The sequence below is a fragment of the Eubacterium sp. Marseille-QA0814 genome (assembly GCF_965119675.1).
GTDB lineage: Bacteria > Bacillota > Clostridia > Lachnospirales > Lachnospiraceae > Eubacterium_G.
In genome coordinates this window covers 2010343-2125685 of the sequence record NZ_CBCPMG010000001.1, presented here as the reverse complement: position 1 = coordinate 2125685, position 115343 = coordinate 2010343, and the positions used below count along the sequence as shown (strand labels likewise).

Sequence of the window (115343 nt, the reverse complement as noted above, 5' to 3'; positions counted from 1 at the left end):
AATTCATATCGCTCTGGACTAAATTTCAACAATAATAGTTCTCCTATATTTCCAATAGATGAGAAAAGAATATCCCCTTTTTCAAACTTTGTTTTTTCTTAATTTTGCAAAAGTTTCTCTCCGTTCAGAATTACCTAATAAAAGAGAACCACCTTTAATATCTTTACAGTTCAATAAATAGAACTTGCCTTTTATGTCATCTTTTACTGTATTATGAACTCCATCAGTAACATCAATTGATATCTCATCAATGGTTGATTTTCTTTCAGCATTTTCCAAATAAATTATTGAAAATAGCAAGAGCCTGCTCCGATGTATTCCTATTATGCAGCATACTCCACTAAATCCCAATTTATTCAGCCCTAAAAAACTGAAAGTTTAAAACCTTTTATCTTCCTTCAATTCTACCACACCCACCTCCCCTTTTTCAATTACTGCTTTTCTTTCTCCAACCTTTCCATCTTCTCATACATATTTGTATTATAAAGTCTGTAAAGTTCACTGTCCTTTGTTATCACATTGTCAAACGGTACCATTCTGCTTCCGCATTTTATCAATCCGCATCCTGACGGTGAATCTATCACATAGTTAAGCTGTTCTTCTGATATTTCCAGCGACTCCACTATCTTTTCTATGTCCTTGCTTGACTGATTTAAAAGCAGTATGAATGCAGAGTTTGATAGCATTGTTGTGCTTGTCTCACTCATAAGAATATCCACTATGTTCTGTGTTATTCCTGTACAAAGTCCTCCCTGCTTTCTAACCTTTTTCCACATCTGACGAAGATATTCCGCACTGAACGGTGAATTTAAAAGAACATGCACCTCATCAATGTAAAACCATGTTGCTATTCCTCTCTCACCATTATCAATTATTTTCTGCTGTATTGTTTCCATCATTACAAGCATTGCAAGTGGGGCAAGGGATTCCCCAAGGTCTCTTATTCCATACACAATGAATCTATTGTTTACATTTATGTTTGTCTGATGGTTAAAGATGTTTAGTGCTCCGGTAACAAATATTTCAAGTCCAAGTGCCACGTCTCTTGCTTCATTGTCTTCCTGTTCAAGAAGTCTGTTGTACAAGTCTTCCATTGTTGGAACGTATTTTTCCCTGCTTCTTGCTATGTCCATGTACAAATCCTTCACACATCTTGAAATGATTGACCTTTGCTGTGGTGTTATTTCCTTCATTATCTGCTCACAGATGCTTAACATGAACTGGCACTTGTCCCTTACCCAGCCCTTGCTGTCCAATACATCAAGATTCCACACATCCATGTCCATGGGATTAATGTAGTTTCTTGTGTTTGTTGAAATGTTTATGTAAGTTCCATTGTATTTTTCAGTGACATCCTCATATTCATTCATTGGATCCACTGCAATTACATTGTCATCTGTTGAAAGCAAAACCGAACCCATTTCCATCTTTGCCTGAAATGACTTTCCTGCACCTGACACACCAAATATAAATCCGTTGCCGTTTAAGAGTTTCTTTCTGTTACCCACAATTATGTTTTTTGATATCTGGTTTACGCCATAGTAAATGCCGTTTCTGTCACAAAGTTCCTGCACGTTAAACGGCATCAGCACTGCAAGGCTCTGTGTAAGCATTGTTCTCATTGTCTCAATCTGTCTTACTCCTATGGGAAGTGTTGTGTTAACTGCTTCCATCTGTTTGTACATGCATGTGTCCACCGCACATCCTGCTCCCTTTGCAATGGAGTCCACTGTCTCACAGATGCTTTCAAGTTCATCCCTGTCATCTGCCATTACAATCATTGTCACTGAAACATAGTAAAGGCTTTCGTCATTTTCCCTTACGTTGTTCATTATCTCCTCAATGTCCTTTTTCTTCTGTCTCGTTGCATATGAAATGTCTGATGAAAAGTCATTGTTTCTGTTTCTTGTTCTCTGCTGTTTTATTATGTCTGACTCAATGCCCAGATACTTTTTCTGCAGCATCTTCATTGTCAAATCCTTTGGCACCGGAACCACATCCACACTTGTAACCGAATGTACCGGCAGAAATGTCAGCTCCGTAAAAAATCTGTCAGACAGGTATGTTGGATATTTCTTTATGAAAAGAACCCTTCCAACCTTTCCCTCATCCTCAAAGTAGTCAGGATAATATTTTATTCTTGTGTTGCAGATTTCATTTCTAAAGTCTGTTCCGGTAATTCTTCCCTGTCTTATGTCGAAGTTAAATTCATCCTCCCTTCCAAGTCTGTAATAGTCGTGAAGAATCTTTAATCTTTCATTTCCTGTAAGTGGTATCAGTTTTGAACCAAGTTCGGCAAAACTTCGAAACATTGATGCCTCAATTGTTGCGAACTGTGCCTTTGCCTCCTCAAAATTCTTTCTCTCAATTGTTATTGTAAGATATCTTTCCTGCTCGATGCCCTGTCTTCCCTCAAGTATCTTTTCCTCAATGATTCTGTTGTAACTTTCCCTCATCTTATCGAATCCGTCATTTCTGTACTTGAGCATTACCTCATTTCTCAGCACATCCATGTCCTTGTTTTTATTGTTGACTGTTATCTTGAATGTGCAGTCAAATGAGTTAAGGCACTTGCAGTATCTCTGAAAGAAGCTTTCCTGTTCATCCTCTGAACGTGTGACATAATTGACATCACTGAATCTGTATGTCTTTGAATATTTTCCATCCGCCACCTCAAATATTCCGCTTTCCGAAATCTTTAGTATTTCTATTGTTTCCTGCACCGACTTTGGTGATTTGTAAAGTGGCTCTGATGCCTTCTTTATTTCAGAAAACCTGTCCTTAAATATGTTCATTCCTGTTCCTCCGTTTATTTTCCTGTGTTAAATTTTCCTGTACGTTTCTCATTTCCTGTTTTTGTCACTTCTTTTGTTTTTCTTTTGTTTTTCTTTTGTTTTTTCCTTTTGTCTTCCTTTTTTCTCTGCCGTTCCTCTTCCATTCTCATTCTTTTTATGGTTTTCTCACTTTCCTCTGAAATGTATGTAAGTGGTCTGTTCTTAAAAGCGAACCACAGTTTTCTTTTAAACATCTGTGTAAAACTCATTCCCTGATATGAATAAAATCCGTTTAATGCAAGTGGTGCCACCACGGGAATTGCAATGTATGCACTTCCCGTAAGCCCCACGTATCTGTATGTAAGAAGAACTATTGCGCCACCGCATGCAACTGATGCGATGGAAAATATCAGCTGTCTTGCGGTAAGTCCCATCACCACTGACTCCTGATATTTTTCTATGTCCTTGTTAATTGATATGTTCATCTGTTCCTCCTGTTTCTATAATCCCAGTGCCTTACTTGTAAGATTCTGTGCTCCCTTCACTGCTCCGACTGTCATTGCCACGCTGAATGTAAGTTCACACATGTACATCAGTGCCTTTGTCCAGTCTGCATAATCGCTTGTAAACGTTGGCAGGCCTGCATTTAAAAATGCATTGCAGACTATTATTGCAAGTGCCATTGTCACTGCCTCCAGCACTATTGACAGAAAATACTTTGCATAGCTTACTGCCGAGTGACTTACCATCCGGTTTCCGCTTACAGTTGAAAACGCAAGTGCACCAAAGGGTACAACCACAAGTATTTTTAAGAATCTGAAATACACGGTGTATATGAGCATGAAACCGCAGAAGATGATTACAAGTGCAATGATTACTGCAAGTATCATCATTAAAAGGCTTTCCCCGAATCCAAGGTCCTTTATGATTGTCTGCTGTTCACCTGGTATCTTTAACTTGGTTGTTGTTCCCTGTGTCATAAGCCCCACCAGATTTCCTGCTGATGTAAAGAATGCCTTCATTATTGTCACGTTGTTTGCAACAAGCCATTCTGCTATTCCTATTCTCATTAACATCCTTAGTATGGTTTCAAATCTTACCTCTTCCTTTACGTCAATGCTCTCCGAACAGAAGCCTATTACAAAGAACAGAACCACCAGTGACGAACCAACCGCCACAAATATTGGTTCAAGGTTTGCCACCACTGCCCAAGGGCCTCCGTTCTTGAAGCTTACCGGGGACTGCCCCAGCAGTTCAAAAACAAGAGACACCTTGTCATTCCAGAAATCAACAACCGTCTGCAAAAGATCAAAGATTACACCGCCTAAGCTAAATATGTCCATAATCTCTTACCTCCCTTCAGTAACGCCCCCTCGCTTCGCTCGTCGGCAAGTCGGTCGGTGCATTTAAAAACATTCACTTTGTTCATGTTGCACCTCCCTTAGAATCCCAATATTCCAAGTACTGATGAAATGCCTGCCATCATTACTCCTGCAACAATTCCCTTAAGTGACGAGTTCATTGTTGATGAATCCTGTGCCTGATATGCCTGTGCAAACTCCATTACATTCTTTGCAAGAATGATTACGCCGATTGCCCCAATGATTGCAAGCACCAGTGTCTTTAAGTTATCAAGTGGTTTTGTAACTGAACTTGCATCTCCCGCAGCAAGTACGTTGTTTACCTGAAATATTGTCATGTACGTTGCCCCAATTAAACAGTTTTTTATGTTTCCAATGTTTTTCTTAAATCTCTTCATATCTGATTTTCTCCTTATCTGCTTTGATATTTTTCCAATTTCTCTTTCATTTCTTCAATGGATGTTTCTGGTTTTAAGTATTCAAGCAAATACTCCAAATCCATTTTTATTGCTAATGCCTTTTTTGCTTCGTCCATTTGCTCTGCTGAAAAATCCATTGTACATAGTCTTGTTGTAAGCTCCTCTCTTAATTCTTCATCTGTTGATTTTGTCTCCATCTGAAACTCACTCTCCTGTAATGCTGCAATCTCTTGTGGAGTCAAATCAATAATGTTAACTTTTTCTCCTGACTTCTCAACTTCTTTAATTTCCCTTTCACTGTAAATTTTTAATCCATCTTTAATTTTGTTACTTTTCCTAATATTGTGTGTATAAGACTTTGCCCCTCCATCTTCTGTTTGTTTAAAATTCTTATGATCAAAAGGCCAATATTTTTCATCAAATATGGGATTAAATCCTTTTATGAAAATAAGGCAATTTTTGTTATCCATATTTCTTACTTCATCAGGATTCATAAGGGATCTTCCAAGTACATCATAGTTTCTTGATGCCGAACCATGTACACCTCTCGTTTCACCTGTTGACCTTTTGTCTATAGTGCCTTTACCAAGTAACTCAGATATATATTCGTGCGTAGACTTTTCATTTCCACCAAGATATACAAGGGTGTCACAGTTACCTGTAATTGTTTCCCAGGTTTCTTTAAACAGTGCCTTTATTTGTGCCAAATTCTGAATAATGATAATTGCGCTGATTCTTCTACTTCTCATAGTTGACAATAACGAACAAAAGTCATCAGGTAACGCCACATTGGCAAACTCGTCCAACATAAGTGTGACATCAAGTGGAAGTTTTCCTCCAAACTTAAAGTCAGCCTGATAATAAAGTTCCTGAAATAGCTGTGTATAAAGCATTCCAACCAAAAAGTTGTATGACTTGTCTGAATCGGGTATTACACAAAACAATGCTGTTCTTTTTTTCCTGTTTCGTTTTGTCCCTATTCCCAGTTCTTCAATATGAAGGTCATCCTTTGACAAGATTCTCAATATCTGCGGATTTTCTAATAATGCTAATCGTGAATTTGCTGAAATAATAATTGACCTTACAGTATCTCCTGCACCTCTTACCACTTTCATATATTGCCTATATGCCGGATGATGTTCACCAAGTGAACTTGTATCTACAAGTTTTTTCATTCGTATAGTTAGTTTTGAATCCTTGTTGTCATCAACCTCTGCCTCTGACAGCAACTTTAAAACCGATTGAAAGTTCTTTTGGTTTGGTGGCATCTCAAGCCATACATAATAAAACAACGCCTGAAGTAACATCCCCTCCGCATGTTCCCAAAATGGGTCTGTAGGGGCTGATTCCTTTGGCGTTGTATTACTAATTAAATTTGTGACCAGCTTTATCACATCATTTTCTGTTCTTATATAATTGAATGGATTGTAGCAATCCGACTTAGCCATATCTATCAAGTTAAGTACTTTTACGTTATATCCGTTTTTCTTCAACATTCCACCGGTTGCTCTAAGCAGCTATAGCAATAGGTAAGGATTTGATATTATCTCCACCTTTTCCCCTGCTCTACACCGTACGTGAGACTTTCGCCTCATACGGCGTGCCATCATACATTTGCAAATTATTTATTGTCTAAACCTTTTGGTAATCATAATTTTGTCTTATATAATTAACTTTTTTCCATTGTTCTTCATTCAACTTAAATTTTCTTAATAAACTTTGGGCTTCAACCATCTTTCTCGTAAATATTGCCTCGTACACATCTGAATTTATAAAGATTATATTTCCGTGATTATTAGTTCCCCTCTTTTTTAAAGGTTTCTTTCTAATGCACTTCATATGACTAACATCTAACTTCTTACCCGTTATGTAACAATTTCCTTGCTGAATGACATATGCTGATAAACTATTGTCATTAAATTCTATTGTTTCTGTTGGGTCTCTCATTTTAGCTATGGCTTCAAATTCTCTTTGTGTAATAAGCATTAAATTCTTGTGTATTTTCTCTCGACCTTTTGAAGTATAATTACTTATTTCCTGAGAGAAATTCATAGGACTCCTATGGTGAACTCCCGTTAATGGGAGTAAACACATATCTCCTATGGTTACAATTTTTGTTTCTTTCTGAATACCCATTGTTTGTTTTTGGAAATTAATGTCTGTTTCCTTAAATGGAATTGTTTTGCTAATGTCTCTAAGACGTATTCTTATGGTTGGTAAGAGAGCGTAATTCACATCCGTTAAATTGTTGTAAATATTTGTTGCTATGCAATAATAATTTTGTATTCCTCTAATGGCTGAATTATAGTTTTTAATTGCCACTGTTGGGTTGTCTTTTCGAATGTTAATTATTTTGGCTTTTAGGTTGCTTTTTGCATTCTTAATTGCCTTGTCACTCATATCAGTCTTTGCTATATAACCATATCTGGTCTTCCCCTTTGGAACGACTTTTATTTTAAAACCTAAATATGTTGATGAGTTTTTCTTAAGATTTATGACTTTTGATTTTTCTTCACTTATGTCCAATTTCAATCTTGTTTTTAAGAAATCCACTGTTGCGTGATACCATCTCTGTGCTTCGTTATAACTTCCACACATTATTTTGAAATCATCTGCATATCTTATTAGAAATCCATCTTTCAGATTGGTGTATTTCTTCGCATATGTTCGAAATGCTGCAACATTAGACATTCTGTTTGGTTTGAATGTTTCCCATTGATTACTTATCCACCAATCTAATTCATTTAAGACTATTAGGGATAGTAGTGGACTTATTATTCCACCTTGTGGTGTACCTTTTGTCGGTATTCCTTCTCCCTTTATTTCTGACTTAAGTATCTTACTTATGATACTTATTAAACGCTTGTCTCTTATTCCAAGTGTCCATATCTGTTTCAAAAGTTTTCCGTGGTCGACATTGTCGAAAAACCCTTTTATGTCAACATCAACACAGTAGTAATGCTTGTACATATTTATCATACTAACTGTTCTACTAATTGCGTGATGTGTGTCTCTGTTTGGTCTAAAACCATATGAATGGTTGTGAAACTTAGGTTCACAGATTGGTTCAAGGACCTGCAATATGCACTGCTGAACCAATCTGTCCCATATACACGGAATACCCAATGGTCTTTTCTTGTCACTTCCTGGTTTTGGAATGTACACTCTTCTGACAGACTTAGGTTTGTAGTCATCTAACATCTCTCTCACTGTATTAATCACAGTTTCATCCGTTAGTTCTTTAATATCATCTATTGTCTTTCCATCAGTTCCCTTGGTGTTACTACCTTTATTACTCTTTAGGTTTCTATATGCTAACCTGATATTTTCTTCTGAACCAATAATCTCCAGTAACTTATAAAAGTTGTTACCGTTTTTACTTGCTGAATACAATGAATCATATACTCTTTGCATATCATAATATTCATTGTATCTCAATTTGGTTTTCTTTAGCATGGTCTGTAACCTCCTATCTGGGAGTGATTACATCTCTTAGTCTTACTCGAACCCATACCATTCGACTTTAATTTGCTTAACTGTATGACTAGAGGTCTTCCCTCCACCGCTTATTATCACGGTTTCTTCGGTACTATACCTCCGCTTTCACTGACATAATCTCACTTATATCACTATTGTGATTTTCCCGTTTGATACGTTTCGTAGAAAGTAGATTCTCCACGCTGTCAGCTTCCAACGTTCCAAACACACTATCTTTACATCTATCCTTAGGTTCCTTCTATGAGCCTGTTACCTTGACACTGCCTGTAACAATGTATGGACTTTCATAAAGGCGGAGTCTTACTCGCCCACAGTAACGACACTATTTGTGTCACTATGCATTTCTACATAGTCCCGATATAGACCCGTACATTCGAAGTTTCGTCAGAAGAGCTTAACTCTCTTCATTCTCACCATAGATAGTTTATAGACCCCCGGCATATAGGATACACATCTCACCTCTGAAATGCTTTCGACATCTAATCTGTTTCGGTATCTCTCTGCCGGCTTCACCGAGCTTCTTACACTTTAGTTTCTACTAACTTAGGTGCAAGTCGGAGGATTAGGGTTGCCTTTCAGGACGTTACTCCATCATTCGACATATCGTGTGTTTAGTTCTCCGATTTACTACTATTTTTTTTATTCAATTATTAGTTGCAATCGTGCCATAGCTTTTCACTATGGAACGTTTCGCACCACCCTTTGGATCTGTTGCGATAAACGAACCCTTTGGTAACATTTGCATTATATTTGGTTTTACAATATAAAATGTTTTACCTGCACCTGAACCACCGATTACAAGCATATTGTTGTTTAGCTTTGTAACTTTAGTATCTGTACTCATCCTTACGTGCTTGCTAAGTATTCTGTTCTTCTCATCAGATTTATCACTTATAGATTTATTTACCTGATCTATGTTTGCGAAACTTGCAGTACCATACTCTTTTCCATGCATAAAATTTCTTCTGCTTGTAATATACAAAAGTACTGCCATTGCATAAATAAGTGTTCCGACTATCATAGCCTTTAAACTATGTTCAGTCCAATAATTTTTAAATGGATGATCTAATGCATCATTTACCTTGTTAAGTAAAGTTATTACATCCATTCCTTCTTTCCATACACCACTTATAATGTATGAAATAAATAAGACAAAAAGTTCTCCTGCAATAAGAAAAGGAACTAACATCTTGTTATTTCTTTTTTGCAATAGGCTTACTTTCCCTTTCCTGATGTTTCTTCACTTTTTCCTTTTTCTGCCTTTCTTTGTCCCTTTGCTTATTCGCTCTCTTTCTTATCTCTTCTCCAACTTTGTCATAATAGTTGTCCCTTAATTCCTCACCACGCATTTTTCCTGCCGGTTTCTTATTTTTATCAAGAAGTTCATATTCCTGATTTTTGTTTAAAAATGTAAGAAATGTCTTTCCTCCATTTATTGTTATTATGTCTTCCTTTTTTATAATAAGATATTTAACATTTTCTCCAAACGTTCCCGGTACTCTTGTTATGAATAAATCTCTTTTTTCACTTTCAACAAGATTCTTTGAAATTGTAATATCTATTTTTTCAAGGTCATTAATATTCTCGTTATACTTAATATTCTTTTCTGCATTTACAATTTCTTTTTTTCTTTCTGCAGTAACAGATACTGGTGCTTCCAGTAATAATTTTTTCTTCTTAAGATAGTCCATTGTATTCTTGCAGTTTCCATCTCCATTTCTTACATATTCTGCAATATCTTCAAGCTTGCCATTACCTAGTTTTTCTATCAATGCATTTATCCTTGGAGTTGCCTCCACCGGAAAGATAAATTCTTTCATGCCATCACCTTTGTTTATATCCGGCATTTTTGAATACAAAATTCCATATTTCCCTGCCAGTTTTTCAAATTCCTTTACGTCTTTTTCTTTTATTTGAAGTACCTGAAGATTACCACTATTTTTAAGCATCTTTTTAAGACTTGTTTTTCCTTGTGTTTTCTCATGATTTAAAAGTCCAACAATGAATATTGTTAGATTTTTTGCCTCTCTTATTGAGGAACCTGTTACATCTAATCCTAACTTTATACCATCATATCCAAACCTTAACATTTGTATTGCTTCCATGATTTCATCTGCCATTAACATTTCACCTCTTTCTGATTCATCTTATTAACATTTATAGCAATGTCTATTATCACAGACATTCTACTAGCATCTTTTTTACTATTTATAATAGAATTAAGCTGCTTGTCTGAAAGACCACTTTTGATTGCTCTATTAATTTGCTTTAACTGTGCAACAGTAAGTTCTCCTGCTGACAATTTTCTTACAAGACTGTCGTTGTATTTTTTTGATAAAAATACCTTTTTTAACAATCCAAATTTTTTCTTGGGTATCTCCGTTTTTTCAATCCTTAATCTTTCAGATTTCTTTCTCTCGTTCTGTGCATTCTTATATGCACATTCAAACTCCTGTCCCATCTTTTCCTCCATTCATACTTTACGACATTATGTCGGGAAGTTATTTTCTTCTACTTTGCGACATCGTGTCGTGAAGTTACTTTTTCCTGCTTTGCGACATCATGTCGTAAAGTTTCTTTCTGTTCTCTGTATCTAATGTCTTTTAAGATTCCGTAAGATATTCTCATATCTTTTTTTAATTTCTTAATTGTTCTGTTGCATTCATCAATTAACGATTGATAGTATGTCTCTAACTTTTCCGCTTCCTTGTAAGTAAGTTCTTCGCATTTTAAAATTTTTCTTGCCTCTTCTACAAGATTATTTTGTTTTTCAAACGTTTTATCTCCCAGCTTATAAAATGCCGCTGCCTGTTTTTCTTTCTTAATTGTTCTTACTGCTTTGAAGATTTCTTCATGCTTACTATTTTCCTCTATCAAAATCTTTTTTGCCTTGTTGGTTGTCTGAATCTTAGCCTTTATTAACTCCTGTGATTTTTCTAAATCCTCCATAGTCTCTATGTCATAATTTGAAAGAAATATATATTGTTTCTGCAATATATTCAACTTCCTAATGTCATCCTTATATTTATAGTTATTAGAATATGAATGCTTCTTAATCTTTTTTAATTTATAAAGTATAGCAAAATACTGTTTCTGCAATCCTGTAAGTCTTTTCTTTCCAATATGTCCTCTGTAACTTTTAATTCTTAGTGCTTTTGGCATATCAATAGATTTGTATCCAGCTATACTTTTCTGTGATATTCTTTTTCTGATTATTTCCTCCGAATAGTTTTCTCCCAGAGTTTTAAGCCTTCTAAATCTCTCCATTCCCTTAGGCTTCACAGAAATGTACTTGCCATACTTTATTGTATAATCTTTTTCTTCCATCATCTGTATGAACATATCAAAATCTGTTGCCATAATAATACATTCATCAACATCCTTTTTTATCTGCTCATTCCAAACAAACGGACCATTTTTAGAAACATCCCATTCCTTTTCATCATCTTTAGTTTTATTTTGTTCTAGTGTGTGAAGTCCATATTTCTCACAAATTTCATCCACTAACGGCTGAATCTGTCTTTCCCAGTCGCCCTTTTCGTATCTGTATTTGTAACCATCTGTGAATCTCACACTGTTCCAGATGATGTGACCATGAATGTGGTCGGTATCATTATGTACTGAATAAACAGCCTCATAATTATCTGCCAAATACCTGTTAACAAACTCTTTTATTATTTCAAATGCTGTCTCAGGATTTGTTTCTCCCTCTTCAAATGAAATGATAAGATGATATGCCTGTCTCTTATCAGTTTTGCCATATATCTCCTTGGTAGTTCGCATACATTCATATGCATTTTCCACCATACAATTAACAGCTCCCACATAAAGTCCATTCATAGTCTTTTCACTTTTTGTAATGTAATTTAATCCGGTTTTTAAATGATAACTTTCCGAATTCATATGTGGATTAATATGAAGAATTTTGCTTATAGCCATTCTGTTTTAAAAGACTTTCTACTTTTTCGTTTAAAATTCTCATATATTCCATTAATCTTGCCTTGTCAATTTCAGAATATAATTTACTGTTATTGTTTTTTACAACCTGATTAATGTTATGACCTATATAGTTGATTTCATTTGCCAACTTATAAATTACTTTTATAAATTCAGGATCCATATTCTTATCAAGCTTTGCAGCATATCTTACATAAGCTGAAAAATTCATATTCTTCTTTTTAGCTTCCTTCATAATTTTTCTGCATTCATTTTCTGTAAGACGTACACGCTTTGTAATATCCTTGTTGTTCTTTTTCAATACAATCACCTTCTTCATTTTTTGTATTATTAGCTAGACAGGTAGTGGGTATGTATATTGCAAGATACGCATTTGTAGCTACAAATGCATTCTTGTTAGGAGGTATCCTAAAACCTCTACCTAGCTAATTTGTTATTTTTCTCTGTCAGCTGATTTAAATTAGGCTCTTTAAATTTTAAGAATTCCAGGCTAACCTCATAATTTACACTTTTGTTAAACTTAACAACTTCCTTCATTTTCATACTGAAAAATTCATCTCTGTTGGGACCTACAATAATGTGGTCCAAAAGTGGAATTCCTATCATGTCACAAGTATCAATCAGTTTTGACGTTGTTTTTATATCTTCTGTTGAAGGAGTTAAAATTCCTGTTGGGTGATTATGCAAAATCATTATGTTTGTTGCATTTGAAAGTATTGCTGATTTTAATATATCCCTTGGAACAGCCAATGACTGATTGACTGTTCCAACACTTACTACATTAAAATTTATTGGTTGTAATTTTGAATTAAAATTAACAACACAAAGCACTTCTCTATCCATATTTCTAATAAAATCACCTACAATTTTTGCTGCCTTTTTAGGCGTATCAAGTTGTTCATCTGATACAAGTGGTGCATCATTTATCAATCTAATAGATACTTTATTCAACTTTGTTTTTTCCATGCTTTATCACCTCAACGCTTATATATACTTCCTCATCTTCTTTTAAGCCTTGTAATGTGTTCTTAATTATTTCAATCACATCTTCAATTTCTTTAACTTCAATTTTTTTGTCCATTTTTCTACCTAGCCTTTCCCTCTTCAATTTCCGGTGTTTTTTCCTTAATGTCATCAGAGATTGTTCTTTCAAATTTGTTTGTTGCAAGTCTTAATGTTCTTGCTTCTTTATCATAGTGGTAAACCTGATTTGACAATCTGTCACTAAGGTCAACCTGATCCATATTGATTTCATAAACCATATCCGCAAGCTCATTGGCATCTCCAAACTTGTCACTAATAGCAATCACCTCGTGCGTAGATGATGGCAATATATAAAGGTCCGAATCAAGCTGCTGTGATAAATCATATAAATTTTCTTCATAAAGCATTGCTGCCGCTCCAAACAATTTTGACTTGTTTGTAATAACATACATTGATTTGTCATCCGGTGTTTCTGTCATCATATTTCTGAACTCTTCATCTTCCGGCATTAACTCACCATCTTCTCCAAAAATAATTTCACTTATAACCTCAGCCATATTTCTAACTTCTGACGGGAAAATCCTATTAGTGTTTTCCTTTGCAAGACCATATAATTCTTCTTCACTTTTTCCAATTTTCTCAGCAAATTCATTAGTCACTATGTTGGTATATAAACCATTACTGTCAACTCCTACATTCCAACGATATATAATTGCCAAATCTTCAAATTTCCTATGTGGAACATTTTCAAGAAGTTCTTTGTTCTGCTCTGCGTTTACTAATGTAAAAATAATATTTTTATCTACATTACTAAAATCTAATCCATTGTTTAATGGTGACTTTTCAAAGCCTTCAATAGCCTCCTTAAAAGTTTCGCTTAATGCTTCCATAACACCTTCAAAGTCACCTGTTTTTTCATAATTCTCAAAAATGCTCTGTAATGATATTGAAGGTGATGCAAAATCATTTCCCGGAAGATTTAACAATGACATCTGATCTACCTGCATATTAACCTTTGTTACTTCTCTAATAAATACTTCTGCGTCCTTGTATTCCTCTCCAAGATAATTTTTAAATTCATTCTGAACTTTCTGTTTGAATTCTTCGTAATTCATCATTTTGTCTTCCTCCTGCTAATATGAATTTTGCAAAAAGAAAAACGCCAATGAATGAACTTAACTCACTAAGTTCATTCTTGGCGTTTCTTAATTTGCTTATTAAATTGTTATGTATCAGTCCTAGGCTTCTGATAGATATATAATATCATGGAGATGGGTAATTACCTAAAAGTAGGAGTGTTAAATTTTGTGGGAAATTACAGTTAGGATGATAAAATAATGCTTCATAAGATTTACTATACTGTTACAAATAATATTATCTAGAAGTTGTCATCTACGTTTCTAATATGACTCTCTAATATATTCAAAAACTTTATTAAGTGATTGTGCATCGTCTAACTTGCCAACCGTAATATGTGGGTTAATCAATATTGTCAAGCTCTGGAAATATCATTATTGTTTGTAACATGCACCCTTCTACAAATTCCGACTTTTACGTCCCTGAAATTTGGATTTTATTGATTTCTTTTCAGCGATAAAATTTACATCTTCAGCGACTACTTTCTTAACCATTCAAGGACTTTCCGTGCAATTTCTGCAGGAGTTCCATTAGTACAATCTAACGTGTCATACTTTGTATCATCCAGAATATCATGGGTTCTGAAATAATTATTATAATCTACTGAACTCTGAATCCAACCGGCATCATCTATACCTCTTCCTTCAGTCATTCTCTTTCTAATAGTTTCTGATTCTGCCGTAAGTGCTAAAACTTTTATTTCCGAAAAAAATCTTTTTCCATAAGCGCGAGAAAGCCTATCTAAGCCACCAGCCATTGTCCATACTACTGCTTTTTTACTTTGAGAAATATCCTTTGTCAAATAAAAAATCTGCTCTATCAAATTATTTTCTTCTTCATCATTTTGTGGCCAGGCAACATTACGCAGCCAATCTACATCCAAAATAACATATTCATCTGTTAATTTTTGTAATTCAATTGCTGTGGTTGTTTTTCCAACTCCACTACAACCAGTCAAAAAATATATGGGTAGCTTTTCAAATTTCCATTTATAACCACATTTGGGACATTTTATTGTATTTCCATCAACCTCCTTATCCCATTCATGATTTCCACACTTAGAACAAATTTCTAACATTTTATAATCTCCTTTAATTTCTCATAATCATCTTTTCCTGTTGTCCACACAATTGCCGGAATAACTTTTACATTCTTTTGTCTAAACATTTCCAATCGATGTCTTCCATCGCATACATAAAAACCATTGTCACTTCTAAACTCAATAATAAGTGGTGGTGGATTCCAATAAGCTGTAGACTCGACCATCTCATCAACTATACTAAAAAAATAATCCATATCATCTTTTTTACTTAAATACTCTGGAGCGCCTTCTTTAATATTATGTAATAAAGTAATATCAAACTGAACTATTCCTGTATAGAATCGTTCTTCTATTAACAATCCATCTGCTAACGCAACATTATGTCCATCACAACGAAGGAATTGTTGTATCCATTCCTCTGTTCGATTTCTCTTACAATATTCCATTGCAGTTTCTAAATTTCCATATTTAATATTTTCCATCTCTTCTAACATTTTAAAATTTACCCGTCTAATTCCTTATTATCGTTAATAAAACTGGAAGTTACTATTGCTTATTCTTTCTTCTATAAATTTTTCTTATAAACTGTTCATTATTTTCAGATGTTTCTACAATAGATATATTAAAATTATTGTCATCAAATTCTGGGAAAAAGACATCCCCTTGCTCTACATTTATATTAATCTCAGTAATGTACATTACGTCCACTAGTGGTATGGCTTCTTTGTATACTCCATAACCACCGGCTATATATACATCTTTTCCTTTTGCAAATTCTATAGCCTCTTTTACACTAGATGCTGTATGAAGATTTTCACCTATATATTTTTTAGTATTCGAAATAACTATCGTTTCTCTATTTGGAAGCGGGCGACCAATTTCATCGTATGAATTTCGTCCCATTATTACAACATTTCCTGTTGTAAGTTCCTTGAATTGTTTTTGTTCTCCCTTTATTTTCCACGGAATTTTTCCATTTTTTCCAATAACATTATTTTTTGAACGGGCTACTATTAAACCTATCATATAAATTTTCTCCTTATATAAAAGTTTTTACGAGACTAATTTCCCATGTTTACCTTTTCAATGTAATAATCCAATAATTGATATATCCACTCTTTTAAATTAGAAAAATGATATCCTATCTTCTCTGCTTTTTCCGTATTTATGCTATATTCAGGTTCCCCATTATAGGGTGCAGCTTCTCCATCATCACTTAAAATCGCATGCTTTCCTGTATTTTCTTCCACATAATCAATTATCTCCCGAAGTGAAATAGTTCCTATAGAACTTCCATTAATTGCACCATCAATATCTTTATCTACCAAATATGCGATAAACTCTCCTGCTTCATCCGAACGGATATAACTCATTTGATAATCTATATTATCTATGTACATAGGCTCTGATTTCATCATATGCTCTACATAAAATAGAAGTCTTTTCGTATAATCATCTTTTCCTATTGCAAACGGATATCTGACAGCAATCCATTTTTTATCTGAATATTTTTGCCATAATGCATACTCTGCCTGTCTCTTTATCTCCTCATATGGAAATTCAAATCTGTTACACCACACAAAATCATTAGAGTATCCATTAAAATCTGATTCTACAGTATTCATATGTTTTGGATTATAAACTGATGTACTAGACATATATATGTATTTATCACAATCAACATAATCCATAACATACCTGATATCATCCGAGCAATATGCAATCTTATCAATAACCACATCAAAATATTTTCCCTGTAATACCTTTCGCATACTCTCTTCATTTGTTCTTTCAATGATGATGCGCTTTACTCTGTCCCCGTATGAATCAGGTGTTTTCCCCCTTGTTGCTATTGTTATATTATAACCTTGCTCTAAAAGTTTATTAACCATATGTATTCCAAAATACCTTGTTCCACCTATTACTAATATGTTCATTTTCTTTCTCCCTGACTTATACAACCATACTATAATTCACATTCTAAAATTTCATTTTCCGATTTAAACTCATTTCTTACATACCATTCAATAGCTTTATCGCTTGGCCACACAATTATATTTTCACATCTGTTTTGTTTCAGGTAATTTTTTATGTAAGATAACATTTCTGTTCCTACTCGCTGATTTCTGTACTCTTTTAAAGTGTATACATTTGTCAAATATGCTATATACGATTCTTTTTTATTGGGTTTTGGAACTTTTCTAATCATTGTTACAAACATTGTTGCAATTATTTGTTTGTTCTTTTCCATTACAAATATTTTATATACGCTCTCTGTTTTTAAGAAATTTATATATTCTTTTATAAATTCATCACTCTCTATTCCTTTGATATTATCCTCCCCATATATAGCATCATCTTCTTTTTTATGTTCCCATCTCATATGAGCTAACTGTAAGAAATCTTTTTCTGTACTAATGCCTATTGATTTCTGAAAATTTCTGAAAATATATTATTTTCTTTCATCCGTAATTATATGCTCAATTCCTGAATGTTCCTTACTAAAATATTCCTTTAGAAAAGATGGAAACGCTTTGTATTTATCTAAATCTTTTATTGGTATCCAATGCATTGTTTCCCTTACTCCCTGGCTATAACTATCACTATTAAGCTGTTTTGTTCCTCTAGGCTTCATCAAATAGTACATTGATATTTCATGGCAATCCATTCCTTTTAAAGTTCCCTGATTTTCATTGAAGAAATTTTCGTGAATAACTGCAAGACGGTCGATTTCATATTCTACACCTGTTTCCTCAAGCACTTCTCTTTTTACTGCCTGCTCAGATGTTTCTCCAACATGAACTCCACCACCAATTGAGTAATAATAATCGTCTATTTCATTTCTTGCAAATAACACACAATCTTCTTCAATTATTATTGCTGCTGCACGATATCTAAACCATTTATTTTCTCTTGTAAATCCACAATCTTGCATATTCTGCATATTCTTTCTCCTCTAATTTAATGACTATATGTAATTTATCTAAATCTTTTTTCATAGGATGTCTAATAACCGTTTTCCATTTTTCCGGGACAACCTTTCTTGCATCAGACAGATATATTTCATGATATAATCTGTCCAAATTTCCTTTACGAATTACTCTTCCGCACATTCTATTTCATACTCAAAATATTTCTCCTGAAACTGTACCTGTTCTTCTATCTGTTCTTTAGAATATAGTTCATCTTCTGGTGCCACAACCCATTTATCTTCAACATCATTTAACCTATGAATTATCGCAATTACTTCCCCTGTAAATTCTTCAACCGGTTTATTTACACCCAATATATAAGCATCTTGTTCTTCTCCATCAGATGCCATTATGCCTTCGATATATCCATAATTTATCGGATAATAAATATCTTTATGCTTTGGGTGATATGTCCCCATTGGTCTATCAACCGTAACTTTTACAATCTTTCCTAACATATTATTTCTCCAAATAGTATTCGATATTGCAAATACTATGCAATTCTGCTTATTTTTAGATTCACAGCTCTTATTCTTTTATAATATTATCATATACATTTAGCTATTGAAAGAAAAAGCCGGTTTTGAATTCACAAAACCGACTTGCATATAATTCCTATTTTAAACAATTTATCGAAATCTCATTTAACTCACTTATTAATTTGTCATCTTGCAATTTCTTTACAATAGGCATAAATATTGCTATTGTTTCTTTTGCCCTTTTCTGCTTCTCACGTTCTTCCATATACTCTATAGTTCTCATATTATGAAGTCGTTCTGCAATCTTTATAACAGCACATTGTTCATCTTCAAGACCTACTTTTTCAATATCGTAGTCCTTTAATCTTATTAAAATCTTCACCACGCTATCAGGCAAATTTTCCTTTAACTCATCAATTGCTACATTAGTTTTTCTAAAAACATCGCAAAACATTCCTGCATAAATGACACTTTCTTCCGCTTCCATTTGCACTAGCAACAAAGATACATTTAATAAATGCGTTACATAATCATCACCCGAGTATCTTTTTCTGTCTCCATATATACTCTGACAGAAATTATAAATATTATTTAGTTTTTGATTATCATATCCATGTTCTATTATTTTTTCGTGCAATACTTTGAACAGTTCTTCTTTTGATAAATGTCCATCCATTATTTTATAAAAGTTACAATTGTTCATATCTCCACCTCCAAAATGCATTATTTCTAATTTCATTGCATACAAGAGTGAAGGTGAAAAACCATAATAACTTTTGAAAGCTTTAATAAATCCACCGTGCGATTCCCAACCATATTCAATTGCCACATCGAGAATTTTGGTTCCATTTAATATTTCTCTGGTTGCATATATCATTTTCCTTTCCCTGACATATTCCATAACAGAAACTTTCATTTCTTGTTTAAATAGTCTTGAAAAATAAAATTTCGTATAACCTATATTACCAGCTATTTCCTCAATGGTTATTTTATTCTTTATGTTGTTCTCGATATAGTTAAGACTTTCTGCTATTATTGTTTTCCTATCCATATGTCTTACCTCTTGTAATTAAATGATATAATAAAAATATCATCTTGAATGGATATTTGCTTTTCCAATGTTGCTCTAAATATATGGCTTAAATTAATTCAAATTTTTCTTTCCAAAACTTCCGGTTTTGTGCATATCTTATAATAGTTTGCTCTACATAAGATTTATAAAATCCTCTTTTAGGTAAAACTACATCTTTATTCCATTTATATGTAATTTTATTGATAATAGCGTTAGAAATAGATAGTTTTGGTAAACTACCCCCGCTTGCTTCACTGTCATGAATCTCTTTTATTGATTCAGTAGACAACTGTGCAAGTTCAAATAATAAATCATCCATATACATCTCTTTATCTCCTCCATAATATAAATAGCTAGGCGTAACACTGAAAATATCTGCCAACATCATAAGATTGGGAAGTGTAGGGGCCATACCATTTCTATCTTGTTCATAATTCTGTATTGTTTTAACTGAAATGCCAGATATATTAGCTAACTGGACTTGGCTCATATTTCTTTCTTTTCTAAGTTTCTTTAAGTTGTTTGCAAATTCTTTCAATAATTCGTACCTCCAAAATAATTATAGCATATTTTTTTATTATCATTGTACGCAGACGAGCGTACTTTTATTATAATATAAATTCTATTATTACTAAACATCCCTATTACCATAATGCCATATTTCTTTTTCCTATAACCACAATTCTCCAATCATCCCCTTTCCCATTATCACAAGTAGACAACATCAGCATCTGCTCCCCATACTTAGGTTTATTCCCCTGTCTCCACAAACTATGCTCCTCTACCTTGTCAATGAACTCATCATGCTCTTCCTTATTCCTTGCCATTACAAATTTCCAGTATTCAAACTCATGTATGTTAACACTCATCACTGCAAACACTTCATACTCCCTCTTTTTATCCGTTGTAAAATATATCTTCTTGTGCTTGTAAAAAAACTCTTTATTCTTATACTGTTCCAATGCTCCAAACATTTTTCCTCCGTTTATGTTATGTCCGTAAATAATCAGGCTGTCTGATTTTTTCACATCACAGTATGCACTTAAATAAGGTGTTCCATAAAAACTGTAATTCCTGTTAAAATCATGATTTAAATAAAAATCTGGATTATCCTTTGTCTGCATAACAGGGTAATTTATGGTTGTTCCCGGTATTTCCACATATCCTATGCAGTCCTTGTTTTTCTTTACAAGACCATTTACATCAGACTTCTTTTCTGTCACGCTCTCCCATATCTTCTTAAAATCATTCTCATACTTTCTCTTTGCTCTTTTTTCCTTTAAAAAAGGGACAGCTGCAATCACAGCCATCCCCACTAAAAGAAGTATCAGAGATATTTTAATTATCCTCTTCATCGTCCTTCTCCTTTTTGAAATTGTATTTTGACTTGTCCTTTGCTCTTACGCATGCAAAACATCCAAGTGCAAGTAATAATGAAATAACTGAAACTGCCATTCCTGCAGTCCTTCCATTAATGCCTGTCTGTGGTGTGTCAGGTACCACAGGGATTCTTTCATCCGTAACTGTAAGTTTCTGAACCTTTCCCGTATCCTTAATTTTTATTTTCTTATCCTTTGCAACCTTGTAATGTTCTGGTGCATCCACTTCCTTGAATTTATAAGTTTCTCCTGCCTTAAACATTCCTTCTATGAATTCAGCTTTCTTTCCGGTTGTAAACTCATATACCTTCTTGCCCTTGCTGTCGTATACCTTGTACTTTGCACCACCAAGCTGTTTTTTTGTGTCTGATGCAATCTTGTTGAATTCAACCTTGATGGTGTCATCAACCATATTTACTTTCTGGATATCTCCATTGTCTGCTACTGCAAACTCAATACTTGTTGCTGTTGCGTATCCGTCTCTTGGTTTTGTTTCTGTTAAAATATAAGTTTTTCCCACGGCATACTTTCCTTCAATCACATGACTTTGTCTTGATGAAACCCATTCATCCATTACCTTTCCTGTATCCTTTTCAGTTACCTGCATGTGGCATCCCGGAAGTTCCTTTCCGTTGGTAATGTCTGTCTTTGAAAATTCAATCTTTGTTGTGTCATCATACATTATCACCTGATTGTCAACATTCTCCGTGAAACTGTCTCCATTCTTAACAAGTACTTTTGTCTTTGCATTTTCATCATCACTTTCCACAAGTTTAAATGTAATGTCATTTGCAGTTGCAAAACCGTCTGCCGGCTTTGTTTCTGTTAATGTGTATTCCCTGTCATGAAGCAATCCGTATATCTTAACTGCATAACCGTCACCGTTTTCTACACGAACGTTATCATATCCCATCTCATCAATCTTTTCATTTAACTTAACTGATGAAATTTCACCTGTTATCCAGCTTACGATTTCATTACCATTTTCATCACTGATTTTTAAATGGCAGTCCTTAATCTCAACTGATGATGCAATCATTTTTTTACTGATTACTGTTTCAGTCTGGTCTTCCTTAACTACTGCCTTGGCTGATACAACTGCGGTTTCCTGATCCTTGTATTCAAGATGTACCTGATGTTTTTCCCTGTTAATGTAATAACTGTCGCTAACACTTTCTTCAAGGAAATAGTAATCTCCTGAATTTAAGTTGCCTTCCGTCTTTCCATAACCTTCATCCATTACAGGTACATCGAATGGGATTTTCGCCTTTCCTTCCTTGTCAGTTGTTACTGTTGCAATCTTTTCACCTGCAGCAACAATCACATTCCCATTCTTATCGTAAATGTTGTCCCTTGAATAAAATCCAAATCTTGCATTTTCAACAGGCTCATTTGTCTTTGAATCATGCTTTTCAAGTGTAATGTCTGTCTTTACCATGTCATTGTGTATGTCAATCTTTCCATCCTTTGAGTTTTCAGAAATGTCAAACACATACTCATCATCCTTGTTATTCCACTTAAAACTTAAGTCACAGAATGACTGTTCTGGAAGAACATAACCATACTTTGTCTTTACTTCCTTTAAAGTGTATTCTCCAAGTGGGACATTAAGTGTGATTGTTCCGTCATCGTTTAACACAAAATTACAGATACCATTACAATCGTTTGTAAACTCTGCCTTTTCACCTGTTGTAATTTTTGCAACAACTGAATCCTTCTTAAACAATACTGTTCCCTGATTATCCTGTGACATGATGTCTTCTCTTGCAGTAAGTTCAAATACAACGCCGTTTAGCAATGTGTCCTTGTAGTTAAATGGATTTACAACAGTGTCATTTGACTTATTGTTATCATTTCCGGTTGTTTCACCCTCACTACCATTTTTATTTACTAAATCTGTCTTTGCTATACCATCCGTATTTTCATCTGCAGAATCATTTTCATCTTCCTTCTTGCATAATTCAGGACCAATTTTATTTATTGTAAATTTTCCATAAGTCACATCATTATAATACTCACATTCTGCATACAGATATTCCTTACCAAGTTTGTCTACCATTGTCTTGTATGAGTTACTGTTAATCTCAACCATCACCGGCTGTCTGTTTACCCTGTATCCTTCCGGACCTTCAATTTCATAAACCTTGTATGTACCGGCTTTTAACTTTTCGTAAGTAATGATTTCTCCTGTTTCATCTGTTACAAATCTGTCCACAACCTCAATTGCATTTCCATTGCTGTATGTCTGTGTAACAAGAGTTTCACTGCCATCCTCATTTACCTTATAAATCTGGTATGTTGTTCCAGCCTTTAAAACTGTCTGATTTGTTTTTGAATCCTTCTTTACAATTTTTAGATATGCGTTGAATTCCGGATTGTTTAAAAGATACTTGTATGTCTTTCCGTTTTCCTTCACATTCACGTAAAAGTCAGGACACTTTTCAGTGTTTGCAGCTCCAACAGTCTGATGAACCACATATGTTCCATATGGCATCTTCTTTGACTTTGCATAACCTGTTAAATCTGTTGTAAGAATGTCTCTTTCTGTTGCCTTTGCCTTGTCATATGAACCTGCACTTGCAAGGTAAATCTGAAACTGTGCCTTGTTTTCAGGTGCAACAATACCTGCAAGACCATTTCCCATTCCCTTAATAATTGATACGTCACCTTTTACCACGTCGTCATCAACCTGTGTTTCTGCCGAATTGTATTCGTTGGTAAACTGCTGACCATCCTTTGTGATTGTGTATACCTTGTCATTTTTAAGGTAGCCTTCAGGCGGTGTAATTTCCTTTAAGTACATGTTTACACCACATCTGTAATAGTCTGTTTCAAATGTACCCTTGGCATTGGTCTTGTATAACTTTACAAGTTTTGTGCATGCTACATCTGAATATACTCCATACACTGCGCCTTCCAATGTTGCATCTCCCTGTGGTGTACTGCCTGTTTCAGAATCCTTTTTCCACACAGTCATTTTTACTTTCTTGTATTTGTCCTTAAGAACAGGCTTGTATGCAAGCTTGTAATTACTGTATGACTCTTCTGCAGTCTCGGGCCACTTTCCATCACTGTTCTTCTTCCATGAATCAGACTTTGTAAGTGTTACTGTAACCTTGTTTGATGACTGGCTTGTAATCTTGTTTGAACCAGACTCAACAACAAATGATGTAAGAATGTTGTTGTTACCTGATGAGATTTCTTCAATTACATAATTGTTTGAGATATCATCCATCTGGTCATTGATGTCATTCTTTATTAACTTTTCTGCTCCTGCTTTTGACAAATCTGATGCATAATCATATCCCTTATCGTCTAATTCGTCCTTAATTTGTTTTTTATCACTTGATGACATATCCTTTAACTCTTCATCTGCTACATAATAATAACTCTTAGAATTTAGTTCGTACGTAAAACGAAATACGATTTTTCCTTTAGAATCTGCTTTTACTTCCTGACTAAATTTGTTAGCATCATCATCTACATCTTCCTTAACAGAATCTCCCCAACCATTGTACTGATAAGAATACAACTGCTTTATATTCTTTGTTGTAAATCTAAAAGTAACCTGTGGAAGTTCTTTTCCATCTTCATCACACTTTTGTAATGTAATTCTCTGACGGTAATAGTCTTTTTTACTAATAGGTGTATACTTGTATTCTTTTTTGTTTCCTACAATTTCCATTAGTTCCTGAACTTCATCGCTATCAGTCTTTCCGCTGTATTTCCATTTTGTAATTGTACACTTAACTACACTTGTGCCTTCAAAAATATCAGCATATAGGCTATCATTTGCATAATATCCTGTATTGTTTTTAACTTGTTTAATGATATCCTTTAATCCAGTTTCACTTGTAATTCCTTCTTCAACAGCCCATATAAGACACTGTGCATACACCCATGCCTTGTTTGAACGCGTTTTTGTTTGATCATACCAATATCCTATTTTAGCCTCCAAAGCATTTTTCTTATTAGAACTATCACTTGATATTGTACTGTTGGATGCAATATAGGTGTATCCAGTATGACATGCCTTTCCTAAATCTAAGCAAAACACATCATTTCCATCCACTAATGTTTTTACCCATGTTCCACTTTCACTCTTTGATCCGATATTTACTGTTCCAAGTTTTCCAAGAGTTACTATACCTGCCTGCTTCTTCTCTCCATTGCCTGCTGCTGCAACATTACTTATAGGAATTGATGTTACCAATGTTGCTATTGCTAATATTGTTGCTGTAATTCTTTTTAATTTACCTAACATTTACTTTCCTCCTGATAAAATAAAAAACGCCAAGACTAAAACTCACATATAATGAGCTCATCTTGGCGTTAATCTATTAATTTGTTTTTTGTCATTCCCGGTTACTGACAATCATATTTTAACATTGATTATCTACTTTACCTAAAAGTCATACTGTTAAAATTAAATTTATATTTCAGCAGGAGTGTAAAAGCAAAAAATAACTTCACGACATTATGTCGCAAAGTTATTTTTAATTACTTTTTTATTTCCTTATCTAAATCCACTCCACCAAATATTGCTACCCAATATGTTTTTCCACCTTGTTTATAGCAAGCAATGGCACCTGCTCTATGTTCTTCGTCTATGAGGTTTCTATAATGTCCCGGACTACTTTTCCATCCTTCCATAGCAGACTTATATGTGTAATATCCCATTGCAATATTTTCAGCATTTGCATACATATGATAATGTATATAACCATCGTCTCCCTCGTAAGATATTCCATCATCTTTTAATCCATACTTTTTTTCTAATAGTTCTGTTGATGTACTTATAAATTTATTATGGCTAAAATCTTTAACAAGTTCTTTTGCCCTTGCCTTACATATTTCATATAAAACATCCGACCAAACGATACTTTGTTTTCCAGCACTTTTTCTATATTCATTCTGCAATACAAAAGCCTGTTCTGCAGCATATCTATCATAATATTTTCCCGGCAATTTATAGTTGTTATTTATTTTATAAAGTGCTGAATTTGTTTTTATTGTTCTCTTTTTTGACCAGTTACCGTAAACTTTTTCTCCATTTATTTTTCTATAAGCCCGTACTTTAAATTTAAATTTGTCCTTTTCTAATAAATTGGTAAATACATAACTTGTCTTTTTTGTATCCTTAATTTTTCTCCACTTCTTTGATGCAACACCGTAAACATATATCTCATATCCATTTGCATTCTTCACCTTTTTCCATGAAGCTTTAATTCCATATTTGTATTTAGTTTTCTTTTTTCTCATATCCTTGGCACTAACTATGCCTTTATAATACTTATAATTAGTTTTTGTTTTTATTGATTTTACTTGTCCCAAAGTATCAGCCTTTACCTGAATATTTGTGCCAATTCCCATCATCAATACAAACATTCCCACAACTATCAGCGTTCTTTTTAATTTTTTTATCATTTAGCAAACCTCCCAAGCTATAAATAACTGTCTTTAATTATACTCTACAACTCTTATTAAAGAAAACACAATTTTAAATGCTGCTATAGTCAATACTAAAAATATCTTTAACAAACTTCCCAATACTGCAATTATCACTCTGCATATAAACATTATAATTGCTATTATGCATTCCACTAAACTTTTTGCTCTCTCCATAACCTTACCTCCTAGGTGCATACTGTGGCATATCATGATTTACCTCTGCTGTATAATACCCATTCATTGTTGATAGTGCATTAAACAATGATGCCAGCAAATATTTTTTGATATTTTTTACTTTGGTTGTATTTGATTTAAAGCAACTCATGACATACTCTAAATGTGAAAAATTAAGTTTAAGAAATCTTGATTTTACAACTTCCTTCGGAAACGAATTGCTCGCTATGACAATATAATCATTCGTGCTAACTGTAACTTCTGTCATCATTTCAACTATTCCATCGATAAGTTCTGCATCAAGTGGATAACGTTCTTTCAATGCATCGTATTCAATATTATCTTTGATTAGCTCCATATAAAGTTCATATTCAGATTTTTTCTTATCGCATCCCATCCTATCTGCTTTAGGCATAGTTGTACTAAGCCCTTTTTTATGCGTCCAATTATCTGCACCTGTCATATCTGGCTCTTCGACTTCTGTTAGCGGATAAGATAAGATATTAGTATTAATATTTTTAGTATTATTTATATTAGTATTATTAGGGTCTAATTCTTGAACCTCTTGAATTTCATTTTCTGAACTGCCGGAAGTATAATTATTGAACTCCTTGTAGTTCAATTTCTGAACTTCCTGAGTTTCAATTTTTGAACTTCTTGAAGTATAATTGTTGAACTTCTGTGTATTCTTCGGCGTTTCTGGTGTATTTGTATACCTTCCACCAAAAGTTTTTTCTTGTTCTGTGCTTTCTTTTTCCACAAGAAAACTTTTAACATATAATATGTTTGGAAGCCCCAAACCTCTTTTCTTTTTTTCAACCAATCCAAAATCTACCAGCTCCTGCAGATATTTCACAGCTGTTGCTCTTGCCATATTCATATCGCTCATAATATCTTTTATTTGATAAATAATATAAACCCTATTTTCTTCATCCAGCCATCCATTTTTCATAGATAAACTCATTCTGTCTAAAAGCAAACCATATAGCATCTTAGCGTCCACTGATAATCCAATGAACGCCTTATCATGTACTAACAATTTAGGTACTTTTATGAAACTATATTGGTCGGCTTGTTTTCCATAATAATATTCAAATGCCATACACTAATCCTTTCCTTTCTTCCATTCCTTTAGCAGTGAATAGATTACTTTCTCCATTTCTTTTTTCGTGTAAGTCGAATCAAAAAATTCAGACAACTTATTTTCTTTAAGCGTCACATTGCATATCTTTTTTTGTACCTTTACCTTGTCAGCAAAGAGTATTTGACTTACCTCTTCTAATGACAAATTTTCCTGATTTTCTCTAATCATCCGTACATTGTCTTTACTTACCTTTTTACCTTTACAAATGTTTTCATAAATTAATTGTTGATATTCCGTTTTTAAAAATGAAATCTCTACACCTAGTACAAATGTTATTTGTTTATCATCCACCAATTTGCTTAACTCTGGTATTAGTTCCGTAAGTCTTATGTATCTTTGAACCTGTCTGTCTGAAATTCCTGCCAACTGTCCTATCTGTTTTGCCGATGACATTTCATCTGAACTTTTTCCCTGATGTGCTAAGGCTTCCATTTTCATTTTATAAGCTTTTGCTTTTTCACTTGGTAATGTATCTTCTCTTTGAAAGTTTGCATCAACCATAAGTGGTATAGCCTCTTCATGACTTATATCTTTTATAATTGCTGAAACTTTTTCCTTTCCTGTAATTTCACAGGCTCTCTTTCTTCTGTGCCCTGAAATTATTTCATATTCACCATTGCCCAAAGGTCTTACCAATAAAGGTGATAATATTCCATTGTTCTCTATTGATTTAGCCAGCTCAAACATTTTTTCGTTATCAACCACACTGAATGGGTGATCTTTAAATTGATGCAATTTGTTTATATCTATTTCACTAATCATATCATTGTTTACACCAAGTAATTCATTGTAACTTGTTAACTTAATTTTCTCTCTTGTTGCCATGTTCTAAAACCTCCTCTGTAACTTTCACATAACTTTGTGCTACTTTTCCTTTCGGATTATGTTTAAATATACTTGTACCTTTAATTGGCGTTTCTGCTGCTCTAACAGACATTGGCACTATGCTCTTAAATATTGGAATATTCGTTGCATATGTTTCATAGATTGCTGTTGAAATGTCCTTTGCATAATTGGTTCTATAGTCCATCATTGTAAGCAAAATTCCTTCAATCTCTAGTTTGGGATTAATCTGTCTTTTTACTCTTGCGATTGTCTTTATCAACTGTTGTAAACCTTTTACCGGTAGATATGAAACCTGCACTGGTATCAATACTGTATCTGCACAGGCAAGGGCATTAATGGTAATAATTCCAAGACTAGGCATACAGTCAACTAAAATATAATCATAATCATCTTCTACTTCTCTTATAAACTCTCTCATTAGCAATTCTCTACTCATAACATTCACCAAAGAAACTTCTATTCCTGATAATTCAATATTTGATGGCAATATATCTATCCCTTCTTCGTGCTTAACTATTCCTCTATTGGCTGGCAATTTTTCTTCGTTTACTATGTCCATAAGCACATTTGCAAGCGTATAATCTAACTGGTCCGGTTCATTTATACCTACACTAATTGTCAAACTTCCCTGAGGATCCGCATCTATTAAAAGGACCTTCTTCCCTTCTCTTGCTAAACCCACTCCCAAATTTAATGTTGTTGTAGTCTTTCCTACTCCGCCCTTTTGATTTGCTATTGCTATTATTTTACACATTTGTTCTCTCTCCTTCGTCTTTAAAACTTTTTAACTTTCTGTTTCCCATACTGCTGTTTTTAAGTCTTTTTTGTTCTGCCATTTTCTTTTCAAAGTTCTCCACTCGCTGCTGCTCTTTTAGGTTCTCGTTTTCCTCTATCTTTAAAAGAATCATTGAAATTACTTTAATCAATTCCATTAATTCATCATTTTTAGGCGTAACTTTATCCAGCCTTTTTAATTCTTCATATACATATGTAAGTTGCGCCTTAAGGGCTCCAAACACACGAATGGAACCCTTTACAACTACTTTATGGTCTGTTGTTTTCTTTATTAAATAATCCTGCTTTGTAAGTCCTGATATGTCTACAAGTCTGTTTAATAACTCTGCTTCTTCATCAGAAACTCTAAATGCAACTACTCTGCTGCGCCATCTTCCTTTGCTATCCAATTTTCTATCAGACATCTCCTAGTTCTCCTTTAATTTCATCTAGTTTATTAATCATCTCCAACTGCTTTGATGGAAACAAATGCGCATAGTGATATGTAATTCTTACACTTTCATGCCCCATTCGTTCTGCAATCTCCAATGCTGAAAATCCCATATTTATGAGAAGTGAAACATGACTGTGTCTTAAATCATGCAATCTGATTTTCGGCACTCCTGACATTTCACTGCCTCTTTCCATTTCATGTTGAAAATATCTTTTTGATAACGGAAATATTCTTTCTTTTCCGTCAGGCTCATACAGACTATTAATCAGGTCTTCCATTTCTTCATTTAAAAACTCCGGCATATATATTGTTCTTACACTTTTTGCAGTTTTAGGAGTTAATATTAGCTTTTCACCTCTTACCACCTGATAATTTTTAGTAATGGAAACCGTCTTCTTTTCAAAGTCAAAATCTTCCGGAGTTAGTGCTAATAATTCTCCAATTCTTAATCCACACCAATAAAGCATTTCAAATCCATAAAATGATAATGGCTTATCCATCACACATTCAATAAATGCTTTATATTGTTCCTGGGTCCAAAACATTATGTTGCCTCCTCTTTTACTTCCCATACTGCCGGCAATCTTTGCAGGATTGTTCTTCAAATCATAAAATTTTACAGCATGGTTAAATATCGCGCTTAACTGTGCGTGTAATGTTGCAAGATATGACTGGGAATATGACTTTCCTTTTTCATCCCTATACTCAATCATTTCTTTCTGCCAATGTCTTACATCCTTTGCAGATATTTCTATCATTTTTCTTTCTCCAAAGAATGGTATGATTTTTGTTTTTACCATTGTTTCCTTGTTTTCCCAGGTTGTCTCCTTAACCCTATGCCTTACATCAGCCTCATAGATTTCATAAAATTTTGAAAATGTCATATCCAGATTAAAATTTCTTTTAAGCTTTTCAGCATTTTCCCATTCACTTGCTTCTCGCTTTGTTGCAAATCCACGTTTAGTTGTCTGTTTCTTTACTCCGTAATAATCAACATAACGAAACTTTACATACCAACTGTTTCTTTTTTCATCTTTGTAAACTGACATTTTTTCCTCCTACTCCTCGTTGTAAATAAGTTTCTTAAAAAAGTACTTTGTATTTACTTTTCCTCGAACTACGATATATCCTTTTTCTTTTAGTTCAGCATTAAGCATTCTTATGATTTCATATGCCTTTCCTTCTGAAATATTTAACATCTCTGTTACATCCTGAACTTCCATAAACATCTTGTCTGTCATATTTGTAATCTCCTTTCTCTCTTTTGATTAAATTGTTCTTGTTTGACCGTAGTTCTACTTTAGTCCTTTTACTTTCCAAATAGGAGTTAGTGGCACTATACCTTTTCCTTTAATAAACTTCTTCTTTCTCTTGCAACCAACATTAAACAAATTTGTTTTTTTATCAGGCTTAAAGTTCCAATTCCCTTTATTTATCGGCTTCTCAAGCAAAAAAAGAAGAGCTATTTCAACTTATTAGTCAAAATAACTCTTCTTATTCTTAATTTTGTTCTCAAAATGTTCTCATAAGAGACTTATATTCTGTGCTTTCCCTTTATTTATGGGGTGTTCGAACATTTGTTCGCTTATTCAAACTCGGCTTGTACCGAGCTCGGCTTAAACATATTGGTTTAGGTTTTGTGTGTTTTTATCTGTTGATTTACCTATATTATATTATTTGTATTATCCTTCTGATCTCGTGTTGCCATAGTGTTGCCACGAAAGTATTATAGCATAGGCTATCTCTTATTTCATCAAGTTATTTTAATACCTATAAAAAATACGTTTCAAGTTAATGAACTATTATTCTTAATAATGACATTCTCAATACAATATTTTATTTTTTTATAATAAACAAATACAACAACTTTTCTATTATCACAATTATCATACCATACAAATAAAGGTTAATATCTCCAAATATATTAAATAAACAACAAATCAAATAAACAACAGGAAACACTAAGTAATTGCATGTTCGAAAGATTAACTTATTCTTTTGTTTTCTAAATGCCTCCATTATGTTAATAATTGCTACTACTAATAATAAGATTCCTACTATCATTATGCCCTCTCTACTTTATATGTATTATGAAAATATTTATATACTTTTTTAACTTTGAATTTATTATACCTTTTATAATATGCTATTGCGTTTATAATCTGTGATGCCATATATGTTGCATACATAATCCCAGAGCTTCCTAAAATAAACCCACCAATAATCAATGCAACTGTTACACCTGTTGATAATCCTAATGTAAATATATGTCCTGCAACTGCAAATTTTATTAATGAAGAACCAAGGCTAATATATGCATAGCTAACTCCTGCAACAGTTACAATCAAATTAGCTATTTCGTGAATACATGCAGTCTTTCCTTTAAAAGTTCCTGTTATCGCAAATCCACCATTATCTGCGAAATTTACTGGATTACTATTACAATAACAATAGAGATTATCTTGGAAAATAGCATTTAGTCTTACATCAAATATACTCACATCATCTGCATTTATAAATCTTCCCACCTCTGCATCGTAATATCTGCTCTGCAGATAATAAAGATTTGTATCGCTTTCAGTATCAGTGCAGCTTCCGTCATAGTAGTATCCTCTGTACAATACATGATTTAACTCAAAGGGAACCTCATATCCTTCATAACAGAAACTCTTTCCATCATTTGTGATGACATTTCCCCATGCATCATAAATATATGAAGCTATTTTTGCTCCTCTGGCATCAAGCAGACCTGTCACATCTCCCTGCAGGTTCTTTTCATAATAGATTCTTGTAGTTTTTAATGTTTCGTTTATCTCACTTAACTGGCTGTATTCAAAGCCGACAACATTATTATCTGAATCATACATGTACCAGATGTCATACTTCTTTCCGGTCTTTTTGTATGTAACGGTTTCCCTTATAAGCTTTGTCTCATCCCATTCATATGCGGTTGTTGTTTTTTCTGTATCCTTATAAGTTCTAAGTCCGTCCTCATTGTATTTATATGTTACCCTTTTTCCATTGGCAAGAGTTGCTTCCTGCAACTGTCTTCCCCTGTACCAGTTAAATGACATTCCGTTATAGTATTCCTTCGGATTGCCACTGCTGTCATATGTGATTTCCTTTCCACAGTACTTTGTCAGCTGATCAGGCCAGTCACTGTTTCTGTATGAATATTTTCTTAGTTCATCATCCTGTTCAACCAAGCTACCGTTGGCATTTATCACATATGTGTGCTTTGCCTCAACGTTTCCCGTTGTGGTGTATCCATACTCATATGCCCTTGAAACATCATAGTCATATTCCCATGTAAGTCTTCCGTGTGCATCATATTCATATGCATTTGTAAGCTTACCGTCAGTTTTTATTTTGGTAATGTTTCCTGCCCTGTCATATGTGTAATCGATGTTTTTGTTTTCGCCATACTTTTCTATGTCAAATGTTCTGTGTGTGGAATCGTCTTCCACTGAATTGTACTTTAATATGTTCTTTTTATATTTATCTGAATATAAATTTGTTGCACATGACTTTCCGTCATCTGACATTGTCTCGCTTAATACGTCACCATTGTATAAGGTTGTCCTGTTCCTTTTTTTGTCACTGTCTGAACTGTCGGTTTCAATTTTTGAAATCAATGTTTCCTTTTTGTCATCAAGTGCCTTATATTCATATTTTGTGGTCAGTGTGCTTTTCTTATTTTCTTCATCTTCATTCTGTACAACTTCCTTTATGAATCCGTCACTTCTTGTCACTCTTGTTGTATTTTCATTATATTCATAATTGTACGCCAGCTGTGCACTTTCCGTGTTATCGGTAAGATTAAGCATCTGTCCTGAGCTGTTTACTGTCGTTACATATGAAGGTGTCTTTTCATCATTATAGAAAACTTCCGTCTTTTCCGCAACCGCGCTATCATCTTCTGAATCAACTTTATATTCCGTGGTTACGGTCCTTACCTTCTGTCTGTCATCTCCCGTACCGTAATAAGTTATCTGTTCATCAGTATTTTCAACGGAAGTCCCTGTACTTTCTCCTGATTCATTGCCGGAATCTTTCTGTGTGTGACTGTACTCGTATGATACAAGTGTCCTGTCACCCACCTGAAGGTTTGTGATTTTGTTGTCGGAATTATATTCCATTGTGTATTTTGTCTGCTGATCACAGATAAATTCCACATTTCCATTTTCATCATATGTATATGTTATGCAGATGGTCTGCGTGTCATTGTCGTCATATTGTTCAACTATTGCCGTATTGTTTCCCTTTGCATCATAGAAATATTTCAGCCTTTTATTTATTTTTACATCACCATAATCACTGTAAATGCTCTTTATGTCTCCCCTGTAAATGTTTGCAATGTATTTAACCGTTACGCCATTTTCATTCTCAGAATATTCCCTGTCATAAAGCCCCTTGTGAATCTTTGCTGCTGATGCAACTGACCTGTCCGTTCCCTTTAAGCGTGGGTTATCCGTTTTTCTTGGATTGTTGTCTCCAACATCATCCTTGTCTCTTAATCCGTCAAAGTCTGAATCATACAGCCACGGATCTGTTCCCTTCTGATATTCATTCAGGTCAGTCCAGCCGTCTCCGTCGCTGTCAGCATTTTCCTCATTTGCCACTGCCGGGTCTGTTCCTAATGTAAATACCTCATATCCGTCAGGCAGTCCGTCTCCATCCGTATCCTGCTCATACTTTGGATTGTCCTCCGTGCTGTCTGCTGTTTCAGTGTTCCACATGGTCTTAAAGTCCCATATTTCATATCCGTCCTCAAGACCGTCTCCGTCTGTATCCTTTGAAGTTATTTCAAAGGAATTTCCCCCGTCATCTGAATCTCCATTTTCTGTCTTTTCCAACGTTACAATGTTTGAAACCTTTACAGTACCGTCTGAATATAATACCGCTGCTCTAATGTCTATGCATTCATCCACGTTGGATGCATTTATTTCAGCATCTTCTGAAATGTCTGTTCCCTTTTACTTTGCGCTAAATTTTAATGCATTGTCTTTTCTTGTAAATATCTTGTATCCTGTTACCGCTACCCCTTCCTTAAGTTTATTATCATCTTCTATGGAAGTAATAATGCTGTTACTCTGTTTATCATATTCAGCATTTATGTTTATGGAAGCATCATATGGTTCAAAATCTCTGTATGTTAAATAGATTGACATGTGTCTTGATTCACTGTTCGTTCCATTTTCGTCCTGTATGTAATGTGCTTCCGGACCATAAAACAATGCTGCTCCGCCTTTTTTTGCCGTAAACACCAGTCCGTTGTTTTCTATCTGTTCATCGGCTATATCCTGCACCCATTTTGTTATGTCAAGGCAATGTCTTGTGCCCTCAACTCCCGTAAACTTTTCTTCAAGAAGTACTTCTTCAGAAGCCCCCGGTTTATTGTTCCACGTGATTGTATCAGGATTCCATGAGTCCTTTGCCGTACGAAGCTCCAGTGTTCCCACCTGATACGGTGCACGGTAACTGCTTTCATACAGATTTAATGATGCAGATTCAATGTATTTTCCCCTTATGTTCAGTCCACTGCCCACCAACGCACTTCCTGTTAACAGATTTGAAGTATCCAAATATACATGTTCCTCTGAATTGTATGGATAACTTGATATCATGTTGTTCATGGCAGTCAGATAATGGTTATGCAGGTTTCCATTTTGCTGAAAATCAACAGACCAAACTGATGCAGTAGTTAGGTAGTCAAACATCCATACCATTGTAGGATCGATTGTAACCGGATACTTTGTAGCTTCGTTTTCAAAATAATCATTACTTACAATTACTTTTAATGCTTCATTTTCACCATCTTTTTCTAATTTGTATTCTACACTTTTGTAATCTTCTTTTCCGTCTGCATCAACTAAGAATGGGGCTTCTATTGTTCCTATGATTTTATTGGTATTTTTGTCATACACCAACAGACCTTTATCATTTTCCTGTTTTTTCAAATAGAGATTCTTTGTTTCAATTTTATATTCAAATATATTTGTTTCAGGCTTTTCATTTAGTACAATATTCTCTTTCACGCCACAGTTGTTTACGGAATATTGATATTCCATGTTTTTTGATTCCGATATATATTTTAATTCGTTTGATTCCTCATTTTTTATGCATTCAAACTCATTATTTTCATTTGATTGAGATGTATTTTTATCATCTTTGTTTATGTCATCAATTTCTTCTTCGATAACAGGTGTCATCTTTAAAATGTACTTCCCATGGCTTAACATTATGCCGTCTTCAATGTCATCTGAAAAATATGCCTTGTTATCACTGGATTTGTTTACATATTTGTATGAAGATTTGTCACCCGAACCATAGGTACTTATAGACTTTTTTCCTTTTTTTCCAATGTCAACAATTTCATTTTCATAATCTTTCAATTGTCCGTCTTTTTCATATCTGATGTTTGATAAGAATATTTCTGTTTTCTTAGATCCGTCAGACAACAGATACGTGTTTGAATTTTCTGTCCGCTCATCTGTCAGTTCCTTGACTACTGTTACCTTGTTATCATCTGATTTTTGTGAATTCTTGCCATCATTAACGGAATTGGCTAACGCATTAATTCCCGAACCTGTTCCAATTATCGCTATTGTTAATGCAAGCGACACCATTTTTTTGCTTATGTTTCTTATTCTCATACTACCTCTGTTACTCCTTCCTAAATAATTAGCAGTAAATTTCCGTACAATAAGAATAATCTTCCTGCATTAATTATCCTTACCCATCCTTCTCTTCCATCATAACATGTTTTTCCAATATGCACACTAACAAAAATCTTTTGTAACATTTTTATTTTGATTTTACTATTGTTTGTATTTACTCCACTGTATTTCACTTGTTTTATCTCTGTCTGTGTCTTGTTTTTTCGTTGTCTTTGCCCATTTCAATTACCTTATTGTAATCCTCCCTCTTCAGGAATTTCTTAAAATATCCAAGTTTTTTCCTGTCATCATGCAGTCCGTCAATCTCTTTTTCCTGCTCATCAATGCTTTCTCTTAGCCTGCTATTTTGTTCCCTTAGCATTTCATTTACTTCAAGCTGTTCATTATATTTTTCTGTCAGTTCCTTAAGTTTTGCAAAACATCCCTTTGCAAAATTAACTACATTTTTAAATGCTTCATACATTTTATCTATAAATGGAACGACAACCTTTTCCCGATAATTCTTGGCAGACATGATTCCCTTTGGATTATCCGGTCCTTTTCTAACCATGGTTTCAAGTTTTTTCACATTTTTTCCTAAGTCAGCCACATTTTCAACTATTTTTAATTCCTCATACATGTCTGCTAATTCTTTTTCAGCCACTATCTGCTTAATCATCGTTTCCTTAAGTTCCTGTTCAGATTCAGCATTTTCCTTCGCTAACTGATTTGCTTTTTTTGTTTCTGCCAGAGTTTTATATTCTGCAACTTGTAAATCATTATTTCTGCCTTTTTCTTTTCCTTTCAGGAACTCTCCAATCCATGTGAATGACCTGTCCTCTGCATATTCTCTTATTCTGCCCTGCAGTACTTTTTCAAGAAATTCCTTTGTGCATACTTTTCTCTTTGACACTTGCCTTGACATTCCCTTTTTAAATCCGTCAGCTACGGGAACTGCCACCACGTGCATGTGTGGACTTGCCTCATCATAATGTATTACTGCATTTGCCACAACAAGATTTGGTGCTTCCTTCTGTAACATATTAAGCATTTCCTTAAATGCAACATCCATCTTTCTTCTCTTGTCAGGGTTCTTATCCCAGAACTCCTTGTCTCCTATCTGAAAAATAAGTTCCACTGCCATGTCCTTGTTTGACTTTGCTGTCTTTTCAAAATAATCATCAATCTTTCTGTCATCCCTTGTCTGCTTTTTGTTGTATTCCCTGACTGCTTCGTCAAACTGTTCCTTATATACTTTTTTTACATCCTGCACTAATTTATCCGTACCCCATAAAATTACAATGTTCTCCTTATCGTATTCCAAGGAGCGGTACTTTCGTAAATTGTGCTTTGCAACACCTGAGAGTTTCGCCTTGCTGTTAATGGCACTGTTCTTCTGACTCAGGTGTGCTGAATATGATAATCCTGCCATAATCTCACTCCTTTTTTTCTTTTATTGTTTTGATACGTGCGGTGACACCTGCACGTTGTTAGTCTTTAGTAGTCTGCCCGAGGCTGTTGAAAACGGGTGGTTCTTATCAATTTGGCTCTGCCATAATTGATAACCCCCTAGCAGTTCTGTCATAGACACAACTGCGGGGGCTCTGCCGAGGGCTTATATAGCTGCTATCAATGCTTTACTCATAACCTGTCAAATGGCATTTAGTGGTTGCTGTAATTGTAATGGCAGCTATATTATGTTTAACCTCGGGACTCCGGGTCCCGCGGTTCTTAGTGACATGATGTCACTAACTTTTAACTGTAACCAATCCTTTTTGGTTCTCCCTGATTATTCTTTAACCTGCAAGTGTCACTTGCAGGTATTGATATTATCAACAAGAAACCTATTTATGTTGCAAGCTGTTACTACCATCTAAAGTCCCGGTGCATTCCAACGGTGTCAAGATATTTCTGTCTGTACTCTTCCCTCTCTTCTTTTGTGGGTGCCATTTTACTTTTTGTGTAATCCTCGTGCCTTGACATCTTGCTTAGTTTTTCTTCCAATTCAGAAATTATAAGATTATTAATTTCTTCATTATTTTTCATGTCTAATACATGATACTTAATCAAAGCCATCATTAATTCATTGCTTATCATTCTGTTTTTGCTCATTTTTAAACCTCACTGTTTTGTAATCAATCTTGTTCCGTGACGATGCGTGACGGTTGTGACGATGATTTACGTGCCATAAAACATCGTCACCATCGACACCATCGTCACGCTTTACTCTTTTTCATATTCCAATGTTATGATTCTGCCATCGTGACAACGCTTATTGTCATATCTGATGCCATAATCCTCATACAGCCTTCCTGCCTTAATGTTCAACTGTCTGGTCAGCTGATTCGGAACTAAATTAATCTCCTGTATCTTATCCATCAGTTCACTTGCCGTTCCCTGAAAACATCCTGCTTCCATCAGATATGTATTAACAGCAGAAAGTACTTTATCTTCCGGCTCTTTCCACAGCTCTGTTTCAGCCTTTTCAAATTTCCACAAACACAACTCAGGTTCAAACTTAAGATAAAGTTTCTGGTCCTGTTGGTCTCTTCCTGTTATGTCAACGGTAGCCTTTAGGTCAGTTCTTTTTTCCTTCTGCATGATGAAAGCTCCGTCAGCTGCACCAAGCAGTCCGTTTGTTCCCGATATCATTTCAAAGGCATCTGATGAATCCATCTTTCTTGTGTGATGAACCACCAGAATGCAAATGTTATGTTCATCAGCAAAGTGTTTTAGCTTTGTAATGATGTCATAATCGTTTGCGTAACTGAATTTGTCTCCACTTATTTCCTTGATTTTCTGAAGTGTGTCAATTATTACAAGTCTTGTATCAGCATGCGCCACAAGAAACTCTTTAAGCTGTTCTTCCAGACCTTCATTGAGATTTTTGGAACGTGTGGCGAAGTAAAAATGCTCTGCCACATCAATTCCAAACATTCTTGAAAGTCTCTGTTGAAGTCTTGCATAATCATCTTCCAATGCCAGATACAGCACTGTTCCCTGATTGGTCTTATGCCCCCAAAGGTCAATTCCTACACTTACACAGAAACCTATTTCAGCCATTAAGAACGACTTTCCAACCTTTGGTGCACCGACAAACAGATACACTCCGTTGTAAATCAGATCCTCAACCAAAGGTTTCTTAATCGGATATACCGTGTCATAAAGTTCTTCCATTGATACTGTTTCCAGATTTTCACCCACCGGGGTACCGGTGGATTGCAAATTGCGGACACAATTATTATCTGTTATACTGTTACTGTGTTTGGTAACACTTGGTGACTGCCCGTTATCTGCGCCAACAGATACGTTAAGGGTAGTCACTGTTGTTTTATTATTCATCATTCTTATCCTCCTTCATTCCGTTCATGGTAGCACCGATTAGTTCAATTACCTCTAACAAAACATCATCAACCTCACCTGCACCTGTAATTCTTTTTAACTCCTCGTACACGTCATTAAGTCTGTTTTTTAAGGCAATGTAAACCTTCGGATTTCCATTTACCACAATTTCCTTTTCACACAGCCTGCGGATAATGTATTCCTGCTTTGTCAGTCCTGACAGGGCAACCCTGTCATCAATGATTCTTGCCTCTTCCTCAGAAACCCTGAAGGCTACTATCTTCTTTCTCCAACGACCGTGACTGTCCAATGATTTTTCCATTATTCCTAACTCCTTTCCTCTTCAAGTTTTCTTGCCATTTCATCCTGCTTGTTTGGATACATGTGGGCATATTTGTAAGTAATGCTGATTGCTTCATGCCCTACCCTTTCAGCTATGTCAAGTGCTGAAAATCCTCTGTCCATAAGCAGTGAAATGTGTGAATGTCTAAGGGCGTGTATGTTGATTCTCTTAATTCCTGCCTTCTTGGAACCTCTTGTGATTTCATGTCCAAGATACCCTTTTGACTTAAAGAAAAGTCTCTGGTCAGGCTTCAGATCATAAAAGCATTTCATGTAATCCTTAATCTCATCTGCCAGAAACTGTGGAATCTTCACCACCCTGTTACTCTTTTTTGTCTTTGGAGAAGTAATGATTTCACGCCCCTTTACCTTCTGATAATTCTTGTTGATTCTCATTGTGTTATTATCAAAATCAAAGTCTGCCGGAGTAAGTGCCAGTAGTTCTCCTTCCCTGACACCTGTCCAGTACAATACTTCAAATGCATAAAACGATAATGGCTTGTCCATAATTGCTTCCGAAAACTTCAGGTATTCTTCCTTTGTCCAGATTTTCACTTCCTTTTCAACGTCATTTTTCATTGTTCCGACTATTGCCGCAGGATTTGTGGATAGCCCATAATATCTTTTTGCAAAATTAAATATTGCGCTAAGCTGTGCGTGAATTGTTCTTAGGTAACCTGATGAATAAGGCTCTCCCTTTTCATTCCTGTAATTAAGCAGTTCATTCTGCCACTCCATTACATCCTTTGGTTTAATCTCATCCATTCTTCTGTCCTTAAAGTAAGGAAGGATTTTGTCTCTTACCACATATGATTTTGTCTCAAAGGTGGTTTCCTTTACCCTTGCCTTCTTGTCTCTTTCGTAGATTTCATAAAAACTTCCAAATGTCATGTTCAATTGTCCGTTTTCGGCTTTCTTCTTATTTTCAAGCCAAAACTCCGCTTCTCTTTTTGTGTTGAAGCCTCTTTTCTGTGTCTGTCTTCTTTTTCCGGTAAAGTCAGTATAGCGATAAACAGCTCTCCATTTTTTCTTATTATTTGCCATGTAAGAATAAACGCTCATGTTCATCACCTTCCTTTTATAAATATTTTCTAATCACCGCTGTACATTACTTTTTTTCTGAAATAAGAAGTACAGACACGTCCTGCTACCGTGATGATGCCTTTTTCTTCCAGTTCCTTATTAAGCTGTCTTACAATCTTGTAAGCCTTGGACTTTGAAACAGAAAGTTCTTCTGCAACATCGTCGACTGTCATAAAGTTCTTTTCCATGATTTTTTCCTCCTTCATTATATTTCTTAAACATATTTGTTTAAGATAATGTGCATTGTATTAAACTTTTTAGTTTAAGTCAATAGAAAAATTAACTTTTTTTGTTTAAGTTTTTCTTGATATACATTTTTACCTATGTTATACTGACATTAGCGAATTTGTTTAAGTTATCCCGCATTGGGAATTTTTATGTTAAATTGGAGGTTTGTTATGGCAATTGGTGAAAGAATTAGAACTTTTCGCAAGCGTAAAGGTTTAACTCAAAAGGAATTGGGAGTTCAGTTAGGTTTTAAGGAAAGTACTGCTGATATCCGCATGGCTCAATATGAAGCAGAGAAACGTGTTCCCAAGGATGATTTGATTGAAACTCTTTCTTCCATTTTGGAAGTTTCTCCTGCGGCCATTAATGTTCCTGACATTGATACTCATGTGGGAATTATGCAGCTTCTGTTCACTCTTGAAGATATTTATGGTATATCCGTCAGACAGGAAGGAAGTCATGTTACCCTTGATTTAGGTGCCATCCACGACGCTTTAGGTCATGAGGCAAAGTCCTGGGCAAAGATGAAGTCCAAGCTTGATACCGGAGAAATCTCCAAGGAAGAATACGATAATTGGAGATACAACTATCCGGCTAATACTCACGGATATCATAAACTAATTGATTTATAAAAGAGCATAAAAAAACCTTACTGACTCCTCAAAATCAGTAAGGTTTTTTCATTTATACATATGGGTAAATTGTTTTAGTGTTGCCATATCGTTGCCACGATATAATCACTACCTCTCACAACGCCCATAAATAAAGGCATTGTGGGATTTTTGTGTCTATTCAAACTCTATAGTTCCAGGTGGCTTACTTGTCAAATCGTACATTACTCGATTGACTCCTTTCACCTCGTTTATTATTCTGTTCATTACCTTGTTCAATACTTCGTATGGTATTTCAGCAGATTCGGCTGTCATAAAGTCGATTGTCTTTACGGCTCTGAGGGCTACTGCGTAGTCGTATGTTCTCTCGTCTCCCATAACACCTACTGAGCGCATATTTGTTAATGCTGCGAAATACTGGTTTATTTCTTTATCAAGACCTGCGTTTGCAATTTCTTCACGATAGATTGCATCTGCATCCTGAACAATTTTCACTTTTTCGGCTGTTACTTCACCGATGATTCTGATTCCAAGTCCCGGACCTGGAAATGGCTGACGGAATACTAAATATTCCGGTATTCCAAGTTCAAGTCCTGCCTTACGAACTTCATCTTTGAAAAGGTCGCGAAGTGGTTCGATGATTTCCTTGAAATCAACATAGTCAGGCAATCCACCTACATTGTGGTGAGATTTGATTACTGCTGATTCTCCGCCCAGACCGCTTTCTACAACGTCAGGGTAAATCGTTCCCTGAACCAAATAGTCAACTGCTCCGATTTTCTTTGCCTCTTCCTCAAATACGCGGATGAATTCTTCTCCGATTATTTTACGTTTTGCTTCAGGTTCTTCAACTCCTGCAAGTTTTTCGTAAAATCTATCCTGTGCATTTACACGAATAAAGTTTAAGTCATAATCACCATTAGGGCCAAATACAGCTTCAACTTCGTCGCCTTCATTCTTTCTTAAAAGACCGTGGTCTACAAATACGCATGTAAGCTGGTTTCCAATTGCCTTTGCCAAAAGTACAGCTGCCACTGATGAATCAACACCACCTGACAAAGCACAAAGCACCTTTCCATCGCCTACTTTTTCACGAATTGCTTTTATTGAATTTTCAACGAATGAGTCCATCTTCCAGTCACCGGCACAACCACATACCTTATATACATAGTTGCTTAAAATTTCTTTTCCGCGAACTGTATGTAACACTTCCGGATGGAACTGAATTGCATAAAGCTTCTTTTCTTCACATTCTGCAACGGCTACAGGGCAATCGCTTGTGTGACCTGTAATTTTGAATCCTGGTGCAGCCTGTGAAATGTAGTCAAAATGGCTCATCCAACAAACTGTATCTTCTTCAATACCTGTAAATAATTTTGAAGTTGTATCTACATGTACTTCTGTCTTTCCATATTCTCTTACAGGAGCTTTTTCAACTTTACCACCAAGAATGTGCTGCATTAATTGAGCTCCATAACATAATCCAAGTACAGGAATTCCAAGTTCAAATAACTCTTTAGTATAAGTTGGTGCGCCTTCTTCGTAACAACTGTTTGGTCCACCTGTTAAAATAATTCCTTTTGGATTCATTTCTTTTATCTTTTCGATATCTGTTTTATATGAATAAATTTCACAGTAAACATTACATTCACGAACTCGTCTGGCAACAAGCTGGTTGTACTGTCCGCCGAAATCTATTACGATAACTAACTCTCTATCCATGTTTCCTCCTGTATATCCGTATTGCAGGAACAATAAAAAACCTGCACTTCTGTTATTTTACTCTATTTTTCTTAAATGTACAAGGAAGTTATATGTAATCCTTCAACAAAGATTTCCACATAATTCTCTCTTCCAGAGCAAAGAACGGCTTACCACATTTTTTACTTCAAGTGCATGCCTATTCGCAACTGATTTTTTGCGCGAGTTTTCATTCATAGTAAACTATTTAAGACTAAATTAAAATTCTGGAAGATTTTTTTATTACATATTAAAAGAAGCACCTGCTACATTTCATATAACAGATGCTTCACTATTTCAACACCTTAACTTTACAACTACATTCTCAACCGCAGGTACTTTTCTCCTTCACAAATCTTCTTTGAATCTACTACTATACTTATTGTAATTATTTACAATATTATGTGTATCATTCCTCTCATTTGTCCTGCTTTAACTTCCTTATCTACTCTAACCATAAGATGTTATTGCCCATTGATTCTTCGTTTTGAATACTTCCTATCCTTTCCGTTTCAATGTAACATCTTATCCAATAATTACTACTAAAACAATCTTCCGTTGATTGCCATGTCAGCAGATATCATTGGGTAAAATTTCTTTCACCTCTTATCTTAGATACTGTTGCTATTAGGTTGACATCTAATAACAAGGTGGTTGTTAAATGCACTGTATAAGTCGTTCCAGGTGCTTAATGCTTATTTATTTTGTAACTCTAATGTAGCATATTTTTACACAAATTAAAAGCATTTTTCTTATACTTTTTTAAGTTTGTAAGTGTTGCATAAAAGTGTTTTTATTTAAACATTTTTATGAATCGTTTTCTTATTAAAAATGACTATTTTTCTTCTATTTTGCCTCTTCCAACTTCTGTTTTACAAACTTGGCTGTGTAACTTGTAGGATGTTCTGCCACCTGTTCCGGTGTTCCTGCAACTACTACCGTACCACCTCGGTCTCCGCCGTCAGGTCCCATATCAATAATATAATCTGCAGCCTTTATTACATCCAAATTGTGTTCAATAACTAAAACTGTATTTCCCTCATCAGTTAATCTCTGAAGAATTTCCACAAGTTTGTGAACATCGGCAAAATGAAGCCCTGTTGTAGGTTCGTCTAAAACATAGATTGTCTTACCTGTACTTCTTTTACTTAGCTCAGTTGCCAGTTTAATTCGTTGAGCTTCACCACCTGACAACTGTGTACTTGGCTGACCTAATCTGATGTATCCTAAGCCCACATCATAAAGCGTCTTAACCTTATTATATATTCTTGGAACATTCTTAAAGAATTCCATAGCTTCTTCCACCGTCATCTCAAGAACGTCATAAATATTTTTGCCCTTATATTTAACTTCTAAAGTCTCTCTGTTATATCGCTTTCCTCCACATACTTCGCAAGGCACATACACATCCGGCAGGAAATGCATTTCAACCTTAAGTATTCCATCACCTGAACATGCTTCGCAACGTCCACCTTTTACATTAAAGCTGAATCTTCCTTTCTTGTATCCACGCTCCTTTGCATCCATTGTGGCTGCAAATAAATCTCTAATAATATCAAACATACCTGTGTAGGTTGCAGGATTACTTCTAGGAGTTCTTCCTATTGGTGACTGATCAATGTTTATAACTTTATCTAACTGTTCAATTCCTTGGATTTCTTTAAATTTTCCGGGAATTGTTCTAGCTCTATTCAACTCTCTTGCTAGGCTTTTATAAATTATTTCATTAACTAAAGAACTCTTTCCTGAGCCTGAAACACCTGTTACACATGTAAATACACCAAGTGGAATTTTTACATTAATATTCTTTAAATTGTTTTCCTTTGCTCCTTTTACCTTAAGATAACCTGTTGGCTTTCTTCTTTTTTCAGGAACAGGGACTCTCAATTTGCCACTTAGATATTTTCCTGTAATAGAGTTTTTGTTCTTCATTATTTCCTTAGCAGTACCCTTTGCCACTACTTCTCCACCATGTTCACCTGCACCGGGGCCAATGTCTACCACGTAATCTGCTGCAAGCATAGTGTCTTCGTCATGTTCAACAACTACTAAAGTATTACCTAAATCTCTAAGATGCTTCAATGTCTTTAATAACTTTTCATTATCATTCTGATGTAAACCGATACTAGGTTCATCCATTATATAGGCAACCCCAACAAGACCTGAACCTATTTGGGTAGCAAGCCTAATACGCTGAGCTTCACCACCTGACAAGGTACCTGTTGCTCGTGATAAGCTTAAATAATCCAAACCTACATCAATTAAAAACTGAAGACGACCTTTTATTTCTTTCAGAATTTCTTTACCTATAGCCATCTGTGTAGTTGTTAATTGAACTTCATCTAAAAACTTTCTCAAGTCTCTAACTGACATTTCTGTCATATCAATAATATTTTTATCGCCAATTGTTACAGCTAAAGATTCTTTCTTAAGTCTCTGACCATGACATGTGCTACAAGGTGTTATTCTCATATATGACTCATACTCTGCCTTGGTAGATTCGGCACTTGTTTCTCTGTAACGTCTTTCTACGTTACGAATCAAACCTTCAAAGGCAATATCATATATCCCTTGTCCACGCTGGCCTGTATAATGTACAGGCACACTTTCACCATTAGTTCCATAAATCAGAATATCTTTAATTTTCTTAGGATATTTTTCAAACGGAGTATCCAAATCAAACTTATATTTCTTACATAGTGCCTGTAAAATAGCATTGGTAAAGCTCTTTTTATCCTTAGCACTTTGCCAGCCTAAAACTACAATTGCCCCCTGATTTATGCTAAGACTTTGATTAGGAATCATTAAGTCAACGTCAAATTCCATCTTATATCCTAAACCGTAACAATCTGGACATGCACCAAAAGGATTATTAAATGAGAAGCTTCGTGGCTGAATTTCGTCTATACTAATTCCACAATCAGTACATGCAAAGTTCTGACTAAATGTTATTGTCTCTCCACCAATTACATCCAGATTCATCAAACCGTTACCTAACTTCAACGCATTCTCTATGGAATCTGTAAGACGTTTCTCAATTCCTTCTCTTATACTTAATCTGTCTACAACAATTTCTATATTATGTTTTATATTCTTATCAAGAGTTATTTCCTCTGTTAGCTGATACATGTTTCCATCAACAATTACACGTACATAACCACTTTTCTTTGCACTTTCAAAAACCTTCTCGTGACGACCTTTCTTGCCTCTTACAATAGGAGCAAGTATTTGGAACTTAGTGCGTTCCGGTAATTCTAAAATTCTGTCAACAATTTCATCTACTGACTGTTTCTTGATTTCTTTGCCACATTTTGGACAGTGAGGTACACCTGCTCTGGCATATAGTAATCTCATATAATCATATATTTCTGTAACTGTTCCAACTGTTGAACGTGGGTTTCTGTTTGTAGATTTCTGGTCTATTGAAATTGCCGGTGGTAAACCTTCAATACTTTCCACCTGGGGTTTCTCCATTTGTCCCAAGAATTGTCTAGCATAGGATGACAAAGATTCCATATACCTTCTCTGTCCTTCTGCATAAATTGTATCAAATGCCAAAGACGATTTTCCCGAACCACTTAAACCTGTAACTACTGTAAATTCGTCTCTTGGAATTTCAATATCAATATTCTTCAAGTTATGCTCATTAGCCCCTTTTATTTTAATGTACTTTTTCTTGTCCGACATTACTTTCACTCTCCATTAATTATCATTATTCTCTATATTTTTTCTTAAGTTCTGCCAGTTTTTCACGCATTTCAATAGCAGTCTCAAAATCAAGTTCTGCTGCTGCTTTCTGCATTCTCTTTTCAACCTTGTCAATTAACTTCTTCAATTCTTTTGAATCCATTGACTCAGGATCTTTCTCAATATCATTAATTTTTCTGTCAACTTCTTTAGAAATACTAATAAGTTCTCTAACAGCCTTTTTAATTGTAGTTGGAGTAATTCCATGTTCCTTATTATATTCCTGCTGAAGTTTTCTACGTCTGTTAGTTTCAGTAATAGCCTTATCCATTGACTCAGTAATATTGTCAGCATACATTATTACGTGACCTTCTGAGTTTCTGGCCGCACGACCTATAGTCTGTATCAAAGATGTCTCTGAACGGAGGAATCCTTCCTTGTCTGCATCTAAAATTGCAACCAGACTGATTTCCGGTATATCAAGTCCCTCTCTTAAAAGATTAATACCTACTAAAACATCAAAAACATCCAAACGCATATCCCTGATAATTTCTGTTCTCTCTAATGTATCAATATCAGAGTGAAGGTACTTAACCCTAATTCCTACATCTCTCATATAATCCGTCAAATCTTCTGCCATTCTCTTTGTTAAAGTAGTAACCAGAACTTTATTTTTCTTCTCAACTTCTTTATTGATTTCAGTAATAAGGTCATCTATCTGACCTTCAATTGGTCTTACACTAATTTCAGGATCCAGCAAACCTGTTGGTCTGATAATTTGTTCAGCTCTAAGTAACTCATGTTCCTCTTCATAAGTATTAGGTGTAGCTGAAACAAAAAGCATCTGGTCAATCATCCCCTCAAATTCATCAAACCTAAGCGGTCTGTTATCTTTTGCCGATGGCAGTCTAAAACCATAATCCACCAATGTGCTTTTTCTTGCCTGATCCCCATTATACATTCCACGAATTTGCGGTATTGTAATATGGCTTTCATCAATCATTATAAGGAATTCATCACCAAAATACTCCATTAACGTATGTGGTGTTGCTCCGGGAGCCAGTCCTGCCATATGGCGGGAATAGTTCTCGATTCCTGAACATATCCCTGTTTCCCTAAGCATTTCCATATCGAAATTAGTTCTCTCTGCTATTCGCTGTGCCTCAATCAGCTTATCCTCTGATTTAAAATAAGCCACCTGTTCTGCCAACTCTGCTTCTATATCCTTAATAGCTCTCTCTAATTTCTCCGGATTAACTACATAATGTGAATTGGGGAAAATAGCCACATGTTCTAATTCGTGACGCACTTCGCCTGTCAAAGAATCAATCTCTGTTATTCTTTCTATTTCATCATCAAAAAATTCAACTCGTATGGCACTATCTGTGTATGATGCAGGAAATACTTCCAGATTCTCCCCTCTTACCCTAAAAGTTCCTCGTTTAAAATCCATATCATTTCTGTCATACTGAATCTCTATTAGCTTATGAATAATATCGTCTCTATCTCTAATAGTTCCCGGTCTAAGGGACACTACCATGTTTTTGTAATCTATTGGATCACCTAAACCGTAAATACACGAAACCGAAGATATAATAATAACATCCTTTCGCTCTATTAACGCCATAGTAGCCGAATGTCGTAATTTATCTATTTCATCATTTATTGCAGAATCCTTCTCAATATATGTGTCTGTACTTGGCACATAAGCTTCCGGCTGATAATAATCATAATAAGAAACAAAGTATTCCACAGCGTTATTAGGAAAAAATTCTTTAAACTCCCCATAAAGCTGTGCCGCCAAAGTCTTATTATGAGCAATAATTAACGTTGGTTTATTCATTTGTGCAATAACATTTGCCATAGTAAAAGTCTTTCCAGAACCTGTTACACCAAGCAATGTTTCAAACTGATTTCCTTTCTTAAAACCTTCAACCAACTGCTTAATAGCCTGAGGTTGATCCCCGGTTGGCTGATATTCTGAATGTAATTCAAAATGATCCATACAAATCTCCTATAAATCTATTTCTAACCATCTATAAATACTTAACTAATTCCAATGACACATAATATTTGTTTTCTTTTCAGCAACATATAAATGTCTCATTTCTTTTCGACAACTGCATAAACAAATTATAACAAAAAGCCTGAAAAAAGTATATAGCATTTTCGAACTTATGTTCTTTTTATTTGTATATATGTCTTTTTTACTCTACACTTTTTTATTTATACTCATTATTACTTTATATATCATATATTTTTAAAATCAAACTATTTCCAGCTCACCTATGCGTTTTCTAACTTACATTTTCTGTTTCTCTCAGCATAAAAGCAGGTGCCTTTGGATTACATTTATCCTTTAGCATCCTGCTTTATATTTTACCTATTACTACATATCTAATTCAAACCTATTATCATAGTTTTATTTTCCTCATAAAAATTGATAATATAAACCTTCCTAATATATTTTTTAATAGACTACAATTTCCGTAATGGATTTTCTGTTTTTAAAAAAATATTACTTTGAGTTTTTAAACGTCACATTGCTTCTAATTTATTTTTATAATCTATTTTTTCTTTAAAACTTCTAATGCTTTATTTAGCTGTACATCTGTTTTTCCGTTTGCCTCAATCTTTACATCTGGTGTAATTCCTTTTCCATGAATGTTTTTGCCACTTGGTGTATAGTAGTCTTCAATTGTAATTTTAACTGCTGAACCGTCTGTTAATGGAATAATTTGTTGTACGATTCCTTTGCCAAAAGACTGTGTTCCTACAATTGTTCCTACACCAAAGTCCTGTATGGCTCCGGCAAAAATTTCAGATGCGCTGGCACTGTTTTTATTTTGTAAAACGACAATCAGCATATCTAAACATTTTGCGTCAGAAGTCTGCTTTTCCTCGTTTCCGTATTTGTCTTTAGTATAAACAATCGTTCCTTCCGGTAAGATTTCATCTAATATTTTGCAAACGCCTTCATAAGAACCACCTGGATTATTTCTTAAGTCAAAAATTACTTTTTTCATGCCCTGCTTTTTCAAAGAACTTAAAGCTGATGAAAACTGATCAGCGGTTACCGTATCAAATTCAGAAATCTGTATGTAACCGATTTTGTTCTTCTTATCAAGCATTTTGTGTGCTACAGTAGGTACTTTTACTTCTCCTCTTGTAATTGTAACGTCCACATATTTCTTAACCGATTGACGATATACTGTTAACTTAACTTTTGTTCCTTTATCCCCTTTCATCATGCTAACCACTTTATCAACATCTTCTGAAGATACATCTTTTCCATCAACCTTTGTAATAACGTCACCATCTTTTACTCCGGCTTTGTCTGCCGGGCCATTCTTAAAAGCTTTTGTTATTGTTATTACTTTTGTTTCTGTGTTCTGTGAAACATAAGCTCCAATCCCGCAATATTCACCGGAAGTGCTTTCTATTAACTTTGTGTACTCTTCTTTCGTGTAATAAACTGAATAAGGATCTCCCAATCCTTCTAAAAGTCCCTTATATAAACCGTTTTCCAAATCTTCCTGATCCACATTCTTCAAATATTTTAAGTTGATTAATGCCTCTAAAGATTTGATCTTTGATTCTGCCTTGTCCACAGCATATGTAGCATCTGTTTTTACGCTATCCTGAGAAAAATGCAGTCCAACGCCAACTGCTACTCCCAAAACCAACATTGCAAACATACCTAAAAGAAAGCCAGGTACAAATTTTGTTTTAGTTTTCTTTTTCTCGATTTTTTTATTAATTTTCTTTACATTTATTTTTTCCATATCAATCTCTTCCTCGCTTTACACTATAACCTTTTCATTTAAGTATGTTCAAATAAATTATAGTTCAAATTTGCATAATAACATAATCACTTTTATGAACTTTTTAACAGAACTTTCTCCTTGCGAATCATACTACTTATGTATATTAAACTATTTTTTCTTTTATAACAATAAAGAATGAAAAACTAAATAATTAATTTTTCATTCTTTACTATTTATAAAATATTATGTTTCATTCTGTTTAGAAGTAACTCCATGGATTTACCCAGTTACCTGGTGTTGTTCCACTTGTTGCTCCAAGATGTAAATGGTTACCTGTTGATGAACCTGTTGTACCAACTAAACCAATTGTCTGTCCCTGACTTACATGCTGACCAACACTTACTAAAATTGATGACTGATGCATGTAAACTGATGTTACACCATTTGAGTGTTTAATACCTGTCCAGTTTCCTGCTGTGGCATTATAATTTGCCCAAACTACAGTACCGTCTGCTACTGCTACTACAGGAGTTCCACCTGGTGCAGGGAAGTCAATTCCGTTGTGGAATGTGCTACTACCTGAGAATGGATCTTTTCTGTATCCATAATCTGATGAAACTGATGTGTGTCCCGGTACCGGATAAATCCAACCGCTGGATTTGCTTGGTGTTGGGTTTGTATTTGTATTAGTATTGTTATTAGTATTATTATTTGTGTTGTTATTTGTATTATTGTTTGTATTTGTCTGTGCTTTTGTAGCTGCCTGAGTTGGAGCCTGTGTTGCCTGTGCTGCGATCTTAGCCTGGGCTACTTTTTCTTCCTGTGCCTTAATTTCCCGATCAAGTGCATCTGAAGAAGCCTCATTCTGCTCAAGCAAATCTTCATATTCAGATAATTCTGACTGCTTTGATGCAACTGTACTTTCAAGCTGTGACTTATCTGTCTTCTGCTTTGTCTGCATTGTTACAAGGTTCTTCTTATCTTTCTCCAAAGAAGTTTTTGAATCAGAAATTGTCTTTCTTGTCTGCTTTAACTTGTTAAGCATTTTTCTATCATACTGAGATAATTCTGTAATATATTCAGCTTTGTTTAAGAATTCTGTAATGCTCTTTGAATTTAAAATTAAGTCAAGTAATTCTGTATCACCATTTTCGTACATATACTTAATTCTTAACTTCATGTCAGCATACTGAGCCTTAATGCTTTCTTCTGCTGCTTTTAATTTCTTCTCTGTTTTCTTAATATTAACTTCTGTCTTATCTAATTCCTGCTGTGTTTTATATATCTGTGTTGATAAATCAGTTAATTTTTTATCAACTTCTTCAATATAAGCTTCGACTTCACTTTTTGAAGCCTGAAGTTTTTTCTTTTCTGCATTTTTCTTAATTTTCTGGCTATTTAAATCTGACAGCTTGCTTTTCTCACTTGAAACGCTGGCAAATGATGTTCCTGCCATTGATAAAACTAATGTTGCGGAAAGTAATAAACTTAATATTCTCGAAAAATTCTTTTTCATCTGTTTATCTCCTCCATTAAACTTTTAAGTGCTTTCTAATTGAAAGGAATGAACCAACTAAACCAATTCCGGCTCCAATTCCAAGTCCTAATGGAACAAGCACTCCAAATATTTCACCTACTGTTGCAAAAGAAATTGAACTTGCCATAACTCCTACCTTTGACATTACAAAAGATATTAATCTTTCATAAATCACTCTTAAAATAACAAGAGGTATAGCTGAACCAACAAGACCGATTATAACACCTTCTATAATAAACGGTGCTCTAACAAAGCCGTTTGTTGAACCAATCAATTTCATGATTTTAATTTCATGTCTTCTAACGGTTATACCAATCATAACTGTATTACTGATTAAGAAAATTCCCACGCCTAATAAAATTACTATCAAAGCTATTGATACATATCCTAAAAGTTTTGAAAACTTACTTAATGTTTCTTTTGCCTGCTCTGAATGTTTAACCTTTCTAACACCCTGAACTTTTGAGATGCTATTTACAAAAGCATCCTGTTCATCAATGTTTTTCAGGAAAACTGTATATGATGCTGAATCAGCTAATGGATTATCATTTGCAAATGCCTTTGCCAATTCAGGATCTTCTGCGAAGTAATCTCCCTGGAATTCCTTCCAAGCTTCCTCTGCTGATGTGTATTTGTATTTTTCAACATGCTTATCAGCTTTTATTGTTGCACCAATAGCATCAATCTGTTCCTTTTTTAAACCTTTATCAAAAAATACAGTAACACCAACGTTTTGCTCTACCTGCTTCTCCACAGAATTAACGTTAATAATAATAGAAAGTATAATTCCAATAAGAAAAATACAGGCAGCAATTGTACAAATTGATGCAATTGAGAACAACTTATTTCTCTTAATATTAACGACACCCTGTTTAAAGCAGTATCCTACTGTTCTTCCATTCATTTATTCCACCACCTTGCTATCGCTGACTTTTACACCTTTCTTCATTGTAATTACTCTCTTGTTCATTGCCTCTACAATTTCAAGGTTGTGCGTAACAACAATAACGGTAGTTCCCTGTTTGTTTACTTTATCTAATAATTTCATAATTTCCCATGAGTTTTCAGGATCAAGGTTTCCTGTAGGTTCATCGGCAAGTAATATGTCAGGCTTGTTTACCAACGCTCTTGCCAAAGCAACTCTCTGCTGCTCACCACCTGATAGCTCATTAGGATTTGAACGATACTTTTCTGATAAACCTACCAAGGAAAGTACCCTTGCAACATTCTTCTTTATTTCTCTTGGAGACGCTCCAATAACATGCTGTGCGAAAGCAATGTTTGAATATACATCTCTGTCCTGTAGTAATCTAAAATCCTGGAAAACTACGCCAAGTTTTCTACGATACTTAGCCACTCCTCTTGATTTTAATTTAGATAATTTAATGTTACCTACTGTTATCATTCCTTCTGTTGGATTAAGTTCCTTCAAAAGCAATTTAATAAAAGTAGATTTTCCTGAACCACTGGCTCCAACAACGAATACAAACTCGCCATCTTCAATTTCTAAATTTAAATTGCTAAGAGCAGGTGCGCCGTTTCCATAAGATTTACTTACACCTTTTATACTAATCATTTGTCTACTCCTTAACATATGTGTAATGAACTAATCTTTCACATTAAATGTTATACATTATCGCAATCTTATTTTTTTACACACCGAAAAATTATATTACGCAAATGTAATAAAAATTTGTCGAATATAATTTTTTAATTTCTTTTATGTTCTATTTCTTCCATAAAAGTAAAATATGATTATTATTTAAATATGATTATTATATTAGTTCATTAATATAAGTCCCAACATCACTGAATCAGCACCAATGCTTACCCAGCCTGTCCACTTATATATTAAAATAGCAATTTGTTAAAATTCTGTGTCCTTTTTATATGTAATATTTAGAAATATTTAAATTTCTGTACTTAAAGCAGCACTTAAACAATGTATGAATGTCCTTCTATTAAATATCATATTAAGTCTTTAATAAATAGATCAAAATTCAATATTACTAAAATTCAGTATTACCCATGTACTTCATATATTTAACAACCATTAATGCAATCTTAAATGTAATGGCATCTTCAAACACTCTAATGTCCAAACCTGTTGTCTTCTGAAGCTTGTCTAATCTATATACTAATGTGTTTCTATGAATATATAACTGTCTTGATGTTTCTGAAACATTTAAACTATTTTCAAAGAACTTGTTAATTGTTGTTAATGTTTCATCATCGAATTCATCTGGTGACTTGCCATCAAAAATTTCATTAATAAACATCTTACATAGTGGAATAGGTAACTGATAAATCAAACGACCAATTCCAAGATTGTTATATGCAACAACATTCTTTGTACTAAAGAAAATCTTTCCAACATCAAGTGCCATTCTTGCTTCCTTGTATGAACGTGAAACTTCTTTGATTTCCTTAACGATTGTTCCATAAGCTACGTTTGCCCTAACCATAGCTTCTGTATTCAACATATCAACTATTGTGTTGGCAATATGTTCAACTTCTTCATATCCCTGATTGTCATCAACTTTTTTTACAAGGATAATACTCTTTTCATCTACTGCTGTAATAAAATCTTTTTTGCTACCTGCAAACAATGTTCTAACTGTTTCAAGTGCAACACTGTCTTTTTCATTTTTTGTTTCAATAATGCAGACACATCTTCTTGCATCCACATCTACATGTAATTTCTTTGCTCTATTATATATATCTACAAGGAGGAGATTGTCTAAAAGAAGATTCTTAATAAAATTGTCCTTATCATATCTTTCTTTGTATGCAACAAGTAAGTTTTGAATCTGAAAAGCAGCCATCTTTCCAACCATAAACACATCATCGCTTGTTCCCTGAGCAATCAAAATCAACTCTAACTGATTTTCATCATATACCTTAAAAAACTGGTAATCCTGTACTGACTGGCTGTCTGCTGGGGATGCTACAAATGCCAAAACTGAATTTTCAAACTGTTCACTTGTATGTGATGTTGAGGCTACAACCTTTCCATCTGTATCTGTCACATGTAAATCTACTCTTGAGATACTCTTAATTCCTTCAATTGTGTTCTGTAAAATTTGATTTGAAATCATATAATTCTCCTTGCTTTTTTTAACTGCATTTGTGTATATAAACAATTATTCAAGTTATATTTTAAACCAGTTTACTGTAAAATACAAGTGAAAAAGCACCCTGTTTGTTTCCAAACAAAGTGCTTTTTCATAATTTTATTTATCTAATCTAATTAGTTTGTAATTACCTTTTCTGTGTCCTTATCGAAGATGTGTAATTTTGATAAGTCCATAGCGAATTTAACTTCATCACCAACTCTTGCTTCTGTACGGGCATTTACTCTTGCAGTACAATCAAATCCTTCAACATCGAAGTATAAGTAAACTTCTGCACCAAGTAATTCGTAAATTCTGATAGTTGTTGTAAATACACTTTCAGGTGATTTTGCAATGAAGCTTTCTTCATCATGAATATCTTCTGGTCTGATACCCATAACAACTGTCTTACCAACATAACCGCCTTCTTCAAGCTTCTTAGCCTGTTCAGCTGGAACTGTAATGTATGTTCTAGCCTGGCCAACATGTAACTTGATATCTGTTCCAACCTTTTCAACTTCAGCATCGATGAAGTTCATCTGTGGAGAACCCATGAATCCTGCTACAAATAAGTTTACTGGCTTGTCATATAAGTTCTTAGGTGAATCAACCTGCTGTACAACACCATCTTTCATAACTACGATTCTTGTACCAAGTGTCATAGCTTCTGTCTGGTCATGTGTTACGTAGATGATTGTAGCACCTAATCTCTTATGGATCTTTGCAATTTCAACACGCATCTGAACTCTTAACTTAGCATCCAAGTTTGAAAGAGGTTCGTCCATAAGGAATACCTTAGGATTACGAACGATTGCACGTCCCATAGCAACTCTCTGTCTCTGACCACCTGATAAAGCCTTTGGCTTTCTGTCAAGTAACTGTTCAAGGTCAAGAATCTTAGCTGCATCTTTAACTAATCTTTCCTGTTCAGCCTTTGGTACTTTTCTTAACTTAAGACCAAATGCCATGTTATCATATACTGTCATATGTGGATATAATGCGTAGTTCTGGAATACCATTGCGATATCTCTATCTTTAGGTTCTACGTCATTTACTAACTTATCCCCAATGTATAATTCCCCTGATGAAATTTCTTCAAGACCTGCGATCATTCTAAGTGTTGTAGACTTACCACAACCTGATGGTCCTACGAAGATGATGAATTCCTTGTCCTTAATTTCAAGGTTAAAATCCTTAACTGCTGCAAATCCGTTTGGATAAACTTTGCAGATATTTCTTAATGATAAACTTGCCATATATCTTTTCCTCCTAGAAATAGTTCTCACTACCTTTTGTATGTTGATATTCTAAATCACATCGTAGGAAAATACTATATGGCAAATAAACAAAATAACAAAAAAATCTTTGTATATTTTGCATATGGCTACTGCTATTTCTCTATAAATATGTTATTTTCACCAATAATTACTTGGTGTTCTTTGAGCAATCTGCCAATAGCTCTCTTAAATTCACTTTTGCTCATGTTAAAATCACGCTTAATAACCTCTGGAGATGCCTTGTCTGTGTAGTCAATTTTTCCGCCATTTTCTTTCATAAACTGCAATATTTTTTCAGCATCTTCTTCTATTTGTAAATATGATTTTTTTCTAAGAGCCAAATCCAGCTTGCCATCAGGACGAACACTTTTAACTCTGGCTTCCACTTCCATTCCTACATGAACTTTCATTGTAAGTTCTTTTGTCTGAATCAGACCGTGGTATTTATTATTAACCGCAACAAAGGCTCCATAGTTTGGATTGTAATTATATACAACGCCTTTTACAATATCTTCTTCCTGGTATGTGGAATTGCAGCTTAGGTAGTTGTACACTTTCATTGTGGCGCATAATCTGTCACTTTTATCTGTATAGATGCCCACTAAAATTTTGTCGCCTGCTTTAATGTTTGTTGTCTGTTCCTTATAAGGCAGAAACAAATCTTTTCCAAGGCCCCAGTCAAGAAACGCCCCAAACTTAGTTATTTCCTTTACTTCAACATAAGCAGTTTCTCCAACTTCTGCTACCGGCTTATGAATTGTAGCAATCAATCGGTCTTTTGAGTCCCTGCAAATAAAAACTTCTACAGTATCTCCAAGCTCCGTTCCCTGTGGCACCTCGTTTTTTGGTAAAAGAACCTTATCATACTCAGTTCCTAAATAAATACCAAAATCTGTTTTCTTTACCACTTTTAATTTTAATGTCTTTCCTAATTCCATTAGATTCTCCTCCAAGGGGCAGGAAACAGTTTACAGACATCTGCAAACTGTTTCTTACCTAAATATTTTTTAATTTTATTTGTCCATGTATTTGACCGTCAGCACTTTCAAGATTTATGCCAAGATAATCCTGATTATTGTAAGCCACACACACTATTTCTTCATCTATTAAAGCTTCCTTTTTGTATACAATTTCAATCTGATTGTATTTTTTTCCCTTTGGCAGAAACTGTTCAACAATCCGCATATAGTCTGCATTGTTTAAATGACCATTTGTGTCTATGAAACTTTTGAAAACCTTTGTTGTTCCAAGAACTTCTCTTTCTCCCTGAAACTTTAATTTTCTTGACACTTTAAGTGAGTCAAAAGCCTCACCTAATTGGTACTTGGAAATGTCAACTTCAGTTATTCTTACGGGCATGCGCTTTTCTGTATCAAGCAGACTCCAAATAGATTCAGCCTTTACAATGTACCCGCCATTTGCATCCTTAATCCAGAACTGTCTTGTTGCCATTACCTTGTCAAAATTTAACGGACTTGTGCCAACTTCAACTTCTTCACCAAATCTTAAATCCTTAAAAATCTGTATTTTGTAAGCTAAAAGTACCCATGCCCTGTGGTGTTTTTTTAAGTAGCTAATGCCAATTCCTAAATCCTCTGACTGAAATGTGCTACAATCTTGCAAATTATACAATATTCCATAATAAGGAACTATACCGTCTTTTCCAATTTCACTAAAACTTACTCTTTTTTTATAAGAATACATATTTACCTCTTTACGCCTACTTTGCCTGAGTTGTTGTTTCAGGAGCTGTAGTTGTTGTTTCAGGTGTTGTTGGCTGTTCAGGTGTTGCCGGTTTTGCCTTAACTGTGACTGTAAGCTTCTTTGTTACTGCTGTGTAAGTCTGATTTTTGTACTGAGCCTTGTATGTAATTACATATTTACCAGGCTTGTTCATGTCAACTTTTCCTGTGTATGTAACATATTTCTTGATTTTCAAATCTTTGTTATCATAAGTCTTTAAGCTCTTAACATAAGTATAACCAAATTCTGCATTTGTACCCTGAACTAAAGTTACCTTTGAAGCTGTTAATGTAAGCTTAACTTTATGACTTTTTACTTTATATTTAACAGTTTTCTTAGCTTCTTTTTTGTTTCTGCCTTTTACACTATATGTAATATTATATGTTCCTGTATTTGAGAATTTTACGCTACCTTTCTTTACAGAAACTTTTTTGTTCTTATATTTAACAGAAACTTTAATCTTTGATGTTAAATTTTTTCCCGGTACACTCTTTGCTGTAACACCGGTTAAAACGTTAGCTTTGCTACCCTGAGCAACGTCTTTATTATCTGCTGCACCGCTAATTACAGGTGCCTTTGTATCTACAACCTTAAACTTAAATGTTTTTGTAACCTTGTTTCCAAGAGAATCTTTTACAGTATATTTAACTTTGTATGTACCAAGCTTGTTTGTGTTTATTTTTCCTTTTGTCTTAATTTTCTTCTTGGCAATTGCATTTCCTGCACTGTCTTTTGCTGATACTAAATTCTTTAATTTTACTTTTGTACCAAATTCGATTTTAGTCTTATTAGCTTTGACCGTAGGAACTTTTTTCTTGTATGGGTTCTTTGGATCTGGATCAGTTGGATCCCAATCTGTGAATTTTCCGTTTGTAATTGGTGTAAATGATGGACGTTTTATTGGATCATCACTTTTTTTGCCCCAGAAAATTACTACTTTTGTTCCAACTGCACAATGGTCATAAATCCATTTTGAGTCTTTGCATAAAAGTCTTACGCATCCATGAGAAGCCTTCTGACCCATTACATTGTAAGCCTTAACAGACATTGAAGACTTGTCACCATTTTTGTAATACCATACTGAATGGAATAAAATTGAAGTTGTGATTCTTGTACAATACTGTGCATAGCAGTTTCCAATCATTTCATGCCATCTGTATTTTACAGGTACATAGAATGTTCCTGTTGGTGTTTCATTACTTGGAGAACAAATCATTGCCTTGATGGCTTTTCCGTTTTTGTAAACTGTTGTACAGTTTGTTCCCAAATTAACTTTAATTGTATAGGCTGTACTGTCAGCGCTAACCTTGTTAGGTTTTGTTATAGTTATGCAACTAAGTACCATAACTACTGCTAAGAATAATGATAAACTTTTTGTCATTATTTTCTTCATTTCATTTCCTCCTGCTCATTGCATTTTAATTTTTAAAGCTAGTTTTTTACTTAAAATCTTCTTAATTATACTACATTCTTCCTTTTTTACAATGTAATAATGTTGCTTTTCTACCTATATTTAATATATAATTACATACATTAGAGTTTTGGAACGTTTTTTGTAATTAAAATACTACGGCGGAGGTATTATTAATGAAATCAAAGTTTAAATTAGCCTTTATACTATTGGCTATAGGATTTATTTTGTTAGCACTTGATGTGGATGTATCTACAGGCGTCAAGTATCCACATGACTATAGTAATTCCAATAATGTTATTGGAGAATTTCAATACTACAATATTGCATCAAACTATGGTGCTAAATGTACTTATAAGCTTATTGATACTTCAGGTTCTTCTGGTTCAGCCTTAGAAAAAACACCTTTGGTTTCCGGCACTACGGATTCTACAGGCACAACCCAGACAAAGGTAATCGACAAAGTATATTTTGGAGCTGTACATATTGACATTTTCAATGATGGACTTGGATTTATCTTAATTTTTATTGCATGTTTTTTATTAAAAAAAGTAAATAAAAAATTCAGTTATGGTTCTTTAAGTACATTTTGTGGCTTAATATTGCACATACTATTAAAAGCACTTCCTTTTGTTTTCAATGGTTTGTTATTATGTAATTTAGCCATGTTTATTGGAATAGCTTATATGTGTTCAATTATTTTAACCACCTTTTTATTTACAGGCGGGTTATTTGCAATGTGTCCTGATGTATGTTGCAGAGACGAAAGAAAATGGGGAAAAATCACATGGTTTGTGTCTATGGTACTTATAGTCCTAAATACTTTTGTATTTTGGATTGGTTCAGACTATAGTGCTTTACAGTCTTTAGGCAAATTTTCTGAAGGACTTTTAGTAATTGATATTCTAATTTTTTGGATAATTTTAAGGAGGGTATATTACTATTTAGAACAATCTTATGAAAAAACCGTTAATGCATAATTTATGTTAAATTGATTTTTCAATTTTAATGGTCATGAATATTTGATTTATACTTATGGTATTTTTCTGATGAAATGCTTTTATAAGATTTTCTTACTTATTAAATGGTAATAAAAAAGAAAAATGAAAACAGCTTATGTAACTTTAAAAAAACTTTTATTTGTGTTAGCCATATTATTATGTTCAACATGTTTTTACGCTATGCACGTATCGGCTAACGACAACGAAATGACATTTCATTCTATTTATGTTGGCTCAGGTGATGCCCTTGTAGTTGAGAGCAAGGGACATTACATGATTGTTGATTCAGGTCCACCAAGTGCATCTAAGTTAGTTGCCAATTATATTAGCAAATTAAATATACCTGATAATAAAATAGATTATGTAGTTGCCACTCATCCTGACGGAGACCATGTTGGTAACTTCAATAAAATTTTTGAGAAATATGAAGTTGGACAGGTTTTCTATTCGCCTTGCGTTAAAGGTAACAAAACTTATTCAAAATTCATTAATAGCGTAAAGGAAAAGGGCTGTCCTTACAGAAATCCTATTGATGGAGAATCTTGGAAGCTTGGAGATGCGACTGTAACTGTTGTTTATGATGGTTTTCAGGGAACAACTTACAATGAATGCAGTATTGTTCTAAGAGTAACCTGTGGTGGTAAATCCCTTTTGCTTACAGGCGATTTGCCTTCAACAATGGAAAAGCAGTTACTTGCTAAAGGGTATAATTTTAAGGCTGACGTCTTAAAAGTTGGTCACCATGGTGCCGGTTCATCATCCTGTACCGCTTTTATAAGGGCCGTTCAGCCGCAATACGCAATAATTTCTTCTTCAAGAGCTTCAACAGCAAGACTTCCAAGAGCTTCTGTTTTAAAAAGACTTGCTTTGCAGTTCGTTAAGGTTTACAGAACAACCGATAAGGATGTTGTATTTAATTTTATAGACGGAAAAATTTCAACACCTAATAAGGAAAGTATCAAGTACACATGTATAAAGAACGGAACCATTGCTTTATCTTCCAAGGTCTTCAGATCAAAGGGAAAAGCAATTACTCCTAGTGTTTCTTTAGTTGTAAATGGCAAGGTAGTTTTCCCTTCCGAATATAAGATTAAATATTCTTCAAATAAAAATCCCGGTGTTGCCAAAGTTAAACTTACGGGATTAGATAAAAAGTTTGTCGGTACCTGCACAACCACATTTATGATTCTTCCTAAAAAGGAAACCATAAAAACTAAGACTGTTAAACTTAACAAAATCAAACTTGGCTGGGAAGGTCAAAAAAATGTTACCGGTTATTATTTGAAATACTCAACTAGTAAAAGTTTTAAGAAAAATGTTAAATACAAAATTTTTAATAACGAAAAGAATTTAAACACTACGATAAAAGGTCTTTCTTTTAATAAGAAATATTATTTCTCTGTTCGTGCTTTTAAAAGCAATATTGGAGACGGCAAGTGGAGTAAAACAATTTCTCTTAAAACAGAAAAATTACCGATTCCTACAAAAGGATTTTTTACTGAGATAATTGAAAAGACAAAGAGCATAAAATTACAGTGGAAAAAACAATCTTCCAAATATAACGCAGGCTATATGATTCAATATTCACCTGACAAAAAATTTAAGGATGATGTTGAAACTGTAACTATTAAGAAAGCTTCAAAAAATTCTTTTAAATTGAAGAAGAAACCAAAAACAAAAGACTACTACATTAGAGTAAAAGGCTACAATAAATACTGCGACGGCAAGTGGAGCAAAGTTAAAAAAGTAAAATTTGCTGATTAATTATTTAAATATTAAAGAACCTGTATACAATTTTTATATACTACTCTCCTTACTGATTTTTGTAATCCGGTAAAGACTTAACATAAAATTGTATACAGGTTCTTTTTTAATAATATTTCTATGTAAACTAAAGATTTCTAAATATTTCTGTCCCCTTATCTTTTAACCACTTATATGCAATAAGTAGTAAGCATAGCAGCACTAATACTAGAATGCCTAAATATGTATCCGCACCTATCCAATCTACACATACTTTCAAATACACCACTGCCATTACTGCAATCATTGCCCATGCTAAAAGTATTGCAAGAAATACACCAAAGCTTTGTTTTACAGCTGCCGCCTCAGTAACCCAGTTTAAATTTGGCATTTTCAAATTAATTACCAGGCCCAACGCACCATTAAGCATTACGAAAATAACGGGAACAACTGTAACTAATATTATCTGCAATATTGATAGTTTAAATGCAATGCCCAGTATCACACTACATATAACCATAGGTGTGATTGTTATTATATTATGAAGTTTTAATTTTGCTCTCAAAATCTGCCAAGTGTCCACAGGCAATGTTTTCGCAATCCATATATTTTTTCCTTCTAGAGAAATTGATGGTGCGGTAATATCGTTCATTGACATAACTGCACAAATCATCAAAGTTATGCCAAAACTAAGATATACACTTCTGATGCCTGTAAGGCTTATGAGCCTGTTTATTTCATCTATTTTTATTACTACTGCTACTGTTATGACTATTATAAATAAACAGCCTAGTGCGCAATTTAACATATACACTGCGCTTGAAGTAAATCTTTTTAACTCCCTAAACAGTAATGCTTTGGAGACGCTTTTTTGCTTTTCAGTTTTTATTTTATAAACCTTTTTCTTTTCGCCTTTGTTTTCAGTAGCTATGTTGAAAAAACTTTTTGCCAAAACAAAAATTACAACTGCCAGCAAAATTAGAACCATTAGCGAAAATATTGCCATATATTTCACATTACCGGTAGCTCCCTTACCCATTGCATACAACGGATATGCTGCCCCTTTTATTTTTTCTCCAACAACTGCCGCCTGAGCAATTACCCCCTGCATTACATCATAAGCTTTATACGATATATAATAGTAAATTCCGAAGAATGCCACGGACACGATTATTGTCACCAGATTTTTGAATTTCAATCTTGAACTAACCTCTGCCACTATCCAGCCTAATATACATGACATTGCCAGTAAAAACAGTGAATTCATTATTGTAATTACAATACAACCGATAATTCTTCCCACAGTTATGTCTGCATTAAAAAAGTATACTATTGCCGTTGGTATCATTACTAACAACTGATAAAACAAACCTACAATATACACTCCGGCAACTCTAATTAGCAATATATATGGTGCCGGGATTGGAAGTGACATTAGCAAATCATTGTCTTTTGCCTGATACAAGCTTGCATAAGTGTTAAATACACTTCCAATTACTCCAAATGTAATCGCCACCATTCCCATTATAACAAAGTACAGCCAATCTAATCCTACCTGTAAAAATGGCTTGCAGAATATATTTGCCATACTAAAAAACACTACAGCTACAATTGCAAACAAAACTGTGTATACAATTATGTATGATGCCATTTTTGTTTTTGACATTTTCTGTTCATTTCTCTTATTTCGAAACATTAGAGATATAACTTCCCTAAGTTGCTTTTTTAATAGGGCTTTTATCATTATTGTTCAGCCTCCATTTCTAGGAATACTGCCTCTAAAGATTCGTCACCCTTCACTTCTTCCATTGTGCCGGATTTAATTAACTGGCCATTTTTTATAATTGCAATTTTATCGCACAATTTTTCAGCCACTTCCAACACATGAGTTGAAAAGAAAATTGCCCCACCTTTGTCACACACATCCCTCATCATTTCTTTTAAAATATGAGAAGATTTTGGATCTAAACCTACAAATGGTTCATCCATTATTATTAGTTTTGGATTGTGAATCCAGGCTGAAATAATTGCCAGTTTTTGTTTCATTCCATGAGAATAGGCACTAATAGGCTGTGCTAAATCATCAGTTAATTCTAACAAATCACCATATTTCTTAATTCTTTCAGTTCTGTCTTGTGAACTTACATTATAAATATCTGCAATAAAATTCAAATAACTGATACCTGTCATAAATTCATATAAATCCGGATTATCAGGTATGTACGCTATTTTTTTCTTGCATTCAATTGGGCTCTCTTTCACAGACATACCATCCACAAGAATTTCACCTTCATCAAATTTCAAAATTCCTACTATCGACTTAATAGTTGTTGTTTTACCTGCACCATTATGACCAATAAAGCCATAAATCTCACCAGGCTCAATATGTAAAGAAAGACTATCAACTGCCTTCTTGTCTCCAAACTTCTTTGTTAAATTTTCAATTCTTAACATTTTCCCCTCCCCTTTGTATTATTATTAATTTGTCACTGTTTATTAGTATACTCTATTTTATGTATAAAATATATATTTTTATACATTATTGAAATTTTGTCATTTTTATTAAAAGAAAAGAATGTCGCAAGCGACATTCTAAGTACTGAGTGCGTGTTGCCACGCAACTATATTCTTTTTGCACCAGGGTGTATTCCTAGTGAAACATTTATTTATGTTTTTCGTATTATATTTCCTGTAATTAATTGCCTGATAATTTTTCAATTACCTTGTCATAATTATCTTTTCTATGTGGGAAAGTACAATTACTGCAATCCTTTATGTTGTTGCTAAGAATTGTAAAGTTTCCGCCACACTTTTCTCCCATTGAGTACAACGGGCAAAAACAAAATAAGCAGTTAAATTCTTCTCCTTCTGCTATTTTGTGACATGGATAATACTCACACTCTTTGTTTGAAAAAAATTTATAACTCATTATTATTCTTCTCTCAAAATTAAACTTACGCCAATTCCTGCTGCTTCAGGACCTGTATGAACCCCAACAACAAGTGATAACGGATCATAATAAATATCAGGTATGTTAGGAAATCTTTCTTTTACCTGTTCAAGCCAGTTGTTAGCGTCTTCTTCTTTTTCAAAAGTTCCTGCTGCACCAATTCGAATCTTAGATGTATCATTATTTTCTAAAAGTTTGTTTACATATTCTTCTGTATAATCAAGCATTTTTGAAATTGCACGCTTGCTACCTCTAACCTTATCTACTGCGTCAAAATTTTCTCCAACAGTTCTTAAGACAGGTTTAATATTTAAAACTGCTCCAAGAGCTGCCGCTGCCGGTGTAACTCGTCCACCTTTCTTTAAATATTTTAAATCATCAACAGTAAGATATATTATTGAATCAAAGGCATTTGCCTCAAGTGCTTCTTTGATTTCCTTTGCATCTTTTCCATTATCAGCCATCCAGATTGCATCTAAAACAGCCTGACGCATAGTAACAGAAATTCTATGGTTATCCACTACCTGAACTTTGCCATCATATTCCTCAGATAACTGAATTGCCGCATGGCATGAATTGCTCAAGCCACTTGATAGTGGAATATAAACTATCTGCTCATAACCTTCATCTAATAACTTATCCCATCTATCCATTATATCCCCTGGAGAAGGCATAGATGTTGTTATGTTTTTATCTGATTTCAATTCTGCGTAAAATTTTTCCTTAGTCAAACCATCTTCCTGATAAAAAGTTTCCTCTTCGATAACTATTGGTGTGTAAGCTAAATGTACACCAAGTTCCTTTGCCTCATTTATATCAATTCCAGCATTACTATCTGTTAAAATTGCTATCTTCATTATTTTCTCCATTCTTAAAATCTATAAATGCACTTAATCAACTCTTTCGTCGCCCCAGAAGAACAATGCTACTGTTCCCGGACCTGTATGACTGCCAATTGTTGTTCCTATATTGTATATTTCAATTTTCCCTTTTGTATTCGGAAATTTCTCTTCTATTAAGTTTGCAACAGCCTTAGCATCTTCCATACAAGCTGAGTTACTTATATAAACTTTATCATTATATTCTAATCTATTGTCAGCAAATTCTTCCATCTTTTTCACAATAGCCTTGTATACTTTTTTCTTGCCCTTAATCTTTGCTCTTGGAATTAATTTTCCTTCGGAATTCACATTAAGCAATGGACATATACCAAGTATACCGCCTACAATACCGGAAGTTTTTGAAACCCTTCCACCTTTAATGTAGAATGTTAAATCAGTAGAAAAGAACCAATGATTTACTCTTCTTTTGTTTTCTTCAGCCCACTGATATACTTCATCTATTGTTTTTCCCTGATCTCTTAAATCAGCCAACTTGTCCATTAATAAACCGAACCCGGATGATGCTGCCAATGAATCAACAACATAAATTTTTCTGTTAGGAAATTCTTCTTCCAAATTAGCCTTCGCAACTAATGCAGAGTTAATTGTGCCTGAAATTCCTGATGACAATGTTACATGCAATACATCAAGTCCCTGTTCTAAAAATTTCCTAAAATGTGCCTCGTATTCTTCTGCATTTACCTGAGATGTTTTGGTTTCTGCTCCATCAACCATTGCCTGATAAAAATCATCTAAACTCATTGATTTTCCCAAATCATCTAAATATTCTTTTCCATCAAGTTCATAATGAAAGAAAACACACTCAATATCCCTGTCCTTAAAATGCTCTTCTGTTAAATCCGCAGTTGAACAACAACTAATAATATAATCCTTCATATCATACTTTCCTTTCAAACTAGCAAACACTAAGCCATATTTTAGACATTATAACATTTATAGAATTTTTAAGCAATCCGCCATAAATAATGGATATTAATAATTTGTATTATTTTACAATATAAACTTTACTCCACTTGCCATATTTTTTATTTTTACCTACTACTTTAACAGCTCTTACTTTTATGTAATACTTTTTACTTTTTGCCAATCCGCTAAATGTGTAACTTGTTTTCCTACTTAATTTTGTTTTAGTTTTTTTCTTTTTAAATTTCTTGTTGTCGCTTATTTTAATCTCATATTTATTTGCATTTCCTACTTTATTAAATAGTAAACAAATTTTAGTTTTATTTTTATTTTTATTTTTCTTTTTATATGCTTTTTTGATTTTCACTTTTACCGGTGCTTTTACTGTTACGTTTCCGGTTGTAGGACAAGCCTGAGAATCTGTTCTCTCTGAAATGCCAGTTTCATTTTTTGATGTTTGAGAATTGTCTAAAACTCCATTATCTGTTGTTTGAGTTGCATTTGTTGTTATTTCATTACTTGTTATTACATCTTCTTCTGAATTCTTTTCTGTAGTTGAGGTTTCATCTCCTACAAAATTAATGGCTACTGACATCCTTACATTATAATAAAAATATTCCATTATAAAAGAATATGTTTCCCCTGCTTTTAAATAATATTCTATGGTGACATTTTTACAGTCTTCTGCATTTTCTTCTGCCATTGCAACGTAATTTTTGCAATTTTTTGTGTAGTCTTTGTCTTTGTACAAACGCAAGGTTCCTGTATTAAGTCCTGTTGTATATAGCTTATAATAACCTGATTTTTCGGGAGTAAACTCTAATAATGTTGTATACTCGTCTAAATCTTCCAACTTTTCTCCTTGGTTCATTGTATATTTGTACTCTATTACCTTTGTCTGGCAATATACTTTTTCAAAGAACTTTTCATTTTTATACACCAATGCTGAATATTCACGGCAATCGGCATATCCATCACATTTTGTCTTAAATTTCTTATCTGTGCCTAAACATATATTGTCGTCTTTTTCATCCTCATCAACGTCCCCTTTATACCATAAATATGTCATGTTTTTTGGATTTTTTATTTCCTCACCAATAATATTATATAGCACCGGTTCAAACTGTATTTCCTGATCATGTAATCCATAGTTATCAATATCTTTGGTACAGCCATATGTCTCATCCATATCCATTTGTTTAACTATTACATTACATGCAATTGAGTGAAAATTACTCTCCTGTAAATCAAAATAATACATCTCCCCTCCAATTAACTTCTTACTTATGCAACAGTTTAAACGAAATACCTTGCTACTATTCCCGCCACTTTGTATTTGTGTTCCATTTGAGTCATACAAACGAACATAAGTAGCTGAACTACCTACTGTATAGAAAGTGTATATGGCTGTTTCCTTTGGGACAAAAGAATATCTGTACATACAGTTTTCCGGTCCTATAAGCTTCACTTCCATATCTTCTTTAAGTTCACCCTTATTTACAATAGTAATTTCCTGATTTTCATCTTCGTCATCATAAATATTACTATCAAGCCAACTGCTACCTGCTTTTACAGCATACAAATCTCCACCTCCCAAAGATGATACTGTAAGGGTTAATGCTAAAAATAAGGCAGTTATTCCTTTTCTCACATATCCTTTTTTGTAGTTTCTTACTTTGATTAAACCTTTATTGTGGCTTAATTCTAATAGTTTGTCCTTAAGTTTTCTCATTTTATATAATCTCCTTCTTTTTACGGCTTTCGCCTTTCTCATATATTTTGTAACATTTTATTATGTTTTAGTCAATGCACTTTTTGTATAAAAATATTTTTTATTTATATTTACGCCCTAAGCACGTGTTTCTTTAGCAATATTTTTCCTTTCGTGCCAGAATGTATCTCCAGTAGAACGTTTATATGTAATAAGAAATTACATATAAAAAGCAGACAATCTTTCTCACTAAATGTAAGACTTTAAAGTTTGTCGTAATACTTATACGAATTTCATATTACCACGATCAATTACATATATAGTCCATTTTTTAATGAGTTTCATTGTCTGCTTTTCAATAAAGCTACTGTGCTTTTATTTATTTATATACCTAAATTATTCCTGCTGCTGTATTGCATCATAACCTGTCTCACCTGTACGGATTTTCTGTGCGCTTCTTACTTCATAAGTAAAAATCTTTCCATCTCCATAGTCTCCTGTGTAGGCAGCTTTCTGAATGGCTCTTACTGTTAAGTCTGCCCAATCTTCAGATGATACAATTACATCGACTTTAACTTTAGGTCTTACTTTTGTTTCAAGTTTCATGCCTTTAACCCAGTTATCAGCACCTCTCTGTGCGCCGTAACCTTCAACTTTTGTTACTGTAACACCATTTACCTGAATGTTATCTAATGCTGCAATAACGTCCTCTGCTTTTTCTTCTCTGACAATTGCTTCTACCTTAATAATCATTTTACACATCTCCTTACTTTTTATTCCTGACGCTGAATGGCGTCATAGCCGGTTTCACCTGTTCTTATTTTTACAGCTTTTTCTACAGGATAGCAGAAAATCTTACCGTCTCCGTACTCTCCTGTGTAAGCAGCTTTTTTTATGGCATCTATAGTTTTATCTGCCCACTCTTCAGATGAAACAACTATTTCAAATTTAATTTTAGGTTGCATTTGAGGTTCAACTTCCATACCTCTTACAATTTCTTTGTAGCCTCGCTGTAATCCACAGCCCATAACCTGTGAAACAGTAAGACCATTTACTTCTATGTCCATCAAAGCGTTTTTTACATCTTCAAACTTTTCTTCTCTGACAATGGCATCTATTTTCATTATCATGATTTAATCCTCCTAATAATCAACTATTTCCAATATAAATATTTCTACTCCACAATTTACTGGTCCATACCGTTGAAACTTGGATATGCACTTTCTCCATGCTGGGAAATATCAAGTCCTAATTTTTCTTCACGGTCTGTTACTCTAAGAGGTGTAAATATTCTTACAATTCCAACACATATAAGTGTACCCACTACAGCTATTGCTATTGTAATGAGAATTCCTTCAATCTGTGCTGCAAACAATCTCCACTCGCCATATACAAGGCCATCCCATTTTGCTACTGAATTAATAGAACTTTTACCGAAAATTCCTGTTGCGATGCCGCCCCAGATACCACCAATGCCATGGCATCCAAATGCATCAAGTGCATCGTCAATTTTTAATTTTTTCTTTACTAAAATAACGCCATAATAACATATTGGGCTAACTAATGCTCCAATAATAAATGATGCCCAAATTGGTACAAATCCAGCTCCCGGTGTAATGGCAACCAAACCAAGTACCAAACCTGTTGATGCACCAACCAAAGTTGTTTTCTTATCATTTACCATATCAATAAACATCCATGACAAAAGGGCTGCTGCCGATGATATTGCCGAAGTCATAAATGCATGGGCTGCAAGCCCATCTGCTTTTAAAGCACTACCTGCATTGAATCCAAACCATCCAAACCAAAGAATTGTAGCTCCTAATACAACAAACGGTATGTTGTGGATTCTATATGTCATTCGCTCGTAACCTTTTCTTCTTCCAAGAACAATTGCGAGTACAAGGGCTGTTACACCTGAACTAATATGTACAACGTCACCTCCTGCAAAGTCTACTGAACCTAATTCAGCAAGAAGTCCGCCCTGGCCCCATACCATATGAGCCAATGGATAATAAATCACCAAAGACCATAATGCTATAAAAATAAACAAAGCCTTGAATCTCATTCTGCCTACTACTGCTCCTGTTATAAGAGCTGGTGTAATAATGGCAAACATCATCTGAAATGCACAAAATACAAGATTTGGTATTGAATCTGCATACGGTCCTACATTCCAACCTATACCTTCTAATCCAAACCATCTAAAGTCACCAATAATGCCTCCATGATTTCCGCCAAATGCCAATGAATAACCGAACAAAGCCCACATAACTGTTGCCAGTCCCATAATCATAACAATTGCCATCATGGTGTTGACCACATTTTTTCTCCTAACTAAACCTCCATAAAAGAATGCCAGCCCCGGTGTCATAAAAAACACCAACGCAGAGCAAATGAGTATAAACCCTGTGTCTCCTGAGTTCATAACAAGTACCTCCATTTCCTATACATATTTTCCTAATCTCCAATTAAGACATTTTACTTAAAAAGGGGGGGTTAAAATGTCCCAAAAAGCAAAACAAGGACGTGCGACAAATAATTGTCGAACGTCCTTGTTCATTGCAAAGTTTATCATTTGAATGTAAAAAACACAAGTAAATTTAGTGTTTTGTTAATTTTATTAACTTTTTTCTTTATTTATTAAACATTTACAATATTTTATAAGTTTTGCTTATTTTGCGTAGGCTGCTTCCCAGTTAAATGTAACCTTGTTAATTGTATAACTCTTTCCTAAATCAACTACAAACCACTAATCATCTGAGGATTTTGAAGACCATCTTGTGCTTGTATCATTATCTACAATCTTGTCTCCACCAACAGTTGCATTTTCCGCTGATGAAACCTGAACATTTTTACCTAAAGCAATATTTGTATCCTTTGATACAGGTGTACCGTCAACTGTAATTGTTGATGATGCCATTGCTGATGTCAATGACGTTTTACACGGCAGGCAAAAAAAAACTCCTTCGATTAATAGTTCTAACCTACTAATCAAAGGAGTTCCATGTTTATTGATTATAATTTTAAAATCCCATTTTGCTTTTACTTATTCTACAAACAAATTTTATCTGTAATTCACTTGTATTGTCAGGATTTCCGCAATATAGGGATGCACCTGATTCAAATGTGAAGAATATGTACTTATTCCCGCTCATGCAAATTCCCTCAAGCATACATGGCAAGGTTTCTTTTTTTACAGGACTTCCAAGTCCACCAGCCTTGCTTACTTTTTTCTTGTATGTAATTAAGGATGAGTTCTTTAATCTGCCATAAGACTGAGCAAATATAAATCTTCTATTTGTTTTACTTATTTTCTGAACAATTAGTCCCTGACTGTTAGCCGGAACATAATAACTGAACTTTCTTGTGAACGTTAATTTTTTCTTTTTAATTTTAACTTTGTAGCCCTGCATTGTTGCATAGTTTGTATTAGCACTTTTACCTGCCCAAAAATAAGTCCCGTCAAAAATTGCAAAGTCTGCATCTCCCGAGAATCTCACACGATAGCCAGGTTTTAATACTTTTCCATGCTTTGCTTTCTTTATCTTGCTGTAACTGTACACAGCTCCATAATCAGGTGTTGATATGTTATTTAAAGAAACAACAAGTCTTCCTTTTACATTGGTAATTGCGCCAACATGATCATAATTAGGCAAGACAATATTTTTTACAAATTTTCCGGTGGACTTACTGTAAACAACCAGTATTGAACGCTTTGCCAAATGCTTATGATACATGGAAACTATTACATATTTTCCAAGAACACAGGTCCCCTGGGGTACATAGTCTGATAAATATTTTAATTTGTATTTATTCTTGTCACCGGCAGTTACTTTTGCCAGATATTTGTCGTAAATTGTCTGATTTGCTGCTCTTCTTTTCTTTTCTGAATTAGTGTAATCCCACTTTAACTTCTTTGCTCTTGCATAAGCCTTTCCTTTTGAGTTTGCATATACAAGCAGTGTTAATTTACTGTCATTTGTAAAAGCACCGTCACCGATTGAAACAATAGTTTTGTAAAGTGTTATCTTTTCAACCTTTGGGCAATTTTTAAATGCGTATTTACCAATGGTTTTAATGTTACTTGACATTGTAAAACTTGTCATTTTTTTACAGCCATAAAACGCATATGTATTAATAGTTGTTGTATTGCTTGGAAGCGATACTTTTTTTAAAGATGAGCAACCATAAAAAGCACTTGCGCCAACTATTACTGTTGTTGATGATATTGAAACAGTCTCAACGCTGTTAGCGTTCTTTAAAATATTTGAAGGAATTGTTTTCATACCCTTCTTAAAAGTAACTGAAGTAACATTAGATTTTGAACCTAAAATCTGATTTCCGTATGTAACGGAACTTGGAATTGTCAGTTTTTTAAGTGCCGGACATGATGCAAATGCCTTGTAACCTATTGTCTTCAATGTGCCTGGTAATGTAACTGTTTTTAAAGCATCACAACCCTTAAATGCATATTTATAAATTGTTGCAATTTTGCTGTTGTCTGCAAATTTTAATGTTTTAATATACTTGCAGTCTTCAAATACATATTCATTAATAGTTGTTACTTTTGCAGGAATTGTAAGAGTTGTTATTGTCTTGTCCTCTTTGTCTCCCACATACTCTACAAGCACACCCTTTTTTACTCTATATAAACCGTCAATTATTTCACTACTTTGTGTTGTAACAGGCTCTGTTGGTGTTTCTGTTTCTGATGGTGTTTCCGTTGGTGTCTCTGTAGGTAAATCAGATGATGTTTCATCTGTAGCTGTTTCAACTGTCTCTCCGCCACTTCCTGTAGGGACCACTTCTCCTAAGTCACCGCTACCTGTATTTTCATTTTGACCTGTAGTAACTTCAATGCTACCGGCTTCTATTTCTGTTACCGTATTAGCTGTCCCTGTGGAAGCTTTTACATCTATAGAAAATAATTTTAAGCCAAACCCACATTGTGTAATCATTGCGATAGCCAAAACAAGGGCTATTTTTCTTATCATTTTTTTAGTCATAGTTTTTCCCTTCTTATGTTCCCAATTTTCCAAACACATCCATTCTACTCTAAAATTATGATGAAAAATAGCCCTTTTCTGCTATCCTATAAAATTATATTAATTTTGTACAATATTTTTCTTATGACACCTGTTCAAACTGGCTATTATACAGGTCAGCATAGAATCCTTTTTGCTCCATTAACTGCTGATGATTTCCACTTTCAATTATGTCTCCATCTTTTAAAACAAGAATTATATCAGCATTCTTAATCGTTGAAAGTCTGTGAGCTATAACAAAAGAAGTTCTGCCTTTTGTTAATTTGTCCATTGCTTCCTGTATTTTAATTTCTGTTCTTGTATCAACAGAGCTTGTAGCCTCATCCAAAATCATCATTGGAGCATCCTCAACCATTGCCCTTGCAATTGTAAGAAGCTGCTTTTGTCCCGCTGACATATTTAACTTTTCATCAAGTATTGTGTCATAACCTTTTGGTAAGGACTTAATAAAATGACTTAACCCTGCTGCCTTACATACTTTATCAAGCTGTTCATCAGTAACATTTTCTTTTCCATAAGCAAGATTTTCTCTGATAGTTCCCTCAAAAGTCCATGTATCCTGTAATACCATGCCAAATAAATCATGTATATTCTCTCTTGTTAAATCCTTAGTTGAAATGCCATCGATTTTTATGTCCCCTGAATCAACTTCATAAAATCTCATTAAAAGATTTACTAATGTACTCTTTCCTGCACCTGTAGGGCCTACAATGGCAACCTTCTGTCCCGGTTTAACATGTTCATTAAAATCATGTATGATAACTTTATCCTTTGTATAGCCAAACTTAACATGGTCAAATTCCACATCGCCTTCAATGCTTTTTGGCAGACTTTCAACCTTATGGCTTTCATCTTCCATTTCTTCAGACTCAAGGAATTCGAAAACTCTTCCTGAAGCTGCTGCTGTGGACTGAAGCTGTGTAGCCGCCTGTGCCATTTGCGCCAAAGGATTTGTAAATAATCTTACATAAATCATGAAGGCAACAATTGTACCGAAAGTTGTATAGTCGTTCATTACCAAATATGCACCCATTACACAAACTGCAACATAAGCAAAATTTCCTATAAATGCCATAATCGGTTGCATTAAGCCTGAGAAAAACTGTGACTTCCAATCGCTTTCGCACATTTTTTCATTTAATTTAATAAACTTCTTTTTTTCCTTTGCTTCTCCATTAAATAATTTTACAATGTTATGACCTGAGTAAACCTCCTCAATGTGACCATTCATTGCCCCTAACCATTTTTGCTTAGCTGCAAAGTATTTCTGTGAATGGCCCATTATTAAGAACATTAAAATAAATCCAATTACTGATGCAAGAATTGCTGTTATTGCCATAACCACATTAGTATATACCATCATCACAATTGAACCTACAAACATGGTAACTGCAGAAACCAGTGTGGTAATACTACTTTGCATTGTTGTACCAATTGTATCCACATCATTTGTTACTCTTGATAACACATCACCTGTTGTGGTTTTATGAAAATAACCAATTGGCAGATTGTTAATTTTTTTAGAAATATTTGTTCTAAGTCCCTTGTTTAATTTCTGGGTGACAATAGTCATTATCAGCGATGTAATGTAACTTAGAACTGTTCCCACCAAATACAAAACTATCAAGAAAACACAAATTGACACTATACCGTCAATGTCCATTTTTCCTGTTAGACCTGCTGAGATTTTATTTGTAATGTCGCTTATTTTGTTTGGGCCGATTAATTTTGTAACTACACCTAACATGTCGCATATAACCGCAATAATCATTACTGCCCAATATGGTTTACAATATTTCACTAATTTTCCAAGAGATTGGAAGGTGTTACCTGTTGGTTTTTCGTAAGTCATTCTTCTACCATGCATTTTACACTTCCTCCTTTTCCAATTCTTCTTTTGATAACTGTGAGTACGCTATTTCCTGATAAAGTGGACAATTCTTCATTAATTCACTGTGAGTTCCGTTGCCAACAATTGCTCCATCTTCTATAACTAAAATTCTGTCTGCGTCTTTTATTGTACCAATTCTCTGAGCAACAATAATATTTGTTGTATCTGCAATTTCCTTCTTAATTGTTTCCCTTAAAACTCTGTCAGTTTTATAATCAAGGGCTGAGAATGAATCGTCAAATACAAGAATTTCAGGTTGCTTTGCAATTGCTCTTGCTATTGATAAACGCTGTTTCTGACCACCGGATAAATTTCCACCTCCCTGAGCAACCATACCGTCGTATTCACCTGGCTGATTTTCCACAAATTCTTTTGCCTGGGCTATTTCAACAGCCTTTTCTATATCATCCATATTAACTTCTGCTTCACCGTAACCTACGTTACTCTCAATTGTTCCTGAGAACAAATATGCTTTCTGTGGTACAAAACCTATTTTGTCACGTAAAGTTTTCTCTGAATAATCTTTTACGTTTACTCCATCTATCAATATCTGCCCTTCAGTTGCATCATAAATTCTAGGTATTAAGTTAATAATTGTACTTTTTCCTGAACCTGTTGCACCAATTAAAGCCACCGTTTCTCCTCTGTGTGCCTTAAAATTAATATTGTGAATTACATTGTCTGCTGCGTCAGGATATGCAAACGAAACATTCTTAAACTCAACTTCACCTTTTAATGATTCTTCACCCTGTTCTCTTACGCCATCTTTCATTGAGACTTCTGTATCAAGCACTTCATTAATACGTTTTGCTGCAACTGTTGCTCTTGGTAACAAAATAAAAATCATTACCAATAACAGAAATGCCATAAGTACCTGCATTGCATAAGATGTAAACACAACCATATCAGAGAAAAGTCCAACTCTTTCTTTTATGGCAGCCATGCCTGTAAGTGTAACATTGTTTATTAATATTGCTCCAATCCAGTAAATACCTAAAGTTAAACCATTCATGGCAAGATTAAGTCCCGGATTCATAATTGACATTACCAAATATGCCTGTAAATTGTTTTTTGTTAATCTGTTATTTGCCTTGTCGAACTTTTCTTCCTGATAATCTTCAGCATTGTAAGCTCTCACAACCATAAGACCTGTCAGGTTTTCTCTTGTAACTCTGTTTAAATCATCAGTAAGCCACTGAATTCTCTTAAACTTAGGTAATGCAAAAATTACCACAAACAATAAAATAAAAATTACAAAAGCAACTATGGCCAATGTAAGCGCTGTCCACTCAAAGTTCTTTGAACTGATTTTGGCTACTGCCATTACCGCCATAATTGGAGCTTTAATCATAACCTGTAAACCTAAAGCTATAACAAACTGTATCTGTGTAATATCGTTAGTTGTTCTTGTAATAAGACTGGCAGTTGAAAAGCTGTTAATCTCCTTATCAGTGTAAGACATTACCTTATCGTAAACATCTTCCCTTAATCTCTTTGAAAAATTAGCGGCTATTTTTGCAGCAAAAAAGCCAACAACTATCGCTGATGCCAGCGAGCCTAGGGCACAGCCCATCATCTTCCCACCAGCCGTAAATATATCTGACATTTCACTGCCCTTTGTCTGTACAAGCACTGTTATGTCCGACATATAATCAGGCAACTTCAAGTCCAGCTGAACCTGCAAAACAATAAACGCAATGCTTACAATAACCATTGCCCATTCTTTTGCCTTCATATGTTTAAGTAAACGAACCATAATTCCTCCTTGTTATTCCTTAATAATATACCAACTAATAGGACATATTATTTTATTTTGTTTTATTCTAATGTACCAATATATTTTAGCACTCCACACTCTTCGGTGATAGTTTGTTTTCAAACAATACTATTCCTAAAAAAAAGAAATGTCAACAACATTCATTAAAAGTTTACATTTCTTTTTCATTTGTTATTTATTTTCAAGAAGTCGGTTAAGATTATCCCACATTTTCCCGGATACTCTTTTTACGACCTCTCTCTCTTCATCAGTAACACCTTTCATTATCTCATTTTCTGTTTCTTTCATTACCTTATTCAGTTCTTCCAAAATCGGCATTGCCTTTTCCTGTAAAACATAATGTATCACTCTTTTGTCTTTTTCATCGTGAATTGCCTTCACATACCCCTGATTACAGAGATTTTCCATTGCTGTGGATATGTGCCCCTTGTTCATTTTTGATACAAACTGAATATCCTTTGCTGTATTATTTTCTCCACAACTGTTCAAATAACCTATTATTCGTACATCTGCTTTTTTTATATTATATTTTTCCTGTATGCCCTGAGTCTGCTTTTTAAATAACTGTTTAAAAGCCCCCTCCTGCATAAATTTATTCACTCCAAAATGCATATTATTACACCCTTTTATCTTTGATATACTTAATGTTACTTGTTTTTGGAGAATATTTCAACTTTTTGATTAATAAGGAACCACGAATGTGGCCAGCCACATTCCACGCAACCAGCACGTTTTGTTTCCACACTATCTTCCTTTCATGTGAGTGTACATCCCTAGTGGAATAATTTATATGCAATAAGAAATTCTGAAGTAATTTTTTATTACATATAAAAACAGCTGTGAGACTGTTTGCATAAACAATACCCACAACTGTTCTTGTTATCTCTACAGTTAAAGATTATTCTTCAACTTTTTTGTTCTCGAAATATTTATTAATATTAACTAATAATTCATCAGGGTTAATTCCATGTACCATAGCAGCTTCTTCTAAAGATTCTCCAATTGATGATGGACATCCGATGCAATGCATTCCTGCTTCCATAAGAACGATGGCTACGCCTCTGTCTATTGATAAAAGTTCACCCATTGTCATTTCCTTTGTAATCTTTACATCCATTACTGTATCCTCCTTCAAGATTTTGTATTCCAAACCGGCATAATCATCAAATCCGGTTCATTTACTATTGTGTGCCTTATCCTGCAACCATATTCATTTACTAGGATATTGTCACTTACAGTTCACTATTATAACAACTTTCTAAATCTTTGCAAATAATAAATTTTTTATTACATAGAAAAGCGATTAACCGGTATTATTTTTTCCAATTAATCGCTTTTTATGATTTCAAAATATTGTGCTTTATTATTACTAAATATTCAAATTAATCTACAACAAACACTTTATTTCTTTTTTGCCTTTTTAGTTTTAGCCTTCTTTGCTTTAACTTTTTTAATAGTCTTAACTTCTGACCAGCTTCCGTATACAGATTTCTTGCCAACTTTTGTATAGGCTCTGGCTTTTACATAATACTTTTTATTCTTTAATTTCTTTAAAGTAACTGATGTCTTCTTGCTAGTTACATACTTAGTTGTTTTCTTTGTAAACTTCTTTGATGTTGAGTAAGCAATCTGATATCCTATTGCATTTGAAGCCTTTGCTAAAGTAAGCTTAAGTTTCTTTGCTGTTCTCTTGGCTTTTTTAATTGAAGTTGCGCCAACCTTTGTTACAGTAACCTTCTGTTTTGTATAAACTTTTGCTGTTACCTTGCTGCCTAATGAATTAGCTCTTGCTGTATAAACATATCCGTTTTTACCTTTAGCAACATTCTTACCATTAACAGTAAACTTTGTTATTGTAAAGTTATCGTCAGCTTTTGCAATAAGCTTAAATGTATCACCTGGCAAATAGTAGCCTGTGCCTTCTACATAACCGCCGTCTGTACTGCTGTCTACTACATTTGTATATCCACTTGTTACATTAATGTATACTGATTCAATTCCTGCTGTGACTTCTTCTTCGTCACCGTCAATGCTAACTGCACTAGATTTCTTTGTAGTTCCTTTTCCAAAGTTCCAATCACCGTCGTCATCATTGGCCATCTGATTGTTACCATAAAGAACGTATAACTTGTCCTGGACTGTTGTTGCTAAAACATTATCCGCCTTAAAGTTTTCGCTGTTTAAGCTGTAACCTGAAGCCTTGTAGGAATCTGAACTAAGGTTGTATGTAAATGTATCTCCAAGACCTTCTGCCTTTAAATCTGTATAAATAACACCGTTAGAAATTGCACCAATCTGCGCTTCTGTTATACAGAATTCCTTACCATTAATTGTTTCCTTGTAAGCATCTGTAACTTTTCCAATTGTAGCCTTAGATACAGTCCACTTGCTACCATCAAAAATCAAGTTCTTTGGAGTTGATTCTGTTCCGTCTGTTCCCAATGTTACAATTAACTTATTTCCAACCTGAACAGCTTTTGCACAAGCTCGTCCACTTGGCAACTTAGCAACTGTTGTCCACTTCTTTGCTGATAAAGAATACTTCATAACTGATGTATCAAGACTTCCATCCTTCTTAATTCCGCCGAATAAATATAAGTCACCATTATATGCTACTAAATTGTAACCAAATGCCCCCTTAAATTCTTTTGGAACTGCTGTTAATTTCTTCCAACCTTTATTAGTATCATAGTATGCAAGAATTTCTTCTTCTGTGTAACCTAAACCTAAACCTACTGCTCCATAAAGCTTTCCGTTTGTGTAGACAAAATCGCTGTTAGCATATACACTACCGTTTAATGCATACTTATATTCTGCCCCGAACATTTCTGTTGTAAATGGAAATCTTCCTTCATCAAGTTCTGAAGTTCTACCTGCATCTTTTAAAGATTCCTGTTCTTTTAAGATTTCATCTTTTAATTCAGGGAATTTTTTAATTAATTCATCAATATCAATATCCTGACTATTTGATAAAGAACTCCACATAACAATACCTTCATCAGTAATGTATGCCACTTCCTGACCTGTTGATACTAACTGACCGCCTAACATAGAGTTTATGAACTTCTTGTCAGATGTGAATGCTTTACCACATGAGAAGTAACATGTTCTCTCTATTGTTTTTTCTTCTTTTTGAATCTTAATATTTAAAGTTTTATTCTTATAGTTATTTCCGTCAAATGTAACTGTCTGATCATTGTTTGAAAGCTGTTTTACTTCTGTATTGTTTACAAATACTTTAGCATCTTTAAGGTATGAACCTTTAATTTCAACCTGTGATTTAGCGTTCATCTGAATCTTACCAACGCTAATGCTAGGTGTGTCAACCTTTGTTAAGTCCAGTACACCACTTGATGAAACTTTGTTTGCTAATGCCGGTATCTCTCTTACAGAACCAAGCACTCTGTTTTTAACATCTAATGAATTACTGTTACCATATGTATTTGCAATGGCTGCTACTGCACCTGTAACATGTGGTGTAGCCATTGATGTACCATTATAAAAGTCGTATTTTCCAAATTCGTCTGCATTAACATCTTCTTTGCTTACACCAAAATCTTCTACACTAAATCCATACTCGCCATCTGTTGAAGCAACTAAAGCAAGAATAAGAACTTTCTTAGTGTCTTTTTTAACTTTACCTGAAGTTGAAAAACTTAAATGTGTATAACAATTATCCTGCTCTAAGTGTGACATACCTATCATTTCTGCATTAGCAAAATCAAGTTCTCCTGAATCTTTTACATTACAATCAAAAATTCCATACGTTCCAATTGTATCTTCATCTAAAAGACCTGTAATGTTTGTGTTGTCTTTTTTAGGTTTCGCATTTACCTTTAACATTGCACTTACTGTTACAGGAGTTGAAGATTTTTTCAACTCGTATGGTAAATAGAAATTATACTGTTCTTCTGTTGCAATATTGCTTACAGATAAATTAAGGGACTTGTTTGTATTTTTTGCTTCTCCAAAATATGAATTGTGAGTTGTAGTTGCTGTGAATTTTGCACCCTCATCATCACTTGAATGTCCCCAAGGAGCCTCGCCCTGTGCTGCATCTTTTACGATAGCTTCATCTTCAACTACATTAACTACTTTTTCTGTGTCGTATGTATAGAATGTACTACTTAAATCCATTGGGTTTTCGTAAATAGATGGATTATAACAATTATATGAAACTGATGAGAGAATGTTAGTTCCCGGTGCTGCAATGTCTACATTATCTTTTCCATAATTAGAAAAAGTTGCAAGTTCATCATTTTCATTACTTGCTGCAACTGAAATAATGTAATCGCTGTCAATACAGGCAGGACTTGTGTAATATTCATCTACATTTACACCATCATTTCCTGATGCTATAACTGAAAGTGCACCCTTCTTACCAACCATTTCAATAACAGCTTTTAATGCATCTTCTGTTTCGTCTGCATCACCGCCCCATGAGTCATTTACAGCTACAACATTTGTGCCTAATGACTGCGCTTTATAAATATAGTTATAAGCACCTATAGCATCTATTGTTGAACCTGAACCTTCTTCATCGAGGCATTTAAGTGCTATGATCTTTATGTTATCACTTTTTGCAGTTCCACTTATACCAACATTGTTGTTAGACTGTGCTGCAATAATACCTGCACAGTGACTACCATGACCGTTGTCATCTAATGGATCTGCATCTTCATTAGCAAAATCATATCCATGTTTTCCTTTTAGTTCACTTTCATCATAAGGATTGTTCCATATTTTATCTTTTAAATCTTCATGTGTGTAATCAACACCTGTGTCAACAATCGCAACAACTTTTTCCTTATTGTCCTTGTCAGCCAAAGCGCTGCTGTCAGCGTTAATATCTAATCCCTTTGTGCCGCCATTTTGACCAACGTTTTCCTGAGACCACTGATATTTATAATACTTGTCATTATAATCTGAAGCCTTATAAATATAGTTTGGCTGAACACTTATAACACCAACTTTGTTCTTCATCTTTGCAATAAGTTCTTCTGTTGAATATGAATCTGATTCAACTAAAGAAACCTTCACGTCTGAAGCATCATTGTTACTATAAGTTTTCACCTTTCCTTTGCTTTCCTGGAAATCATATGTTTCTTTAATTTTTACCTTACTGTCTGTAATACTCTGTGTTGAAACATTCTTTCCACTTTCCTTATATAGAATGACTGCCTGTCCTTCTACATAACTTTTTTCCTTTTTGTTTTTGTTGTTTTCTTCTTGTTTTATGTCTATAGACGCCTTTGCTGTGAAAGGTGTTCCACCTAGCGCTAATGCTGCTACCAGCATAATAGACATAATTTGTTTGAATGTCTTTCTCATACAAACCCTCCTATAAATTTATTGTTTTTTGGGGCATTGTTACTTAGCAAATGTACGATAAATTTGTTATGCCCACAAAAACATTTATAATTATACATTATTTCGAGCAAAAAATCACTTTTATATCAAATTTTCTTTCCAAACGCGACTTTCCTCTTATTGATTTGTAAACAAATCAATAAGCACGCGGCATTCCCTTTGCTTTAACTTTTTTATGCGTGGCTTTCCTACTTTACGCGACACTCCTCTTATTGATTTGCATGCAAATCAATAAGCACGCGGCATTCCCTTTGTTTTAACTTTTTTATGCGTAGCTTTCCTACTTTACGCGACACTCCTCTTATTGATTTGCATGCAAATCAATAAGCACGCGGCATTCGCAGAATGCCGCTAAATAAAAGAAGAGACAGGCTCCCGTTTATGCAAGCATAACGGATTGCCTGTCTCTTCTTTTATTATGTCGCTTTACTCAAAGCTTCGCGATTATTTTTGTGGTCCTGCTGAAACAAGTGCTTTTCCTGCTTCGTTTCCTTCGTATTTTGCGAAGTTCTTGATGAATCTGTCTGCAAGATCTAATGCCTTTGTTTCCCATTCTGAAGCATCAGCGTAAGTATCTCTTGGATCAAGAATTCCTGCATCTACTCCTGGAAGTTCTGTTGGAACTTCAAAGTTGAAGTATGGAATTGTCTTTGTAGGAGCTTCGTTGATTGCTCCGCTTAAGATAGCATCGATGATACCACGTGTATCCTTAATTGAGATACGCTTTCCTGTACCATTCCATCCTGTGTTTACAAGATATGCCTTAGCGCCGTTCTTTTCCATCTTTTTAACTAATTCTTCAGCGTATTTTGTTGGATGAAGCTCTAAGAAAGCCTGTCCGAAACATGCTGAGAATGTTGGAGTTGGTTCTGTAATTCCACGTTCTGTACCAGCTAATTTTGCTGTAAATCCTGATAAGAAGTAATACTGTGTCTGACCTTCTGTTAAGATTGATACTGGTGGTAATACTCCAAATGCATCTGCTGATAAGAAGATTACGTTCTTAGCTGCTGGCGCTGATGAAATAGGACGTACAATATTTTTAATATGATTGATTGGGTAAGAAACACGAGTGTTTTCTGTTACGCTCTTATCAGCGAAATCAATCTTTCCATTTTCATCTAATGTTACGTTTTCAAGAAGTGCATCACGCTTAATAGCATTGTAGATATCTGGTTCTGATTCCTTATCTAAGTCAATAACCTTAGCGTAGCATCCACCTTCAAAGTTGAATACTCCGTTGTCATCCCAACCATGTTCGTCATCACCGATTAAGAGACGCTTAGGATCTGTTGAAAGTGTTGTCTTTCCTGTTCCTGATAAACCGAAGAAAATTGCTGTGTTTTCTCCATTTAAATCTGTATTTGCTGAACAGTGCATTGAAGCAATACCCTTAAGTGGTAAGTAGTAGTTCATCATTGAGAACATACCCTTCTTCATTTCTCCGCCGTACCATGTGTTAATGATAACCTGTTCACGGCTTGTGATATTGAATGCAACTGCTGTTTCTGAGTTTAATCCAAGTTCTTTGTAGTTTTCTACTTTTGCCTTTGAAGCATTGTATACTACGAAGTCTGGTTCGAAGTTCTTGAGTTCTTCTTCTGTTGGCTTAATGAACATATTTGTTACGAAATGTGCCTGCCAAGCTACTTCTACGATAAAACGAATAGCCATACGTGTGTCTGCATTTGCTCCACAGAAAGCATCTACTACATAAAGTTTCTTGTTTGAAAGTTCTTTCTTAGCGATGTCCTTTAATGTAGCCCATACATCTTCTGATAATGGATGGTTATCGTTTGCGTATTCATCTGATGTCCACCAAACAGTGTCCTTTGAATTTTCATCCATAACGATATATTTGTCTTTAGGTGAACGTCCTGTGTATACACCAGTCTTAACGTTTACTGCACCTAATTCACTTTCCTGACCTTTGTCAAAACCTTCAAGTTCTGGCTTTGTTTCTTCTGCAAATAACTCTTCGTATGATGGATTGTAAACAATTTCAGTTGTTCCATAAATTCCATATTTTGTTAAATCGATTGCCATTTTAATAATACTCCTTTTCTATCTTGTTTTTCGAAAAGTCACCAAGGAATTTAATTAATTATGGTGCCTTTCTTACCTAAAGCAAAAAAATCTTGCTTTACGCATATATTATACATTATTAATTGACAAATTCAATGCTTAATCAACAAATTTGTGCATTTCGTTAAAAAATTAACCATAAATTATTTTTATGATTGACATGTCTTTTAACCAATAAGAAATCATTCCTTTTGAACTATTGCAAAATTTACAACAATTTCCCAATGTTCTAACTCTCCATTTCGTAATTTTTATAATTGGGGTGGTTTGTATATTCTTTATCATCTTTGATACTTTGTTCCTCTTCCATTACCTGTTTTCTCAATATAGTCCTGCTCGACAAGGTGGTTTAAAATTGATATAACTTTTGATTTTTTCAACCCTGTTTCCTTTACAATTGCAGAACTGGACATAGACTTTGTGTCAAGTAAGTTAAATATAACCGATTCATCGCCTTCTAATGTATTTTTTTCAATGATTGGAAGGCATATTTTAATCATGTTTTCAGTTATTACATATTGCGGCTTTATAGCATTATCTTTATAATATTGATTTATTCTTTTTATTCCGGTTCCGAAACGTTCTATCATATGCAATCTTAAAAACACATTGCATAAAATATAGTTTCTAGGTATGGATATTCCTCCGTTCAAATATTCTTCCTTAGAAATACCCTTTGGTAATCCACCGGGAGAGGTGATTTCTATCCTATTATCATACATGGCCACGTTGATGTTTGATTTCACATCCCATGTTCTATGTGCTAATGCATTTGCTATAGCTTCCCTGAATGCTTCCTTAGGAATCAATTCTTTTATACGCTTTTGATTTGTAAAAATATGGTTTGTTACTACCCTCTTCAACAGTAAGGACTATTACTGATGTATTTTCATTTATATTTAATCTATAATCCGGTACAGGTGAAATACTATCATTTATCCTATTTTCTATATCTGTGCATTCCTGAACGGGATTTTTAACTCCAACTTCAATTCCATCATCATCTACTCCAAAACGTATCTTTTTGCGTTCACTTTACGTTTGATTATTAAACATACTTTTTAGTTTTTGTTTGATTTTACGTTTGATTTTCAGACATATTTTTAAGTTTTCGTTTGATTTTACGTTTATTTTTCAAACGTATTCTTAATTTTTGTTTAATTTACGTCTAATTTCCAAACGTATTTGCTATTTTTTAACACTATTTCAGAATCACAATCTGCCCTACTGCTTTCTTATATTTATCTTCTACAATCTTAAGCCTTCCACTTTCAATTAAATACTCCATTGAAAATACACACAAAAAAGCATCTGATGAAAACAAATGTTGATTTATGTATTCTCTTTGAAGCTTTACATTCTTTGGCATGTTATCTGGTTCTAATAAAGCCTGATACTCTCTAATCAGAGCAAGATTTTCTTCAATCACTTCATTTTTTATATTGTAAGCCATTTTCTCAAGCTTTTCTCTTATTTCTCCTTGTTTTATTGCTACAACACCTAATTCATACCCTCCATCTTTCTTTGTAATATAGCCTTTTTCCAAAAGAAATGTATATTCATCGACGCTAAGAATATCTCCATTAATAAATCTACCAATCAACTTAAGATCCCTTTGTATATTAGGGCCACCATAGTATTCTGTCACTCGTTTATCCGACCATTTGCTATCCACCAGCCACAACTTTAACAGTTCGTCTTCATTCCAACATGGTCCACAAAATTTCTCCGTGATATTTAATATTTCTTTTTCACTCTCTGAATCAACACTGGCAGTAATAATATTGCAACCACCATCCGGTCTAATGGTTGCTGCCTGCTCAAATGTAATTGTTTTTTTAATACTATCTACATTAGCTGTTGCAATCAGATATATTAATAATCCCCACATTCTAAAGTTATCATCCTTAGGGCCTAAAATATCCGGACTATTTAAGTAGTTGTTATTTACAATTTCGTCAAATAATTTTGCAGAAAGCTCTTCTGCTATTTTTCTATAGCATTTCTTAATAATGTTGACTTCATTTTCCCCATTTGTTTCTTCTATAATTATATTGCAAATGTATTTGTTTTTGTCTCTTATAACAAGTTGATGTTCCTCAAGAAATTCGATTTCACTTTCTATATAAACCGGAGAAACATTCATAATATCAGCAATTTCTTCAATTGTTCTTGCTGAATCTTTTATCGTATACAGAATATTTTGAGACAATGCACTTCTTACATACTTTATTGGATTTCCCATTGTTCCCGTATACCCATCATATCTAACCTTTGCAAACTTTATTGGATTAAATTTTAAATCATTTATATTTCTCATCTTTGCCATACCTCGTTTCAATTCGTTCTTTGCCACACTTAGGTGCCACTTTACTGTTCCCACTGGAAGATTTAAAATAGAAGCTATTTCTTTTTGCTTTTTTTCTTCGTAATAATACATAATGAGAATTTGTCGCTGAATCTTAGACAGATAAGCAATTTCTTTTCTAATTCTGTGATAGTTTTCCTTTTCTATCATGCTATCAATTATATCCTTGCCACCATCACTTATTTTAACTTCATTATCATCTATTGAAACATTCATCTTAAAGCGACCATTTCCCCTATAGAAATTAACCAAAGTATTTCTAGCTACGGTCCACACAAATCCATCTACATTAATCACATCTTTAATGCACAGCGACTTATACAATTTAAAAGCTATCTCCTGCGATATGTCTTGTACGTCAGCCTCGTTTGACACTCTTTTCTTTACAAAACTGTATATTCGATTTATGTAATTATTAACGATTTCTCCTGCTTCTTTTTGCTCCATTTTCTCCTCCATTATGTGCTTTATTGAACATGTTCATTAATATAGACACAGATAAGTAAAAAAGGTTGGAACTTTCTCCAACCTTTTTTAGCTTCAATCTTTTTTATTTATCAAATTAGAAAGGGCATCAGATAAAATGGCTTAAACAGTAAATTTTCTTCCTTTCCAACATCTTTCTGAGACAATAAATATATTTTATTTACATTCTTTGAAAATTTTTCAGAGAACTGCTTTATGGACCGATGTTGCCCTGCACCAGAAGATTTAATCTCAAAAGCATTTATTTTACTTCCTTCAGAAATCAGGAAATCCACTTCATAATAATGTGTGCTTCCATTTTTTCCCATATATGATAATACAATTCTCTTCCAGATGCAGTAATCATTTGAGCAATAAGATTTTCATAAAGGAACCCTAAATATAAACATATCATATCATAAACGTGCATTTCTTCAAGGTCTTAAATTTAATTTTTCTACATTTCTTCAAAGCTTGATTTACCCAATTCCTACATTTCTTCAAAGTTTTTGTGTACAAATTGTTTAAATGTAACTCTTTTTGATTTTAAGCTACAACTTTACATTCTTTAAGGAAATAAAGTTGTAGCTAATTACGAGCATATCTAATATTAAATATTATATCCTTTGACATTATTTCTATTTTACTTTACCTCAAGGTAAAGTCCTGCAGCACTATGCTCATAATCTTTTGGAATTTCCAAATCATTAGAGTCATATATTCCATAATAAAATAGCGAAGAAATAGGTTGGAAGAACATTTTCATATTCCAATAAATAAAGTTACTCATCAGTTCTTTTCGCACATATGGCAATAATATTTTTTCTACTTTACCAGCTATACAATCAGAATATTCATATGCGATATTCCTAACTGCTTCTTTTATTAGTGTTGCTATTTTTTCAAATACGTCTCTTTTAAAAATTGGTAATAATACTTTATATCCATTGTCTTTCTTTTCAACCAAGCCGTTTTTAATAAAACAGGCAACCATTTCTTCTTCATATGTATTCAGTTTTTTACTACTGTTTTCAGCTAGTTCCATTAATAGTGTAATATTATCACCATTTACCCACAGGTCACGTCCCTTTGCAAATTCTTCTCCTTCACTTGGAAAAGGGGCACACTGATAATCGTTTACGAATTCAATTTTTCCATAACGTGTGGACATAAATTTTTGAGTTAAACATGACCATTCAGCTGTTTTCGTTTCATCTTGAATAGGATAATCGATATTTTCATCAGCATTGCTGTATTGCATTGTAATCCTATAATCTCTTTCCCCCTCATCTTTATACTTGCCTTTGTACTTTTCTAAATATTTTTCATTAGCAAGATATCCTATCTGATAGCCTGCAATAACATAAAAAATCCACTTTAAATATTTGTAGTTAAAATCATTTCCATAAAAATCGAATTTTAATATTTCATCTTTTGTGTTCTCCAGAGCCTGATTTACTTTGTCGAAATAACCGTTTTCACGAAATTCATAGTTTGCAACTGACTGTGCCTGCATATATGCCTGCTTTGGGAACACACCAAAATTTGAAATATACTTTTTCTTATTATATGGCACAACTAATTTCACTTTTAAAAGTTGTTCCATAATTGGTTCAACATAAATTGGTGCTACTCCCATTTCATCAGAAATTTCATTAATATTCTTCGGTTCTTTTCCACACAAAACACATATCTGTTGTGCTATTTTTTGATTATCAAGTACGCCTGCTGCCTCTCTACAACTATATCCCCAAAACCAATCTATCTCTGCCGGAGCATAAGATAATGTACCAATGTTTCTCATTTTATCAAACCTCTCTTTCACTTTTTTCTTTGCATCAAACAATCTTCTTTTTACAGTTCCTTCCGGAATTTTTAATTCCTGTGAAATTTGTTTTATTGATTGTTCCTTCAAATAAAATCTAATTATTATTTCACGATAGTCTGATGCTAATCTTGAGAGTGAATAATTAAGATACGAAATCTTTTCATCATTAATAATCTGTTCTATCGGCTGACAAATTTCTGCAGCAACACCTCCAGCCACTTCTATTGGCAATGTTTGAGTTTTCTTGTACTCCATATAGTTTGCATATTTATTATGTGCCATTCTCCAATACCATCCATAAAAATTTGTAAACTTTTTTCCTTTCGAAACAGCCTTTAATGCTTCCAATAAAATATCATGAGCTAAATCTTTTGCCGTATCGCTATTAGCCACTCGCTTTATGCAGAACAAATATGTGTTCTCGATAAGTTCATTATTAATGTATTCACTCATTTTTTCTTCCTCCTGTAAATCGATTTACACTATATTAGTCTCTAAAAAAGCCAAAAGGTTCGCTAATTTTTATAACTTACAAATCTACCAAATTTCTTTTCCGTCTCCCAAAAGAATTGATTTTATAATTCTTGTATTTCGTTATATAGCACTGACATTGCATCTTCTTTGGGGAACATTTTATATCGTTATTATATAGAAATGTTCCCCAATAATTAATATTTCGTATGCAACAAACACCTACAATGAGTCCAACTTAAATTGTAAACATATACGTTCACAATTTTCTCTCTTGAAATTTTCATATAATAAGAGTCTCTAAGTTATTTAAACTCAAAGGCTCTCTTTTTTATATAACTTTATGCAAGTTCAGTTTTCTTCACCGCAATAATCACTTTCACTTCTTCTATGTCCTTACCTGTAGCTGATGCTATCTGCTCTGCTGCGAGCCTACATATTAAGAATAATCTGAATTGCTGTTGATACACGAATATATATGTAGCATTTTGTTTTCTTCTTCAATGCATTCGCTCCCCTCTACTGTGGTAAAATCAAAGTTGGATTTTTCAACAGCGTTGCAATAACCGGGGTATATTTAGACACTCCATAGTCTTCAACAATACTGGTTATTCTAGCCCCTGCATCCTTTGATGAAGCCCCACATAAGAAAACCCTTTCAGCAGCAGTTCCATAATCCAACACTATAAATCGATCATGAAATATACCGCCTGTCTTTTTCATTGATATTTTTACGGATGGATATTCTTTGCAAAAATCCGTAAATTCTATATTATGAAGTTTATTGTTCCCAACATTATCGCTGAATAAAGTAATATTTACTCCTGTAGGAGAATTTTTAAGATGTACCAGCGTTCTTAATCCAATATAATTGTCAACGACATATATTGACGACTTTGCCTGCTTATAAATAGACTCATATACCTCATCTGCACTACTAAATTTTGCATTAAACATGAGCCACTTTTCATCATCATCTGAAACAAAGCTGTTCATCATATCCGCCAACTCAGATTTTGTCACAACATCCTTCAAGCCTTCTGCAACATCTGAAATCTGCTTTTCAAGAGATATCATATCTGAGTTGATTTTGTTAATTTCTATTCTGTTGTTAGCAGCTTCCATGCTTAACTGAAGTATTTCCCGCTGACCTATTAAATCACGATTTTCTAATATGTAATCTTTCATTCTCTTAAAAGTCTTCACAAGTGCACGGCTTTGTTTAATTGCGAGCTCGCCACGCAAAACTGTCATAAGCATATATACTCCCTGTTCTGTAAACACATAAGGTTTGTATTTTATATTTGAACCTCTTCCCATATTCAAGGTGAAATTTTTGCACCTTGAAAGATTTTCCACTTCTTCATCATTCAATTCAAACATAAAATCATCGCCTTCAAATTTGGCAATGTTATTCTTAACCTGCCTTTTAAAATTTTTGGTTTCATACCCATAAATCTCTGCCAAGTCTGAATCAAGCATAACTTTTTTCCCTCTGAATTCATAAAGCCGCTCCTTCATGTATTCTTCTGTAATTTCAATTACTGCAATTTCTTTCTTTTTATCTTCTGCCATATATTTCCTTCCTTGTTTTGCGGTCACAAACTGTGACCACAATTCTCATATGAACATAGTGCCGACATCAGCAATATGTCCGATTTATCATTATTATTCTATTACCTCAGCTAACCATTTTCCTTTCCATATTAGACTTTCTCCTCCCACATTGGACCATTTTATTTTTCGGAGCTTCCAATGAATAACCATCTATCTGCATGACTGTAGAAACACGAGTATAAATATAAACCTTTGTTTTTTACTATTCACAATTTTTCTCCTTGACATTTTCACAAATAAATAGTACCTTTTGAAGTAAGAAATGGGTTTTGTACCGTACGTGCTGACTTGTCAGTAGCTAAGCGGGTTGCTCGTTTCTTTTTTTGTTTTTATAACATCGTACAAATATTCTTACCATTGACATCATGTCTTACTATCAGAAAAAGCATGAAAAATATCATCTTTTCCATTTAAATCTTTAATTACATTTATGTTCTTATTTTTCTCCATTCATTTCCTCTAATCTCTTCATGTATTTTAATAAACGCATCTGCTGACTTTTAGATAACTTATGGTAATCTTCCAAAATCTTATGATCCTCAACATTCTTATAATCAATATCCTCTGATAAATTTTCTTTAAATGACTCTGAACCTATAAGCAATTCTTCCACAGAAACCCCCAAAGCCTCACTAATAACCAATAACTTATCAGAAGCCGGATTCGACTTCTTGGTATTCCAATCGCTAATTGTACTGATTGTTATTCCGGTTCTCCTTGAGAGTTCTCTTTGGCTCATTTTCTGTTCCTTCATTATTTCAAAAATTCTTTCACTTATTATCATATTCGCCTCCATTTTATGCACGCTTTTACGTTCATGTTAATACTAGTTAACATAATAGTCAATATCAATATACTTCTTTTTTGTAATAGCTCTACAGATATATACTTTTATACATTTTTCTAAAAGTAACAAATCCCGACTGCCAGTGATATAAAATGCGAAATTGACAACATGATTATTTGGCGTGAGAATCTACAACTATTCTGCATCGTGTTGCAAGTTTTTCTACATTTCTTCCGGACATTCCATTCCAAGAAGACCACAAGCCTCGTTAACAATTTTCTGAACTAAATTAACAAGATTTAGCCTTGCCATTTTTACCATCTCATTTTCTTCTCGAAGTATGGTACATTCTTGGTAAAACTTATTAAATGAAGAAGCAACTGAAATGATATATCATGCTACAATTGAAGGTTCGTAACGATTTGCTGCATTTTTAACTGCTTCCTCATATCCAGATAGAATCTTAATCAGTTCAAATGTCACATCATCAGTAAGTGCATCATAACATATGTTTTTATTTTCAATTTCTACATTACTCTTACGTAATATGCTCTTAGCACGTGCATAAGTATATTGAACATAAGGACCTGTAGTTCCCTCAAAGCTTAATACGTCATCCCATGAAAAATCTACATCCTTAATACGCTGATTAAACAAGTCATGGAATATTACAGCGCCGATTCCAACCTTTTTAGCAACCATTTCTTTGTTAACCAGCTTTGGATTTTTTTCTTCAATGGATTCCGCCGCACGCTTAACTGCTTCATCTAATATATCTTCTGCATATATTATATTTCCGTTTCGTGTAGATAACTTTGCTCCTTCCAAACTTACGAGACCATATGGAACGTGTACTAAATTCGTATACCACTTGTATCCCATTAACTCAATTGCTTTAAATACCTGTTTAAAATGAAGACTCTGCTCAAGCCCTGTCACATATAAACATTTATCAAAATCGTACTTTTCTTTACGATACAAAACTGCACATATATCACGGGAATGGTAAATTGAACCACCATCCTTTTTTGTAATCATACATGGAGGCATGTTATACTTTGATAAATCAATCACATTAGCTCCCTGACTCTCTATTAATAATTTTTTCTCTTTCAGATAGTCAACTAATTCAGGAACCATATTGCGATAATAGCTTTCACCAAGATAAGAATCAAAGGAAATCCCCAACATTTTATATACTCTTTCAAACTCTACCATACTGATTTCTTTGAACCATTCCCATATTGCCAACGCTTCCTGATTCCCCTGCTCCATCTTTACGAACCACTCTCGTGCCTCATCCATTAGCTCCGGATTTTTCTCTGCTTCACTGTTAAATTTAACATAAATATCAAGTAACTCATCAATTCCTCTTTTCTCAACTACTTCTTTACTACTCCATTTTTTATAGGCAACAATAAGTTTTCCAAACTGTGTCCCCCAATCTCCTAAATGATTAATCCTTATCACTTTATACCCTAATTTATCATAAATTTTATACAATGAGTTCCCTATAACTGTTGTGCGTAAATGTCCTACGTGGAAATTCTTAGCGATATTAGGAGAAGAATAATCAATACAGATTGTCTTATCTAAGCCAACCTTTTCTACTCCCAAATTATCTTTTTCCAAAGTGTTCAGTATCATTTCCACATACTTTTCACGGTTTACAAATAAATTACAGTATCCGTTCACCGCCTCTACCGAAGACAGTCCCAACTCTTCTTTAGCATCTTCCAAATTTTCTTTCACTTCATTAGCTATTAATGATGGATTCTTGTGCATTAACTTGGCTAATGAAAAACACGGAATTGCGTAATCACCCATTTTGTTATCAGGTGGCGTCTCTATTAAATCTAATATCGACTTCCAATCCTCTGTATTAACCACTCCTGCTACAACTTTACTAATTTTTTCTTTCATTTTTCTTTTCTCCCTTCTTGTTTTATAAATGAAAAAAAGAACCGCACCCGATTATCACATCTGATAAATCAAATACGGTTCTGCATATGATACTAATTAACATCACCGCATAACAACAAGACATAAGTTCTTGCAGTTATGCGATTTACAATAACTACAAGAACTTATGTCTTCTCTGTCTGCGTCTTAAACTGTTAATTAATAAATGTTTCATTGTTTTTAAATCCTCTCTCAAGATATTTGTATAATATATAGCAAATTCTAAACGCTGTCAATAAATTTTTCGCCATCATACTAAATTATCAAAACATTTCGGCCAAGCCATGCCACTGTCTCCACATGGCTCGATTGTTCAAGAGAAAACATACCCACCCCCTATTGTAAAAGGGAATGGTGGAACGCACCTTTTCCCTTAAAATCTAGTGGTTCGAGCCTGTGTGAACCTTGAATTATCCTATAATTTGTATAGGCAAACAGGGTAAAGCTCTGTTCCTTAAACTTCATTTTTCATGTCACCCCTACAAACTGGAATTTGTAAATATTATTTTACATTTTTATATGAAATCACAATATGACTTGGTGCAAATAATACTGATGCAATAATCAATAGCACTGACCTACTCATAATCCCACTAAATAAGAACAACATTGAAGGAATAATAGAAAGTGCTAATGCTTCGTCAGACCACCTCCCGAACCAAGTTCCCGAAATATTGATTATCATGAATCCGAAACAACCCAATCTCCCTACTTGTTCTGTGACCTCAACATATTTATTGTTCCACTTATTATCAAATCCATCTTTGCACTTAATCGCAATCTCGTTAAAGAGCGTTGCGTCTTTTCTCAACCCACGAAGCGACACCATACCGTCAGCTTCCATCTGCTTTAATTGCTCCATATAGGTCGGAGCAAAAGGCTTTTTGAAATGCACATTATAGGGTATGCGTTCCTCAATCATATTTATATTTTCATAGGTTTCATTCTTGCGTTCGTTGTGCCTTTCCGCCTTGCTCACATCAGAAACGGTGTACTTTTTACCCTTGCACAACTCATATCCGCCTTGTTGCTTTTCGCCATTTCGTTCTCCTTTCTCGGCAGAGCAAGCAATCCTCCTTTCCTGCCGGAAATAAAAACCACAGGAAAGATACATTAAGCCTTGTTTGTGTCATTTCTCAGGGCGAAAATCAGGGGAAATTTCCTTTCTAAGCCTTTCAAAAAATCGCAAGGTATTTGTACTAACCTGTGGTTGTGTATGAAATTGTGGGTTTGGGATAACAAAAAACACCGTATTTCTACGGTGCGTTCTGTAAGATATATTCTGTTTTATGATAGCAGAAAACTGGAATTCACAGTTCTTCCATCCTTCCCATCTTCAGCGCCATAACAAGAGTTCCGGCTGCCATCACAAAGACACCAATTTCAATCACATAGATGGGAAGAAGCGCCGGACCTGCCACGGCAAAGAAGTCCACGATAAAATGAATCCCATATGCAAGAACCGCTGTAAAAGCCGCTGTCCTGTATTTGCCTGCCTTTACCGCCCGGTAGATCAGCAGTGACAACCCGATATGCAGAATGATAGCACTGATTCTTTCGATTCCGCTTACAAAAAAGAGTGGTGCCGGTGTTGTCCATAGGGCCGACAGCTGTGACACGGTCTGATTTGCAGACTCAGCAGGAAGTGCCGCCAGCGTATTCTGCATGGCTCCGCTGTTGATCATCAGCATGGACACAAGATTGCTGATTCCGGAGAGTCCTCCGAGCAGAATAGCCTCCACACCGCCATGCCCGATTCCATACATCAGTGCATTTGGAAAATCCAGCCATTTCTTCATCCAGAACTTCATGGCAATCAGTCTTCCGGTCTCTTCAAAAACAGCTGCAGCCAAAGCCGCGTACACATAGTAAAGCCATGGCCTGCTCTGTGCGTTCAGTCCGCAGAACCGAATGACAAGAACATGCAACAGCTGCTCCAACAGCATGGCAAACAGCAGATAGGTTCCTGCTCCGATAAAGAACGAGGAAATCCTTGCCTTAAGCTTCACCCTTCCTGCAATGAACAAAGCAATCGGTACCCCCATCGAGAGGACAACGGAGCAGATAACTCCCGCTATCGCCAGACCTGATATTGTGTTCAATTCCATCTTTATACCTCCCTGATTCTCAAAAAATTCCTTTATTGTATTTGAACTGTCCATACAATATAAAGCCTAATCCGACAATAACTGCTGGAAGAATGATATAATCTATAATTATTTCACTCCAAAACGAAACAATAAAACCTAATATAAGAGATATTCCTATAATCAGCGTTCCTGTGCCGACTGTTTTTCCATACTTTGGTATATCTTCTTCCTTTACTTTTCGCCTGTTATAAGAGTGAATTGTGCTGATATTGCCTTTGATATTTACAATTCCCACAACAGATATGAACACTCCCAAAATCAACAGTATAATATTTTCCATAGTGACCTCCTAAAAATAGAATAGTTCCTCAAATTTTTTGTCCAATGCAATACAAAGAATTAGAGCCAATTTTGCAGTTGGATTAAACTGTCCTGTTTCAATAGAACTAATGGTATTTCTTGATACCCCTACCATTTCTGCAAGCTGAGCTTGAGAAAGATTTGCTTCTGTGCGAACTTCCTTTAAGTGATTTTTCAGTTGTAATTGTTCTTTCATATTCTCACCTCTAAAAGGTGGCTAACAAATCCAACAAATGCAAAAATGGAAAGCACAAAAAACAGAACGGTCAAGACCAAATCACTCTTTCGCTTCATTTTGATAAAACGAACTAACCATTGTGTTGCAATAATGCTGAAGTATATAACCCACGGACTGTAAATCATAGTATGAGCAAGCACAGAAGATAACAGCGAAAGCAAACAACACACTAAAGCACCAACTCTGCTTGCGTGACTTCCGGCTTGATATACCACTTCCATTTCAGCCAAGTCCTTATTGCGATGTTCTTTTCTGCTTGCATTTAAGATTTCGTCCTTTTTCATAAAAACACCTCCATGCCAAGTTTTCTTTGCATGTTTTAATTATACACATACCAAGTTTTCTTGTCAATAGAGTTCATAAAAAAGTTACAACCGATATAATAGATAACTTTTCTACCACTTCGATTATACTCGCAACTTAATGACTTCTTGAATACTTGCCGAAAAAGAAAAACTGCCATCGGTTTGACAGCAGTTCTTCTTCGGTTAGTATCCGTTAGGAATACACAATATCATTCATTACAATCTCATCGGCACAGGCTCGAATGTTATTCATCAATCCTATCCATCTCATCATATCCGTTGCTTTCAGTTCTTCTGTTACACCTTGCTTCTTTGCCATTTCCTTTATCAGATATTCCGCCATATCACGAGCCGAAGTATCAATTTCGGCAAGGTGTTCATATAACTTTCCGCTTGTCAGCAGATTAAAATATAGCACACTTTTCGACAAATTCTTACAAATAACTACAAATTTTTTCACAAGAAACGAAAAAAACGATACTGCATCTCTGATAAGGCTTTTCATACAGATCCATAAAATCATCCGGACAGGAAATCTGATTACCAATATGGTATCTACAATCAGATATAGTGCAAATGCTTCGTCAGACCACCCCCCGAAACAAGTTCCCGGAATATTGATTATCATGAATCCGAAACAACCCAATCTCCCTACTTGTTCTGTGACCTCAACATATTTATTGTTCCACTTATTATCAAATCCATCTTTGCACTTAATCGCAAATACAACATTGGGTATCATAATGACTGCAATAAAAATCAGCCCAAAAACATTAAGTCATTCCATATTATCTACCATCACAAACTTCGATTTGTAAATTTCATTGAATATGAATTTTATCTTTCTCCAGTAGATACAGATATGTAATCGGATTCTGTGCCGACTGATTCAACTTCAATCCGACTATCGACTTTCCAATGTAGAACGATTCATTCTCATCCATACCTCTTTGGTAGAGTCTATTTATTTTGATGACAAGGATTTTATGCCTGATGTCTTTTTCTTCAAGTGGGGCGGCACCGTTTATTCTTTCACACTCATCAACCGATAAAGCCTCTGCAGAATGGTGTCCGGCAACAATGTTTGTAAGTCCCGCGTCACCAACATAGTTGAAAGCATTAATCAGTGAAGCCTCTGCAGCAAATGCCTCTTCTTCGGTTAAGTTTGAATTGATGATTATTTTCTCAACCTCAAATCCGGCATTCTTAATATCCGCAATAGTCTTCAGTTTCAACTTCTCGCTATCAGGACTGCCCAGGCTCTCTTTTTCATGTTCATCATCCTTTGTTACAACTGCTGCTTTCTTTTCTCTCAATCTCAATATTCCTGTCTATCCAACCATAAAATTTCCTAGATTTTTAAAAGCTTTTAGGACATTTTTTGCGGTATTATTTCCAGTAACCAAAACTATCGAAATCCCATTATTTCAAGCCTTTTTCATACTATCAATTATGTACTTTAGTCAACAGAACCACTGTCTCCACATGCACTGTCTGACCAAACATGTCGCATGGTGTTGCTTCCTTTAACTTATACCCATGTTCTTCAAGCCATTTCAAATCCCTTGCCAATGTAGCGCTGTCACAGCTTACATAAACAATTCTCTCCGGATTCATTTTTACAATAGTATCAAGTAACACCTGGTCGCAACCTTTTCGTGGCGGGTCCACCACAATCACATCCGGCTTACATTCAGGTTGATTTTTATGTTCCTCAAAATATTTAGGAACTACTTCTTCTGCTGCCCCAACCAGAAACTCTGTATTTTCCATGCCATTTATGGCAGCGTTTTCTCTGGCATTGTCAATTGCTTCAGGAACAATCTCCACGCCAATAACCTTCTTTGCAGCTTTTGCAAGGAAAAGAGAAATACTTCCAATACCACAATACAAATCCCACACAGTTTCTTTACCTGTAAGGTTTGCATATTCCAGCGCCTTGTTGTAAAGCTTTTCTGTCTGAATTGGATTTACCTGGAAAAATGACAATGGAGAAATTCTAAACTTAACATCCCCAATGTAATCTTCAATATAATCTTTTCCGTACAAATTAATAATTTCTCTGCCTAAAATTACATTGCTTTTTTCTTTATTTACATTAAGACAAATACTTGTCATGTCATCAATTTGCAATAACTGTTCCACCAATTCCTGTGAATGTGGCAATTTATTTCCATTAATAACCACACAAACCATTATCTCATTTGTAAAAGCACCAATTCTAATAAGAACATGTCTCACCAAACCTTTGTGTGCTTTTTCATCATAAGGTTTAATGTTATAAATATTCATAAAAGTTTTTACTATATGCATTACGGTGCCATTTACGTCACCATCTTTTTCAATACCAAGAAGGCAATTGTCCACGCTAATAATGGAATGAGTTCTGCCTGCATAAAAACCGCTGACAATATTTCCCTCTCTGTCCAGACCTACCGGAAACTGTGCCTTGTTTCTATAATGAAAAGGTCCGTTGTCTTCATGTCCCTTTACTGACAACTCTTCCATGCCGATAATAGGCTTCATTTCAAAGTCTTCTATGCCACCAATTCGTTTAATATTGTTATAGACTTTTTTCTCTTTAAATTCCAACTGCTGCTTGTAATTCATTGCCTGCAACTGACAGCCTCCACAGCGGTTTGCCTCAGGGCAAAGAGGCTCTACACGATAAGGGGATGGCTTTACAACTTCAAGTAATTTGGCAAAAGCAAAATTCTTTTTTGCCTTCATTATTTTCACCTTTACCACATCGCCAATAACTGCATCTTTTACAAAAAGAGCATAGCCATCAACTTTGCCTATGCCCTCTCCTGTAGTTCCCTGATCAATAATTTCTATTTCAATAATATCATTCTTATTAAACATATATTTTAATCATTCTCCATTTTTATTCAGTAGTTCTTCTAATGTTGCTCTCTAAAAATCTATTGTAGCCTAACCACTGGTCTGATGTTGCTGTTCCGTTACTCTTAAAGATTTCCATAACTGTTTCCATCTTTGCGTCTGTATTATCTGCAAAATTAAGTGCAACAGCTTCAATTAATGCCGGCTTCTTTGGTGAACCGTATTCAAGCTCGCCATGATGCGCCAAAATACAATGCTTCAATTCATTTGCCTGCTTTGTTGGAAAATCAGGTATTGTTGCTATAATCTTTGAAAGCATTTCCGAACCCATAACAATATGACCTAACAACTGACCTGCATCTGTGTATTCATTAGAAGGAAAATCTGATAATTCATATACTTTTCCAATATCATGACAAATAGCCGAAGTAATAAGTAAATCCCTGTTTAAAATAGGATATTGTTTTGTATAAAAATCGCATAACTTTGTTACTGAAAGTGTATGCTCTAATAAACCACCGATAAATCCATGGTGAACACTTTTAGCCGCTGAATGTTTCTTAAATGCCTCTGCAAAATTTGCATCATCAACGAATAATGTTGTTAAAATCTGTTTATAATAAGGGTTATTAACACTGGCGATGAATTTTAGCAATTCTGTCATCATTTCGTCGATGTTTTTATCAGTGCAAGGTAAATAATTTGATGGATCAACATTTTCTTCACTTACTTTTCTTGCGCGCTTAATACTAAGCTGTGTCTGACCGTTAAAAACTGTAACGTCTCCATGAACTTCTACATAATCTAATGCGTCAAAATCATCAATGCCCATTGAACCCGGGTCCCAGATTTTTGCATCTAACTGTCCTGTTTTATCCTGTAAAATAACATTCTCATACTCTTTTCCTGTTTTTGTCATTGCGCTACTTTTTTGTTTGCATAAGTATACTTCCTGTACTCTTTCACCTTCACGTAATGTTTCGATATATTTCATTATTTCCTCCTAATATAAGAATTTACTTTTATACACATTTAAGCTAAACTTTATTATAATTGATTATGTATTCAAATACAAGAACAGTACCACTGTATTTGGTGGCAGAATATGTATAGTTACATCAAATAAATGGAGATTATAAAATGAACAAAAAGGTATTAAAAACATTAGAGTTTAACAAAATTATTGACTTGCTAAAAGAAGAAGCAGGTTCTGACATGGGTCGCAGACTTTGTGAGAATCTCACCCCTTCATCTGATTATCATGAGATAAAAATAATGCAGCAAAATACAGGCGATGCACTTACACGAGTTTGGCAAAAAGGGAGTCTTTCTTTTTCGGGACTTCACAACATTGGTGAATCCCTTAAACGATTGGAAATTGGCAGCACCCTTGGCATGGGAGAACTTCTTAGAATCAGTTCCCTATTAAAAGTTGCCAACAGGGTTAAAACTTTTTCAAGACGAGATGACGATGGTAACAAAGACAGCCTAGACGATATGTTTGAAGCCATTGAGCCTCTTACTAATTTAAATAAAGAAATTGAAAAGTGTATTATTTCTGAAGAAGAAATGGCAGATGATGCTTCTTATAACTTAAAAAATATTCGAAGACAGATGAAGCTGACAAACGATAGAATTCACAGTCAGCTTAGTAACCTTGTTAATTCTACTAACAACAAAACATACTTACAGGACTCTCTTATTACCATGAGAGACGGTCGTTACTGCGTTCCTGTTAAACAAGAATATCGTGGCAATGTGCCGGGAATTATTCACGACCAGTCCTCAACAGGTTCAACTCTTTTTGTAGAGCCTACTGTAGTTGTGGAACTTAATAACAAGTTGCGTGAACTATCAGTTAAAGAAGCTGATGAAATTCAAATTATACTTGCTAATTTAAGTGTTACATGTAGCGAATACATGGAACAGCTTAGAACTGACATGAAGTTACTGCCTAAACTTGACTTTATTTTTGCGAAAGCAAATCTTGCCAAGAAAATGAAAGCAACCATGCCTGAGTTTAACGACAAACGTTTTATAAACATTAAACAGGGACGTCACCCATTACTTGATCCAAAGAAAGTAGTGCCAATAGACGTTAATTTAGGAAAAGATTTTAACCTGCTTATTGTTACAGGTCCTAACACCGGTGGTAAAACAGTTTCCCTAAAAACAGTTGGTCTATTATCATTAATGGGCCAATCAGGTTTACACATTCCTGCATTTGAGGGCAGTAGCCTTGCAGTATTTAAAGAAATTTTTGCAGACATTGGTGACGAGCAGAGTATTGAGCAAAGTTTAAGTACCTTCTCAGCCCATATGGTAAACACTGTAAATATTTTAGACAAAGCTGATCAGGACTCTCTTGTTCTCTTTGACGAATTAGGTGCAGGAACTGATCCGGTAGAAGGTGCAGCTCTTGGAATTTCAATTCTTAACTTCTTAAAGAATATGGGTACAAGAACCATGGCAACAACTCACTATAGTGAGTTAAAACTTTACGCCCTCTCCACCGATGGTGTCCAGAATGCCAGTTGCGAATTTGATGTTGAAACTTTAAGACCAACTTACCGCTTATTAATTGGTATACCGGGAAAAAGTAATGCCTTTGCAATTTCAGAGAAACTTGGATTACCTAAATTTATTATTGATGATGCCAAATCAAGAATTGATGCTGAAGATGAGCAGTTTGAAGATGTTTTAGCTGAACTTGAACGTCAGAAGAAACAGATTGAAAAAGACCACGAAACAATTTCTGTTTACAAGTCTCAAATAGCGTCTTTGAAAAAAGATTACGAATACAGAACTAAAGAAATTAATGAAAAGAAAGATAAGATTTTATCTAAAGCAAGGGAAGAAGCCCTTGATATTCTTAAAGAAGCTAAGGAAACTGCTGATACAGCAATTAAAAATATTAACAAATACGGTAAGTCCGGCAATACAAAAGAACTTGAAAAATCAAGAACTGCCGTTGGTTCAAAAATTAAAAAGAATCAAAGCCACAGTTCGATTAAGGCTTCTAAGCCTTCAAAATCTTACAAAGCTTCTGACTTTAAACTTGGAACAGGGGTTAAGGTGCTTAGCATGAACTTAAATGGTACTGTTGCCTCCCTTCCAAACGCAGCCGGTAACTTAACTGTCAAAATGGGTATTTTAAACAGCAAGGTTAATATTAGGGACTTAGAAATTATTGATGAACCTGATATTAAGGCACCGGGTCTTACAAGAAACAGTAGCGGCAAGATTAAAATGAACAAATCTCTTAACGTGAAGATGGAAATCAACTTAATCGGTAAAACTGTTGATGAAGCTTTAGGTGAACTTGAGAAATATCTTGATGATGCTTACATTGCACATTTACCACAGGTTTATGTAATTCATGGTAAAGGCACAGGCACATTAAGAAAAGCAGTTCAGAATTATTTGAAAACCTGCTCTTATGTTAAGTCATACAGAAACGGCGAGCATGGTGAAGGGGGTGCAGGTGCTACAGTAGTAGAATTTAAGTAATGTTTAATATTAGAAAATAAAATTTTGTATTATTGCAGATTTTATTTTTTGTATTATTGCAGATTTTATTTACTGCAAATAAGATATTTTTACATTTTATTATAAGCTATTTAACATAAGAACTTTATGATATAATTATTAAAAATCGGCTGAAAAATTTTAATTAACATTATATTTCCATTATCTTTAAAATATAAAAGATACTAGGATTTTAATTTTTCAGTAACCATTAATGGGAGGACAATCAAATGGCAAACAAACAGAAAATATTAATAGTTGATGATGATGCAAACATTGCAAATCTTATTTCTCTTTATTTAACAAAAGAGTGTTTTGATACAAGAACAGAAGAAGACGGTCAGTCAGCACTTAACGCTTTTAAGGAATATAATCCTGACCTTGTACTTCTTGACATTATGCTACCGGGCATTGACGGATACGAAGTATGTAGGGAAATCCGAAAAGAGTCAAAAGTTCCTATTATTATGCTTTCTGCCAAAACTGAAGTTTTTGACAAAGTATTAGGACTTGAATTAGGTGCAGATGATTATATGATTAAACCTTTCGACTCAAAAGAATTAGTTGCAAGAGTTAAGGCAGTTCTAAGACGTTACACAGCACCTGCTGCAGCTCCAACTCCTAAGTCAGACAAATATGTTGAGTACAAGGATTTAATTATCAACTTATCAAACTACGAAGTTATTTACAAAGGAAAACAAGTTGAAATGACACCAAGGGAAATTGAACTTTTATTTTTCCTTGCTTCATCTCCTAACCAGGTTTTCACTCGTGAACAGTTGCTTGACCATATTTGGGGTTACGAATATGCAGGTGATACACGTACAGTTGACGTCCACATTAAACGTATAAGAGAAAAAATTTCTGACACAGATGAATGGTCTATTGGAACTGTTTGGAGCGTTGGATACAGATTCGAGGTACATAACAAATAATGAGAAATTCTATTTTAACTAAATTTTTTATAGGATATTTTTCCTTTGCTGTACTTGGATTTTTACTTATAACTTATTGGTCAACAAACCTTATTTACAATCATTTGGTTCAGGACGATGCCAAACAGCTTAACAGCTACGCGTCTGTTGTTTCAGATAATATCAAATCTCTTGATATAGAATCTTTGGATGATATTTCAAGTCCTGATAACTACTTTAGTGATTTTAACAGAGTATTGAATTGTAATCTTCTTGTTTTAGATAATAATAAGAAAATGATTTATACTACTGACAAAACTCAGGAATTAAGCAACGATGAACATACAATTGTATTTAACGACTTTGATCCAACTGACTATAGCAAAGTTTCCTATAGAATAGGAAAATTATACAATATTTCAAAAACTGACACTTTAAGTGTTGTCCACACACTTGCAAAAGACGATATAACTTACGGGTACGTGGTAGCCCACATGCCTACATCTTATATTAAGGACAGCAGTTACAATATTACTTACATTTTCTATGTAACGTATATTATAATACTGGCTTTGTCTTTAATAGTTTTTCTTAATTTCATGTGGTTTATTTATTTACCTCTTAAACAAATTCGTCTGGCGGCAATGGAATATGCCAAAGGTAATTTTGAATATGAGGGCTTAAAAGTAAATAACGATGATGAAATTGGTGATGTGGCAAGTTCACTTAAATACATGTCTAAGCAGTTAAACAATTCAAGGGAATATCAGAAGAAATTTATTTCAAATATTTCTCACGATTTCCGTTCACCTTTAACATCAATTAAAGGTTATCTGGAAGCAATGATGGATGGAACCATACCACCTGAGGATTATAACAAATATTTATCAATTGTTATTTCCGAAGCAAACCGTTTAGAGAAATTAACGACCGGTCTGCGTAGCTTAAACAATTGGAACAGCACCGGGCCTGAACTTTTATACGAAGAGTTCAGTATGGAAAGTGTTATTACTTCCACTGTTGAAACTTTTCAGGGAAGTTGTGAAAAGAAGCATATACAGCTTATAATTCAATTTCCTACAAAACATTACAATGTCTATGCTGACAAAGGGAAAATTGAACAGGTTCTTTACAACCTTTTAGATAATGCCATTAAATTCAGTAATATTGGTTCAAAAATCATATTAAAGGTTTACAACAAGGGTGAAAAAGTCTACTGTTCTGTTAAAGATTTTGGTATGGGTATTCCTAGTGACAGCATTGATAAGATTTGGCAAAGATTTTATAAAACAGACCTTTCAAGAGGCCGTGATAAAACCGGTTCCGGTATTGGTCTTGCCATTGTTAAAGAAATTATGATGGCTCATGGTGAAAACATTGACGTTATAAGCACCGAAGGTGTTGGAACTGAATTTGTATTTTCACTAAAACGCGCCAAGAAATAGTTACATGAAAGAAATAGTTATATGAAATAAACAGTTATGTGAAATAAATAGTTATATCAAATAAATAATCATATTCAATGAAACAAGATTCCTGCATTTGGCTGTTATCCCAATCTCTTGTAATTAGATTTTGAGATGAGACGTCAATTAACAGGAATCTTTTTTCATTTTTCCATAGTTTTATTTAATTTTTGTTTTATATTTTTTTATTTATTTGTTAATTATTTTATTTTTAGTTTTCTTTTTACTTAATCTCATAATTTTTAATACATTTCTATTGATTTTGTATTATGTCCTGGGTAATTTTTGCAATGAATTCCGAATTAGTAGGTCGGTATTTTCCTGAATCAATTATGTATCCATAATTTTCCTTATGGGTCTGATCATTCCAGGCGACCTCTATGGCATGCCTTATTGCTTTTTCAACTCTTTGTGCTGTAGAATGGTGTTTTTTTGCTACATCAGGATATAGAATCTTAGTCACTGCATCCAAAGCTTCCTCATTGTTTACAGCCTCTTTTACAGCAGTTATCATATATCTGTAGCCTTTTAATCTGGTTGGTATACCAACTGCATTAAGTTTTTCTGAAATAGCTTTATCAATTTTCTTATTGTCCTCAAAAACACTATAACTTAACCCTTTGGTGTTTTCTTTAGTCATAATTTCAGTTGTTGCAACTGTCCCCTCTTCAATTATTTCATTCATTCGTGTGTATATCTTCTTTACTTTCTTCACAACGATTTTTGTATCATAAGGTTTGGTGAGAACATAATCTACATTTCTGTGAAATGCCTCACAAATTAGCAAATCACTAGTAACTGTAGTTGTCATTATAAGTTTTGTCTTATCCGACACACCATACTCATTAATCTTATCTAACAATGTGTACCCATCGTATATAGGTAAAAGCAAATCAAATATAACGATATTGGGTTCTTCTCTTTTAAAAATTTCAAAAGCATCTTTTCCGTTGTCAGTAGCCCCCACTACTGCAATTTCTAAATCTTTTTCAAGTTCTTTTGTCAACTGTTGTTTTACAACTGTCTGACTTTCTGCAACCAATACTTTTAACTTCCCCATGTTGCCCCCTTCATTTATAAAACTTTTTCTTTTTGCATTCTTAGTTTTATTTTTTTCAACAATATTCGTTAAAAATATTTCTGTTTTTCATTTTGCAGGCATTTATCAATTGCCCTACAATCTCCTTTTTGTACTTTACTTTTTGAATCTCCCCCCTTCGTTAAGTTTACAATAATATGTTGCAAGTTAATTTTTGCAGATATTTAAACAAAATATTGCAATTTAAAATCTGCATTTTTATAATAGCTGTATTAGGAAAAAATTGAAAGTTATTGTTTTACACCAAATCTTTGCTCTAATCTATTACCTGGTGCAATTCAATACCTTTATGAGAGGGGTATGAAAATGAATATTGAAGCTAATAACAAATACGCTGAACAAAATCTTTTAAAATCAAACATTATAAAAAACATTAATAAAATACTTAATACTAACAACTGGTCAATTAGGAAACTTTCTGATTTTTCGGGGCTCCCCTATGAATCTGTGAAGAAACTTCTTTCCGGCAAAATAAAAAATCCAACTATTTACACTTTATACAAAATCAGTCAGGCTCTAGGATGTGGCATGGATTATCTTATTGGCTACGATATTGGTTGCAGTATACCTGCCGGTGAATTACCTCCAAGAGCATTTACTCTTCTTCAGGAAATTGCCCGTTTTGAACATTCAATTCAGCAAAACAATCAAACTAACGGTGTAATGGAAATCCCCGTATTGGTTCCTACAGGATTAGTCAAAGATGGCATGATTTACGATAGTATTTACACAGAAACCATTAACGCCTATGCATACTCAGACATTTGCGATAATATAATTATGTGTGGCATAAAAATATCAGGCAACTATCTTTCCCCTACATATCTTGATGGTGACATTCTGCTTATTGCAAGAGACCGTTTTCCTATCCCCGGAGAAGTTGGTATATTCTTAAAAGGTAAAGCTGTTTATATTAGAAGATATGAAAACGGACAACCTATGCGTCTGGTTCCTGTTACTAATAGTGGTGACACACTTTTCATAAATAACATTGACGTCATCCATTTTTTCGGAAGAGTAATCACTGTTATCAGAACATAAACTCTATAAATATAGTTGTGGGAGAATTATTAATTTTGCCATAAATCTTTTTGTAGAATTTGATATTCTCATCACTTTTTGCGATGTTTTGCACTAATTAATGTTTATTTCTGTACACATAATTTCTAATTTTTTTAGAATAAATTTTATATATTTTTCTAAATTTGTTAATGATTATATTGTTGCAATATGTCAGCAATTGTATTATTATATGAATATAAATTTTTAAATTTAAAGGAGGCTTTCATAATGGCTTACAAGATTAATGATGGATGCATCGGTTGTGGTGCATGTGCAGGTGCCTGCCCAGTTGGCGCTATTAGCGAAGGTGACGGAGCATTCGTTATCGATGCTAGTGCATGTATCGAATGTGGAGCTTGTACAGGATCATGTCCTACAGGTTCAATCGAATTAGATGCTTAATTAGAGATAGTAAAAGGAGACACCCCAAGGTTGTCTCCTTTTCTATTGCACATTATTCATTATTTAATTCTGCTAATAACCAACTTCTACATCTGTCCCATAGAATTACTTAATAGCTACCTACTGAGCCGGTGCTTTCTTTCCGATTTTCAAATCTCCCTTTTTCTTCTCTGCTGCCAGCTTTTTCTGTTTTTCCTGTTTAAGTCTTTGTTCTTCTTTTTTAGTTTTCTTCAGTAGAAGTTTTTCAGCTTTAAGTTGTTGCCTTTTTTCTCTTCTTGAAAGTTTTTGTTTGGAACGCATTGCCATATCTAACTTTTTATAGCGTTCTTCCTCTCTTTCGTCCTGAGTCCGCATTAGATAATTCATTTCTTTTAAAACTTTTTCGCTTACGTTTCCACTTACTTCCTTGCCTAATTCTCCGGCACTTTTCTTTAACGCCTTAGAAACAACCTTATCCATTATTGCCTGAAACTGTTCCATCTTGCTTTCGCGGCTCTCAATTGTCTCAACCTTCATCTGCTCTTTAAGCACCGGTGCGCTAACTGCTGTAGCTGTTAAAGCCATGTTATTTCTGCAATTATTATTTTTTCCTTCTTTTGTATCAGGGTCCGTCAGCATCATTTTAATTGTTCTAAGTCCATAGCCCTGATTTTTTAAGTCACGCACATTCTTCAACAAATTAATATGATTGTCGGTGTAATATCGATGCCCCATTTCATTTCTTGGTATGACTATATTAAGTTCTTCCTCCCAGTATCTTAAAACATGAGATTCTACTCCAAGCATCCTTGATGCATCTGAAATCATGTATCTCTTTTCCCCCATTTTAACCTCCTAAACCTGCCCCTTTAAAGGGTTTGAAATTCATACTAATTTCTTAACACCACAATTATAAGTCCATTATATTCCCCTATCAATAAAAATAGCACTGCAAAAAATGTAACCTTTTGCGGAGGTGTCGAAGAAGATATATTTATATACTTGAGCATACAAAAAACCTTTGAGACAAATTTAAAATCTGTTTCAAAGGTTTTCTACATATTAGCATTATCTATTAAAAATACTTTATATCTTCTTAGGCATACAACCATTTAAATCTGATCACCAGGTTGTTCTGCATCTTCGAATTTTGTAAACTGTGGTAACCATACCAATTCAACTTCACCTACAGGGCCGTTTCTCTGTTTAGCTACGTTAAGAATAATTCTGTTTCTGTCTTCTTCTTTTTTCTCCTTGTCGTAATATCTTGACATAAGCATTACAACGTCGGCATCCTGCTCGATAGAACCGGATTCACGAAGATCCGCCATAATAGGCTTTCTGTCTTCTCTTGTTTCAGATGCGCGGTTAAGCTGTGAAAGTGCAATTACGGGAACATTTAACTCTCTGGCAATACCCTTTAATGTTCTTGATATTTCTGCAATTTCCTGTTCACGGCTTCCGTGAGGCGTGTTAGTTGTCATCAACTGTAAGTAGTCTACAATAACCAACTGAATATCTTTCTCCAGTTTGAACTTTCTACACTTTGATCTCATTTCACCAATACTGATACCCGGTGTATCATCAATAATAATTCCTGAGTTACCAATGACATTGGCTGATTCTACTATATTTTCCCATTCGCTATCACTTAAATCACCAATACGGATTTTCTGTGAGCTAACCATTGAGTTCTGTGAAATTACACGGTTTATAAGCTGTTCGCTTGACATTTCCAAACTGAATATTGCTACCGGTATATTATGTTTTACTGCAATTGTTTCTGTTAAGTTAAGTACGAAGGCTGTTTTACCAACAGAAGGTCTGGCAGCTATAAGAATCAAATCGGAAGGCTGCAGACCTGACAACTGCTTGTCAAGCTTGGCAAATCCTGTTTCCAAACCTGTAATAGAACCTTTCGTCTGAGCTGCCTGTTCAATCTTGTCAAAAACATTTAAAACAATCTGTCTTACAGGAACATAATCTCCTGTATTACCTGTTTGAATCAAGTCAAAAATACTTTTCTCTGTTTCTTCAAGAATTGCCTCTAAAGGCTTGTTGCCTGCATAACATGTATTGGCAATACTCTCATTTGCCCTTATAAGATTTCTCATTACTGACTTTTCATATACAATATCCGCATACTGCTTTATGTTTGCAGATGTTGGAACCATATCTAAAATATTTCTAATAAAATCAATACTAATAACTTCTGAAGGAACGTCCATTTCTTCCAGTTTTGTTTTGATTGTAACCAGGTCACCCTCACGTCCTTCGTTATACAATTCAACCATTGCCTTAAACAATGAACCGTACTGTTTATTATAAAAATCCGCATCTGATAATTTTTCCATTGCAACTGTTATTGCTTCCTGGTCCATCATCATTGAGCCAATAACAGCCTGCTCCGCCTCGTTGCTATGAGGCATTATTCTTTTTACTACTGCTTCGTCCATAGTGCATCTCCATTCATAGTAAAATTATCGCAATACATCCTTAGACATATTGCGATTCTCTTAATTACTAATTATTTTGCTTCAACTTTTACTGCTAACTTTCCAACTACATCCTTGTGTAACTTAATGTTTACATTGTAAGTTCCAAGTGACTTAATTGCATCAGGAATAACAATCTTCTTTTTGTCAATATCCATTCCCAGCTGTTTCTTTGCTTCTAAAGCTATTTCTTTACTTGAAATTGAACCAAATACCTTGCCTTCAACTCCAGCCTGTATCTTAACAGTAACTGATTTGTCTTCTAAGTCCTTTGCCAAAGCCTGAGCAGCTTCTAATTTTTCTTTGGCAACTTTAGCTGCATTCTGCTGTTGAAGCTTTAAGTCATTTAAATTCTTTCCTGTTGCTTCTAAACCTAAATTCTTCTTTAATATGAAATTTCTTGCATATCCATCATTTACATTTACTATTTCGCCTTTTTTTCCAAGTGACTTTACGTCTTCTAATAAAATAACTTTCATTACATGTCTCCTTCTTCAATTCTTCTACTGATTGCGTTTTTAATCATCTGTGTTACTTCTCCTAAAGATGCGTCTTTAACCTGGGCTCCTGCCAGATTCATGTGACCGCCACCTCCAAACTCTTCCATAAGCACCTGAACATTAATTTTATCTAACGATCTTGCACTTATGTATATTAAATCATTGTATGGTGTACATACGAATGATGCTTTTACATTCTTAATGTTTAACAATTCATTAGCTGCCTGAGCACCTACAACTGTTGGTGATGAAACATTCTTTGCCGTACATACAGAAATTGCATAACAGTCCTTGTAAATTTCTGTATTCTGTACTGCTGCAGCTTTTGCCTTATAATCATTAATATCATCTCTAAACATTCGTCTGACTCTTGTTATGTCCGCACCGTTTTTCTTAAGGTATGCTGCCGCCTCGAAAGTTCTTACACCTGTTCTGTTGGTGAAATTATTTGTATCCACCATAATACCACCATAAAGTGCTTCGGCTTCTATTTTATTAATCTTCACTGTTTCCGGTATATACTGCATAATCTCTACAACCATTTCACATGTAGAAGATGATGCAAGTTCTATATATGACAACTGTGCGTTATCTATTACATCTTCTGATTGTCTATGATGATCGAAGACAACCAGACACTGTGCTCTTCTGACTAATTCAGGATATTCTGTATAAGCAGCTCTGTTACAGTCAACAACTATTAAGGCGTCATTTTTTCCTATTTTGGAAACTGCTTCGCTACCTGAAATAAACATGTCTTCAGCATAAATATCTGACTCATGGAACATTTGAGCTATGGGTATTACGCTACCTGAAATATCTTCTATTACAATGTGGGCTTTTTTACCAATTGTCTGAGCTATTCTATAAAATCCTATGGAAGCACCAAATGAATCGTTATCTCCAATATGGTGTCCCATTATAAATATTGTTTCCTTTGTTTCAATTAAATCTCTAAATGCTGTAGCTTTTACTCTTGATTTTACTTTTGTATTTTTCTCTACTGACTTGGACTTTCCACCATAATAATATACTTTGTTGCCTTCTTTTAGCACTGCCTGGTCACCACCACGTCCCAGTGCCATGTCAATGGCTGCTCTTGCGATCTCATAATTTGCCACTAAACCATTGCCACCTACACCTATACCAATACTAAGTGTAATTGGAAGTCCATTTCCAATATTTACTGTTTTTACTTCATCTAATATTGCAAACTTATTTGTCTGCATCTTGCTAACATATTTTGTTTTAAACATGACGAAATATTTATCATTTTCAAGCTTTCGTACAATTCCGTCATACTGTGTGAAATACTTATTTATTTTTCTATCTATTAACGCTACAAGCAATGTTCTTCTTGTTGGATCGATACTATTAAGAACTTCATCATAGTTATCAATATAAATATGACCTGTTACTAATTTTTCCTCTTTGTTCTCTTTGGCTAACTGGTGAATCAATGTCTCGTCAAACATATACATGGAAATTAACGCCCCACCACCACCAATCAATGGCACTAAAGCACTTTCTACGTTTTCCTCATTCATTGAGAATAATTTGAGAATTATCTTATACACTTTATTCTCGTGTTTAACTTCAAATTCACTTCTGCCCTCTTCATCAAATGAAAAGTCCTCTGCGGTTATTCCTTCAAAAACAGATGTAATAAGCTTATTTCTGATATTTTTTTCGCATATTTTATCCATTTCGTTGTTAGTCCACATTACCTTGCCGCTTTCATCTAAAAGACAATATGGTACTTCCATGTCACGTATCATTTTTCTTTGAACCTGACTGTACTCCGCTCCGAAATCAACAAGATTTCTCATAATATTAGGCTTAAACAATAAATACACTGTAGCAGATATACATAAATATAAAACTGCTGCAAATGTCATCAACACACCTGCCTTTATACTTATTGTAAACCCTAATGCCGCCATTACAATCCAAATAAAATTCAAGTATAATGGCCATCTAATATATTGGGGTAAATTTCCTTTAGCTTTTAATTTCTTCTCGTCCACCATTTTACTTCCTTTCAAAAAGGTATAAAAACCTAGTTTCGCTTAAATTATACCATATTTTATCTTTACAGTTAATATATTTTCCTTTAAAATCAAAGAAGTTATTTGCGAAGGAGAGATTTTTATGTTCAGAGTTTGGGGTAGAACCTTTAAAAGCAACAAAATGCTACAAAGCACTACAATTGAATTAGATATAGATGACACAAGAACCCATAAGATTTTCAAGGCTCTTGAGATGATTTGCGACGAATTTGATTTAAGCAATCCTATATGGCTTGAATCTAATATTAAGGAGTTCAAAAAAATTGCCCGCACAAGATTTTATGCGGACAGTTTTGTTGAATCTATTGATTTTGATTATCTGGATTTCTATGTAATCGAAGAGGACTAATTACATTGGTCCTCTCATTAGGAAATCCATAATTTTCTTTGAATCTTCTAATTCATGAGCTACTATTTCCATTTCAGGAATCTGTGCTGATGAAGAGAAAATTGTTGAAAGTGAAACAAGCTGACATAACTTAGATTTAAGGTTAAGTCTGTCCCCGTCATCTGTGATAAGTTCAACCTTTCCCTCACAACTGTCTATTACTTTTAAAAATTCTTCCGGATTATCGATATTCTTAATCTTCATAATTGTATTTCCTTTCTATCTTGATTTTTATTTTAGTTTAAAACTTTAATTATAATTTTTTATT

General features: G+C 34.3%; 103 protein-coding genes and 2 pseudogenes. 9 read left to right on the top strand and 96 right to left on the bottom strand.

Translation table 11 applies throughout. The features are described 5' to 3' along the window. Window positions 1-81: 81 nt before the first annotated feature. From ACQY63_RS09825 to ACQY63_RS09610, 44 genes and pseudogenes are all read right to left on the bottom strand, one after another. The gene (locus ACQY63_RS09825) at window positions 82-300 is read right to left on the bottom strand and encodes a hypothetical protein (RefSeq protein ID WP_428245130.1); all 219 of its coding nucleotides are present in this window, start codon (window positions 298-300) and stop codon (window positions 82-84) included. Window positions 301-431: 131 nt separating this feature from the next. Beyond that, window positions 432-2795 carry a VirB4-like conjugal transfer ATPase, CD1110 family gene (locus ACQY63_RS09820; protein ID WP_428245129.1) on the bottom strand — a complete coding sequence of 788 codons (2364 nt, stop codon included), beginning with the start codon at window positions 2793-2795 and terminating at the stop codon, window positions 432-434. A gap of 14 nt (window positions 2796-2809) precedes the next feature. Then, complete coding sequence (locus ACQY63_RS09815; RefSeq protein ID WP_428245128.1) at window positions 2810-3259, bottom strand: PrgI family protein; 450 nt, start codon at window positions 3257-3259, stop codon at window positions 2810-2812. Window positions 3260-3274: 15 nt separating this feature from the next. Next, complete coding sequence (locus ACQY63_RS09810) at window positions 3275-4117, bottom strand: hypothetical protein (protein WP_428245127.1); 843 nt, start codon at window positions 4115-4117, stop codon at window positions 3275-3277. A 98-nt stretch (window positions 4118-4215) separates the two neighbouring features. After that, the gene (locus ACQY63_RS09805) at window positions 4216-4473 is read right to left on the bottom strand and encodes a hypothetical protein (RefSeq protein ID WP_428245283.1); all 258 of its coding nucleotides are present in this window, start codon (window positions 4471-4473) and stop codon (window positions 4216-4218) included. A gap of 74 nt (window positions 4474-4547) precedes the next feature. Next, a pseudogene (locus ACQY63_RS09800) lies at window positions 4548-6071 on the bottom strand (VirD4-like conjugal transfer protein, CD1115 family); the annotation flags it as partial. Window positions 6072-6186: 115 nt separating this feature from the next. Further along, complete coding sequence (gene ltrA, locus ACQY63_RS09795; protein ID WP_268804336.1) at window positions 6187-8010, bottom strand: group II intron reverse transcriptase/maturase; 1824 nt, start codon at window positions 8008-8010, stop codon at window positions 6187-6189. A gap of 685 nt (window positions 8011-8695) precedes the next feature. After that, window positions 8696-9241, bottom strand: coding sequence for a type IV secretory system conjugative DNA transfer family protein (locus ACQY63_RS09790; RefSeq protein ID WP_428245126.1), 546 nt, complete (start codon window positions 9239-9241; stop codon window positions 8696-8698). A gap of 4 nt (window positions 9242-9245) precedes the next feature. Then, a complete protein-coding gene (locus ACQY63_RS09785) occupies window positions 9246-10178 on the bottom strand; it encodes a PcfB family protein (RefSeq protein WP_428245125.1) in 933 nt (310 codons plus the stop codon). Beyond that, a complete protein-coding gene (locus ACQY63_RS09780; RefSeq protein ID WP_252264146.1) occupies window positions 10172-10513 on the bottom strand; it encodes a hypothetical protein in 342 nt (113 codons plus the stop codon). The genes ACQY63_RS09785 and ACQY63_RS09780 overlap by 7 nt, the downstream gene beginning before the upstream one ends. Window positions 10514-10563: 50 nt before the next feature. Then, window positions 10564-11991 (bottom strand): relaxase/mobilization nuclease domain-containing protein, encoded by a 1428-nt coding sequence (locus ACQY63_RS09775; RefSeq protein ID WP_178516056.1) that lies wholly within the window; start codon window positions 11989-11991, stop codon window positions 10564-10566. Next, window positions 11963-12310: a plasmid mobilization protein gene (locus ACQY63_RS09770; protein WP_428245124.1), complete on the bottom strand. Its 348-nt coding sequence runs from the start codon at window positions 12308-12310 to the stop codon at window positions 11963-11965. The genes ACQY63_RS09775 and ACQY63_RS09770 overlap by 29 nt, the downstream gene beginning before the upstream one ends. 116 nt (window positions 12311-12426) lie before the next feature. Further along, window positions 12427-12975, bottom strand: coding sequence for a JAB domain-containing protein (locus ACQY63_RS09765; RefSeq protein WP_118024851.1), 549 nt, complete (start codon window positions 12973-12975; stop codon window positions 12427-12429). Further along, window positions 12953-13090: a hypothetical protein gene (locus ACQY63_RS09760; protein ID WP_158574472.1), complete on the bottom strand. Its 138-nt coding sequence runs from the start codon at window positions 13088-13090 to the stop codon at window positions 12953-12955. Before ACQY63_RS09760 ends, ACQY63_RS09765 begins: the two co-directional genes overlap by 23 nt. A 4-nt stretch (window positions 13091-13094) precedes the next feature. Then, window positions 13095-14111: a DUF5688 family protein gene (locus ACQY63_RS09755; RefSeq protein ID WP_178516050.1), complete on the bottom strand. Its 1017-nt coding sequence runs from the start codon at window positions 14109-14111 to the stop codon at window positions 13095-13097. Window positions 14112-14608: 497 nt separating this feature from the next. Continuing rightward, window positions 14609-15208 carry an AAA family ATPase gene (locus ACQY63_RS09750; protein ID WP_296963549.1) on the bottom strand — a complete coding sequence of 200 codons (600 nt, stop codon included), beginning with the start codon at window positions 15206-15208 and terminating at the stop codon, window positions 14609-14611. Then, the gene (locus tag ACQY63_RS09745) at window positions 15202-15666 is read right to left on the bottom strand and encodes a hypothetical protein (protein ID WP_301956126.1); all 465 of its coding nucleotides are present in this window, start codon (window positions 15664-15666) and stop codon (window positions 15202-15204) included. Before ACQY63_RS09745 ends, ACQY63_RS09750 begins: the two co-directional genes overlap by 7 nt. A 52-nt stretch (window positions 15667-15718) precedes the next feature. Beyond that, window positions 15719-16198, bottom strand: a complete 480-nt coding sequence (locus ACQY63_RS09740; RefSeq protein WP_117814305.1) for a dihydrofolate reductase — start codon at window positions 16196-16198, stop codon at window positions 15719-15721. A gap of 35 nt (window positions 16199-16233) precedes the next feature. After that, window positions 16234-17109, bottom strand: coding sequence for an NAD-dependent epimerase/dehydratase family protein (locus ACQY63_RS09735; protein ID WP_117814307.1), 876 nt, complete (start codon window positions 17107-17109; stop codon window positions 16234-16236). Window positions 17110-17138: 29 nt separating this feature from the next. Then, the gene (locus ACQY63_RS09730; RefSeq protein WP_428245123.1) at window positions 17139-17555 is read right to left on the bottom strand and encodes a GNAT family N-acetyltransferase; all 417 of its coding nucleotides are present in this window, start codon (window positions 17553-17555) and stop codon (window positions 17139-17141) included. Between the two features lie 69 nt (window positions 17556-17624). After that, window positions 17625-18116: an NUDIX hydrolase gene (locus tag ACQY63_RS09725; RefSeq protein ID WP_428245122.1), complete on the bottom strand. Its 492-nt coding sequence runs from the start codon at window positions 18114-18116 to the stop codon at window positions 17625-17627. After that, window positions 18076-18285 carry a hypothetical protein gene (locus ACQY63_RS09720; protein ID WP_412636793.1) on the bottom strand — a complete coding sequence of 70 codons (210 nt, stop codon included), beginning with the start codon at window positions 18283-18285 and terminating at the stop codon, window positions 18076-18078. The genes ACQY63_RS09725 and ACQY63_RS09720 overlap by 41 nt, the downstream gene beginning before the upstream one ends. Then, window positions 18270-18602, bottom strand: a complete 333-nt coding sequence (locus ACQY63_RS09715; RefSeq protein ID WP_301956127.1) for an inorganic pyrophosphatase — start codon at window positions 18600-18602, stop codon at window positions 18270-18272. Before ACQY63_RS09715 ends, ACQY63_RS09720 begins: the two co-directional genes overlap by 16 nt. Before the next feature lie 157 nt (window positions 18603-18759). Next, window positions 18760-19674: an HD domain-containing protein gene (locus ACQY63_RS09710; RefSeq protein ID WP_428245121.1), complete on the bottom strand. Its 915-nt coding sequence runs from the start codon at window positions 19672-19674 to the stop codon at window positions 18760-18762. Window positions 19675-19762: 88 nt separating this feature from the next. Further along, window positions 19763-20233, bottom strand: a complete 471-nt coding sequence (locus tag ACQY63_RS09705) for a helix-turn-helix domain-containing protein (RefSeq protein WP_215715505.1) — start codon at window positions 20231-20233, stop codon at window positions 19763-19765. A gap of 106 nt (window positions 20234-20339) precedes the next feature. Beyond that, entirely contained in the window at window positions 20340-21050 is a 711-nt protein-coding gene (locus ACQY63_RS09700) for a class B sortase (protein ID WP_412189818.1), read from the bottom strand. Then, on the bottom strand, window positions 21034-25338 hold the full coding sequence (locus ACQY63_RS09695; protein WP_428245120.1) for a SpaA isopeptide-forming pilin-related protein: 4305 nt from the start codon (window positions 25336-25338) through the stop codon (window positions 21034-21036). The genes ACQY63_RS09700 and ACQY63_RS09695 overlap by 17 nt, the downstream gene beginning before the upstream one ends. 236 nt (window positions 25339-25574) lie before the next feature. Further along, window positions 25575-26501 (bottom strand): CAP domain-containing protein, encoded by a 927-nt coding sequence (locus ACQY63_RS09690; protein WP_428245119.1) that lies wholly within the window; start codon window positions 26499-26501, stop codon window positions 25575-25577. 33 nt (window positions 26502-26534) lie between these two features. After that, the gene (locus ACQY63_RS09685; protein ID WP_428245118.1) at window positions 26535-26699 is read right to left on the bottom strand and encodes a hypothetical protein; all 165 of its coding nucleotides are present in this window, start codon (window positions 26697-26699) and stop codon (window positions 26535-26537) included. Between the two features lie 4 nt (window positions 26700-26703). After that, window positions 26704-27801, bottom strand: coding sequence for a DUF6017 domain-containing protein (locus tag ACQY63_RS09680; protein WP_428245117.1), 1098 nt, complete (start codon window positions 27799-27801; stop codon window positions 26704-26706). Between the two features lie 3 nt (window positions 27802-27804). Then, window positions 27805-28668: a ParB/RepB/Spo0J family partition protein gene (locus ACQY63_RS09675; protein WP_428245116.1), complete on the bottom strand. Its 864-nt coding sequence runs from the start codon at window positions 28666-28668 to the stop codon at window positions 27805-27807. Continuing rightward, on the bottom strand, window positions 28646-29443 hold the full coding sequence (locus ACQY63_RS09670; protein ID WP_428245115.1) for a ParA family protein: 798 nt from the start codon (window positions 29441-29443) through the stop codon (window positions 28646-28648). Before ACQY63_RS09670 ends, ACQY63_RS09675 begins: the two co-directional genes overlap by 23 nt. Next, complete coding sequence (locus ACQY63_RS09665) at window positions 29436-29888, bottom strand: plasmid mobilization protein (RefSeq protein WP_303000277.1); 453 nt, start codon at window positions 29886-29888, stop codon at window positions 29436-29438. The genes ACQY63_RS09670 and ACQY63_RS09665 overlap by 8 nt, the downstream gene beginning before the upstream one ends. Then, window positions 29881-30966 carry a site-specific integrase gene (locus ACQY63_RS09660; protein WP_302627483.1) on the bottom strand — a complete coding sequence of 362 codons (1086 nt, stop codon included), beginning with the start codon at window positions 30964-30966 and terminating at the stop codon, window positions 29881-29883. The genes ACQY63_RS09665 and ACQY63_RS09660 overlap by 8 nt, the downstream gene beginning before the upstream one ends. Before the next feature lie 9 nt (window positions 30967-30975). Continuing rightward, window positions 30976-31158 (bottom strand): DNA-binding protein, encoded by a 183-nt coding sequence (locus ACQY63_RS09655; protein ID WP_118564855.1) that lies wholly within the window; start codon window positions 31156-31158, stop codon window positions 30976-30978. 822 nt (window positions 31159-31980) lie between these two features. Beyond that, window positions 31981-34848 carry an RHS repeat-associated core domain-containing protein gene (locus ACQY63_RS09650; RefSeq protein WP_428245114.1) on the bottom strand — a complete coding sequence of 956 codons (2868 nt, stop codon included), beginning with the start codon at window positions 34846-34848 and terminating at the stop codon, window positions 31981-31983. Between the two features lie 45 nt (window positions 34849-34893). Continuing rightward, the gene (locus tag ACQY63_RS09645) at window positions 34894-36573 is read right to left on the bottom strand and encodes a DNRLRE domain-containing protein (RefSeq protein ID WP_428245113.1); all 1680 of its coding nucleotides are present in this window, start codon (window positions 36571-36573) and stop codon (window positions 34894-34896) included. A gap of 20 nt (window positions 36574-36593) precedes the next feature. Then, a complete protein-coding gene (locus ACQY63_RS09640; RefSeq protein WP_178062412.1) occupies window positions 36594-36770 on the bottom strand; it encodes a hypothetical protein in 177 nt (58 codons plus the stop codon). 5 nt (window positions 36771-36775) lie between these two features. Further along, window positions 36776-38008: a plasmid recombination protein gene (locus ACQY63_RS09635; protein ID WP_428245112.1), complete on the bottom strand. Its 1233-nt coding sequence runs from the start codon at window positions 38006-38008 to the stop codon at window positions 36776-36778. A 434-nt stretch (window positions 38009-38442) separates the two neighbouring features. Next, window positions 38443-38688, bottom strand: a complete 246-nt coding sequence (locus tag ACQY63_RS09630; RefSeq protein ID WP_428245111.1) for a hypothetical protein — start codon at window positions 38686-38688, stop codon at window positions 38443-38445. A 111-nt stretch (window positions 38689-38799) separates the two neighbouring features. Then, entirely contained in the window at window positions 38800-39921 is a 1122-nt protein-coding gene (locus ACQY63_RS09625) for an AAA family ATPase (protein ID WP_428245110.1), read from the bottom strand. After that, a complete protein-coding gene (locus tag ACQY63_RS09620) occupies window positions 39911-40240 on the bottom strand; it encodes a plasmid mobilization protein (RefSeq protein WP_428245109.1) in 330 nt (109 codons plus the stop codon). The genes ACQY63_RS09625 and ACQY63_RS09620 overlap by 11 nt, the downstream gene beginning before the upstream one ends. A 5-nt stretch (window positions 40241-40245) precedes the next feature. Next, window positions 40246-41322, bottom strand: coding sequence for a tyrosine-type recombinase/integrase (locus tag ACQY63_RS09615; RefSeq protein WP_428245108.1), 1077 nt, complete (start codon window positions 41320-41322; stop codon window positions 40246-40248). Window positions 41323-41351: 29 nt separating this feature from the next. Next, window positions 41352-41531: a helix-turn-helix domain-containing protein gene (locus tag ACQY63_RS09610; protein WP_021952314.1), complete on the bottom strand. Its 180-nt coding sequence runs from the start codon at window positions 41529-41531 to the stop codon at window positions 41352-41354. A 210-nt stretch (window positions 41532-41741) separates the two neighbouring features. Between ACQY63_RS09610 and ACQY63_RS09605 the strand changes: the two genes are divergently transcribed. Next, window positions 41742-42203, top strand: a complete 462-nt coding sequence (locus tag ACQY63_RS09605; protein ID WP_021952313.1) for a helix-turn-helix domain-containing protein — start codon at window positions 41742-41744, stop codon at window positions 42201-42203. Between the two features lie 156 nt (window positions 42204-42359). On the opposite strand, the gene guaA is transcribed toward ACQY63_RS09605, so the two are convergent. The 12 genes from guaA to ACQY63_RS09545 all read right to left on the bottom strand — a co-directional run bounded on the left by guaA (window position 42360) and on the right by ACQY63_RS09545 (window position 60439). Next, complete coding sequence (guaA, locus tag ACQY63_RS09600; protein ID WP_022165159.1) at window positions 42360-43904, bottom strand: glutamine-hydrolyzing GMP synthase; 1545 nt, start codon at window positions 43902-43904, stop codon at window positions 42360-42362. A gap of 864 nt (window positions 43905-44768) precedes the next feature. Continuing rightward, entirely contained in the window at window positions 44769-47609 is a 2841-nt protein-coding gene (uvrA, locus tag ACQY63_RS09595; protein WP_022165160.1) for an excinuclease ABC subunit UvrA, read from the bottom strand. 25 nt (window positions 47610-47634) lie between these two features. Beyond that, a complete protein-coding gene (gene uvrB, locus ACQY63_RS09590; RefSeq protein ID WP_117999917.1) occupies window positions 47635-49614 on the bottom strand; it encodes an excinuclease ABC subunit UvrB in 1980 nt (659 codons plus the stop codon). Window positions 49615-50176: 562 nt separating this feature from the next. Next, window positions 50177-51394 carry a S41 family peptidase gene (locus ACQY63_RS09585; protein ID WP_302689876.1) on the bottom strand — a complete coding sequence of 406 codons (1218 nt, stop codon included), beginning with the start codon at window positions 51392-51394 and terminating at the stop codon, window positions 50177-50179. A 241-nt stretch (window positions 51395-51635) separates the two neighbouring features. Further along, window positions 51636-52892 (bottom strand): murein hydrolase activator EnvC family protein, encoded by a 1257-nt coding sequence (locus tag ACQY63_RS09580; RefSeq protein ID WP_022165256.1) that lies wholly within the window; start codon window positions 52890-52892, stop codon window positions 51636-51638. Between the two features lie 16 nt (window positions 52893-52908). After that, window positions 52909-53817, bottom strand: a complete 909-nt coding sequence (gene ftsX, locus ACQY63_RS09575) for a permease-like cell division protein FtsX (RefSeq protein WP_022165255.1) — start codon at window positions 53815-53817, stop codon at window positions 52909-52911. Beyond that, window positions 53818-54489 (bottom strand): cell division ATP-binding protein FtsE, encoded by a 672-nt coding sequence (ftsE, locus tag ACQY63_RS09570; RefSeq protein WP_117999921.1) that lies wholly within the window; start codon window positions 54487-54489, stop codon window positions 53818-53820. 433 nt (window positions 54490-54922) lie between these two features. After that, window positions 54923-56011 carry a PucR family transcriptional regulator gene (locus tag ACQY63_RS09565; RefSeq protein WP_022165253.1) on the bottom strand — a complete coding sequence of 363 codons (1089 nt, stop codon included), beginning with the start codon at window positions 56009-56011 and terminating at the stop codon, window positions 54923-54925. A gap of 152 nt (window positions 56012-56163) precedes the next feature. Further along, on the bottom strand, window positions 56164-57282 hold the full coding sequence (locus ACQY63_RS09560) for an ABC transporter ATP-binding protein (RefSeq protein WP_022165252.1): 1119 nt from the start codon (window positions 57280-57282) through the stop codon (window positions 56164-56166). A gap of 134 nt (window positions 57283-57416) precedes the next feature. Then, window positions 57417-58241: a CvfB family protein gene (locus tag ACQY63_RS09555; RefSeq protein ID WP_022165251.1), complete on the bottom strand. Its 825-nt coding sequence runs from the start codon at window positions 58239-58241 to the stop codon at window positions 57417-57419. Window positions 58242-58299: 58 nt separating this feature from the next. Beyond that, on the bottom strand, window positions 58300-59007 hold the full coding sequence (locus tag ACQY63_RS09550) for an acyl-[acyl-carrier-protein] thioesterase (protein ID WP_022165250.1): 708 nt from the start codon (window positions 59005-59007) through the stop codon (window positions 58300-58302). Between the two features lie 16 nt (window positions 59008-59023). Then, window positions 59024-60439: an immunoglobulin-like domain-containing protein gene (locus tag ACQY63_RS09545; RefSeq protein WP_428245106.1), complete on the bottom strand. Its 1416-nt coding sequence runs from the start codon at window positions 60437-60439 to the stop codon at window positions 59024-59026. A 194-nt stretch (window positions 60440-60633) separates the two neighbouring features. Here ACQY63_RS09545 and ACQY63_RS09540 point away from each other — a divergent pair, with 194 nt between their 5' ends. Together ACQY63_RS09540 and ACQY63_RS09535 are read left to right on the top strand one after the other, a co-directional pair. Next, the gene (locus ACQY63_RS09540; protein ID WP_022165247.1) at window positions 60634-61437 is read left to right on the top strand and encodes a hypothetical protein; all 804 of its coding nucleotides are present in this window, start codon (window positions 60634-60636) and stop codon (window positions 61435-61437) included. Window positions 61438-61560: 123 nt separating this feature from the next. Next, entirely contained in the window at window positions 61561-63222 is a 1662-nt protein-coding gene (locus ACQY63_RS09535; protein WP_428245104.1) for an MBL fold metallo-hydrolase, read from the top strand. A gap of 127 nt (window positions 63223-63349) precedes the next feature. Here ACQY63_RS09535 and ACQY63_RS09530 read toward each other — a convergent pair whose 3' ends face one another. From ACQY63_RS09530 to ACQY63_RS09365, 34 genes and pseudogenes are all read right to left on the bottom strand, one after another. Beyond that, entirely contained in the window at window positions 63350-64945 is a 1596-nt protein-coding gene (locus ACQY63_RS09530; protein WP_022165245.1) for a hypothetical protein, read from the bottom strand. Further along, a complete protein-coding gene (locus ACQY63_RS09525; protein ID WP_022165244.1) occupies window positions 64945-65655 on the bottom strand; it encodes an ABC transporter ATP-binding protein in 711 nt (236 codons plus the stop codon). The genes ACQY63_RS09530 and ACQY63_RS09525 overlap by 1 nt, the downstream gene beginning before the upstream one ends. Before the next feature lie 241 nt (window positions 65656-65896). Beyond that, entirely contained in the window at window positions 65897-66130 is a 234-nt protein-coding gene (locus tag ACQY63_RS09520) for a cysteine-rich small domain-containing protein (RefSeq protein ID WP_022165243.1), read from the bottom strand. Between the two features lie 2 nt (window positions 66131-66132). After that, a complete protein-coding gene (locus tag ACQY63_RS09515) occupies window positions 66133-67008 on the bottom strand; it encodes a DegV family protein (RefSeq protein ID WP_412336105.1) in 876 nt (291 codons plus the stop codon). Window positions 67009-67041: 33 nt separating this feature from the next. After that, entirely contained in the window at window positions 67042-67929 is an 888-nt protein-coding gene (locus ACQY63_RS09510) for a DegV family protein (protein ID WP_022165240.1), read from the bottom strand. Window positions 67930-68038: 109 nt separating this feature from the next. Further along, a complete protein-coding gene (locus ACQY63_RS09505) occupies window positions 68039-69688 on the bottom strand; it encodes a fibronectin type III domain-containing protein (protein ID WP_428245103.1) in 1650 nt (549 codons plus the stop codon). Between the two features lie 375 nt (window positions 69689-70063). Further along, window positions 70064-70420, bottom strand: a complete 357-nt coding sequence (locus ACQY63_RS09500; RefSeq protein ID WP_022164922.1) for a P-II family nitrogen regulator — start codon at window positions 70418-70420, stop codon at window positions 70064-70066. A 20-nt stretch (window positions 70421-70440) separates the two neighbouring features. Beyond that, window positions 70441-70797 (bottom strand): P-II family nitrogen regulator, encoded by a 357-nt coding sequence (locus tag ACQY63_RS09495; RefSeq protein ID WP_117999935.1) that lies wholly within the window; start codon window positions 70795-70797, stop codon window positions 70441-70443. Between the two features lie 56 nt (window positions 70798-70853). Further along, complete coding sequence (locus ACQY63_RS09490) at window positions 70854-72095, bottom strand: ammonium transporter (protein WP_022164920.1); 1242 nt, start codon at window positions 72093-72095, stop codon at window positions 70854-70856. 324 nt (window positions 72096-72419) lie between these two features. After that, the gene (locus ACQY63_RS09485; protein ID WP_022164919.1) at window positions 72420-72590 is read right to left on the bottom strand and encodes a hypothetical protein; all 171 of its coding nucleotides are present in this window, start codon (window positions 72588-72590) and stop codon (window positions 72420-72422) included. 103 nt (window positions 72591-72693) lie between these two features. Beyond that, window positions 72694-74676, bottom strand: coding sequence for a leucine-rich repeat domain-containing protein (locus ACQY63_RS09480; protein ID WP_412622932.1), 1983 nt, complete (start codon window positions 74674-74676; stop codon window positions 72694-72696). Between the two features lie 121 nt (window positions 74677-74797). Beyond that, a complete protein-coding gene (locus tag ACQY63_RS09475; RefSeq protein ID WP_412622933.1) occupies window positions 74798-76582 on the bottom strand; it encodes an ABC transporter ATP-binding protein in 1785 nt (594 codons plus the stop codon). 1 nt (window position 76583) lies between these two features. Further along, the gene (locus ACQY63_RS09470; protein ID WP_428245102.1) at window positions 76584-78362 is read right to left on the bottom strand and encodes an ABC transporter ATP-binding protein; all 1779 of its coding nucleotides are present in this window, start codon (window positions 78360-78362) and stop codon (window positions 76584-76586) included. Window positions 78363-78554: 192 nt separating this feature from the next. Continuing rightward, window positions 78555-78995, bottom strand: coding sequence for a MarR family winged helix-turn-helix transcriptional regulator (locus tag ACQY63_RS09465; protein WP_428245101.1), 441 nt, complete (start codon window positions 78993-78995; stop codon window positions 78555-78557). Window positions 78996-79281: 286 nt separating this feature from the next. Continuing rightward, the gene (locus tag ACQY63_RS09460; protein WP_022164540.1) at window positions 79282-79500 is read right to left on the bottom strand and encodes a DUF1858 domain-containing protein; all 219 of its coding nucleotides are present in this window, start codon (window positions 79498-79500) and stop codon (window positions 79282-79284) included. Window positions 79501-79784: 284 nt separating this feature from the next. Next, window positions 79785-83714: a S8 family serine peptidase gene (locus ACQY63_RS09455; protein ID WP_428245100.1), complete on the bottom strand. Its 3930-nt coding sequence runs from the start codon at window positions 83712-83714 to the stop codon at window positions 79785-79787. Window positions 83715-84197: 483 nt separating this feature from the next. Further along, entirely contained in the window at window positions 84198-85799 is a 1602-nt protein-coding gene (gene pckA / locus ACQY63_RS09450) for a phosphoenolpyruvate carboxykinase (ATP) (RefSeq protein WP_302690437.1), read from the bottom strand. Between the two features lie 320 nt (window positions 85800-86119). Then, the gene (locus ACQY63_RS09445) at window positions 86120-86647 is read right to left on the bottom strand and encodes an ATP-binding protein (protein ID WP_412336001.1); all 528 of its coding nucleotides are present in this window, start codon (window positions 86645-86647) and stop codon (window positions 86120-86122) included. Continuing rightward, window positions 86637-86831 carry an AlbA family DNA-binding domain-containing protein gene (locus ACQY63_RS09440; RefSeq protein ID WP_412336180.1) on the bottom strand — a complete coding sequence of 65 codons (195 nt, stop codon included), beginning with the start codon at window positions 86829-86831 and terminating at the stop codon, window positions 86637-86639. The genes ACQY63_RS09445 and ACQY63_RS09440 overlap by 11 nt, the downstream gene beginning before the upstream one ends. A gap of 208 nt (window positions 86832-87039) precedes the next feature. Beyond that, window positions 87040-88653 (bottom strand): sigma-70 family RNA polymerase sigma factor, encoded by a 1614-nt coding sequence (locus tag ACQY63_RS09435; protein WP_428245099.1) that lies wholly within the window; start codon window positions 88651-88653, stop codon window positions 87040-87042. 110 nt (window positions 88654-88763) lie between these two features. Further along, window positions 88764-89000: a hypothetical protein gene (locus tag ACQY63_RS09430; protein WP_428245098.1), complete on the bottom strand. Its 237-nt coding sequence runs from the start codon at window positions 88998-89000 to the stop codon at window positions 88764-88766. Between the two features lie 314 nt (window positions 89001-89314). Then, window positions 89315-90952, bottom strand: a complete 1638-nt coding sequence (locus tag ACQY63_RS09425) for an RNA polymerase sigma factor (RefSeq protein ID WP_428245097.1) — start codon at window positions 90950-90952, stop codon at window positions 89315-89317. 537 nt (window positions 90953-91489) lie between these two features. Next, window positions 91490-92545 (bottom strand): ORF6N domain-containing protein, encoded by a 1056-nt coding sequence (locus tag ACQY63_RS09420; RefSeq protein WP_412335993.1) that lies wholly within the window; start codon window positions 92543-92545, stop codon window positions 91490-91492. A gap of 478 nt (window positions 92546-93023) precedes the next feature. Continuing rightward, a complete protein-coding gene (locus ACQY63_RS09415; protein WP_412335992.1) occupies window positions 93024-93371 on the bottom strand; it encodes a helix-turn-helix domain-containing protein in 348 nt (115 codons plus the stop codon). A gap of 225 nt (window positions 93372-93596) precedes the next feature. After that, window positions 93597-95297: pseudogene (gene argS, locus ACQY63_RS09410) on the bottom strand (arginine--tRNA ligase). A gap of 541 nt (window positions 95298-95838) precedes the next feature. Further along, window positions 95839-96450, bottom strand: a complete 612-nt coding sequence (locus ACQY63_RS09405; protein WP_428245096.1) for a plasmid recombination protein — start codon at window positions 96448-96450, stop codon at window positions 95839-95841. A gap of 196 nt (window positions 96451-96646) precedes the next feature. Continuing rightward, window positions 96647-97444 carry a YhfC family intramembrane metalloprotease gene (locus ACQY63_RS09400; protein ID WP_227909633.1) on the bottom strand — a complete coding sequence of 266 codons (798 nt, stop codon included), beginning with the start codon at window positions 97442-97444 and terminating at the stop codon, window positions 96647-96649. Window positions 97445-97463: 19 nt separating this feature from the next. Then, a complete protein-coding gene (locus ACQY63_RS09395; protein ID WP_004853440.1) occupies window positions 97464-97766 on the bottom strand; it encodes a hypothetical protein in 303 nt (100 codons plus the stop codon). A gap of 9 nt (window positions 97767-97775) precedes the next feature. Next, the gene (locus tag ACQY63_RS09390; RefSeq protein ID WP_003865061.1) at window positions 97776-97982 is read right to left on the bottom strand and encodes a helix-turn-helix transcriptional regulator; all 207 of its coding nucleotides are present in this window, start codon (window positions 97980-97982) and stop codon (window positions 97776-97778) included. After that, window positions 97979-98308, bottom strand: a complete 330-nt coding sequence (locus tag ACQY63_RS09385; protein WP_005363298.1) for a DUF6442 family protein — start codon at window positions 98306-98308, stop codon at window positions 97979-97981. Before ACQY63_RS09385 ends, ACQY63_RS09390 begins: the two co-directional genes overlap by 4 nt. Window positions 98309-98522: 214 nt before the next feature. Further along, window positions 98523-98834 carry a TnpV protein gene (locus ACQY63_RS09380; protein WP_317258984.1) on the bottom strand — a complete coding sequence of 104 codons (312 nt, stop codon included), beginning with the start codon at window positions 98832-98834 and terminating at the stop codon, window positions 98523-98525. 316 nt (window positions 98835-99150) lie between these two features. After that, a complete protein-coding gene (locus ACQY63_RS09375; RefSeq protein WP_412623118.1) occupies window positions 99151-99645 on the bottom strand; it encodes an LEM-3-like GIY-YIG domain-containing protein in 495 nt (164 codons plus the stop codon). Between the two features lie 130 nt (window positions 99646-99775). Continuing rightward, window positions 99776-101194, bottom strand: a complete 1419-nt coding sequence (gene rlmD, locus ACQY63_RS09370; RefSeq protein WP_412623119.1) for a 23S rRNA (uracil(1939)-C(5))-methyltransferase RlmD — start codon at window positions 101192-101194, stop codon at window positions 99776-99778. Window positions 101195-101216: 22 nt separating this feature from the next. Continuing rightward, entirely contained in the window at window positions 101217-102167 is a 951-nt protein-coding gene (locus tag ACQY63_RS09365; RefSeq protein ID WP_022164574.1) for a 3'-5' exoribonuclease YhaM family protein, read from the bottom strand. 146 nt (window positions 102168-102313) lie between these two features. Between ACQY63_RS09365 and ACQY63_RS09360 the strand changes: the two genes are divergently transcribed. The 3 genes from ACQY63_RS09360 to ACQY63_RS09350 all read left to right on the top strand — a co-directional run bounded on the left by ACQY63_RS09360 (window position 102314) and on the right by ACQY63_RS09350 (window position 107060). Continuing rightward, entirely contained in the window at window positions 102314-104683 is a 2370-nt protein-coding gene (locus ACQY63_RS09360; protein WP_412335975.1) for an endonuclease MutS2, read from the top strand. Between the two features lie 248 nt (window positions 104684-104931). Further along, a complete protein-coding gene (locus ACQY63_RS09355) occupies window positions 104932-105636 on the top strand; it encodes a response regulator transcription factor (protein ID WP_022165105.1) in 705 nt (234 codons plus the stop codon). Beyond that, a complete protein-coding gene (locus ACQY63_RS09350) occupies window positions 105636-107060 on the top strand; it encodes a HAMP domain-containing sensor histidine kinase (RefSeq protein ID WP_022165106.1) in 1425 nt (474 codons plus the stop codon). Before ACQY63_RS09355 ends, ACQY63_RS09350 begins: the two co-directional genes overlap by 1 nt. A gap of 274 nt (window positions 107061-107334) precedes the next feature. Here ACQY63_RS09350 and ACQY63_RS09345 read toward each other — a convergent pair whose 3' ends face one another. After that, complete coding sequence (locus ACQY63_RS09345) at window positions 107335-108141, bottom strand: sporulation initiation factor Spo0A C-terminal domain-containing protein (RefSeq protein ID WP_428245095.1); 807 nt, start codon at window positions 108139-108141, stop codon at window positions 107335-107337. 339 nt (window positions 108142-108480) lie between these two features. Between ACQY63_RS09345 and ACQY63_RS09340 the strand changes: the two genes are divergently transcribed. Beyond that, window positions 108481-109221, top strand: a complete 741-nt coding sequence (locus ACQY63_RS09340) for a helix-turn-helix domain-containing protein (RefSeq protein WP_302690116.1) — start codon at window positions 108481-108483, stop codon at window positions 109219-109221. Window positions 109222-109470: 249 nt separating this feature from the next. Then, window positions 109471-109644: a DUF362 domain-containing protein gene (locus ACQY63_RS09335; protein ID WP_117999954.1), complete on the top strand. Its 174-nt coding sequence runs from the start codon at window positions 109471-109473 to the stop codon at window positions 109642-109644. Window positions 109645-109764: 120 nt separating this feature from the next. Here ACQY63_RS09335 and ACQY63_RS09330 read toward each other — a convergent pair whose 3' ends face one another. From ACQY63_RS09330 to ACQY63_RS09315, 4 genes are all read right to left on the bottom strand, one after another. Beyond that, complete coding sequence (locus tag ACQY63_RS09330; RefSeq protein ID WP_428245094.1) at window positions 109765-110469, bottom strand: helix-turn-helix domain-containing protein; 705 nt, start codon at window positions 110467-110469, stop codon at window positions 109765-109767. A gap of 266 nt (window positions 110470-110735) precedes the next feature. Further along, window positions 110736-112079 carry a replicative DNA helicase gene (gene dnaB, locus ACQY63_RS09325; RefSeq protein WP_117999956.1) on the bottom strand — a complete coding sequence of 448 codons (1344 nt, stop codon included), beginning with the start codon at window positions 112077-112079 and terminating at the stop codon, window positions 110736-110738. Between the two features lie 71 nt (window positions 112080-112150). After that, window positions 112151-112597 carry a 50S ribosomal protein L9 gene (rplI, locus tag ACQY63_RS09320; protein WP_022165111.1) on the bottom strand — a complete coding sequence of 149 codons (447 nt, stop codon included), beginning with the start codon at window positions 112595-112597 and terminating at the stop codon, window positions 112151-112153. After that, window positions 112597-114648: a DHH family phosphoesterase gene (locus ACQY63_RS09315; protein WP_412335970.1), complete on the bottom strand. Its 2052-nt coding sequence runs from the start codon at window positions 114646-114648 to the stop codon at window positions 112597-112599. The genes rplI and ACQY63_RS09315 overlap by 1 nt, the downstream gene beginning before the upstream one ends. Window positions 114649-114769: 121 nt before the next feature. Here ACQY63_RS09315 and ACQY63_RS09310 point away from each other — a divergent pair, with 121 nt between their 5' ends. Further along, window positions 114770-115036 carry a hypothetical protein gene (locus tag ACQY63_RS09310; RefSeq protein ID WP_022165113.1) on the top strand — a complete coding sequence of 89 codons (267 nt, stop codon included), beginning with the start codon at window positions 114770-114772 and terminating at the stop codon, window positions 115034-115036. On the opposite strand, the gene ACQY63_RS09305 is transcribed toward ACQY63_RS09310, so the two are convergent. Further along, the gene (locus ACQY63_RS09305) at window positions 115037-115279 is read right to left on the bottom strand and encodes a hypothetical protein (RefSeq protein ID WP_022165114.1); all 243 of its coding nucleotides are present in this window, start codon (window positions 115277-115279) and stop codon (window positions 115037-115039) included. Window positions 115280-115343: the final 64 nt, after the last annotated feature.

Bases quoted from the DNA above. Each gene is read 5' to 3' on its own strand.
- ACQY63_RS09820 (WP_428245129.1), bottom strand. From the start codon at position 2,795: ATGAACATATTTAAGGACAGGTTTTCTGAAATAAAGAAGGCATCAGAG.
- ACQY63_RS09815 (WP_428245128.1), bottom strand. From the start codon at position 3,259: ATGAACATATCAATTAACAAGGACATAGAAAAATATCAGGAGTCAGTG.
- ACQY63_RS09810 (WP_428245127.1), bottom strand. From the start codon at position 4,117: ATGGACATATTTAGCTTAGGCGGTGTAATCTTTGATCTTTTGCAGACG.
- ACQY63_RS09805 (WP_428245283.1), bottom strand. From the start codon at position 4,473: ATGACAATATTTCAGGTAAACAACGTACTTGCTGCGGGAGATGCAAGT.
- ltrA (WP_268804336.1), bottom strand. From the start codon at position 8,010: ATGCTAAAGAAAACCAAATTGAGATACAATGAATATTATGATATGCAA.
- ACQY63_RS09790 (WP_428245126.1), bottom strand. From the start codon at position 9,241: ATGTTAGTTCCTTTTCTTATTGCAGGAGAACTTTTTGTCTTATTTATT.
- ACQY63_RS09785 (WP_428245125.1), bottom strand. From the start codon at position 10,178: ATGTTAATGGCAGATGAAATCATGGAAGCAATACAAATGTTAAGGTTT.
- ACQY63_RS09780 (WP_252264146.1), bottom strand. From the start codon at position 10,513: ATGGGACAGGAGTTTGAATGTGCATATAAGAATGCACAGAACGAGAGA.
- ACQY63_RS09775 (WP_178516056.1), bottom strand. From the start codon at position 11,991: ATGGCTATAAGCAAAATTCTTCATATTAATCCACATATGAATTCGGAA.
- ACQY63_RS09765 (WP_118024851.1), bottom strand. From the start codon at position 12,975: ATGGAAAAAACAAAGTTGAATAAAGTATCTATTAGATTGATAAATGAT.
- ACQY63_RS09760 (WP_158574472.1), bottom strand. From the start codon at position 13,090: ATGGACAAAAAAATTGAAGTTAAAGAAATTGAAGATGTGATTGAAATA.
- ACQY63_RS09755 (WP_178516050.1), bottom strand. From the start codon at position 14,111: ATGATGAATTACGAAGAATTCAAACAGAAAGTTCAGAATGAATTTAAA.
- ACQY63_RS09750 (WP_296963549.1), bottom strand. From the start codon at position 15,208: ATGTTAGAAATTTGTTCTAAGTGTGGAAATCATGAATGGGATAAGGAG.
- ACQY63_RS09745 (WP_301956126.1), bottom strand. From the start codon at position 15,666: ATGTTAGAAGAGATGGAAAATATTAAATATGGAAATTTAGAAACTGCA.
- ACQY63_RS09740 (WP_117814305.1), bottom strand. From the start codon at position 16,198: ATGATAGGTTTAATAGTAGCCCGTTCAAAAAATAATGTTATTGGAAAA.
- ACQY63_RS09735 (WP_117814307.1), bottom strand. From the start codon at position 17,109: ATGAACATATTAGTAATAGGTGGAACAAGGTATTTTGGAATACATATG.
- ACQY63_RS09730 (WP_428245123.1), bottom strand. From the start codon at position 17,555: ATGAGATGGGAACATAAAAAAGAAGATGATGCTATATATGGGGAGGAT.
- ACQY63_RS09725 (WP_428245122.1), bottom strand. From the start codon at position 18,116: ATGCAGAATATGCAAGATTGTGGATTTACAAGAGAAAATAAATGGTTT.
- ACQY63_RS09720 (WP_412636793.1), bottom strand. From the start codon at position 18,285: ATGTGCGGAAGAGTAATTCGTAAAGGAAATTTGGACAGATTATATCAT.
- ACQY63_RS09715 (WP_301956127.1), bottom strand. From the start codon at position 18,602: ATGTTAGGAAAGATTGTAAAAGTTACGGTTGATAGACCAATGGGGACA.
- ACQY63_RS09710 (WP_428245121.1), bottom strand. From the start codon at position 19,674: ATGGATAGGAAAACAATAATAGCAGAAAGTCTTAACTATATCGAGAAC.
- ACQY63_RS09700 (WP_412189818.1), bottom strand. From the start codon at position 21,050: ATGAAGAGGATAATTAAAATATCTCTGATACTTCTTTTAGTGGGGATG.
- ACQY63_RS09695 (WP_428245120.1), bottom strand. From the start codon at position 25,338: ATGTTAGGTAAATTAAAAAGAATTACAGCAACAATATTAGCAATAGCA.
- ACQY63_RS09690 (WP_428245119.1), bottom strand. From the start codon at position 26,501: ATGATAAAAAAATTAAAAAGAACGCTGATAGTTGTGGGAATGTTTGTA.
- ACQY63_RS09685 (WP_428245118.1), bottom strand. From the start codon at position 26,699: ATGGAGAGAGCAAAAAGTTTAGTGGAATGCATAATAGCAATTATAATG.
- ACQY63_RS09680 (WP_428245117.1), bottom strand. From the start codon at position 27,801: ATGGCATTTGAATATTATTATGGAAAACAAGCCGACCAATATAGTTTC.
- ACQY63_RS09675 (WP_428245116.1), bottom strand. From the start codon at position 28,668: ATGGCAACAAGAGAGAAAATTAAGTTAACAAGTTACAATGAATTACTT.
- ACQY63_RS09670 (WP_428245115.1), bottom strand. From the start codon at position 29,443: ATGTGTAAAATAATAGCAATAGCAAATCAAAAGGGCGGAGTAGGAAAG.
- ACQY63_RS09665 (WP_303000277.1), bottom strand. From the start codon at position 29,888: ATGTCTGATAGAAAATTGGATAGCAAAGGAAGATGGCGCAGCAGAGTA.
- ACQY63_RS09660 (WP_302627483.1), bottom strand. From the start codon at position 30,966: ATGTCAGTTTACAAAGATGAAAAAAGAAACAGTTGGTATGTAAAGTTT.
- ACQY63_RS09655 (WP_118564855.1), bottom strand. From the start codon at position 31,158: ATGACAGACAAGATGTTTATGGAAGTTCAGGATGTAACAGAGATGTTA.
- ACQY63_RS09645 (WP_428245113.1), bottom strand. From the start codon at position 36,573: ATGAGAATAAGAAACATAAGCAAAAAAATGGTGTCGCTTGCATTAACA.
- ACQY63_RS09635 (WP_428245112.1), bottom strand. From the start codon at position 38,008: ATGGCAGGATTATCATATTCAGCACACCTGAGTCAGAAGAACAGTGCC.
- ACQY63_RS09630 (WP_428245111.1), bottom strand. From the start codon at position 38,688: ATGAGCAAAAACAGAATGATAAGCAATGAATTAATGATGGCTTTGATT.
- ACQY63_RS09625 (WP_428245110.1), bottom strand. From the start codon at position 39,921: ATGATGAATAATAAAACAACAGTGACTACCCTTAACGTATCTGTTGGC.
- ACQY63_RS09620 (WP_428245109.1), bottom strand. From the start codon at position 40,240: ATGGAAAAATCATTGGACAGTCACGGTCGTTGGAGAAAGAAGATAGTA.
- ACQY63_RS09615 (WP_428245108.1), bottom strand. From the start codon at position 41,322: ATGAGCGTTTATTCTTACATGGCAAATAATAAGAAAAAATGGAGAGCT.
- ACQY63_RS09610 (WP_021952314.1), bottom strand. From the start codon at position 41,531: ATGGAAAAGAACTTTATGACAGTCGACGATGTTGCAGAAGAACTTTCT.
- ACQY63_RS09605 (WP_021952313.1), top strand. From the start codon at position 41,742: ATGGCAATTGGTGAAAGAATTAGAACTTTTCGCAAGCGTAAAGGTTTA.
- guaA (WP_022165159.1), bottom strand. From the start codon at position 43,904: ATGGATAGAGAGTTAGTTATCGTAATAGATTTCGGCGGACAGTACAAC.
- uvrA (WP_022165160.1), bottom strand. From the start codon at position 47,609: ATGTCGGACAAGAAAAAGTACATTAAAATAAAAGGGGCTAATGAGCAT.
- uvrB (WP_117999917.1), bottom strand. From the start codon at position 49,614: ATGGATCATTTTGAATTACATTCAGAATATCAGCCAACCGGGGATCAA.
- ACQY63_RS09585 (WP_302689876.1), bottom strand. From the start codon at position 51,394: ATGGAAAAAATAAATGTAAAGAAAATTAATAAAAAAATCGAGAAAAAG.
- ACQY63_RS09580 (WP_022165256.1), bottom strand. From the start codon at position 52,892: ATGAAAAAGAATTTTTCGAGAATATTAAGTTTATTACTTTCCGCAACA.
- ftsX (WP_022165255.1), bottom strand. From the start codon at position 53,817: ATGAATGGAAGAACAGTAGGATACTGCTTTAAACAGGGTGTCGTTAAT.
- ftsE (WP_117999921.1), bottom strand. From the start codon at position 54,489: ATGATTAGTATAAAAGGTGTAAGTAAATCTTATGGAAACGGCGCACCT.
- ACQY63_RS09565 (WP_022165253.1), bottom strand. From the start codon at position 56,011: ATGATTTCAAATCAAATTTTACAGAACACAATTGAAGGAATTAAGAGT.
- ACQY63_RS09560 (WP_022165252.1), bottom strand. From the start codon at position 57,282: ATGGCAAGTTTATCATTAAGAAATATCTGCAAAGTTTATCCAAACGGA.
- ACQY63_RS09555 (WP_022165251.1), bottom strand. From the start codon at position 58,241: ATGGAATTAGGAAAGACATTAAAATTAAAAGTGGTAAAGAAAACAGAT.
- ACQY63_RS09550 (WP_022165250.1), bottom strand. From the start codon at position 59,007: ATGTATTCTTATAAAAAAAGAGTAAGTTTTAGTGAAATTGGAAAAGAC.
- ACQY63_RS09545 (WP_428245106.1), bottom strand. From the start codon at position 60,439: ATGAAGAAAATAATGACAAAAAGTTTATCATTATTCTTAGCAGTAGTT.
- ACQY63_RS09540 (WP_022165247.1), top strand. From the start codon at position 60,634: ATGAAATCAAAGTTTAAATTAGCCTTTATACTATTGGCTATAGGATTT.
- ACQY63_RS09535 (WP_428245104.1), top strand. From the start codon at position 61,561: ATGAAAACAGCTTATGTAACTTTAAAAAAACTTTTATTTGTGTTAGCC.
- ACQY63_RS09530 (WP_022165245.1), bottom strand. From the start codon at position 64,945: ATGATAAAAGCCCTATTAAAAAAGCAACTTAGGGAAGTTATATCTCTA.
- ACQY63_RS09525 (WP_022165244.1), bottom strand. From the start codon at position 65,655: ATGTTAAGAATTGAAAATTTAACAAAGAAGTTTGGAGACAAGAAGGCA.
- ACQY63_RS09520 (WP_022165243.1), bottom strand. From the start codon at position 66,130: ATGAGTTATAAATTTTTTTCAAACAAAGAGTGTGAGTATTATCCATGT.
- ACQY63_RS09515 (WP_412336105.1), bottom strand. From the start codon at position 67,008: ATGAAGATAGCAATTTTAACAGATAGTAATGCTGGAATTGATATAAAT.
- ACQY63_RS09510 (WP_022165240.1), bottom strand. From the start codon at position 67,929: ATGAAGGATTATATTATTAGTTGTTGTTCAACTGCGGATTTAACAGAA.
- ACQY63_RS09505 (WP_428245103.1), bottom strand. From the start codon at position 69,688: ATGAGAAAACTTAAGGACAAACTATTAGAATTAAGCCACAATAAAGGT.
- ACQY63_RS09500 (WP_022164922.1), bottom strand. From the start codon at position 70,420: ATGATTATTAAGGTAGAAGCAATTGTCAGAGAAGAAAAAGCAGAGGAC.
- ACQY63_RS09495 (WP_117999935.1), bottom strand. From the start codon at position 70,797: ATGATAATGAAAATAGATGCCATTGTCAGAGAAGAAAAGTTTGAAGAT.
- ACQY63_RS09490 (WP_022164920.1), bottom strand. From the start codon at position 72,095: ATGAACTCAGGAGACACAGGGTTTATACTCATTTGCTCTGCGTTGGTG.
- ACQY63_RS09485 (WP_022164919.1), bottom strand. From the start codon at position 72,590: ATGGCATCATCAACAATTACAGTTGACGGTACACCTGTATCAAAGGAT.
- ACQY63_RS09480 (WP_412622932.1), bottom strand. From the start codon at position 74,676: ATGACTAAAAAAATGATAAGAAAAATAGCCCTTGTTTTGGCTATCGCA.
- ACQY63_RS09475 (WP_412622933.1), bottom strand. From the start codon at position 76,582: ATGCATGGTAGAAGAATGACTTACGAAAAACCAACAGGTAACACCTTC.
- ACQY63_RS09470 (WP_428245102.1), bottom strand. From the start codon at position 78,362: ATGGTTCGTTTACTTAAACATATGAAGGCAAAAGAATGGGCAATGGTT.
- ACQY63_RS09465 (WP_428245101.1), bottom strand. From the start codon at position 78,995: ATGCATTTTGGAGTGAATAAATTTATGCAGGAGGGGGCTTTTAAACAG.
- ACQY63_RS09460 (WP_022164540.1), bottom strand. From the start codon at position 79,500: ATGGATGTAAAGATTACAAAGGAAATGACAATGGGTGAACTTTTATCA.
- ACQY63_RS09455 (WP_428245100.1), bottom strand. From the start codon at position 83,714: ATGAGAAAGACATTCAAACAAATTATGTCTATTATGCTGGTAGCAGCA.
- pckA (WP_302690437.1), bottom strand. From the start codon at position 85,799: ATGGCAATCGATTTAACAAAATATGGAATTTATGGAACAACTGAAATT.
- ACQY63_RS09435 (WP_428245099.1), bottom strand. From the start codon at position 88,653: ATGGAGCAAAAAGAAGCAGGAGAAATCGTTAATAATTACATAAATCGA.
- ACQY63_RS09430 (WP_428245098.1), bottom strand. From the start codon at position 89,000: ATGGGAAAAAATGGAAGCACACATTATTATGAAGTGGATTTCCTGATT.
- ACQY63_RS09425 (WP_428245097.1), bottom strand. From the start codon at position 90,952: ATGAGTGAATACATTAATAATGAACTTATCGAGAACACATATTTGTTC.
- ACQY63_RS09420 (WP_412335993.1), bottom strand. From the start codon at position 92,545: ATGGCAGAAGATAAAAAGAAAGAAATTGCAGTAATTGAAATTACAGAA.
- ACQY63_RS09415 (WP_412335992.1), bottom strand. From the start codon at position 93,371: ATGATAATAAGTGAAAGAATTTTTGAAATAATGAAGGAACAGAAAATG.
- ACQY63_RS09405 (WP_428245096.1), bottom strand. From the start codon at position 96,450: ATGTATCTTTCCTGTGGTTTTTATTTCCGGCAGGAAAGGAGGATTGCT.
- ACQY63_RS09400 (WP_227909633.1), bottom strand. From the start codon at position 97,444: ATGGAATTGAACACAATATCAGGTCTGGCGATAGCGGGAGTTATCTGC.
- ACQY63_RS09395 (WP_004853440.1), bottom strand. From the start codon at position 97,766: ATGGAAAATATTATACTGTTGATTTTGGGAGTGTTCATATCTGTTGTG.
- ACQY63_RS09390 (WP_003865061.1), bottom strand. From the start codon at position 97,982: ATGAAAGAACAATTACAACTGAAAAATCACTTAAAGGAAGTTCGCACA.
- ACQY63_RS09385 (WP_005363298.1), bottom strand. From the start codon at position 98,308: ATGAAAAAGGACGAAATCTTAAATGCAAGCAGAAAAGAACATCGCAAT.
- ACQY63_RS09380 (WP_317258984.1), bottom strand. From the start codon at position 98,834: ATGAAAAGCCTTATCAGAGATGCAGTATCGTTTTTTTCGTTTCTTGTG.
- rlmD (WP_412623119.1), bottom strand. From the start codon at position 101,194: ATGTTTAATAAGAATGATATTATTGAAATAGAAATTATTGATCAGGGA.
- ACQY63_RS09365 (WP_022164574.1), bottom strand. From the start codon at position 102,167: ATGAAATATATCGAAACATTACGTGAAGGTGAAAGAGTACAGGAAGTA.
- ACQY63_RS09360 (WP_412335975.1), top strand. From the start codon at position 102,314: ATGAACAAAAAGGTATTAAAAACATTAGAGTTTAACAAAATTATTGAC.
- ACQY63_RS09355 (WP_022165105.1), top strand. From the start codon at position 104,932: ATGGCAAACAAACAGAAAATATTAATAGTTGATGATGATGCAAACATT.
- ACQY63_RS09350 (WP_022165106.1), top strand. From the start codon at position 105,636: ATGAGAAATTCTATTTTAACTAAATTTTTTATAGGATATTTTTCCTTT.
- ACQY63_RS09345 (WP_428245095.1), bottom strand. From the start codon at position 108,141: ATGGGGAAGTTAAAAGTATTGGTTGCAGAAAGTCAGACAGTTGTAAAA.
- ACQY63_RS09340 (WP_302690116.1), top strand. From the start codon at position 108,481: ATGAAAATGAATATTGAAGCTAATAACAAATACGCTGAACAAAATCTT.
- ACQY63_RS09335 (WP_117999954.1), top strand. From the start codon at position 109,471: ATGGCTTACAAGATTAATGATGGATGCATCGGTTGTGGTGCATGTGCA.
- ACQY63_RS09330 (WP_428245094.1), bottom strand. From the start codon at position 110,469: ATGGGGGAAAAGAGATACATGATTTCAGATGCATCAAGGATGCTTGGA.
- dnaB (WP_117999956.1), bottom strand. From the start codon at position 112,079: ATGGACGAAGCAGTAGTAAAAAGAATAATGCCTCATAGCAACGAGGCG.
- rplI (WP_022165111.1), bottom strand. From the start codon at position 112,597: ATGAAAGTTATTTTATTAGAAGACGTAAAGTCACTTGGAAAAAAAGGC.
- ACQY63_RS09315 (WP_412335970.1), bottom strand. From the start codon at position 114,648: ATGGTGGACGAGAAGAAATTAAAAGCTAAAGGAAATTTACCCCAATAT.
- ACQY63_RS09310 (WP_022165113.1), top strand. From the start codon at position 114,770: ATGTTCAGAGTTTGGGGTAGAACCTTTAAAAGCAACAAAATGCTACAA.
- ACQY63_RS09305 (WP_022165114.1), bottom strand. From the start codon at position 115,279: ATGAAGATTAAGAATATCGATAATCCGGAAGAATTTTTAAAAGTAATA.